Origin of the sequence: Sphaerisporangium dianthi (genome assembly GCF_042654065.1) — a bacterium.
GTDB lineage: Bacteria > Actinomycetota > Actinomycetes > Streptosporangiales > Streptosporangiaceae > Sphaerisporangium > Sphaerisporangium dianthi.
Window position 1 is genome coordinate 1 of sequence record NZ_JBHSFP010000034.1, and the last position, 98,139, is coordinate 98,139.

General features: G+C 69.9%; 85 protein-coding genes and 1 tRNA gene. 43 read left to right on the top strand and 43 right to left on the bottom strand.

Annotated features, from left to right (window positions below):
* From ACFO60_RS33205 to ACFO60_RS33215, 3 genes are all read right to left on the bottom strand, one after another.
* Positions 1 to 5,368: type I polyketide synthase (locus ACFO60_RS33205; RefSeq protein ID WP_465269894.1), on the bottom strand; the 5,368-nt coding region annotated here is incomplete at its 3' end.
* Positions 5,369 to 5,389: 21 nt separating this feature from the next.
* Complete coding sequence (locus ACFO60_RS33210; protein ID WP_380848626.1) at positions 5,390 to 5,770, bottom strand: VOC family protein; 381 nt, start codon at positions 5,768 to 5,770, stop codon at positions 5,390 to 5,392.
* Between the two features lie 32 nt (positions 5,771 to 5,802).
* A complete protein-coding gene (locus tag ACFO60_RS33215) occupies positions 5,803 to 7,581 on the bottom strand; it encodes an AfsR/SARP family transcriptional regulator (RefSeq protein ID WP_380848629.1) in 1,779 nt (592 codons plus the stop codon).
* A 719-nt stretch (positions 7,582 to 8,300) separates the two neighbouring features.
* Between ACFO60_RS33215 and ACFO60_RS33220 the strand changes: the two genes are divergently transcribed.
* From ACFO60_RS33220 to ACFO60_RS33240, 5 genes are read left to right on the top strand one after another with little or no spacing between them, the layout of a single operon-like run.
* Entirely contained in the window at positions 8,301 to 9,158 is an 858-nt protein-coding gene (locus ACFO60_RS33220) for a 3-hydroxyacyl-CoA dehydrogenase family protein (RefSeq protein ID WP_380848632.1), read from the top strand.
* Complete coding sequence (locus ACFO60_RS33225; protein WP_380848635.1) at positions 9,155 to 9,451, top strand: acyl carrier protein; 297 nt, start codon at positions 9,155 to 9,157, stop codon at positions 9,449 to 9,451. The genes ACFO60_RS33220 and ACFO60_RS33225 overlap by 4 nt, the downstream gene beginning before the upstream one ends.
* Complete coding sequence (locus ACFO60_RS33230; protein WP_380848638.1) at positions 9,444 to 10,577, top strand: acyl-CoA dehydrogenase family protein; 1,134 nt, start codon at positions 9,444 to 9,446, stop codon at positions 10,575 to 10,577. The genes ACFO60_RS33225 and ACFO60_RS33230 overlap by 8 nt, the downstream gene beginning before the upstream one ends.
* Complete coding sequence (locus tag ACFO60_RS33235) at positions 10,574 to 11,650, top strand: HAD-IIIC family phosphatase (RefSeq protein ID WP_380848641.1); 1,077 nt, start codon at positions 10,574 to 10,576, stop codon at positions 11,648 to 11,650. Before ACFO60_RS33230 ends, ACFO60_RS33235 begins: the two co-directional genes overlap by 4 nt.
* Positions 11,651 to 11,678: 28 nt before the next feature.
* Positions 11,679 to 12,419, top strand: coding sequence for a thioesterase II family protein (locus tag ACFO60_RS33240; protein WP_380848644.1), 741 nt, complete (start codon positions 11,679 to 11,681; stop codon positions 12,417 to 12,419).
* Between the two features lie 352 nt (positions 12,420 to 12,771).
* On the opposite strand, the gene ACFO60_RS33245 is transcribed toward ACFO60_RS33240, so the two are convergent.
* Both ACFO60_RS33245 and ACFO60_RS33250 read right to left on the bottom strand, forming a co-directional pair.
* Entirely contained in the window at positions 12,772 to 13,389 is a 618-nt protein-coding gene (locus ACFO60_RS33245) for an O-methyltransferase (protein ID WP_380848647.1), read from the bottom strand.
* Positions 13,390 to 13,453: 64 nt separating this feature from the next.
* Positions 13,454 to 14,212, bottom strand: coding sequence for an AfsR/SARP family transcriptional regulator (locus tag ACFO60_RS33250; protein ID WP_380848650.1), 759 nt, complete (start codon positions 14,210 to 14,212; stop codon positions 13,454 to 13,456).
* A 1,669-nt stretch (positions 14,213 to 15,881) separates the two neighbouring features.
* Here ACFO60_RS33250 and ACFO60_RS33255 point away from each other — a divergent pair.
* The 3 genes from ACFO60_RS33255 (at position 15,882) to cutA (ending at position 21,149) form a co-directional block, all read left to right on the top strand.
* Complete coding sequence (locus ACFO60_RS33255; protein WP_380848653.1) at positions 15,882 to 16,880, top strand: AraC-like ligand-binding domain-containing protein; 999 nt, start codon at positions 15,882 to 15,884, stop codon at positions 16,878 to 16,880.
* Positions 16,881 to 17,838: 958 nt separating this feature from the next.
* Positions 17,839 to 20,736: an NACHT domain-containing protein gene (locus tag ACFO60_RS33260; protein WP_380848656.1), complete on the top strand. Its 2,898-nt coding sequence runs from the start codon at positions 17,839 to 17,841 to the stop codon at positions 20,734 to 20,736.
* A 77-nt stretch (positions 20,737 to 20,813) separates the two neighbouring features.
* The gene (gene cutA, locus ACFO60_RS33265) at positions 20,814 to 21,149 is read left to right on the top strand and encodes a divalent-cation tolerance protein CutA (RefSeq protein WP_380848659.1); all 336 of its coding nucleotides are present in this window, start codon (positions 20,814 to 20,816) and stop codon (positions 21,147 to 21,149) included.
* Here the strand turns inward: cutA and ACFO60_RS33270 are convergent.
* Positions 21,112 to 22,548, bottom strand: a complete 1,437-nt coding sequence (locus ACFO60_RS33270) for a helix-turn-helix domain-containing protein (RefSeq protein WP_380848662.1) — start codon at positions 22,546 to 22,548, stop codon at positions 21,112 to 21,114. The genes cutA and ACFO60_RS33270 overlap by 38 nt on opposite strands.
* A 1,140-nt stretch (positions 22,549 to 23,688) precedes the next feature.
* Between ACFO60_RS33270 and ACFO60_RS33275 the strand changes: the two genes are divergently transcribed.
* The 7 genes from ACFO60_RS33275 (at position 23,689) to ACFO60_RS33305 (ending at position 28,325) form a co-directional block, all read left to right on the top strand.
* Positions 23,689 to 23,868: a hypothetical protein gene (locus ACFO60_RS33275; RefSeq protein ID WP_380848665.1), complete on the top strand. Its 180-nt coding sequence runs from the start codon at positions 23,689 to 23,691 to the stop codon at positions 23,866 to 23,868.
* Between the two features lie 226 nt (positions 23,869 to 24,094).
* Positions 24,095 to 24,283 (top strand): hypothetical protein, encoded by a 189-nt coding sequence (locus ACFO60_RS33280; protein WP_380848668.1) that lies wholly within the window; start codon positions 24,095 to 24,097, stop codon positions 24,281 to 24,283.
* Positions 24,284 to 24,314: 31 nt separating this feature from the next.
* The gene (locus tag ACFO60_RS33285) at positions 24,315 to 24,659 is read left to right on the top strand and encodes a hypothetical protein (protein WP_380848671.1); all 345 of its coding nucleotides are present in this window, start codon (positions 24,315 to 24,317) and stop codon (positions 24,657 to 24,659) included.
* Positions 24,656 to 26,476, top strand: a complete 1,821-nt coding sequence (locus tag ACFO60_RS33290) for a cell division protein FtsK (RefSeq protein WP_380848674.1) — start codon at positions 24,656 to 24,658, stop codon at positions 26,474 to 26,476. Before ACFO60_RS33285 ends, ACFO60_RS33290 begins: the two co-directional genes overlap by 4 nt.
* Positions 26,477 to 26,637: 161 nt before the next feature.
* On the top strand, positions 26,638 to 26,808 hold the full coding sequence (locus tag ACFO60_RS33295; RefSeq protein ID WP_380848677.1) for a helix-turn-helix domain-containing protein: 171 nt from the start codon (positions 26,638 to 26,640) through the stop codon (positions 26,806 to 26,808).
* A gap of 135 nt (positions 26,809 to 26,943) precedes the next feature.
* The gene (locus ACFO60_RS33300; RefSeq protein WP_380848680.1) at positions 26,944 to 27,093 is read left to right on the top strand and encodes a CopG family ribbon-helix-helix protein; all 150 of its coding nucleotides are present in this window, start codon (positions 26,944 to 26,946) and stop codon (positions 27,091 to 27,093) included.
* Between the two features lie 95 nt (positions 27,094 to 27,188).
* Positions 27,189 to 28,325, top strand: a complete 1,137-nt coding sequence (locus ACFO60_RS33305) for a site-specific integrase (protein ID WP_380848683.1) — start codon at positions 27,189 to 27,191, stop codon at positions 28,323 to 28,325.
* Between the two features lie 173 nt (positions 28,326 to 28,498).
* On the opposite strand, the gene ACFO60_RS33310 is transcribed toward ACFO60_RS33305, so the two are convergent.
* The gene (locus ACFO60_RS33310; RefSeq protein ID WP_380848686.1) at positions 28,499 to 28,792 is read right to left on the bottom strand and encodes a hypothetical protein; all 294 of its coding nucleotides are present in this window, start codon (positions 28,790 to 28,792) and stop codon (positions 28,499 to 28,501) included.
* A 192-nt stretch (positions 28,793 to 28,984) separates the two neighbouring features.
* On the opposite strand from ACFO60_RS33310, the gene ACFO60_RS33315 reads away from it, so the two are divergent.
* From ACFO60_RS33315 to ACFO60_RS33350, 8 genes are all read left to right on the top strand, one after another.
* On the top strand, positions 28,985 to 29,281 hold the full coding sequence (locus ACFO60_RS33315) for a hypothetical protein (RefSeq protein WP_380848689.1): 297 nt from the start codon (positions 28,985 to 28,987) through the stop codon (positions 29,279 to 29,281).
* Complete coding sequence (locus tag ACFO60_RS33320; RefSeq protein WP_380848692.1) at positions 29,278 to 29,565, top strand: hypothetical protein; 288 nt, start codon at positions 29,278 to 29,280, stop codon at positions 29,563 to 29,565. Before ACFO60_RS33315 ends, ACFO60_RS33320 begins: the two co-directional genes overlap by 4 nt.
* Positions 29,562 to 29,900 carry a hypothetical protein gene (locus ACFO60_RS33325; protein WP_380848695.1) on the top strand — a complete coding sequence of 113 codons (339 nt, stop codon included), beginning with the start codon at positions 29,562 to 29,564 and terminating at the stop codon, positions 29,898 to 29,900. Before ACFO60_RS33320 ends, ACFO60_RS33325 begins: the two co-directional genes overlap by 4 nt.
* Positions 29,897 to 30,265 (top strand): hypothetical protein, encoded by a 369-nt coding sequence (locus ACFO60_RS33330; protein WP_380848698.1) that lies wholly within the window; start codon positions 29,897 to 29,899, stop codon positions 30,263 to 30,265. Before ACFO60_RS33325 ends, ACFO60_RS33330 begins: the two co-directional genes overlap by 4 nt.
* Positions 30,262 to 30,582, top strand: a complete 321-nt coding sequence (locus tag ACFO60_RS33335; RefSeq protein ID WP_380848701.1) for a BTB/POZ domain-containing protein — start codon at positions 30,262 to 30,264, stop codon at positions 30,580 to 30,582. Before ACFO60_RS33330 ends, ACFO60_RS33335 begins: the two co-directional genes overlap by 4 nt.
* A complete protein-coding gene (locus tag ACFO60_RS33340; protein WP_380848704.1) occupies positions 30,579 to 31,001 on the top strand; it encodes a hypothetical protein in 423 nt (140 codons plus the stop codon). The genes ACFO60_RS33335 and ACFO60_RS33340 overlap by 4 nt, the downstream gene beginning before the upstream one ends.
* Positions 30,998 to 31,786: a hypothetical protein gene (locus tag ACFO60_RS33345; protein ID WP_380848707.1), complete on the top strand. Its 789-nt coding sequence runs from the start codon at positions 30,998 to 31,000 to the stop codon at positions 31,784 to 31,786. Before ACFO60_RS33340 ends, ACFO60_RS33345 begins: the two co-directional genes overlap by 4 nt.
* A gap of 72 nt (positions 31,787 to 31,858) precedes the next feature.
* Complete coding sequence (locus ACFO60_RS33350) at positions 31,859 to 33,736, top strand: P-loop NTPase family protein (protein ID WP_380848710.1); 1,878 nt, start codon at positions 31,859 to 31,861, stop codon at positions 33,734 to 33,736.
* Between the two features lie 288 nt (positions 33,737 to 34,024).
* On the opposite strand, the gene ACFO60_RS33355 is transcribed toward ACFO60_RS33350, so the two are convergent.
* Positions 34,025 to 34,273 carry a GntR family transcriptional regulator gene (locus ACFO60_RS33355; protein WP_380848713.1) on the bottom strand — a complete coding sequence of 83 codons (249 nt, stop codon included), beginning with the start codon at positions 34,271 to 34,273 and terminating at the stop codon, positions 34,025 to 34,027.
* A gap of 157 nt (positions 34,274 to 34,430) precedes the next feature.
* Between ACFO60_RS33355 and ACFO60_RS33360 the strand changes: the two genes are divergently transcribed.
* Together ACFO60_RS33360 and ACFO60_RS33365 are read left to right on the top strand one after the other, a co-directional pair.
* Positions 34,431 to 34,610, top strand: a complete 180-nt coding sequence (locus ACFO60_RS33360; protein WP_380848716.1) for a hypothetical protein — start codon at positions 34,431 to 34,433, stop codon at positions 34,608 to 34,610.
* The gene (locus tag ACFO60_RS33365) at positions 34,601 to 34,879 is read left to right on the top strand and encodes a hypothetical protein (RefSeq protein ID WP_380848719.1); all 279 of its coding nucleotides are present in this window, start codon (positions 34,601 to 34,603) and stop codon (positions 34,877 to 34,879) included. The genes ACFO60_RS33360 and ACFO60_RS33365 overlap by 10 nt, the downstream gene beginning before the upstream one ends.
* An 87-nt stretch (positions 34,880 to 34,966) precedes the next feature.
* Here the strand turns inward: ACFO60_RS33365 and ACFO60_RS33370 are convergent, their stop codons facing one another.
* The 10 genes from ACFO60_RS33370 to ACFO60_RS33415 all read right to left on the bottom strand — a co-directional run bounded on the left by ACFO60_RS33370 (position 34,967) and on the right by ACFO60_RS33415 (position 43,927).
* Entirely contained in the window at positions 34,967 to 39,439 is a 4,473-nt protein-coding gene (locus ACFO60_RS33370; RefSeq protein WP_380848722.1) for a hypothetical protein, read from the bottom strand.
* Positions 39,439 to 39,690, bottom strand: coding sequence for a hypothetical protein (locus ACFO60_RS33375; RefSeq protein ID WP_380848725.1), 252 nt, complete (start codon positions 39,688 to 39,690; stop codon positions 39,439 to 39,441). The genes ACFO60_RS33370 and ACFO60_RS33375 overlap by 1 nt, the downstream gene beginning before the upstream one ends.
* A 295-nt stretch (positions 39,691 to 39,985) precedes the next feature.
* Positions 39,986 to 40,774 carry a hypothetical protein gene (locus ACFO60_RS33380; protein WP_380848728.1) on the bottom strand — a complete coding sequence of 263 codons (789 nt, stop codon included), beginning with the start codon at positions 40,772 to 40,774 and terminating at the stop codon, positions 39,986 to 39,988.
* The gene (locus ACFO60_RS33385; RefSeq protein ID WP_380848730.1) at positions 40,767 to 40,952 is read right to left on the bottom strand and encodes a hypothetical protein; all 186 of its coding nucleotides are present in this window, start codon (positions 40,950 to 40,952) and stop codon (positions 40,767 to 40,769) included. Before ACFO60_RS33385 ends, ACFO60_RS33380 begins: the two co-directional genes overlap by 8 nt.
* Positions 40,953 to 40,964: 12 nt before the next feature.
* Positions 40,965 to 41,369, bottom strand: a complete 405-nt coding sequence (locus ACFO60_RS33390; protein ID WP_380848733.1) for a helix-turn-helix domain-containing protein — start codon at positions 41,367 to 41,369, stop codon at positions 40,965 to 40,967.
* Between the two features lie 2 nt (positions 41,370 to 41,371).
* Positions 41,372 to 41,578: a hypothetical protein gene (locus tag ACFO60_RS33395; RefSeq protein WP_380848736.1), complete on the bottom strand. Its 207-nt coding sequence runs from the start codon at positions 41,576 to 41,578 to the stop codon at positions 41,372 to 41,374.
* On the bottom strand, positions 41,575 to 41,853 hold the full coding sequence (locus ACFO60_RS33400; protein ID WP_380848739.1) for a hypothetical protein: 279 nt from the start codon (positions 41,851 to 41,853) through the stop codon (positions 41,575 to 41,577). The genes ACFO60_RS33395 and ACFO60_RS33400 overlap by 4 nt, the downstream gene beginning before the upstream one ends.
* 120 nt (positions 41,854 to 41,973) lie before the next feature.
* On the bottom strand, positions 41,974 to 43,215 hold the full coding sequence (locus tag ACFO60_RS33405; protein WP_380848742.1) for an AAA family ATPase: 1,242 nt from the start codon (positions 43,213 to 43,215) through the stop codon (positions 41,974 to 41,976).
* Complete coding sequence (locus ACFO60_RS33410) at positions 43,212 to 43,706, bottom strand: hypothetical protein (protein WP_380848745.1); 495 nt, start codon at positions 43,704 to 43,706, stop codon at positions 43,212 to 43,214. The genes ACFO60_RS33405 and ACFO60_RS33410 overlap by 4 nt, the downstream gene beginning before the upstream one ends.
* Positions 43,706 to 43,927 (bottom strand): DNA-binding protein, encoded by a 222-nt coding sequence (locus ACFO60_RS33415; RefSeq protein ID WP_380848748.1) that lies wholly within the window; start codon positions 43,925 to 43,927, stop codon positions 43,706 to 43,708. Before ACFO60_RS33415 ends, ACFO60_RS33410 begins: the two co-directional genes overlap by 1 nt.
* A gap of 145 nt (positions 43,928 to 44,072) precedes the next feature.
* Between ACFO60_RS33415 and ACFO60_RS33420 the strand changes: the two genes are divergently transcribed.
* Complete coding sequence (locus tag ACFO60_RS33420) at positions 44,073 to 44,621, top strand: hypothetical protein (RefSeq protein ID WP_380848751.1); 549 nt, start codon at positions 44,073 to 44,075, stop codon at positions 44,619 to 44,621.
* Positions 44,622 to 44,630: 9 nt separating this feature from the next.
* Entirely contained in the window at positions 44,631 to 45,824 is a 1,194-nt protein-coding gene (locus ACFO60_RS33425; protein ID WP_380848754.1) for a tyrosine-type recombinase/integrase, read from the top strand.
* A gap of 96 nt (positions 45,825 to 45,920) precedes the next feature.
* Here ACFO60_RS33425 and ACFO60_RS33430 read toward each other — a convergent pair.
* Positions 45,921 to 45,997, bottom strand: a tRNA-Pro gene (locus ACFO60_RS33430).
* A 194-nt stretch (positions 45,998 to 46,191) separates the two neighbouring features.
* On the opposite strand from ACFO60_RS33430, the gene ACFO60_RS33435 reads away from it, so the two are divergent.
* The 5 genes from ACFO60_RS33435 to ACFO60_RS33455 all read left to right on the top strand — a co-directional run bounded on the left by ACFO60_RS33435 (position 46,192) and on the right by ACFO60_RS33455 (position 49,168).
* Positions 46,192 to 46,653, top strand: coding sequence for a hypothetical protein (locus ACFO60_RS33435; protein ID WP_380848757.1), 462 nt, complete (start codon positions 46,192 to 46,194; stop codon positions 46,651 to 46,653).
* 96 nt (positions 46,654 to 46,749) lie between these two features.
* Entirely contained in the window at positions 46,750 to 47,577 is an 828-nt protein-coding gene (locus ACFO60_RS33440) for a hypothetical protein (RefSeq protein WP_380848760.1), read from the top strand.
* A 3-nt stretch (positions 47,578 to 47,580) separates the two neighbouring features.
* Entirely contained in the window at positions 47,581 to 48,507 is a 927-nt protein-coding gene (locus ACFO60_RS33445; protein ID WP_380848763.1) for a hypothetical protein, read from the top strand.
* Positions 48,508 to 48,516: 9 nt separating this feature from the next.
* A complete protein-coding gene (locus ACFO60_RS33450; RefSeq protein ID WP_380848766.1) occupies positions 48,517 to 48,711 on the top strand; it encodes a hypothetical protein in 195 nt (64 codons plus the stop codon).
* Between the two features lie 61 nt (positions 48,712 to 48,772).
* A complete protein-coding gene (locus ACFO60_RS33455; RefSeq protein WP_380848769.1) occupies positions 48,773 to 49,168 on the top strand; it encodes a CBS domain-containing protein in 396 nt (131 codons plus the stop codon).
* A 122-nt stretch (positions 49,169 to 49,290) separates the two neighbouring features.
* Here ACFO60_RS33455 and ACFO60_RS33460 read toward each other — a convergent pair whose 3' ends face one another.
* The 3 genes from ACFO60_RS33460 to ACFO60_RS33470 form a co-directional block, all read right to left on the bottom strand.
* A complete protein-coding gene (locus ACFO60_RS33460; protein WP_380848772.1) occupies positions 49,291 to 50,658 on the bottom strand; it encodes an NAD(P)/FAD-dependent oxidoreductase in 1,368 nt (455 codons plus the stop codon).
* A 41-nt stretch (positions 50,659 to 50,699) separates the two neighbouring features.
* Positions 50,700 to 51,152, bottom strand: coding sequence for an ATP-binding protein (locus ACFO60_RS33465; protein WP_380848775.1), 453 nt, complete (start codon positions 51,150 to 51,152; stop codon positions 50,700 to 50,702).
* A gap of 161 nt (positions 51,153 to 51,313) precedes the next feature.
* Positions 51,314 to 52,096 (bottom strand): SigB/SigF/SigG family RNA polymerase sigma factor, encoded by a 783-nt coding sequence (locus ACFO60_RS33470; protein WP_380848778.1) that lies wholly within the window; start codon positions 52,094 to 52,096, stop codon positions 51,314 to 51,316.
* A 224-nt stretch (positions 52,097 to 52,320) separates the two neighbouring features.
* Between ACFO60_RS33470 and ACFO60_RS33475 the strand changes: the two genes are divergently transcribed.
* Positions 52,321 to 52,689 (top strand): STAS domain-containing protein, encoded by a 369-nt coding sequence (locus tag ACFO60_RS33475; RefSeq protein WP_380848781.1) that lies wholly within the window; start codon positions 52,321 to 52,323, stop codon positions 52,687 to 52,689.
* 70 nt (positions 52,690 to 52,759) lie between these two features.
* On the opposite strand, the gene ACFO60_RS33480 is transcribed toward ACFO60_RS33475, so the two are convergent.
* Positions 52,760 to 53,473, bottom strand: coding sequence for a GAF and ANTAR domain-containing protein (locus tag ACFO60_RS33480; protein ID WP_380848784.1), 714 nt, complete (start codon positions 53,471 to 53,473; stop codon positions 52,760 to 52,762).
* Positions 53,474 to 53,618: 145 nt separating this feature from the next.
* Here ACFO60_RS33480 and ACFO60_RS33485 point away from each other — a divergent pair, with 145 nt between their 5' ends.
* Positions 53,619 to 55,517 (top strand): SpoIIE family protein phosphatase, encoded by a 1,899-nt coding sequence (locus ACFO60_RS33485; RefSeq protein WP_380848787.1) that lies wholly within the window; start codon positions 53,619 to 53,621, stop codon positions 55,515 to 55,517.
* A 169-nt stretch (positions 55,518 to 55,686) separates the two neighbouring features.
* On the top strand, positions 55,687 to 56,865 hold the full coding sequence (locus ACFO60_RS33490; RefSeq protein ID WP_380848790.1) for a glycosyltransferase: 1,179 nt from the start codon (positions 55,687 to 55,689) through the stop codon (positions 56,863 to 56,865).
* Between the two features lie 107 nt (positions 56,866 to 56,972).
* On the opposite strand, the gene sthA is transcribed toward ACFO60_RS33490, so the two are convergent.
* Both sthA and ACFO60_RS33500 read right to left on the bottom strand, forming a co-directional pair.
* Positions 56,973 to 58,376 carry a Si-specific NAD(P)(+) transhydrogenase gene (sthA, locus tag ACFO60_RS33495; RefSeq protein ID WP_380848793.1) on the bottom strand — a complete coding sequence of 468 codons (1,404 nt, stop codon included), beginning with the start codon at positions 58,374 to 58,376 and terminating at the stop codon, positions 56,973 to 56,975.
* Entirely contained in the window at positions 58,369 to 58,536 is a 168-nt protein-coding gene (locus tag ACFO60_RS33500) for a hypothetical protein (RefSeq protein WP_380848796.1), read from the bottom strand. The genes sthA and ACFO60_RS33500 overlap by 8 nt, the downstream gene beginning before the upstream one ends.
* Before the next feature lie 110 nt (positions 58,537 to 58,646).
* Between ACFO60_RS33500 and ACFO60_RS33505 the strand changes: the two genes are divergently transcribed.
* Entirely contained in the window at positions 58,647 to 59,819 is a 1,173-nt protein-coding gene (locus ACFO60_RS33505; protein ID WP_380848799.1) for a glycoside hydrolase family 16 protein, read from the top strand.
* Here the strand turns inward: ACFO60_RS33505 and ACFO60_RS33510 are convergent.
* Complete coding sequence (locus ACFO60_RS33510; RefSeq protein ID WP_380848802.1) at positions 59,804 to 60,871, bottom strand: PucR family transcriptional regulator; 1,068 nt, start codon at positions 60,869 to 60,871, stop codon at positions 59,804 to 59,806. The two genes, ACFO60_RS33505 and ACFO60_RS33510, sit on opposite strands and share 16 nt — an antisense overlap.
* 94 nt (positions 60,872 to 60,965) lie before the next feature.
* Here ACFO60_RS33510 and ACFO60_RS33515 point away from each other — a divergent pair, with 94 nt between their 5' ends.
* Together ACFO60_RS33515 and pruA are read left to right on the top strand one after the other, a co-directional pair.
* Positions 60,966 to 61,883 carry a proline dehydrogenase family protein gene (locus ACFO60_RS33515; protein WP_380848805.1) on the top strand — a complete coding sequence of 306 codons (918 nt, stop codon included), beginning with the start codon at positions 60,966 to 60,968 and terminating at the stop codon, positions 61,881 to 61,883.
* 8 nt (positions 61,884 to 61,891) lie between these two features.
* Positions 61,892 to 63,517 carry an L-glutamate gamma-semialdehyde dehydrogenase gene (gene pruA / locus ACFO60_RS33520; RefSeq protein WP_380848808.1) on the top strand — a complete coding sequence of 542 codons (1,626 nt, stop codon included), beginning with the start codon at positions 61,892 to 61,894 and terminating at the stop codon, positions 63,515 to 63,517.
* Between the two features lie 34 nt (positions 63,518 to 63,551).
* Here pruA and mftF read toward each other — a convergent pair whose 3' ends face one another.
* From mftF to ACFO60_RS33560, 8 genes are all read right to left on the bottom strand, one after another.
* Positions 63,552 to 64,970 (bottom strand): mycofactocin biosynthesis glycosyltransferase MftF, encoded by a 1,419-nt coding sequence (gene mftF / locus ACFO60_RS33525; protein WP_380848811.1) that lies wholly within the window; start codon positions 64,968 to 64,970, stop codon positions 63,552 to 63,554.
* Entirely contained in the window at positions 64,967 to 65,791 is an 825-nt protein-coding gene (locus ACFO60_RS33530; RefSeq protein WP_380848814.1) for a mycofactocin-coupled SDR family oxidoreductase, read from the bottom strand. Before ACFO60_RS33530 ends, mftF begins: the two co-directional genes overlap by 4 nt.
* Positions 65,779 to 66,537, bottom strand: coding sequence for a mycofactocin biosynthesis peptidyl-dipeptidase MftE (mftE, locus tag ACFO60_RS33535; RefSeq protein ID WP_380848817.1), 759 nt, complete (start codon positions 66,535 to 66,537; stop codon positions 65,779 to 65,781). Before mftE ends, ACFO60_RS33530 begins: the two co-directional genes overlap by 13 nt.
* 4 nt (positions 66,538 to 66,541) lie before the next feature.
* On the bottom strand, positions 66,542 to 67,729 hold the full coding sequence (mftD, locus tag ACFO60_RS33540) for a pre-mycofactocin synthase MftD (RefSeq protein WP_380848820.1): 1,188 nt from the start codon (positions 67,727 to 67,729) through the stop codon (positions 66,542 to 66,544).
* Between the two features lie 55 nt (positions 67,730 to 67,784).
* Complete coding sequence (locus tag ACFO60_RS33545; RefSeq protein ID WP_380848823.1) at positions 67,785 to 68,546, bottom strand: SDR family NAD(P)-dependent oxidoreductase; 762 nt, start codon at positions 68,544 to 68,546, stop codon at positions 67,785 to 67,787.
* A 129-nt stretch (positions 68,547 to 68,675) separates the two neighbouring features.
* Positions 68,676 to 70,091 carry an FAD-dependent oxidoreductase gene (locus tag ACFO60_RS33550; RefSeq protein ID WP_380848826.1) on the bottom strand — a complete coding sequence of 472 codons (1,416 nt, stop codon included), beginning with the start codon at positions 70,089 to 70,091 and terminating at the stop codon, positions 68,676 to 68,678.
* On the bottom strand, positions 70,088 to 70,534 hold the full coding sequence (locus tag ACFO60_RS33555; protein ID WP_380848829.1) for an SRPBCC family protein: 447 nt from the start codon (positions 70,532 to 70,534) through the stop codon (positions 70,088 to 70,090). The genes ACFO60_RS33550 and ACFO60_RS33555 overlap by 4 nt, the downstream gene beginning before the upstream one ends.
* A 100-nt stretch (positions 70,535 to 70,634) precedes the next feature.
* Positions 70,635 to 71,483, bottom strand: a complete 849-nt coding sequence (locus tag ACFO60_RS33560; RefSeq protein WP_380848832.1) for a mycofactocin-coupled SDR family oxidoreductase — start codon at positions 71,481 to 71,483, stop codon at positions 70,635 to 70,637.
* Between the two features lie 354 nt (positions 71,484 to 71,837).
* Between ACFO60_RS33560 and ACFO60_RS33565 the strand changes: the two genes are divergently transcribed.
* From ACFO60_RS33565 to ACFO60_RS33575, 3 genes are all read left to right on the top strand, one after another.
* Positions 71,838 to 72,263 carry an SRPBCC family protein gene (locus ACFO60_RS33565; RefSeq protein ID WP_380848835.1) on the top strand — a complete coding sequence of 142 codons (426 nt, stop codon included), beginning with the start codon at positions 71,838 to 71,840 and terminating at the stop codon, positions 72,261 to 72,263.
* 191 nt (positions 72,264 to 72,454) lie between these two features.
* On the top strand, positions 72,455 to 73,903 hold the full coding sequence (locus tag ACFO60_RS33570) for an MFS transporter (protein WP_380848838.1): 1,449 nt from the start codon (positions 72,455 to 72,457) through the stop codon (positions 73,901 to 73,903).
* Between the two features lie 507 nt (positions 73,904 to 74,410).
* Complete coding sequence (locus ACFO60_RS33575) at positions 74,411 to 75,181, top strand: SDR family NAD(P)-dependent oxidoreductase (RefSeq protein WP_380848841.1); 771 nt, start codon at positions 74,411 to 74,413, stop codon at positions 75,179 to 75,181.
* Between the two features lie 343 nt (positions 75,182 to 75,524).
* Here the strand turns inward: ACFO60_RS33575 and ACFO60_RS33580 are convergent, their stop codons facing one another.
* The 5 genes from ACFO60_RS33580 to ACFO60_RS33600 form a co-directional block, all read right to left on the bottom strand.
* The gene (locus ACFO60_RS33580) at positions 75,525 to 86,618 is read right to left on the bottom strand and encodes a type I polyketide synthase (RefSeq protein ID WP_380848844.1); all 11,094 of its coding nucleotides are present in this window, start codon (positions 86,616 to 86,618) and stop codon (positions 75,525 to 75,527) included.
* Positions 86,619 to 86,782: 164 nt separating this feature from the next.
* The gene (locus tag ACFO60_RS33585; protein WP_380848847.1) at positions 86,783 to 88,162 is read right to left on the bottom strand and encodes a methylaspartate mutase; all 1,380 of its coding nucleotides are present in this window, start codon (positions 88,160 to 88,162) and stop codon (positions 86,783 to 86,785) included.
* Positions 88,159 to 88,653 (bottom strand): cobalamin B12-binding domain-containing protein, encoded by a 495-nt coding sequence (locus ACFO60_RS33590; RefSeq protein ID WP_380848850.1) that lies wholly within the window; start codon positions 88,651 to 88,653, stop codon positions 88,159 to 88,161. Before ACFO60_RS33590 ends, ACFO60_RS33585 begins: the two co-directional genes overlap by 4 nt.
* Positions 88,654 to 88,688: 35 nt before the next feature.
* Entirely contained in the window at positions 88,689 to 89,909 is a 1,221-nt protein-coding gene (locus ACFO60_RS33595) for a type III PLP-dependent enzyme domain-containing protein (RefSeq protein ID WP_380848853.1), read from the bottom strand.
* Positions 89,906 to 91,438 carry an AMP-binding protein gene (locus ACFO60_RS33600; protein ID WP_380848856.1) on the bottom strand — a complete coding sequence of 511 codons (1,533 nt, stop codon included), beginning with the start codon at positions 91,436 to 91,438 and terminating at the stop codon, positions 89,906 to 89,908. Before ACFO60_RS33600 ends, ACFO60_RS33595 begins: the two co-directional genes overlap by 4 nt.
* A 279-nt stretch (positions 91,439 to 91,717) precedes the next feature.
* On the opposite strand from ACFO60_RS33600, the gene ACFO60_RS33605 reads away from it, so the two are divergent.
* Positions 91,718 to 92,404, top strand: coding sequence for a TetR/AcrR family transcriptional regulator (locus ACFO60_RS33605; protein WP_380848859.1), 687 nt, complete (start codon positions 91,718 to 91,720; stop codon positions 92,402 to 92,404).
* Between the two features lie 70 nt (positions 92,405 to 92,474).
* On the opposite strand, the gene ACFO60_RS33610 is transcribed toward ACFO60_RS33605, so the two are convergent.
* Positions 92,475 to 94,028 (bottom strand): AMP-binding protein, encoded by a 1,554-nt coding sequence (locus ACFO60_RS33610; RefSeq protein ID WP_380848862.1) that lies wholly within the window; start codon positions 94,026 to 94,028, stop codon positions 92,475 to 92,477.
* A 102-nt stretch (positions 94,029 to 94,130) separates the two neighbouring features.
* Between ACFO60_RS33610 and ACFO60_RS33615 the strand changes: the two genes are divergently transcribed.
* The gene (locus ACFO60_RS33615) at positions 94,131 to 94,379 is read left to right on the top strand and encodes a phosphopantetheine-binding protein (RefSeq protein ID WP_380848865.1); all 249 of its coding nucleotides are present in this window, start codon (positions 94,131 to 94,133) and stop codon (positions 94,377 to 94,379) included.
* 38 nt (positions 94,380 to 94,417) lie between these two features.
* Here the strand turns inward: ACFO60_RS33615 and ACFO60_RS33620 are convergent, their stop codons facing one another.
* The 3 genes from ACFO60_RS33620 to ACFO60_RS33630 all read right to left on the bottom strand — a co-directional run.
* Complete coding sequence (locus tag ACFO60_RS33620) at positions 94,418 to 95,362, bottom strand: ACP S-malonyltransferase (RefSeq protein ID WP_380848868.1); 945 nt, start codon at positions 95,360 to 95,362, stop codon at positions 94,418 to 94,420.
* 55 nt (positions 95,363 to 95,417) lie between these two features.
* Entirely contained in the window at positions 95,418 to 96,332 is a 915-nt protein-coding gene (locus tag ACFO60_RS33625; RefSeq protein WP_380848871.1) for a proline iminopeptidase-family hydrolase, read from the bottom strand.
* A 49-nt stretch (positions 96,333 to 96,381) separates the two neighbouring features.
* A partial coding sequence (locus ACFO60_RS33630) for a KR domain-containing protein (RefSeq protein WP_380848874.1) occupies positions 96,382 to 98,139 on the bottom strand: 1,758 nt, incomplete at its 5' end.

Here is a 98,139-nt window from a genome sequence, read left to right on the forward strand (position 1 = left end):
ACAACGGCCGATCCACCGGCCGACCCTGACCATAGGTCGCCAGCAACGCCTGCGCCTCGATCGGATCACCCAACGTCGTACCGGTGCCATGCGCCTCCACCACATCCACATCGGCCACACCAAGACCGGCGTTCGCCAACGCCTGCCGGATCACCCGCCGCTGCGCCGACCCGTTCGGCGCAGCCAGCCCGTTGGAGGCGCCGTCCTGATTCACCGCCGAACCACGAACCACCGCCAGCACCCGATGCCCGTTACGCCGCGCATCCGACAACCGCTCCAGCAGAAGAACACCGACACCCTCCCCCCAACCCGTCCCATCCGCCGCGGCCGCGAACGACTTGCACCGACCGTCGGGAGCCAGACCGCGCTGCCGGGAGAACTCGACGAACTCGATCGGGGTGGACATCACCGTCACCCCGCCGGCCAAGGCGAGCGCGCACTCGCCGCTGCGCAACGACTGCGCGGCGAGGTGCACGGCCACCAACGACGACGAGCACGCTGTGTCCACGGTCAGCGCGGGCCCTTCGAACCCGAACGTGAACGCGACCCGGCCGGAGACCACACTGGTCGCGTTACCGGTCAGCAGCAGTCCGGCGACCTGCTCAGGCGTGCCGGCGAGGCTGCCGGCGTAGTCACGTCCGGAGACGCCGGCGAAGACGCCGGCCGGTGTGCCGCGCATCGAACGCGGGTCGATGCCCGCGCGCTCGAACACCTCCCATGACGCCTCCAGCAGCAGTCGCTGCTGGGGATCCATCGCGAGGGCCTCCCGTGGCGAGATGCCGAAGAACTCGGAGTCGAACTCGGTCGCGTCGTGGACGAAGCCGCCGAAGCGCGTGTACGAGGTGCCCTGCCGGGCCGGATCGGGGTGGTAGAGCCGGTCGACATCCCAGCCGCGGTCCGCGGGGAACGGCCCGATCGCATCGCCGCCCGAGAGCACGAGCCGCCAGAGCTGCTCCGGAGTGGCCACTCCACCTGGGTAGCGGCACGCCATGCCCACGATGGCGATCGGCTCGTCGTGCACGTCCCCCGCACCGCGTGGCGCCGCCGGGGAGTCTTCGGAGACCCCCATGGCACTCGCACGGAGGAACACGGCCAGTTCCTGCGGTGTCGGGTGGTCGAAGACCATCGTCGCCGGCAGCCGCAGGCCTGTGGCCGCGGCCAGTTCGTCCCGCAGCCGCACAGCCGTCAGCGATTCGAACCCGGCGTCGCGGAAGGACAGGCCCGGGTCGATCGCCCTGGCGGACCGATGCCCGAGCACCGCGGCGGCGGCGGAGCGAACGAGGTCGAGCAGGTACCGGTCGCCGTCGGCGGCCTGCAGGCCGGCCAGCCGTGTGGCGAGCCGGTTGTCGCGCGGTCCGCGCCGCTCGCCATCCCGGTGTCGTGCCTCCGGCAGGTCGGCGACCAGCCGGCTCGGGCGCAGGCTGGTGTAGGAGGACAAAAACCGCGCCCAGTCGAGGTCGGCGATGAGCAGCGAGCGGTGCCCGGAGCCGATCGCGGCCCGCAGCGCGGCGAGAGCGGGTGTCGTGGCCATCTCTCGCAGCCCATGGCCGTCCGTCTCGCCGGCGCCGTCCCGGCCGGCCCAAGGTCCGAAGGACAGCGACAGGATTCGCACACCGTGCTCGTCCCCCCGCGCGGCGAGCGAGTCGGAAAGGGCCGCGACCGCGGCCTGCGCGCCGTAACCCGTGCCGCCGAACACGCCGGCCAGCGGGCAGGAGAATACAACCGTCCGAAGCGACGCGTGGTTGCCCACCTCCGCCAGGAGGGAGCCAGGGGTCGTGCCTCCGGTGAGCTGCTCGGCGAGCTCTGTCGCGTTCAGTTCAGCCAGTGCGACGGGCAGGCGGGCGCCGCCGACGTGGATGACCGTGGTGAGCGGATATTCGGCGGGCAGTTCGGCGAGCAGCCGTCCCAGCGCCGCGCTGTCGGTGGCACCCGCGAACACGACGTGCTCGGCTCGGCAGTCGCGGAGCCAGCGGGAGAACTCGGCCTCCAGTTCCCCGAGCTCGCCGACGACGAGCGTGGTACCGGCGGGCACCCAGGTCTCCCCGACCGTTTCGGCGAGCGCGACGCGGTTCAGGCGGCGGCCGAACATGCCGGCCGGGCGGATCGCGATCTGGTCCTCGCCGTCCGCCCTTGCCAGCGCGCACGCCAACAGTGCCCGAGCGGGGCCGGTCTGGAGGTCGTGGACGTCCACCAGGCCGCCCCAGCGCGAGGGGTGTTCCAGTGCCGCGGTCCGGCCGAGCCCCCACACCGCCGCCTGCTCGTGGCCGTGCACCCGGTCCGTGTCGCCGATCGCGACGGCGCCGCGGGTGACGCACCACAACCTCGCCGGCAGGGCCGCGTCCCCCAGCGCGTTCAGCAGCGTGAGGGTCGTGCCGGCGGGGTCTTCGCCGACAGCGAGCAGGGAAAGCACGCCGACCGCCTCCTGGCACACCTGTGCCAGCCGGGCGGCGAGGGCGTCCCTGTCGAGTCCGGACAGGTCGACCTGGAGGTGCACCACGTCGGCGCCGTGCTCGCGCAGCGCCCTGTCCGCCATTGCTACGAGTGGGCCGTCCGTGCCCGCCGCACTGCTGACCAGCAGCCACCTGCCGTGCAAGCCCGGTCGCGGATCAACGGGCAGCGGCGTCCAGCCGACGCGGTAACCCCAGCTGTCGATGGACTGACGAGGTGGCCCGGCCCAGTGGCGCTCCCGCTGGAACGGGTAGGTCGGCAGGTCGACGGGCCGCGCGTCGCCGCCGGCGAAGAACGCCGCCCAGTCGACCGCCGCTCCGGCCACGTGCGCCTGCGCCACCGCGGTGCTGACGGCGGCGACCTCGTCATCGCCGCCGAGCAGCACGGGTATGAACGCGGCGGCGCCGTCGTCGGAACCGTCCCGTCCCAGCGCGGTGAGTGCCCCGTCCGGGCCGACTTCGATGAACCTGGTGACACCGAGGGTCTTCAGCGTGCCGACGCAGTCGTGGAACCGCACGGTGCCGCGAGCCTGCCGAACCCAGTACTCGGCGGTCGTCATCTCGTCGGTCACCAGGGCACCGGTGAGCGTTGAGACGATCGGGACCCGGGGCGGGTTCAACACGAGGCCGGCGACCACCGCACCGAATCCGGCGAGCATGGGCTCCATCGACGGCGAATGGAAGGCGTGGCTCACCCTCAGCCGCTTGGTCCTCGTCCCGCGCGCCCGCCACGCCGCGGCGATCCGCAGCACCCGCTCCTCGTCGCCGGAGATCACCACGGACCGCGGGCCGTTCACCGCGGCGATGCCGACCTCGCCGAGGCACCCCACCAGGGAGGCCACGACCTCCGGCTCGGCGGCGTTGATCGCCACCATCGCGCCCCCGGAAGGCAGGGCCTGCATCAACCGTCCCCTCGCCGCCACCAGGACTGCGGCGTCCGCGGCGCTGAGCACTCCCGCGACATGCGCCGCGGCCACCTCACCGATCGAATGACCGGCCAGGAAGTCCGGCCGAAGTCCCAAGGACGTGAAGAGCCGGATGAGCGCGACCTCCACCGAGAACAGGGCCGCCTGGGTGAACGCCGTCAGGTCGAGCAGCCCGCTCTCCCGGCTGCCCTCCTCGGCGAACACGACCTCCCGCAGCGGGACGTCCAGCCTGCCGTCGAACAGTGCGCACATTTCGTCGAAGGCGTCGGCGAACACCGGGTGCGCCCGAGCCAGCTCGCGTCCCATGGCCAACCGCTGCGACCCCTGGCCGGCGCACAGGAATACGGTGCCACCTCGTTCTGGCCCCGCCGTGCCCGTGCTCACGCCGGCGGCCGGGACACCGTTCGCCAGCGCCGTGAGAGCCGAGACGTACCCGGCACGATCACCGGCGACAACGGCCGCGCGCTGCCGGAAGTGGGCCCGGGTCGTCGCCAGCGACAAGCCGATGTCCTCGGTGCCGGCATCCGCGCGCCCGTCCAGGTGCTCCAGCAGCCGGCGCGCCTGCAGCCGCACGGCGTCCTCGGTCTTGGCCGACAGCAGCCAGGGGACGTTCGGGGCGTTCGCGGGCGGGGCCGTGCCCGTGACGGTGTCGGGCGCCTGCTCGATGATCACGTGCGCGTTGGTGCCGCTGATGCTGAACGACGAGACCGCGGCGCGCCGGGGATGCCCCGCCGACGGCCACGGCACCTGCTCGGTCAGCAGGCGGACCGCGCCCGAGGACCAGTCGACGTGTGGGGTCGACCGGTCGATGTGCAGTGTCTTCGGGAGGACACCATGCCGCATCGCCATAATCATCTTGAGCACGCCCGCGACGCCCGCCGCCGCCTGCGTGTGGCCGATGTTCGACTTGACCGATCCCAGCCACAGCGGTCGGTCCGCCTGCCTGTTCCGGCCGTAGATCGCCAGCAGGGCACGCGCCTCGATCGGGTCGCCGAGGGTGGTACCGGTGCCGTGCGCCTCCACGGCATCGACATCGGGCGGAGCCAGCCGGGCGTTGGCGAGCGCTTGGCGGATCACTCGTTCCTGCGCGGCGCCGTTCGGTGCGGTCAACCCGTTGGACGCCCCGTCCTGGTTGACCGCGGAACCACGCAGCACCGCCAGGATCCGGTGGCCGTTGCGCTTGGCGTCCGACAGCCTCTCGAGCAGCAGGAGCCCGACGCCCTCGCCCCAGCCTGTGCCGTCGGCCGCCGCGGCGAACGGCTTGCACCGCCCGTCCCGGGCGAGCCCGTTCTGCAGGGCGAACTCATGGAACACCGCGGGAGTGGTCATCACCGCCACGCCACCGGCCACCGCGAAGGAGCACTCGCCACCGCGCAGTGACTGGCCGGCGAGGTGCATCGCCACCATCGATGACGAACACGCGGTGTCCACCGTCAGCGCTGGTCCTTCGAAGCCGAAGGTGTACGCGATCCGCCCGGAGGCGACACTCGTGGTCAGCCCGGTCAGCAGGTGGCCTTCCAGCCCGGCGCCTGGGACTCGTGCCACCGCGCCGTAGTCCTGGTCGGACAGCCCAACGAAGACACCGGTGTCACTGCCGCGCAACGACACCGGGTCGATCCCGGCCAGTTCGAACAGCTCCCACGCCGTCTCCAGCAACAGCCGCTGCTGCGGGTCCATGGCGCTGGCCTCGCGCGGCGAGATTCCGAAGAACCCGGCGTCGAAGTCGGCCACATCGTGCAGGAAACCGCCGTCGAGCGGAACGGAGACCTGCCAGCCACGATCAGTGGGGAACCTGGAAGTGGCGTCCCGGCCGTCACGCACCAGTCGCCACAAGTCCTCCGGCGAACGCACACCACCCGGGTATCGGCAGGCCATGCCCACCACCGCTATCGGCTCGCGAGCCCGCTCCTCGACCTCGCGTAGCCGCTGCCGCGTCCGGTACAGGTCACCGGTCACCCGTTTCAGGTACTCCGCGTACTTCTCTTCGTTCACCACTGGTCTCCGCTCCGCCGGGATTCAGGACTCGGGCTGATCCCTCCTGGAGTAGACCGCGATGTGGTTCCCGGACGGGTCGAGCAGGTGGGCGAAGATCGGGCCGTTCTCGACACCCACCGTCTCCATCGGCGGCGAGTACACCTTGCCGCCCGCGGCGACGGCCTTGGCACAAGCCTCCTCCACGTCGGCCACCTCGATGCAGACGATCGCCCAGTTCTCGGCCTTGTCGGCCCGGTTGTCCCACAGTCCACCCAGCAACCCGTCGGTCTTCGGGGTCCTGATCACGCTGTAGGGATCACCGTGGCCATCCGTGAACGTCCAGCCGAAGAGCTCGCCGTAGAACCGCTCAGCGGCTATCGGGTTGTCGGTCGAGATCTCGAAAAACGAAACACCGTTGTACATCCGGGACATCAGACTTCTCCTGGTTCATCTCGTCACGCGGTACGGCGAACGGCGACAGCCTGGCCGTAGGCGTAGGCCCACACCAACGCGTTGAATCGGTAGGTTCCGTAGTGGGGCGACTCCAGCATGCTCCGATCGACCAGCGCCTCCAGGCGCCGGCTCGTCTTCTCGGTCGGCATGCCGACCCACGCGGCGGCCGAGTCGACGTCGAACGTGCTGTCGGGGTACGCGACGAGCGACACCAGCAGATCGCGCAGAGCCTCGTCGAGGAGGTGGAACGAGCCGGCGAGAGCGCTGCCCGTCCTCACGTCCCGGGACACCGTTTCCGACCGGACGACCCAGGTGTCGGCGAGCCAGCGGTTCAGGTCGCCGACACTCCACGCCGGACGGCTCACGAACCGGTCGGCCGCCGCGCGGACGGCGAGCGGGACGCACGAGCACAGCGAAGCGGTGTCCCTTATCTCATCTTCCGCCGGGATCTCCCGGTTCCGCCCCACTATCGTGGTGAACAGGTGCGTGGCGCCGTCGAGGGAGAGCGGTTCGACCGGCACGGTGTCGGTCGTGGCGAGCCCCGACAGCTGGTGCCTGCTCGTCACCAGGACGACGCAGTCCTTGTTGCCGGGCAGCAGGGACTCGATCTGCGCGAGCGAGGCCGCGTCGTCCAACACCACCATCGCCCGGCGGTGGGCCATCTGGGTGCGCCACAACGCGGCGCGAAGTTCCAGCGTGTCCGGAACAGCCTGCCGGGGGACGCCGATCATGAGCAACAACGTCTCCAGCGCGGCGTCGGGACGTATCGCACCCGAGTCGGTGCGATGCGCTCGCAGGTCGAGGAACAGCTGCCCGTCCGGGTAGCGGTCGGCCACGAGATGCGCGACGTGTATCGCCAGCGCGGTCTTGCCGACTCCGGCCATGCCGGTGATCGAGTAGACCGCGGTCGCGGTGCCGGTGTCGGTGAGCCGTTTCGTCAACCGGTGGACCTGCTCGGTGCGGCCGGTGAAGTCGACCAGGTCCGGCGGAAGGTTCCGGTCGGCGGCGAGCGGCACGCCGGCCGGTTTCGGCGGAGCGACCGTATCGGTCAGGATCTGCTGGTGCAGCGTCTGCAGTTCCCGTCCCGGCGTCATACCGAGTTCCTCACGAAACCGCCGGCAGATGGCCTGGAACGCCCGCAGGGCCTCGGCCGGCCGGCCGGCACGGTACAGCGCCAGCATCAGCAGACCCGTCAGCCGCTCCCGCGTCGGGTACACCAGCACCATCTTCCGGAGCTCGGCCACCAGCTCCGGCTGTCCTGTGTCGAGTGCGATGGCCAGCCGCTCCTCCATCACCTCCGCGCGCTTCTCGTTGAGGCTCGCCGCGTGGGGGTGGACGAAGCCGGCGCTGATGTCCGCAAGAGCGGGACCGCGCCACAACCGGAGTGCCGCGTCGAACTCCTCGCCGGCCGCCGCGGCCGCGCCCTCGTCTCTGACGGCCCGGGCGCGGTCCACGTGCTGCCGGAAACTCTCCGCGTCCAACTCGTGCGGGGCGACCCTGATTCGATATCCCTGCGCGTCCGTGACGATCCGGTCCGCGCCGTCGGCGCCTGCCGCCGCCAACCGCGACCGGAGCCGGCTGACGTAAGCGTGCACGGTCGACATGGCACTGCGCGGCGGGTGGCCGTCCCAGATAACGTCGACGAGCCGATCCGTCCGTATGGATGTGTTGGCCCGCAACAGCAACACGGCCAGCAGCGTCCGCACTTTGGGTCCACCGATCCGGATGGTGACGCCCGAGGACGTGGCGACCTCGACGGTGCCCAGGATGCGAAATTCCATCAGGCTCCTCATCTGTGAACGCCGTACGCGTTCAGCACGTACGCGATGTCGCGGACGACGGCAATGCGAATGCCACCCAATCATCACCGAGCAGCGCATAGCGGACCGCATACGCCGACGGCTCCGTCACCCTGGCGCGTTCGGAGGTGGTGGTAGCTTGAATCCGGTTGCTGCCACCGTCATCACTGACCGGGCAGCCATACGTCCGGCGTTCACCGAGCACACAGATCGCAATTGTTGTGAGGGCACAGTGGATCATCACCGGAAATCGCAGTCACTGGAATGACCCCGATATCCACCGACGAGGCGCTACGCCTGCTGGATATCGACCACTTCGACGAGATGTTCCTAGACGGCCAGGAAGTTGTCGGGCCGGCGTATGACATCCGCCTGCCCGCCGCGGGCAGGTATTTCGACCTGAAGAGAAATCGGCGTCCCGGGCCGCTGTCCGTGCCGCCGCTGTTCGCCCGCGGCCCTGCCGGCCGATGGATCGGGACAGCCGGTCGCCGACGACACGGTCGTTTCATGGGGCGGGGCGGAACCCGTCGTGGAGGTTCCCGTTGATCGGTGGAACCGATGGCGCAATATGCCGATTCGATCGCTCAACCGGTCGACGAACGGCTTTGTGCCCATTTGAATGCGGTGTTTCACAGGCCCGATAAGAGAGGCCTGTTTCGCGAGGGCACCTCAGTGGCGTCGCTGCAGGTGGAGGAGGCAGCATGACGGATGACACGACCATCGCGGTCCTGGGCGCGGGGGTCATGGGCACGGGCATCGCGACATTGCTCGTCGGCCAAGGTTTTCCCATCGTTCTGGTCGACGTGGATGAGGCCACGCTAGAACGCGCCCATGGCGAGATCGAGATGGGGTTGCGGCACGCGCAGTTGATGGGCGCGGTGCCGGCGGAACGCGCTCCCGGCCGGTTGCAGACGACGCTTTCGCTGAGCGACGTCGCCGGTGCCGGTGCGGTGATCGAAGCGGTCACGGAGTCGCCGGAGGTGAAGTCGAAGCTATTCGCCGAGACGTCCGCCCTGGTCGGCCCCGGCACCCCGTTGATCTCGAACACCTCCGGAATACCCATTGACGAGCTGGCGGAGAGCGTGCCCCGCCCCGGCGACCTGATCGGCACGCACTTCATGAACCCCTCGTACCTCATCTCCATGGTGGAGGTGGTTCGCGGGCCGCGTACCGCAGAAGAGACCGTCGAGTCGGTGCTCTCGCTGCTGGCGCGCCTTGGTCGGCGCGCGGTGGTGGTACGCGATGCACCAGGCTTCGTGACCAGCAGACTTCTGCACCCGATGATCAATGAGGCGGCGCGGCTGGTCGGGGAGGGCACTGCCTCCGCCGAGGAGGTGGACACGCTGATGCAGGGCTGTCTCGGCCATCCGACGGGTCCGCTGCGTACCGCGGACCTGATCGGGATCGACAACCTCGCCGATTCACTGCGCGTGTTGCACGCCCGGCTCGGGGACGAGCGGTGCCGTCCTAGCGAGGTTCTCCTTGAGAAGGTCCGCAGGGGTGAGCTAGGCCGGAAGACCGGCCGTGGGTTCTACGACTACAGGGAGGACGCGAAGTGACCGCAGAGGAACGGGTCGGGCTTGCCTCGACCGAGACGGATACCATCGAGGACAAGATCACCCGGTTCGTGGCGGCCAAGGCCAAGGTCACGCCCGCCGTGGACCAGGACCTCATCTCCACCGGCCTGGTCACGTCGATGTTCGCCATGCAACTCGTGGTGTTCCTGGAGCAGACCTTCTCCGTGGTGATCGCTGGTAGCGACCTGCAACTGGTCAACTTCCGCACGGTTGAGGCCATGGTCGCGCTCGTGCGGAAGTTGCGCGGGGACGCGGCCGGTGGCGGCAATGCTTGACCTGCTCTCCGGTGAGCGTGCCGCCGTCCGACACCTGGTCGGGGACCAGGCCCCCGTTTGGGACACCGCCGGCGAGATCCCCGTCGGCATCCTGCGGGAGCTGGGCGCTGCGGGCGTTCTCTGTGCGGAGGTACCGAAGGAGTACGGTGGTCTGGGCGCGGCCAGCCGGGATAGCGGCGAACTCACCGCGTACGTCGGCAGCTTGTGCAGCTCCTTGCGAAGCGTGATGACCTCGCAGGGCATGGCGGCCTGGACGATGCGGCGCCTCGGTGACCGGGAGCAGCGGGCTGCGTTCCTGCCAGGGCTGACAGAGGGTCGGCTGGCGGCGGTGGCCTTCAGCGAGCCGGACGCCGGCAGCGACCTCAGTGTGATGGACACCCACCTCCGCTTCACCGGCGATACCGTGGTCGTCAACGGGCGCAAGTCCTGGATCACTGCTGCCGCCTACGCCGATCTGGTGGTCGTTTTCTGCAAAGCAGGCGACGATGGGGCGGTCGTCGTGGTGCCTGCAGACGCTCCAGGCGTCCACATCGAAAAGGTCCCACAGGCACTTGGCTGCCGTGCGGCCGGACACGCCCATGTCCAGCTCGACGGTGTGCGAGTGCCCGTGGCGAACGTGCTGGGCGGCGCGGGCTTGTCGCTGCCGTTGCTGGTCACCACGGCCCTGGCGTATGGGCGGATGTCGGTGGCCTGGGGCTGTGTCGGCATCCTGCGGGCCTGCCTCACCGCAGTGACTCGCCACGCGAGGTCGCGGGTGCAGTTCGGCAAGCCGATCGCGGAGCACCAGCTCATCGCACGCCGGATCGCCGAGCTTTTCACCGCCGAGCAGGTGGCCACCAGAGCATGCCGGCACGCGAGCGAATGCTGGGACTCGGGCTCGCCGGACCAGGTCGTCGCCACCGTGCTGGCCAAGTACGTAAGCGCGGCCCGGGCTGCGGAGGGCGCCGCGTCGGCGGTGCAGGTGCTGGCCTCCGCGGGCGCGTCGGACGGCCATGTTGTGGCGCGAGCACACCGGGACGCGATCCTGATGGAGACGATCGAGGGGAGCAGTGAGATCTGCCAGCTCATCCTCGCGCAGCACGCCCTTGCCGGCACGGACCCCGCCGACCAGCGGGACGCACAGTGAACGAGCCGATCAAGACCGTGAAGTGTGTCGTCTGGGATCTGGACAACACTCTATGGAAGGGCACCCTCCTAGAGGACAGCGAGGTGTTCCTCCTCGACCAGGTACGCCCGGTTCTCGCCGAGCTCGACGCACGGGGCGTCCTTCACGCGGTGTCCAGCAAGAACGATCATGATCTGGCGTGGGCGCGACTGCAGGCGCTGGGCATCGCTGAATACTTCGTGCTGGCCAGGATCGGGTGGGGACCGAAGTCGAAATCGATACAGGACATCGCCGACCGGTTGAACTTCGCGTACGACACGATCGCATTCGTCGACGATCAACAGGTGGAACGTGCCGAGGTCGCGTTCCACCTGCCACAGGTGCGCTGCTATCCGGCCGAGCGACTCCCAGAGCTGCCCGCGCTGCCGGAGTTCATCCCGAGGACGGTTACGGTCGATTCCCGGCAGCGCCGTCAGATGTATCAGGCGAATCTGCAGCGGGAGGCCGAGCAAGAGGCGTTCACCGGCCCGTCGGAGGAATTTCTGCGCTCCTTGAACCTGGTCATGCGAATCGGCAGGGCGTCGGAGAAGGACCTGTCTCGGGTTGAGGAGCTGACGCTGCGAACGAGCCAGATGAACGCCACCGGCGTGTACTACTCGGACGGTGATCTGCGCGCGATGCTGAACGACCCACGGCACGAGGTGCTCACCGTGACGATGAGTGATCGGTTCGGGCCGCACGGCGCGGTCGGCGTGGTGCTACTGGAACACAACCCGGCCGTGTGGCATCTCAAGCTGCTGGCCACGTCGTGCCGGGTGGTGTCCTTCGGCGCCGGCACGGTGGTCCTGAACTGGTTGATCGGGAGCGCCGCCGTGGCGGGTGCGCACCTCGTGGCGGACTTCCGGCCCACATCGCGCAACCGGATCATGGAGATCGCCTACCGGTTCGCCGGGCTCACCGACGAGCCCTGCGGCTGTCTCACCAGGTTGCGGCCGGCCCACGACGCGGACACACAACGGCTGCACCTGACACCGGAGGAACGCCCGCTGCCCGCCACGATGCGGCTTGAGGCGCCCCGGCCGGCCGTAACCTGACAACTCTCTGCCAAGGAGGACCAACACAATGACGATCGATCCGGCCCTCTGGATCCATCGCTACCATCCGTCCCCGGCAGCCTCGCGGAGGCTGGTGTGCTTCCCGCATGTCGGCGGTTCGGCCTCCGCCTATTTCTGGCTGTCCAAAAGCCTCGCGCCGGCGTATGAGGTGCTGGCCATCCAGTATCCAGGTAGACAGGAACGGCGGCGGGAGCCGGTCGCGCTGAGTCTGCACGCCTTGGTGGACCAGGTGTTCGAGGCGCTGCGAGGCCAGGTCGCTCCGCCCTTCGCCTTCTTCGGTCACAGCATGGGAGCACTGGTCGCCTTCGAGGTGGCGCGCCGTTCCGCGGCCGCGGGCGAGCCGGGCCCGTCCCTGCTGGTGGTCTCGGGGCGTCGCGCCCCGTCAACAGGTCCTGAGAAGCGCTTCGACGTGGACGACGAGAACATGCTCGTTGCCGAGCTGCGCAGGATGGGAGGGACCGCGGAACAGTTCATTCGAGATGAGGAAGTGCGCGCCATGATCTTGCCCGTGGCCCGTGCGGACTACCGGGCATTGCATGCCTACGTACCGCAGCCGGACAGCGTGGTGGACACCCCGATCCTCGCGCTCGTCGGCGACAATGACCCGGTCACCACCCTCGAAGAGGCGAAGGCCTGGAGCGCTCATTCCACGAGTACGTGCGAACTACGAGTTTTCCCCGGTGGCCATTTCTATCTGGAATCGGCGAAAGCCGACGTGAGCGACACGCTGCGCACCGCACTCAGGTGATCATGGCGCTCCGCGTACGGCAGCCGGTGAGACCCGGCGCTCTGATTCGGGAGCATTGCGACAATCCTCCCCGCGATCGCCGGCACAATGATCGCGGGGAGAACCAGCCGGGCGCGCGTGTGGCGGAGCAGGTGGCCGCCGGCGGCGAACGTACCAGGCCGCCTTCCGGCGGGAGACCACGCAGTCCCGGTTCCCCGATGCGGACTGGGAGTCCCTGCGCTCACTCGGGTTGGGGAAGGCCGTCGAACGCGCCGACGACGCCTAGCTCTCCCGCGTCGCAGAACTCACCCTGCGCGCCGACCAGACGAACGCTACCGGGGTGCACTACTCCTAGACCGCACTGCGCGAGCGGTCAGCACGCTCTCTTGCGAGCCAATGTGATGCCGTCGGCCATGCTGAGCATTGAGAGGTCCACCCGGTCGTCGCCGTGCAGGAAGGCGTTGAGTTCCCGCACCGCCACGGTGTCCGGGTCCTGCGCATCCGGGTCGATGACCCGCCCGAAGAAGACAGTGTTGTCCACCACGATCAATCCGCCGGTGCGGACCAATGCCAGCGAGCTCTCGTAGTACGTCCGGTAGTTGGACTTGTCCGCGTCGATGAACACCATGTCGAACGTCGCACCGCCCGTGGTGGCCAGCACTTCGGACAGCGTCTCCCGCGCGTCACCAATCCGGAGGTCGATCAGGTCGGCCACGCCGGCCCGCTGCCAGTACGGCATACCGATCGCCGGCCATCGGTGCGTGACGTCGCACGTGACGAGGCGGCCGTCCGGGGGGAGCGCGCGGGCCATCCACAAAGTGCTGTAGCCGGTGAACGTGCCGATCTCCAGCACCGAGCGCGCCCTGGTCAGGCCGACGAGCAGGGCGAGCAGCTGCCCTTCCTCCGCCATCACCGGCATGGCCCGCCCCATGGGATAGGTCTCGGTCTCCGCACGCAACTCCCGCAGCACGTCGGTCTCTCTCAGGGACACCTCCCGGACGTACGTGAGCAAATCCGGTGCGAATCCTGTCTGACCAGCCAAGATGACACCCTTCTCATCGGTGTGTGGTGTATCGGCCCAAGGGGCCCGTGCGGGTCGAGCGGCCCCAAGGCGCGGACACGAAAACCGGTGCGGTGCCGTCGGGCACGGCCTCGCGGCGCAGGATCGCTTGGTAAAGGGCGGTGAACTCACGGCCGGGTTCAACTCCGAGCTCCTCGACGAGTGCCTCGCGACCGGTGCGGTAGGCCCGGACCACCGCGGCCACATCCCCATCGTGGTAACACGCCAGCATGAGCTGTCCCCACGCTCGTTCGCGAGTCGGGTGAACGCTGAGGAACTCGTGCAGCACTGTCCGGGCACGCTCGTAGTCACCCAGCCTGATCAACAGGTCCGCGTACTCCTCGACCGCCGAGAACCACTGGGCTGTGAGCACCGCCGCGCGAGCACCCAGCAACGCGCCCTGCGCGACATCCTGCAACGGCAGTCCGCGACAGGACAACGCCGCACGGCGCAGATACGACTCGGCGGCGACCAGATCACCCTGTTGGACCAGGCTCCGGCCGTTCGCCCGATCGGCCTCGAACTCGCGCACGTCGACCGTCACGGGTCCGGGACCGGCCGTGTTCAACGCCCAGCCGTTCCCCGTGCTGGTCAACGTACTACCGGCGGGGCCGTGGCACCGGTCCGCGAGCCAGGTCCGCACACCTGAGACGTAGTTGCGCAGGTTAGCGGCAGCCGACCTCGGTGGAGAGTCCCCCCAGAGCTCGGCGGTCAGCGTTCCGCGGCTCACCGTCCCGTCGGGGTTGAGCAGCATCAAGGCCAGTAGCGACCGCTTCTTGCCAGCCGGAGCCGAAACCACACGCCCGTTACAGCGAACCTCCAACGGGCCGAGGAGACCGAACCTGATGTGTACCGCCTCTACCACTCGTCCCCCAGATCACAACTCCACCTGTCAAGCGATCCCCGCCAAAAGGAAATTCGTTCACAGCGATCAGCGTGTCACCTCCGTGCAGCCCGTAGCAGAAGTCCGCCTGCGCGAAATCGTTCACGCGTTCAGGCAGTCGCACCAGTCGTAACCGTGAGCCGAAATCACCTCCGTACGCGTACCGGAAAGCGGTGTAGTCGACCTGTACCGACGTCGCTCCGCCCACACGGTCCGTGTGCGCTATCCGCAGCAGCACTCCAGACACGGGAGCGGTCCTGGCGGCGACTTGGTCCGGCATCTCTACCTGGATCGTCCTGGCGCTGCCGTCCTTGCCGTCTTCCACGCGTACCGGCAAGCCCTCCACCTTGGTCCAGGACGTGCCCGACCTGGCCTGCGCCGCCGCGCCGCCGCGCCGCCGCGCCGCCGGCAAGACTCACCTCGGCCGCGCCGCCCGCCGGCCAGGTGACCTCGGCGCCTGGCGCCAGGCGGAGGCCGCCGCCGGATCACCGGCAGGAGGGCGGGACGGCCGCTCCCGGCGCAGAGCAGGACCGGCCATCGCGGAAGCCGCGCTGGGGACGGCGATCGTGCCGGCGGGCCCGGTTCCCGCCGGGAACACCGCGAGCGCCGTCCCCGCGCCACCGCCAGGTTGGGCATGTATCTGCTACCCCGTGCGCATAGCCACCTCCATGCCGGTGGCCACATCCCCTTCGCTCAGGCCGTCGCTGGATGCGCGCAAGGCAGCGGCCATCAGAGATGATTCTCGTTCAGTCCCATCTGCCGAGTTGATCATGTATCCCGGCCCCGCGATGGTGCCTGAGGGGCAGGTTGAGACCGGTCGCCGACGTTGGCTGGTGTCACCGGTGGCACCGAGTCGTGACCGGGGAGATGGTGCTCGTCGTTGGTGTGGGAGCGCTCTTGTTTTCGAGTATGCCGAGCCCCGCTCAGCGGCCGGTAGTCGTTCTCTGCACGGTTCTGGCGATTTCTTGCACGGTCACGTGGGACTCGCGTGCCTGGCCGGCAAGTGGTGCCACTGCCGGATTGGGCGGCTGAGGCGCTGCGCGTGCACACCCAGAAGTACAAGGCGTTGGTGTGGTGGCCACCGCGCTATGGCGTTTGAGCCGGTTGATACCGCACTCCGCCCCTGGAGCCGGGCTCGGGTCCGGCACTGATCCTCATCGAGCAGCCCAGCGATCACCTGCTCAGGCTGCACTCCGCAGCCCCCGGCACTGTTCCATAGCCATCACTCTTCGGACCGAACCGGTCCGAAAAATACGCCACAAGACCCTTACCAGCGAAAACACCTCGAGCAACACCCGACCAAGCTGCACCGACACCACGTCTATGCGTCAATCAGTGCGACGCCGACACCAAGCGGCCTTCCCCAAGCGTCGTAGGCGAGACCATCGCCGACAAGACGATGAAAGGCGCTCACAGAAGTAATAAATGTGCCGACCCCTGATCATCATTCGGGGCGGAAAGGCTTACCGGACGAACACAGTGACTGTGGCTGACTATTTTCGGCTCGATAACGCGTCGGGCTGGACGGGGGTGTCCACAAATGGTCATTAAGGAATTCAGGACCGATGATCTGGCCCCTGAGGATCGCTTTCCCCTCTGGTTGGAGATGGCATCGCAGACCTATGTGCCGTCTCGGATCCGGAGTGACAGCGAAGCCGACTTCCAGGCGTCGGTGAGGGTGCTGGATTGTGCCGGGGTGCAGATATCGGTACTGACTCACCCGATGGTGCGCGCCGAGCGGACCGCGAGGCTCGTCCGGCAGTGCGATCCCGAGGTTTACCTGTTCCTACTCATGGTGCGTGGTGGCGGGGGGTTAACCCAAAGCGGCCGAAACGCATTCTTCGGGGCGAACCACTTCGTCGTCATCGATTCTTCGCGGCCATACCAAGGATGGCGATCAGCAGAGGACGGCGTCAACGAGGCCGTGGTCGTCCAGGTCTCTCGCGCGTCGCTGGGCCTGCGCTCCACCACCGTCGGACGGCTCGCCGCGGCACCCTTCTCCGCCAAGAAGGGCATCGCCGCCGTGCTGGCCGGCCACCTCATTGAGCTGATGAAGAACGCCGGCGACTACACCAGCGCCGACACCGTCGCTCTGGGTGCCGTAACGGTGGACCTGATCGCGGCGGCCTGCGCTCACCAACTCGACGCGACGGCGTGCCTGTCGCCCGAGGCGCGGGAACGGGCTCTGCTCGCCCGGATTCACTGCTTCATCCAGGACAGGCTCGGTGATCCCGCCCTTAGGGCGGACCTCATCGCGGCCGCTCATCAAATTTCTATCCGGCACCTGTACAAACTGTTCGAAGGCCAAGGCATGACCGTCGCAGCCTGGATACGCCACTCTCGACTGGAACGGTGCCGCCACGACCTGGCCGACCCCGCCCTGCGCTCCCGTCCGATCCAGAGCATCGCGACCCGCTGGGGCTTCACCGGCGGCACCCACTTCAGCAAGATCTTCCGCGCCGCATACGGCATGTCACCCAACGACTACCGGCATCGAAACAGCACGACGCAGGTGGTCTCGACGACGGCCGAATCCTGACCCCGTGGCGGCGGGTGGGTCCAAGGAGTCGTCGCAACACTGCTGCTCAGCAGCGAGTTCAGATGAGATCGCCTTCCCAGTGTCCCGGAACGGCGCGGTCGTCGGCCTCGGCGGGTCACTGGCTGATCAGCACCTCGGGGGCCACGTGGCCGCCGGCCTTCTGCCGGGCGCGTGCTCGCGGCACCCGCAACGCACTCCCGGTGCGCAGGCACCCGGCCGGTTGTCCCGCAGGATCGTCGGCAAGGACCGGTCACCGCGGGAGATGCGGCACAGCTTCGTCTCTCTGTCTCGGACGAGGGCGTCCCCTTGGAGGACATCGCTCGTCTTGTCGGCCACAGCGGGACGGCCGTCACCGAGGCCGTCTACCGCAAGCAGATCCGGCCCGTGCTCCTGGGCGGCGCCCAAGAGCACGGATCGCATTTTCAAGGGGTAGTCACCCGGTTAGTCACTCAGAAACGAGGAAGGGTGTCACGTGATCTCGTGACACCCTTGCCAACCAGGTGATACCTGGTCGGGACGACAGGATTTGAACCTGCGACCCCTTGACCCCCAGCCACGAGCCAAGGGTCTGAGGGGGTCCGACGAAGTCGAACGGGGAGCCTCCCGCCTGTGGAAACTTCTGGGGCGGTACGAGGCGATCTGGCGCGGCCTAAGGCCGCTGGCTCCCCAGCCTGGCTCCCCGGAACTCGAACTCATGCCATGCCTTGCTGTCCACAGCGGCTCGTGGGGACATACCCGCAATAAACGACAGTACGGCGGCCAGACCGCCAAAGGTTGTAAATCGCCCTTTCGGGAAACAGAGGTATGTAACGATACTTGTAGCCCAGCAGGGCAAGCACCATGCCAAGGAGAAGTACATGACTCACAACCGTTCCCCTGAAATAGAAGTCGATGTTTTATAGCCGAGAAAAGCTTAAACTGCTATAATTCGACCCCATGCAGACCCAAGGAGAGAATTATGCCCATCGGTGAATCGCTGATAACAAAGGCGTTGGGAGATCTTGCCATGGGAAGCCTGCGCACCATCTCCCACATTGAGCCCGATGGAGCAACAGACATTCCTGATATCTGGTCCGTCACGATAAACGATCTTTCGGGCGAGATCACTGGGATACTCACGAACCGCCAGGCCGAGGATGTCGCGAATTTCCTTTCAAGCTTCCAAGTTCGTAACATCTTCCAGGCTCACTTTCTGTGCCGACTTTCCGCCACCGACAAGAAAACCTTGACATCCATCATCGGCAATCTTCGGGAAACATTTATAGCTTCGGCGGATCATTGGTGCGCAGACAGCGAAACGCCATGGAATAGCCATGCAACCGACTTCTGGGAAAATATAGATAGTTATCTGGAGTCCGCACTTCCAGCGCAGCGGGTTCTACAAGCCCTAAGTCCAGCAGAACTACATGAATTCCGTAACCAAATCGGCGGAGATCCAGCGACAGCTAAAACTCGCAAAGGGATCCCCCGGTTTTTGCGACATTTAGTAGAGATGTCGCTAGACCTGGATCGTTTGATTGCAATCAAAGACAACGTGGCCGATATCCGCCGGCATATCACCGAGCACTACAGCCAGATTCGCCTTGAACACTCCCAGCAAGATTTTCGCATCCAGATTGACAAGCTATACATAGATCGCGATCTTACCGATCCACTGACAAAAAACATAATAAGCAGTTCTGCAATTTTTAGAAATCAGCGTAAGGCAAGGCTAGTCGTTACCGGAGATCCAGGGGTAGGTAAGAGCACGTTCACCGAGTACCTAATTCGCCAATTAGCCGAAGGCACCTCCGACACCTGGACAACTCCTCTTATAATTCACTGTCGAGAGTACGCGTCGCGAGGCACAACCAGTATCATCGACCTACTACGGGACAAGATCAGTAACACCTTACACTTGAGGTTTTCCGAGAACGAAATCGAGGATATCCTCACGCTAGGCCGAGGCTTCATAATTGTCGATGGTGTAGATGAGATACTAGACCTTGGTCGCCGCCGTTCTTTAGTGCGGTCCATAGAGACTCTCACTAAAAGATTTCCACTATGCTCCGTAATCGCTACGACAAGAAATATCGGCTACTCGCAAGCACAGTTTGACTCGGCGCTATTCACGCGATACGAGCTTCGGTCATTCACTAACAGACAAGTTCGCGAGTACGCGACACGATGGTTCACGCTCACAAAACGCTCCGATTCGGAGCTGTCCAAATTCCTCATCGAGCTAGAGTCGATTCCGGATCTTCGCCGCAATCCATTGATGCTTTCTCTGCTCTGCATCTTATATAAGGCTCGTGGATACATCCCGCGAAACCGACGGCAGATATACTCGCAATGCGCGGATCTGCTTTTCAATCGCTGGGACTCTATGAGACATATCGAACAACCTTATGATCACCAGCACTACGGTGACGAACTGATGCAGGAGATCGCGAGCTGGTTCTACAAGAGTCAGGCCGCACAGGCTGGATTGGAAGAGCAGCAGATCAGGAAAGTCATAGCAACCTTCCTCGTTGACACTGCCGCAGTACCTGAACTAGCAGCAGAAAAACGTGCTGGCGCTTTTCTCGACTTCTGCGCAGATCGGGCCTGGCTGCTTGGAACAGCAGGAGTAAATGACCGTGACCAAAGAATATTCGTGTTTACACACCGGACCTTCATGGAATTCTTTGCCGCGGAATCTCTGGTCAGAAACTCCGAAATCGCGAATATCACTTCGGAGGTCGCAAGAATATTTGATCGCGACTCCAGCTCAGTTTTACCAGATCTTATCGTGCAGTCGGCAGAAGTTCACCGCAGGGGTGGTGCAAGACAGATAATCGACGGACTACTTGAGCGAGGCAAGACCCTTGGAAAGAAAAGCCACGCTCGTTACCTCCCTCTGTGCCTAAGAATCATCAATCTGTCTCCAGTGAGCCCGCGACTCATGGATGACGTCTTCTCTCGCACACTAACTGAGTGGTCGGTGACGTCTCCCCACGCATCTTTTGATTCCACGATCGCAGTCCTCAATCTATATCGCGATCCACGAGCAAGGTTTATGAATATGTTGGACGCTAGCATCAGTTGCATGACCGATAAGGCATGCCCAGATGCGCATCCGCATCCTTTTGAGGAATTCATAGCGCGCTGGGCCAACGTCTGCATGGCGGACCTTGCTGTCGAATACGAGGCGGAATGGGCAGAGTACGTAGATTCAGCAATCCAACGCACGATTCCTCATCTAATCGCATCCTCGGATAAAACCCTCACTCACTACCTGATCGAAGCCGGCTACATCGCACCGCCCAAGACTGGCGTAACCTCTCTGGGGACCCTTGCATTCGATAAGTCCGTGGCTGGGTATTCGTTCAGGAGCCTGGAGAGGATTCTCAGAGGGGTCGGAAATAACTACGATGATCATATTGTGGGCGACCTCGGATCATTAGCCGATCAGGGAGCATCCTTCCGTGCGTCGTTAGCCCTCATGCTGGACACCGTAACCCGTGACCGAACGTCGCAACTGCCCTCCAACTGGATAACCGACACGGGCACCACTCCGCAGTCTGCAGCATGCAGAAATATACTCCTGTGGATCTGTTGCGCCACCTACGAGGCATATGGCCATCGCAACAGCTTTCACGACTCCATCGAAGCCTTCATGGGGATACAATTCGAGCAATTGTTCGATACGCGCGAAAACAACATAGACAAGAGGTCTCGTCGATATGGCCTGGAGGTAGCACCGACCAAAAGGTCTGGAGCTCAGATTTTAACGGCCACAGATATAAAGGAGCTGAGTAAAACTTTCCCATCATGGCTCCCTCGCTGGTGCAGGGGCACCTATAACTTGATCTACCAGGAGCCTGGACAGGATTAACGTCTTCACCGACCATCCTTGATTCACGCCGATTGAGTTCGATACTCATATCCGCGCTAGCAATGAAGCGGAGAGTCATGATCACTTACCTGCAAATATCGACGACTGTCCCCAGTGAGGATATGGCCAGCAGGTTGGCTCGCAGCATTACGGAAAACAGGCTGGCCGCGTGTGTACAGATCGTCGGCCCGATAAGGTCGATCTACTGGTGGCAGGGCAACCTAGAGAACTCGCAAGAATGGCTACTGCAAATAAAGGCGACTCTTAGCCTGTTCCCTGCACTGGAGAAGCATATCAAGGCGAATCATAGCTACGAGACGCCTGAGATCATTGCGACTGAGATTGTCACCGGCAACGCTGAATATCTTGCATGGATTAGCGCTGAGACGAAGAGAAGTGGCGCTTCGTCATAGCTAGGTCTTCCATGAAGGCTCGGACTATTGGTTGGGTCTGCCAGCGTCTCAAGGACTCGGCGAGGACTTCGAATCTTGGGAGCCAGAGGGCGTATTCGGTTTCTCTGACTGCGGCGAGGCCGTCTCTTGCGAGTTTGGCGGCTGCGTCGATGGAGCCTTGGACGAGGTGGGCTGTGGCCATGTCGGCGAGGATGATGGCGGCTCGCTTGCGCTCGACTTGAGGGAGTCGAGCGATGACGGCGTGTGCCATCTCTTCGGCCTCGTTGAGTCTTCCCATGCGTGAGTAGGTCGCGATGCGGAAGGAGTCGAAGCGGTCTTGGTCGAGGAAGCGGGTCCAGACGCGGTCTTCTTCGGGGTCGGAGATGCTGAAGGCTTCTTCGGCGCGTGCCCAGGAGTGGACGGCGCTCTCTTTGTCACCGAGGGCCGCGCTCTCCTCCGCGTGCCGCGCGGCGAGCCATGACATCGTCCCCGGGGATGATGACGGGGGAAGTACCTCTAACGCGCTCGCCAGCAGCGCTCTCGCTCGCCCGTGGGAGCCTTTGGCGCTGGGGATGTAGCTGCGGTAGGCGTAGGCGCACGCGATGATGCTGGGATCGTTGGCCTCTTTGGCGGCGCGCTCCGCAGTGGTGTAGAAGTTGCGCGCGGTCGTTGGGCTTCCCATGTCGCTGGCGATCCAGCCGGCCAGGACGCTGCTCTCCGCTGCTACGACGATCAGGCGTTGCCTCAGCTCGTCCTTGGGGTCAGTGGCCGTGCCGTTGAGGATCGTCCCTACCTCTCTGAGGTGGAGGGCGAGACCCTTGTAGATGCTGTTCGCGGGCATGATTTCTTCGAGGCGATGGAAGCCGGCGGACCGTGCCTCCATCTCGCGGACCACGGCTTCGTCCAGGGCGGACGGCTTGGTCAGGGCGTAGGAGAGCCGTTCCCATACCTCGTTCTGGGCGAGTGTTGTGGTGGCACCAAGTCGCGCGATCATGCCGAGCAGTTCACGGCGTTTCAACGCGTCACCCCGCTTCCCGACTTCTTCCGCTAGGAGCTGCAAGTCGAATGTGTCTGTGGCGATCTGACCTTCGCCGCTGATCACTTGAGTACCTCCTGCACCAGTGCTGTCACTCATCGGAGAAAGCCCCAGATGGTGACGCAGGTGTGCAGGCATACCCAAGCCATCAGCGAACGCCTCAAATGTAGACTTTGCGGTCGGGATGCGCTTGCCCGTCTTGTACTCGCTAATACGTCCCTGAGTGATTCCGGTCAGGCTGGCGATCTGTCCTTGAGTGATCCCGAACTTGGCGAGGATGCGGATGATGCCCCCGACATCGCGCCGCCGGCACACATCGTCCATGTCTTGACGTGCGAAAACGGCATCGAGGATGTCTCTGATGCTGCGCTGGTCCATTGCCATGGCGCGCGTTCCGCTCCTCTGGTCATTCGCCTACTTGGAAGTTCGGTACCGCTAAGTCCATCACACCGTGAGATATCACGGCGAGATTAGCTGAAGGCCCTTTGCTTGGAAACCTCTCCTCAAGGCAAGACGCAGGTCAGAGCCAGAGGAGGAGGCCAAAGGGGCATATCTCCGCGAATGAGGTAACGCGCAAGGAAATCAATGATCGCGACCCGTAGAGGCCGGCTAGTGGCCTCGAAGCATGGAGACGCGAAGAGATGATCAAGAAGCCCAAAGACGACTCTCCCGTCGCCCTGGCCGCATCACGCTTGTCCCAAGCTCTGGAGAGTCACGGGATCATCGCTGATGTCCATCCCGGCGAGAGAGTGGCTGCGCTCTCCGTCCGGTGTGGCCTGGTGGTGTGGTGTGAGCACGGATCTGACGGACCACACTTCCGCTGGTGGACCGGACGCTGTTCGCAGAGCACGGGGCGAAGGGTCTACGCCTTCTCCCCGATCGCTCTCCCAGACTCAGCGGCGCAGCGCATCGCCCTCCTCTACTGGGAGATGGTGCGGGACCAGTGGCTCCCGGCCGCTGTGCCAGACCAACCGGAAGTCAACTCACGAATTCCAGGGCAGCGGATGAGCGCAGACGGCGGGTCCGGCGATGGTTGAACCCCAGATCATGTGGGTGCAGTCACCGAAGATCCTCGCGTTTAGACACGGCATGGTCGGTGGGGTTCGCGCCTTCACCTTGGACGTGGTCTCCCGGCCGATGGAACTGCACTGCAAGTTGCCCGGCCCAAAGGGGTCACAGCCGATCGAACGGCTGCCCTCGGAGGAAGCCGCCCACAAGCGGGCGCGTGAGAAGGTCCGCGAGTTCCTAGAACTGTTCCATCAGAGACAACCGCCACCCTCGGCGTAAGCCCTTTCCGGCATGTGATCTCCGAAGCCGCCCCCGGCGGAGCCAGAGCGTTCACCCGCTCCTTCCCTGGCTCTTCCGGGGGCTTTTCGCGTCTGATCAGCCCGCCCACCTGCGGGTTATCTCACCGCATGATCTGTTCGATCTCACCGCAGAATCTCACCTCGTGATGGGTGCACCCCTTCCGCCGAACCTACCTTCGCTTCGCAAGGTTCCGACGGCGAAAAGGAAGTGATCCCCATGGCGTACCTGACCATCCTGCTTGCTGCCCTCGGCCTCGCTGTGGCCGGCCTGGTCTGGTTCCTCACGATGTCCGCGAGCATCCGCCGGGCGGACCGGCACATGAGCCTGTCAGGTGCGCCCCGTACCTCCATCGACGGCGCGACGCGTCGCCTCGTCGGCGTCCACGTCCGCCGCTGACCGCAGCACCGCCCTACTCCTGCGACATGAGGAGGTGAACAAGTTGCGCATCCCCCATCTGTTCGACCGCCGCTGCCCCTGCGGCGCGCTCACCGACCCAGGCACAGCCCGGTGTCGAAAGTGCCGCGCCCGTGCCCGGTGGCACCGCCGAAAGGCATATCACGACGGCATCTGACCTGAAGGAACGCCGACTGCCCAAGACGCGACGAGAGGAGGTGAGGTCCCTATGACGGTGTCGATTCCCCTGGTGGCGCTCCTGGGCGCGGTCGTGTTCATCGCCTGGCGCTACCTGGGCTTGCGACTCTGGCAGGCCGTCACGTGTCTGCTGTTCGGCTTCTTCCTGGCCGCTACCGCCGTCGCCCCCGACATCCGGCGCGCGGTGAGCGCCGTCCTGAGCTGGCTCACCAGTTCCTGACCCTGTCCCCGACCCAAGGAGTTGATGCCTAGTGGCCCACACTCATCCATATCCCGAACCAGCGCTTCAGGAGGTCATCGACCGCAACCGCACCGCCCGACAGCTCATCACCGCCTTCTCCTCCACGACCCTGACCCTTGCCGACATCTGGCAGCACGTCACCACCGCACTGGACGACACGCTCACCCTCGCAGCACAGATCACCAGCCTTCACGCCGAACTCTCCCGAGTCCACCGGCAGCGCGCCGACATAATCGCCGCAGCTCGCGCCACCCTGGCCGCTCACCACGACGGCGAAGCCGACCCGCTCTTCTACCTGCGAGACGAACTCACGGCACAACACGCCGACGAGGCCAGGCGAGGTGAGGGCGGATGACGAGGCACCGGCACTCTCGACACCGGTTGCGCCGCAACGCCCGCCGCATACGGCGCGACGGCATCGAACCGATGATGATCCTGTCCGATGACCTGGAGTTCGCGCCCATCGTCCTGGTGACCCTCGGCCAGGCGATGTGGCGCTATCGCTCCGAACTCGCGCCGCTCAGCATGACCTTTCTGATCTTGACGGGTGGGGCGATCCTTCACGCGGCATACGCCACATGGTGGCCAACAGTGCTCATCGTCACTGCGCTGACCTCGTGGGCGCTCGCGTTCTTCGGCCGATGGGTCAACCTCACCCGCCCTGCGGAACGCGGCTACGCCGCGGTGACCGTGATGCTCGCCGGGGGATGGACCGCAGCCGCGACAGCCGTAGGGCCGTTCACCGTGCCACTCCCTCATGTGCTCGCCATGGGAGCCTTCGTCGCCGGCCTCCCATGGTGGGCACACCGCCGCCGCCGTGCTCGCGTACGCGTGGAACGCACGCTCGCCGCCTGGCCGGAGATCTCTCAGGCCGTCGGCCTGGCCGGTTCACGCATCCAATCAGCGGTCGTAGACCTGTGGGGCTACCGCGCCCGGGTAGCGCTGGCACGCGGGCAGACGGTGGAAGACGTCGTGTCCAAACTCCCCGCGCTTGAGTCGGCTCTCGGCACGCGGCGTGGAGCCGCACGCGTCCAACCGGTGCCCGAACGCGCCAACCGCATGGAACTGCGGGTCATCGAGACCGACCCGCACGCCGACGCGATCGCCTGGCCCGGTCCCTCCGTCAGCTCCATCACCCAACCCGTCAAGCTGGGGCTATTCGAGGACGGAAGCCCGGTGCGGGTGTCCCTGCTACGACGTCACGCCCTGGTGGGTGGCGTGGCCGGCGCCGGAAAGAGCGGCGGGGTCAACGTCATCCTCGCCGACCTGTCCGCCTGCCCGGACGTCGTCATCTGGGGCATCGACCTCAAACGCGGGATGGAACTCCTCCCGTGGGCATCCTGCCTGGACCGCCTGGCCACCACCGCCCAGGAGGCCCAAGCGCTGCTGCGCGACGCCGTAGCCGTCCTAGACGGTCGCGCGGATCTGCTGGCCCAGCAGGGGCAACGGGTCTGGCAGCCACGCTCCGACGCGCCCGCCCTGGTCATCCTCGTCGACGAGTACGCCGAACTCGTCGACGAGGCACCCGAAGCCGTCAGGCACGCCGACTCCATCGCCCGTCGCGGGCGCGCCGTCGCGGTCACCCTCGTAGCCGCGACACAACGCCCCTCCCAGAAGGCCATGGGGCACGGCGCGGTGCGCTCACAGATGGACGTACGCATCTCCTTCCGCGTACGGGAACGGCGAGACGTGGACCTCATCCTCGGACAAGGCATGCTCAAGGGCGGCTGGCACTCCCACACCCTCAACGCCCCCGGCAAGTTCCTCGTCAGCGCACCGGAACACGACATCCCTCGCCGTGCCCGTACCTTCCTGCTCGCCGACGACGCCGTTCAGCGCACCGCTGTCCGGCACGCCTCCAACCGTCCGCCACTCGATGACATCTCCGTCGCCGCCCTCGAAACGGCCCCCATGGAAGCCGATAGAGACGCATCCAGCGAGAGTTCATCGGCTGTCCCGTGCGAGGTACGTCAGGCAGCGTCACAGGACGCAGAGAACACGCTGTGGGCGGCTCTCCGCGACGCTCCCACAGAAGGACTCTCGATCGATGACCTGATGCGACGCACCGGCATGGGCCGCTCATGGGTCTACTACCGCCTGCAAGAACACGCCCACTCCGGACGCGCCGCGCAAGTCAGCCGGGGACGCTGGCGCGCACTGCCAGACAGCTAACAGTCGGTAATCGTCCACGTCCACGTCCACGCGCGCGCCTGCACGTAAAGGGACGCACAGCCGTCCATGGACGAACGCGTGGACGATCACGCATGGTGACGACGGAGGTGATCACCACAGGGATTCCACGCCCGATGGGCGTGAGCGAAGGGGGTGAGCCCTTGCAGGCATACACAGTCGAGCAGGTCGCCGAGATGCTGCACGTAGGCCGCGACAAGGTCTACTTCCTCCTCAGGACCAGGCAGCTTCGCAGCATCAAGATCGGGAAGCTGAGGAGGATCACCGACCAGCATCTAGCCGAGTTCATCGCCGCTCTCGAAGAGGCCAACTGATACCGCACTGCACTGCACTGCAGTGCGGTGCAACGCATCGTGCTACGCTGCCCTACGTCAGGACTGGACAGACGCCCCGACCGTCCGCCTGAGCAGCGACACGGACAAGCATCAGCCGCATCAAGAGAGAACGGCATGGCCACCGAGAACTACAGCTTGAGACTCGACCCCGAACGTCGGGACAAGCTCCAGAAGATCGCCAAACGGCAAGATCGGGACATGGCCTACATCATCCGTAAGGCCATCGACGAGTACATCGAACAGCACGAGCACGACGCCGAGTGACGACAAGGCCCTGATCACCACGAGTCCGGTGGTACGCCTCGACAGCGGATCAGGGCACGCAAGATCAGCCCCATACCCAGAAGGGAGGTAATCACATGAAGATCATCATCGGGAAGTACGAAGCCTCCATCTACCCGGAAGGAGATGGGTTCACCGGAGCCATCAGTCTGGGCTTCGACGCCAAGGGCAAACGCCTGCGGGTCAAGCGCAAGGGCAAGACCAAGGCCCAGGTCAGGGACAAGCTGCGCGAAGCTGTCGCGGACCTGGAAGCGGGCATCAAGACGGAGTCCAAGTACTCCGTAGAGGACGCGGTCAACGACTTCCTAGAGAAGGGACTCAAAGGAAAGGCGAAGAGCACCATCGACAACTACCGGTCGCTGGCGAGCAAGCACCTGATCCCCCAGGTCGGGGGCATCAAGCTCAAGGAATTGACGGCGGACCACTTGGACGAGTGGATGGACGAACGCGCAGAGGAACTGTCCACGCGCTCACTGCGCCTGATCCATCAGATTCTTGAGCGGGCGATCCGGCAGGCTCAGGCCCGCGACAGGGTCAGACGGAACGTGGCGAGTCTGATCATCATCCCCGAAGGGCAGGAGGGACACCCCTCGCGCGCCATGACCTTGGAGCAGGCGGTCACGCTACTTGAAGCCGTGGAGACCACCAAGGACTTCCGTCTCTCGGCGTACGTGGTGGTGTCTCTGCTGGCCGGCATCCGGACGGAAGAGGCACGAGCGCTCACCTGGGCGGACGTCGATCTCAAGGCGGGTACGGTCGCGGTCTACCGCTCCGTACGCGCCAAGGGCGATACCAAGACGAAGAAGTCCAGGCGAGTGCTGAAGCTGCCCAGAAGGGCTGTCCAGGCTCTCAAGGCCCACCACAAGTACCAGGCAGCCGAACGGCTCAAGGCCGGAGAGGAGTGGCAGGATCACGATCTCGTCTTCTGCCGGGAAGACGGGACGGCTCTCGACAGGTGGCATGTCCGCCGCGAGTTCCAGAAGATCACGAAGCTTGCCGGACTCGGCGAGGAGTGGAGTCCGCGCGAACTCCGCCACAGCTTCGTGTCGATTCTCAGTGCGCACGATGTCCCCGTGGAGGACATCAGTGATCTCGTGGGCCACGTCAGCACGCACGTGACGGAGACGGTCTACCGCCACGAGATCAGGCCGGCGCTCACCAAGGGTGCGCAGGCCATGGACAAGATCCTCAAGAAGAAGAGCCGGTCCGCCTGACCGATTGGCTCCCCGTTTGGCTCCCGAAGATCGGAAAAGGGGCTCCGGAGGAACTCCGAAACCCCTACGACCAGCTAGAACTGGTCGGGACGACAGGATTTGAACCTGCGACCCCTTGACCCCCAGTGGAATGAACGGTCTCCGCGTAGGGGGTCCGGCTCCGTAACGCCTGCTCAGGGTCCCTCTTGCTCGTTTTGTTCCGTCTCGGTCCGCTCAGTCTGTGAGATCGGCGTGAGACGGTCGCCATCCTTCAGCCGTCCAGTCTCACGCGCCCAATCCAAGATGTCGGCGAGCCACCACCAGTCGCGACCGGAGATCTTCCCGGCCGGCTCTGGAAACTTCGTCACCGTGACCCACTCCTTCGCCGAACGCCGGCGCCACGTCACAACGGTGTTCTCGGACACCCCGAGCTGCTCGGCGATGCCATCAATACCGACAGGGGTCCATGGGTGCGTAGGGCGCGTCATGGCGGCCAGTGTAGATGCTGGATACGCGAATGTCTGTAACCGACGACTGTAGAAAATAGGCGGATGTCCATGGTTGACGGGTGAACGCCTGAGGCATACAGTCGGGACGTACCAAGCAAGCGGGCCCGCCAGGTGCTGGTAACACCGGACGGGCCCTTGATCACCGTCCTGCTAGTACCAGGAGGCGACCCAATGGGTCATCTTTCCATGCCCGCGCCCAGTGCGAGCGCTCGCACCTGCAAGCCGTGGTGTGTTCACCACGACGCCGAGATCGGCCTGTGCTTCGGCGAGGACATCGCCGTCCCTGGCGACACCTACGCCGAGCCGTTGAGCGTCGGGCTCAGCTACGAGCCGGGCGTCGGAACGGTCATCGCCATCGCCGACACCTACCTGCCGCTGGCCGAGGCCAAGGGGTTCGCCCTGGCCCTGTTCCGGCAGATCGAGAAGGCGCAGGCCACCGAGCCGCGCCCCCTGGCGGTGATCGCGTGAGCACCATCGAGCACGTGTTCGAGATCGGCCTGCGCGCCGGGTCGTCCGTCACCATCGAGCTTGCGCAGCTGCACGGCTGGGACTCGGCCGAGGCCGGGGTGACCCGGGATGTCAACGCCTCGCTCACCGTGGCCGAGCAGGAGATCCTCTTCGACGCGGTTCAGCGGATCGTCGCGCTGCGGCTTCCCCCGAACGACCTCTCTTCGCTGCCCGGTCTGGTGCATGCCGCCGCCGAGCAGTGCCGCACCCCCGAGTGCCAGGTGTGCCGCGGAGGTGCCTCGTGACCCTCACCGAGATCCGCTACCAGCGGCCCACGCTCGCCCAGATCGAGCGGGAGCGAGAGCGGTACATCGAGGCCGCCCGCTCTGCCGCCGGCGGGCCGGGGTGCGCGCCCTGGTGCGCGCACCACATCCCCTACGAGGACATGCCGGACTCGTGCTACTCCGACCCTCGTGGCGTCTACGCCGAGGGCCCCTACCTGGTCGACGAGCACAACGAGGTGGGGCGCCGCGTGTGGTGGCAGGGGATGGAGAACGCCACGCCCGAGCAGGCCGAGGCCTTCGCCCGGCAGATCCTGACCCTGGTCGAGCTGGCCCGCACGGACGGGGGCGCGGCATGAGCGAGCAGAGCTGCCCCCCCTGGTGCACCTTCGCCGGGCGTGAGCACCCCGGCGGGTACGAGCATCACTCCGCGTTCGGGGCCCTGCTGTCCGACGAGCACGGCCGGGAGGTGTACGTGGGTGTCCAGCAGGTCAAGGCGCCGGCGGGCGGCGAGACCGGGTTCTTCCCGGCGCGGTGGCTGCCCCCGGCGGTGATCGTGCACACCTTCGAGGGAGACGACCCGACCGCGTGCGCCGACCTCACGCCGGCTGCGGCGCTCACCCTCGGCCAGGCAATTCTCGTCGAGAACGCTGACTCGCAGTTCGGCCGGGCGCTGGTCGAGATGGCGGGGCTGCTCGCCCCGGCGAAGGTGGTGGCGCAGTGAGCTACCCGCCTTCCCCCTGCCCGTCCTGGTGCAAGCAGCGGCACGCCGAGCCCGACATGGCGCACGCCCGCGACCTCGGCACGGCCGGCCCCGGCCTGGACTTCGTGCTCGCCGCCTCCCTGATCGGGGACGCCGAGCGGGACTTCCTGCGGCTGTACGTCCACGACGAGACCGGAGACCGGTTCTACGACCTCGCCGACGACATCGCCGAGCATCTGGGCCGGGCGCTGCGCGAGTTCCCGGTGAAGGACCTGCGGCACCTGGGCGGCATGCTCGCCCATGGTGGCCGCCTGCTCAGAGAGGAGGAGGGCCGATGAGCGACGACACGCCCAGCGTCGCCGGGCTGCCCCTGGAGCCGTCCGGCCCGCCGGAGTGGTACGTCCTGCCGCCCGGCTTCGCCTACGTCGATGACTTCGCCTTCCCCGACGCCGGCACGGTGGGCGTGAGCCTGCTGCGCGGCCTGGCCACGGGCCGACTCTTCGTGGAGATCCAGCACGGCGAGCGCGGGGAGCACTTCCTGCGCATCCCCCTCGACCTCGAGCCTACGCTGCGCTCGTTCGGTGAGATCGCCGCGGCGGGACAGCCGGACGGGCACCTGCGGCCGCGTACCTCGAGCCCGCGGGAGATGGCCGAGGGCGCGGCCGCGCGGCGGTTGCTGCCCTCCTGGACCGATACCCCCGAGGAGATGCGCGCATGGGCGGCGGCCCGCGGCGTGGAACTGGAGGCCGGCCGGTGACGCGTCGTTGGCCGCTGCTGCTGCTCGCTCTCCCGGCCGGGGTCGCCACTTGGTCGGGATGGGTCGGGCTCGGCGAGCTCACCGGGTTCGGCCCGGTCAAGCCGCTGCCGGGCATCGCCGACCTGACGATCAACACGGCGGTCACGCTGCCGATCGGGGTCGAGGCGTACGCGGCCTACGCCCTGCACGCGTGGCTGTCGGACGGCGAGGTGTCGCCAGCGACGCGGGCGTTCGCCAAGTGGTCGGCGCTGGGGTCGCTGCTGCTGGGCATGCTCGGCCAGGTCGGCTACCACCTGCTGGCGACCTCTGGGCAGTCCTCGGCGCCCTGGCAGGTGACCACCGTCGTGTCATGCCTGCCGGTGCTGGTGCTCGGCATGGGGGCGGCGCTAGGGCATATGCTCGCCCGCGACGGGCGGGGCGTACCTGACGCCGAGGCCGCCGTACCCGAGCCCGTACCTGTCGTACCTGACGACGTACCGGATGTACCTGAGCGGGTGCCGCTGCTGGCCGGCCTGCCGGTGCTCGGCCCCGTCGAGGGCTTCCCCCGCCCGGTGCTGGCCGCGGGCGATGCGCCGCGGCGGACCGTGGTCAGCGAGCGCGTACCCGGGCCGCGCGACGTACCTGAGGACGTACCCGAGATGTACCTCAAGGCCGTCGAGCACTTCGCCGACGACCTCGACCAGGGGCGCATCCCGCCGTACCGGCGGATCAAGGATGAACTGCACATCGGCCAGGACAAAGCGCAGGAGGTACGGGCGTACCTGGCCGCGCGTACCCGTACCTGAGATGTACCCGCCCCCGGGCTACCTGCCAAGACACCCCGGGGGCGGTCTCCCTACGAAAGGAGAGATCCCAGCATGACGCAGATCGCCGAGGGACACGAGGGCACCCTGTTGCCCTTTCCCGAGCGCGTACCCGAGCTGCCCGGGTACGTACCTGACCCGGTTCCCGAGGGGGAGGGATTCCGGGTACGCCTGGCCCGGTTCGCCCAAGGGGTCAAGCACCGCCGGCACCTGCTCAAGTACGCCGTCAAGGCCACGTACCTGACGGTGAGCGCGCCCGTCGTGGGGACCGCGCGCCTGGCGGGTACGGGGTGGCGGTGGATCCGCGCCGACGACTACGGCTCGGCCCGCGGCGACTCGCCCGCGTTCGTCGAGGCGGTGCGTACCCGGCGGCGCAGGCAGGCGTGGATGATCGCCGGGCCGTACCTGGGCGTCACCGCCGGGGCGTGGCTGCTGTGGGACGGCGCGGCGCCGGTGCTGTCGCTGAGCCTGGTGCTGGGCACCGGTACGGCGGTAGAGGTCAAGCGCCGGCTTGCCGACCGTACGACGCCGCTGCGGTTCCCGGGCCTGGGCAAGAAGACGCCGGCGGACAACGCGGTGGTGCGCGCGGCCATCTCGGCCAAGCTGGCGACCGGCAGCGTCGAGGAGATGCGCCTTGCCTCGCCGGTCATCACCGAGGCGAGCGGCTGGTCGACGGTGCTGCAGTTGCCGCCGGGGCAGCGGGCCCGCAAGGCGATCGGCAAGGAGGCCGACTTCGCCTCGGCGCTGGGCGTCGGCGAGACGCAGGTGGTGTTCGACCTGCTGCCTGAGCACGCCGGCCGCCTGGCGGTGTACGTGGCCAAGGCCGACCCGTTCCTGAAGATCTACCCCTCGCCGCTGATCGGCCGTACCGACCCGATGGACTTTTGGGCGGGCATCCCCGCCGGGGTCAACGGCCGCGGCAAGCCGGAGACGCTGCGGCTGGTCGACGCCTCGCTACTGGTCGCCGGGGAGCCGCGGGCCGGCAAGTCCGCCGCGGTGAACGGCATCATCGGTTGCGCCGCCCTGGCCGTCACCCCGCGCATCCACCTGTGGGACGGCAAGGGCGCCGGCGACCACCGGCCGTGGCGGAAGATCGCCCACACCGCCGAGAAGCGCAACGCTTCCGGCCTGCTCGCCCACCTCAAGCGGATGCAGGCACAGATGGAACGCGTGTTCGACATGCTCGACGAGGCGGGCGGCTCGGCCAAGCTCACCCCGGCGTTGTGCCGTCAGCTCGGCGTGGACATCGAGCTCACCGTGGTCGACGAGACTCGCTACTACGTCACCAGCCCGCAGGGCGAGGAGATCGTGGACGCCATGGTCGACATCGCCTCCCGCGGGCCGGCGGCCGGGGTGCTGCTGGTGCTGGCCTCGCAGCGGATGACCACCGACGCGATCCCTGGACCGCTCAAGGGCGTGTGCTCGCTGCGCTGGGCGATGCGCTGCCCGGACTCCACCGCCTCCAACGCGGTCCTCGGCCAGGGCGCGGTCGGGCGCGGATTCGACGCCTCGGAGATCCCCCGGCGCACCCACCGCGGCGTGGGCATCCTGGACGCCGACGGCTCCGAGCCGGTCAAGCTGCGCTCCTACTTCCTCGACGACTCCGGGCCCGACCTGACCGACATCGCCGAGGCGGCCTACGTGCTGCGCCAGGCGGCCGGCACGCTCCCCGCGGGACCGGCACCGGTCGACCAGGTCGACGACGCCCCGGTGCGCGATGTGCTCGCCGCGATGGGCGAGGCCGAGCGAATGCACACCGCCGAGCTCGTCGCCCGCCTCGCCGAACGCCAGCCGTCGATGGGGTGGGACGCCTCCAAGCTCGCCGCGGTGCTGCGGCCGTACGGGGTCACTCCGGGCGACTTGAAGGTGGGCGGGATCAACAAGAACGGCTACAGGCGGGAGGATCTGCTGGCCGCTCTGGGCGGCTTCTGAGGGTCTACCGGCGAGGTCTACCCGGGGTCTACCGGCCGCGAGGGGTCTACCCGGGGTAGACCCGCCCTGACGTGCGCGGTAGACCCCGGTAGACCTCTGAACGAACACCCCGCCGCACACCCTTCACGAGGGGGTACACGCTGGTGCGTACCCTTCGCCCAGGGGTACGCAGTGAGCCCGTACCCCGCGCCCTCGCCGAGGTCGTCCGCGGCCATGGACACCCTTTTCCGGTGGTCGCCGAAAAAGGTCGTTCGTCCCATTTCCCGGATCCGGGAAGACGTAGCAGCCCTACCCCTCGGCGGGCGGGGTGGCCTTCACGAACAGACCGCGGCCCGGCGCCGTCTCCAGCAGCCCCTCGCCCTTGAGCACGTCGAGCGCCTTTTTGATCGTGTTCCGCGAGATGTCGAACTCGGCCTCGAGCTCGTGGTGCGACGGGATCCGCCGGCCGACCGGGATGTCACCAGAGGCGATGCGCTCGCGCAGAATGTCGGCGAGCTGCTGGTAGGGCGCCCTCAGCCCGTCGCGATCAATGGTCACAGCGGGACGTTAGGTGGCCTGAGCAGGCCAAAGATAGTCAGGCCCAACCCTGGCCAGCCCTGGCCAACCAGACGTACGGTGGTTACCCCCTGAAAGCACGGGGCCCGCCGGCGCGGCACACGCCTACGGGCCCCATCGCACGTGAGAGGTGCGACCTATGGGCCATGGTAAGCCGGACATTCCGGAGTTCCGAGACGTACGCCAAGACGACGACGGCACCTGGAGGGCCGTACACGTCGACTCCGGCCGGGAAGCGGTCGCCGACACCCGGGCCGACCTCGAGCTGCGAGCGCTGGTCATCCGCGTCACCGAGGGATTCAAGCGGGCGTGGCCGTGACCGGCTGCTGGCATTGCATGCTGCGGGATATCACCCTGTCGTGGCAGCCGTCGCTGACCTACCCTGACGCGTTCGCCGGGTACGTGCATCGCCGCGCCAAGGTGGCCGGGGTGTTCCGCCGGTCAGGGAAGCGGTGGGAGGGCAAGCTGTTCCTGACCCTCGGCGACGACATGCCGTCCCGGTCGTTCAACTCCCGCGCGGACGCCGAGCAGTGGTGCACCGAGCAGGTGCGGCTGTGGTTCGCCCAACTCGACCACGACGAGCCCTGAGAGCCGCTAGAAGCGCCGCCAGGGCACGCCCCCTCTGCGGTGCCCTGGTGGCGCCGCGCGGCCCGCACAGCGGCTTTCAGGCGGCGATCAGCCGCGGGCGTTGACCCGCATGGCGATCCGGGCGGCGACCATGTCGATGTCGGCTTGTTCGCGGACCTCCATCCGCTCGACGTGCACCAGCGACCCCGAGCGACCGGCCGCGCCGTCGTGTGCGAGACGGCCGGCCAGCGAGCCCTTCTGCACCGGCCCCGCCGAGTACACCCCCGAGTAGGAGGCGCCGCCACCCATAACCGGCGCCGACCGGCGGACCGGGCGAGCAGCCGGCCGGTCGTTTGCCCGCCACCCGGTCGGCTGGCCGTTGATGGGAAGCGACCGGGCAGCAGAACCGGCCATCACCCACCCGAACGCCGACCCGGCGGCCTGTCCGAGCACATCCCCGGCACGCCGCAGGACGGCATCGGACGGCGAATACGCAGCCGCGAAGAAGTCGCCGCCCCCGCCACCCGACGACCCGCCGACGCTGTTTCTCGGCTTGTCGTCCATCTCAGCGCTCAGCAGCCCGCGGTTCTTCGGCGGCGGGTGGCGGTCGTAGGTCGCGTCGTTGGGATCGGTGCGAGCCTTGGGCGCGGTGTTCGCCTTCGGCTTGCTGGTGCTGGTCTTGGACCCGCCGGCGTTCGACGTGGTCTTGGCCACCGCCCCGGCCTTGCTGATGGCCGTGGTCAGCTTGCTGATCGCCGCCGTGAGACTCGTGATGGACTTCGTTAGCGACGCCGTGGACCCGGCGGTGGTCGTGGCCACCTTGTCGGCGGTCTTGCCCACGGTGCCCAGCGTCTTGGTCAGCGTGCCGGTCGCGCCCATCGTGTCCGTCAGCCTGCCGGTCGCCCCGGCAAGCTGCTCGTTCAGACCGGTGCTCGCCGCGTCCAGGCTGGCCGTGAGCGAGCCGAGGTTGTCGATCGACACCCGCAGCCCGCCGGAGGCCGACCCGGTCGCCATCACCGGGGTCGCCGACCCAGCGACCAGCCCGCCGTTCGCCGCGGCGACCAGGGCCAGCTTCTTCGGCATGAGCTGCATGCCGAACTCGCCGGCCACCGTGGCGAGGATCTGCGTCGACCTGGCCCGCTTGCTGGCCGCGAGCGGAATGTAGGCCTCGCCGCCGGTCTCGGGCTCAGCCCACAACCGCATCGCGCCGGCCGGGGCTATCTGGGCGACATGCCGCTCGGCCCCGCCGGCGAACGCGGCGACCCCACCCGCAGCGAAGGGAGCGAACGACACCCCTCCGTCGGCCTTCTTCTTCGGCGCCGCGATCCCCTCAGGGATCTTGTTGTTGACACCGAGGATCTTCAACTGCCAGTCGTACAGCGCTTTGAGCTTCTTCTCCGCGGCGCTGGTGTCCATCTTGATGTGGATGTCCTTCGACTTCAGCTTGTCGAGGACTTCCTTCAGCTTCTTGCCGCCCTCGGATGCCTTGTCGGCTTCCTTGCGGCTGATGCCGTACTTCTCGGCGAGCTGGTAGATCTGCTCTCGGGCTTCCTTGGACTTCCCGGCCAGGTCGAACAGCTTGGGAAGCTGCCGAGCGATCGCCTCGGTCGCATCGGAGGTCTTGCCGGTCAGCGTGTAGGTCGCGTTCGCGTTGTCCTTGACCTTGCCCAGCAGCCCGGCGAACGCCTCCTGGGCACGCCTGACCGCCTCCTTCTGCCTGTCGGTCATGCCGGCGGAAACTTCGAGCTTGTGGTTGGACTCATCCAGCGCCCGGGTGGCGTCGGTGTAGGCGTCTTTCATCCGCCGCTGGGTCTCGATGTTCACGCCGCCCATGGCCGCGGCGTCGGCGGTCTTCTGCCGCGCCTCGTTCAGCCGCTCGTTCTGCCCGCCGATCACGTCATTGAGCAGCTTCGCATCGCCGGTCAGGATCTTGGTGGTGCCCGAGTAGGTGCCCAGACGGCCGCCGGCTACCTGGGCGTAGGTCTTGTTGTCGTCCAAGACCTTGTTGACCCGCTTGATCGCCGCCTCGTTGCCCAAGGCTGCTTCGGTCAGGTCCTTGAGGTTGATGCCCATCCGCTTGGCCGCCTCGACCGCCCCGGAGTCGAACAGCTCCTTCTTCGCGGCCTCGCGGCTCTCCCCGGTGATCTTCCCCGTCGTCTGGTCCAGCGAGCGTGCCAGATCGTCGACCTTGCGTTTGGCTTCCTCGTGGGCGCCGGCGAACAGTCCCAGGGCGGTGATCCCGGCGCCCACCGCCAGCCCCCAGGGCCCGCCGGCGCCGAGCAGCCCGGCGAACGCGGAGATCTTGCCCTTGTTCGACCCGGCGGCGCTCCCCGCCTCCCCGATCTTCGTCCGCAGGTCGCCCAGCAGCTCGACCCCGGAGCTGACCGCCTTGCCGACCTTGACCGCCGTGTAGATCGCGGCGACCGCCAGAGCGATGCCCTGGATCTGGCTGGGGGACATGCCGGCCGTGATGTTGGCCAGCAGTTGCATTCCGCCCAGCGTGCTCGGGACGAACGGGGTCAACGCCGTCACGATGTGGCCGGCGCTGGTCGCGACGCTGCCCAGCAGGTGCGCCACCTCGGGCGCGTTCGTCTTCACCCAGGCCACGAACGCCTTGAAGTCGGGGTTGTCGCGGAGCTTGACGCCCCAGTCGGCGAACTTCTTCGACCCGCCTTCGATCGCGCCGATCAGATCGCCCGAGTGCGGCAGCACGGCGTCGATCACGCCGGCGATGCCCTTGAACACGTTCCCCGCGGTGTGGCCGAGCCCTTCGATCGCGCCGGGCATCTCCTTGTCGATGTCCCGGATGAACTTGTCCCAGAACGGATCAGTCAGCGCCTTGCGGGCGTCCTTCTCCAGCCCGACGAACGACTTCGATGCCGTCTTCACCAGCGGCGAGATCTTCGGCAGGCCGGTCGTCACCAGGTCGAGGCCGCCCTTGATGGCGGGGAACACGTCCCCTTCGAGGGACTGCTGCCAGGTCTTGTATCCGTCCTGGAACTTCTTCAGGTCCTTGGCCATGCCCTGCTCGGCCTTGGACAGTTCGCCGAACTTCGACGCCGCCCCGCCGGCCGCGCCGCCGGCCTGGTTCATGGCGGCCTTGGCCTGGAGCTGCTCGACGCGGAGCCGCTGCGCCGCGCGGATCGCGTCCCGCTGGGCGTCGGCGACCTTACGCTGCGCCTCGGCGACCTTCTCGTGCGCCTCGACGACCTTCTGCTGGGCGTCAGCGATCCGGCGGGCGTTGTCCAGGTCCACCTTCGCCGCGTCCCGCTGCGCGTCCGCCAGGTTCCGCTGAGCGTCCGCGATCCGCTCGTTCGCCTGCGAAAGAGCGTCCTTGGCGTCCTTGACCCGCTTGGACCCTTCGACGCCGTCCTTGTCGGCCTGCGCCTGCTCGGCGTTGAGCCGCTCCAACGCGAGCTGAAGTTCCTTGACCCGCTGAACGGCCCGGTCGTAATTGAGCTGCGCCCGTTCCTTCTGCGCGGCGGTGGCCTTGGGGTCGGCCATGACCTTGTTCAGTGCGTCCTGCGCGTCGGTGAGATCGAGCTGGGCGCCCTTCAGGTCGAGGTTGGTGTCGATCAGCCGGTTGCCGAGGTCTTCCAGGTCGCGGGCGGCTTCACGGCGGGCGTCGTTGACCGCCTGCTGTGCGCGAAGTGCATCGCGCTGTGCGTCGCCCAGAGACCGCTCCGCGTCCGCGATCCGCCGGAGCGCATCGGCGTGCCGGCTGGCGGCGTCCTCGATCGCCCGCGACACATCAGCCTGGGCGGCCCCCAGGTCGCGCTGCGCCCGCGTCACATCCGTCTGGGCGTCCTTCACCTTGCGCAGGGCGTCCTTGACCCGGTCTTGCGCCTGCGCCAACTGCAAGGCGCGGGCCGCAGCCTCGGCCTGCGACTGGGCCAGGGACTTGGTGGACCCTCCGGCCCCGCCGGTGGCCTTGCCCATCTCCTTGACCGCGTCCGACACCCGGCCCATGGCGGGGATCGCCACCGCCCCGAACGCCGCAGCCCCCGCGGCGGCGACACCGAACGCCGAACCGAGACTTGCCACCCCGGCGCCGATCGTCACAGCGGCCGGCAACGCGCTCAGCGCGGCACCCACCAGGGCGATGTTCGCCAGCGCACCCGACACGTCGGCGTCCACCTTCACGCGCGCAGTCTCGCCGTCCAGCCGGTTGACCTCGCCCTGCATCGCCCGCAGCTCAGCCAGCGCCGTACCGATGTCGGCCCGCACGCTGACGTCCACCTCGGTGCGCTGCAGTTGCTCGAGCTCGCGCTCAATGCGCTGCGTCTCAGCGATCGCCGCGCCAGCGTCGATGTCGATGCCGATCCTCTTGCCGGCCAGCGACTCCAGATCACGCCGAAGCTGCGCGAACTTGACCTCAGCGGCCGAAGAATCAGCGTCGATCTTGATCTTCGGCAACGCCTTGGTCGCCGCCTCCAGGCGCTGACGCATCCGGTCCGCCGACGCACCCGTCTCGGTCATCTGTCGCGACAGATCCTGCGTCGAGGCCTTCGCCGTCCGCATGTTGGTGACGAAGTCCCCGACCTTCGCCCGCAGCGAGATCGACACCGAACGATCCGCCATCAGATACCACTCCTGTCCGCCTCAGCGCGGAACAACTCGTGCGCGAACTCCACGTCCACCCCGGCGCACTCCGCCCACCGCGCCACCGCCATCGCCGCGACACCGTCGAGCACCTCGGCCAGCACCGCCAGATCACCGACCAGGTTCGGCCGCAGATGATGCGCCGCCCCGTACAGCCGGCCGAGGTCGAAGTCCGACAGCTCCTCCACCACCGTGCGCAGCCGTGCCGCCGCGGCATCGAGCTCGCTCACGACGACCCCCCGCGCAAACCGATCAAGCTCCGGCACCACGCGGCGCCCTCCCCCGCGGTCTCCTCTAAATGTCCGTTTTGGGGGGGTATGCCGGGTGTGTCCGATTCTCTGGGGGGCTGAGATGTCCTCGCGCGCGCGTGCGGGGAGGTCTCAGGGTCTTGGACTGCGAGCCACCTCCCCCGCGGTCCTCTATCCGAAGTGGATCTTGGACCCCTCGCCAACCCCCGGGGGGGCTTGTGCAGGCCGGGGCTACAGCAGGAGGTGAGCGCCCCGGCCTGGGTCTGTGCGTGCATGGTCAGAACCCCACGGCCTTGAGCTTGTGTGGCCCGTTGGCTATGGCCTCGGCGACCTTGGCGGCCTGCTGCTCGGGTGTCGGCATCCACGGTTGGGCTGCGTGGTCGACGAAGTAGATGAGGGTCTGCCGCAGTGACATGCCGTGCCAGGGTGTGCGGGACATGGCCATGCGGGTGCGATGCAGATCGTCGAAGTTGGCGAGGGTGGCGTACCGGTCGCCGGGGTCTTCGATGCAGCGGATGCCCATGGACCACATGGCTTGCCGGCCTGCCCGTATGACGGTGTAGGTCTCGGCGAGCTGGTCGAGCTGGTCGCTGGCTTTGCGCACCTTGGCGGGGGCGGACAGCAGGCGGCGGGGTTCGTCTTCGCCGTGCTGGTGCAGGACGCCGACGGCTTCGCGGATGCCCTGCCATGTGGCGTCGAGGGCGGGGGCGAGGTGTCCGGTGATGATCTGCTCGGACTGCTCGCGGATGCAGGAGGAGACGCGGCGGGCGGCGATCTCCAGCGCCATGCCGAGGAGTTCGATGGTGTCGGCCCGGACGCGCTCGGCGGCGCGGGCGCGTTCGATGTCGGCGGGGTCGGGCAGCGGGGCGCCGGCGTACAGGGCGTCTACGGTGGCCGTGGCGAGCTGCCCGGTGAGCTCCCAAGAGGACTGCGGGGGGACGGGCCATGGCTCGTTGGTCAGCTTGGTGTGGACGTCGCGCAGCTTCAGCAGCTCGTCGGGCAGGGTGTAGGCGCCGCGGGCGTGGCCGTCGAACAGGGCGGGCGCGGGGAGTCGGTCTTCAGGCACCGGGGTTCTCCTGCGGCTTGCGGTTGATGATGTGGTCGCGGAGTCGGCGGGCGCCTGGTGAGCGCTGGTCGGCAGGGAGGGCGGCGAGGTCGCGCAGACGCTGGTTCATGTCCACCGGGGTGGCCTGGCGCCGGGGCGCCGGCTGCTCGTCGGCGGTCTGGTCGTCGTCGTGGTCCACGGGTCCTCCCGGTCATGCGGCGCCACGGCGGGCGCGGTAGTGCTCGACGTCTTCGCGGCTGATGCGCCACCGGCCGGCGACGTTCTCGGCGGGGAGCCGCCCGCCCTCGATGGCGTCGCGGACGCCGCGGTCGGTCATGCCGAGCAGGTCTCCGGCCTGGGTGGTTGTCAGCCACGTCGAGGATGGGGCCACTTCCGGCTGTGCCGCATCTGGGCTTCCGGTTGCGGAAGTGCGCCACCGCGCGGCTTGCTGGCGGATGGCGGCGAGCACGGCGTCGACTTCGGGGTCCTGGCCGCGGCGTTCGATGCGCAACCGTGCGAGCCCGGCGTGGGACTCCAGCCACGCGCAGATGCGGGCGGGGATCTCGACGCCGGGCCCGTGGGTGTACTGCTCGGGCAGGTGCCACCGTTCGTTCACGTTCAGCCCTCGCCCTTGCCGTCCGCCGGCGGCGGGGTGTTGCGCTCTCGGGCCGCGTGGCGGGCGCGTAGTCCGTAGGCGCGGCGCTGGGCGAAGGCGGCGCGCAGGGCCTTAGCGGCGAGGCGCCGACGGCGGGCGGCTTCGATCCGCTCGGCCACCCGCTGGTCGACGGTCTCGCCGAGCCCGCCGGCGCCGGGGATGGGCTTCACGGCGCGTCCTGCGACGGCCGGGCGGCGAGGTAGTCGAGGACTTCCCGCATGGCCGGTTCGCGGCCGAGGGCGGCCGAGACTTCCTTGCGGATGCGGCGCCCCTGCTTGATCCACGCGTGCGGCATCTGGAACCGGTCGGCGGGCACGCCGGCAGCGCGTTGCCGGGCCTGCTCGGCGCGCAGCTCCTCGACGGGCACGCCCATGAGCAGTGCCATGCCGGCCGTGGAGATGCACGGCTCCCCGTCGATGACCCGGTAGAGCGGTTGGTTGGTCATGGCGTCGCCCCCTTGGAGCCCGTTGCGGACACGGGCGAGGTCGGGGGAAGGGTGCCAGGGTGCCAACTTCTGGAGACACTGGCAGTCTTGGCACCCTGGCAGCCTTCGCAGGTCACAGCGTTACGGCTTGGCACCCTTACCCTCCGGGTCGGGAAGGGTGGCACTCTGCTCCGGCAGGGCGAGCCACCATTCACCCTTGCCGTTGGGCCCCGTGGGGAAGTTCTTGGCGACCACGGCGAGGCTCTTGCGGGCGCGGTTCAAGGTCCGCTCGGAGATGCCGTGGATCTGCTTGGCCTCTTCCTGGATCTCGGTGGTCTTGCGCCACCCGCCAGCGAGGGCTTCAATCAGGAACTCGACGGCGCCAGCCTTGTCGTTGCGCTGCTCGCTGTCGTCGCCGTTGCTGGCGAGGATTTCGCCGACAGAGCGCGGGGCCTCGCCACAGAAGACGAACTTGCCGACGTCCGCCGTGCCCTTCTTCGTCTCGATCTTGACCGACTCGATGTTGTAGGCCAGCGACGGCAGATCAGCGAGGCCAAGCGAGTTCTTGCTCTGCGTCATCACCCGCGTCCCCTCGTCTGGGTCGACGGCGAAAGCCAGGACGGCGCGCGGCACGTTCTTGAAGGCACCGCTGCCAGTGATGAGCGACGACGCGTCGGTACCTGCCCCTTTGCCGAAGTGGGCAATGCCGAGCATCACGCACCCGGTGCGGTCTCCGAGCCGCGCGAGCGGGTCGAGGACCATTCGCACGGATCGCTCCTTGTGGGTGTCGATGCCTGCGCTGATGGTGGAGATGAGTGGGTCGAGGATGACGAGCTTCACGCCGTTGTGAGCGATGGAGTCCTCAAGGAGGGCGAAGTCATTGGGCAGGTTGATCGTGCTGGTCTCGTCTTCGCTGATCTCCACCTCGGCGCGCCACACCCGATCGAGGTTGGCCCCCGCAGCGATGAGCCGGGGCACGAGCGTGTGCTTCCACGAGTCCTCGACCGCCACATAGATGACGTCGTGCGGTCGGCCGAGCAGCGGGCCCGGCAGCGTGCCGGTGGTGACGCCAGCGGCCATCCAGATGCCGAAGCTGCTCTTGCCTGTGCCTTCCCGGCCGGCGGCGACGGCCAGAGCGCCGGAGGGGATGCGACCCCTGCCGTTGTCCTCCCACATCCACTCGACGGGCTCTGGCTCGATCTCGGAAGCCCGGGTGAGCTTGATGCGCCGCGCGAACGGCTGCGCTGGCGCCTCCTTTGGCTCACACGTGCATCCCTCGGGCTTGTGCTCGCAGCCGGCGCACGCGTAGTACTCGCCCCATCCGTCGATCTGGTGTGGAAGGGACACGAGGTCGGCGCCACACCGCTTGCACTTCTTGCTCACGCGACCTCCTGAGCCGGGCGTGCCGGCTCCCATTCGATGGGCCCGCCCGGGTAGTCGCTGCCGTGGCGCGCGACCGCGTCGGCGCGGATACAGCGCGAGCAGCCCGAGGTGTGCGGCGAGTTGCAGGGCACCCCCGCGGCGTAAGCCCGGTCGAGGGCGGCCCGCTCTTGCCAGGTGGTGCCCATCACCCCCGGCCCGGGGGCGTCACGGCTGGCCGTCCACGCGATCTGCTCCTCGTGGAGGCGGAAGCCGTAGCCGACGTCCCATCCGTCGCGGAAGCCGTCCCGGTAGGCGTCGATGACCTCGGCACGGTGGTGGTCCAGGTCGCCGACCAGGCGCCGCATCTCCTCGACGGTGGCGGCCGGGATCGCTCGCGTACGGTCGGCGACCTGTCGTATCGTGAGAAACGTGTCGGAGCCCTGGTGGGGATTCTCGACTTTCAGGGGCGCCCCGTTGCCGCGGGTGCGCCCCTCGTCGTTTGTGGGGGGCATCAGGCGGCCGCGCCAAGCTTCGCAAGGATGTCGGCGGTCACCACGCGGACGACTCCCCCGGCCTTGATGAGCTTCGCGGGGAACTGGTCCCGCTTCACCAGCTCGTACGAGTAGGACTGCGAAATCCCAAAGGCCAGCCCGCCCGTGGGCACATCAACGCTGGCAGGCCACTGCCTGATCTCTTCCAGCGTCGGGACGACGACATCACGGCGCTTCCGCATGATCCCTCCAATGTCTTTGGCAGCCTCATTGGGCTGTCACGGACGACTAAAGCGCACACACCGCCCGGACGTCAAGCGACTGACAGGCTCATGTAGAGCACATCCAAACTTGTGGAGGTGTGTGGACTGCCGTACGGTTCCCTTCATGACGCATCGCTGGCTGATCAGCCCGGACTGGCATCCTGACGACCCGCCGGAGGACCCAGACACAGGGAATTACGGCAATCAGGAGTTGGAAGAGAAGCTCAAGAGGGACTTCGGCGGGGACGCGTGGCGGGTCTTCGGCATGGGTGTGAGCGTGCCTAACGCGGGTCTTGCGGCGGGGTTCACGAAGAACGAGAGCGGCAGATATGTCCTGTCGGCTGTGCTGGTAGTCGGCGACGCCGTCACTACCGACACCCTCCGACGTGTCCCTGTGGTGGCCCTTGAGAACTCCCTGAACATCAGCCAGGACACCGTTCGGGAGGAAGTCGATAAGCTGCCCCCGCTGCAGCGCACGCCTGGAATGTCACCCGAGGATTTCTCGGCGCTGGTGGCGCGGCACTACACGACATGGGCCCGCGGTGTGCCACATCCCGCCGCAGCGATGGCGGCCGACTCCGAGACGAAGCTGCCTACGGTGCACACGTGGATCAGAGAGGCGCGTCTCCGCGGCTTCCTGCCGCCGGCCAGGCGCGGCAAGTCGTCGACTTAGGAGGGTGGCGTGCCGGATCCGATCAAGATGGTCACGCTGAAGGACGGCACCAAGCGGTATCGGTTCGTCGTCGACATCGGCCGGGACGCGGACGGAAAGCGCAAGCAGCTCACGGTCACCACGGACACCAAGCGGGAGGCCGTGGCCGAGCTCGCGCGCATCCGTCACCAACGGAGCGCTGGCAGCCTGGTGGCACCAAGCAAGATGACGGTCAACGAGTTGCTCGACCTGTGGGTGAAGACGGCGACGCGCGACGTCGAGGAGGCGACCGCTTCCAACTACGAGAACGCGATGCGCCCCGTCCGGATACGACTCGGCCACAAGCGCTTGCAGGAGCTCACCGAGGATGACATCGAGGACCTGATCGACTGGATGTTAACGAGCGGCCGGCGCCGCGGCGGGAAGCCGGGGACAGGGCTTAGCCTGCGCTCGGTGCGGCTCACGCTGGGGCGTCTTCGCGCCGCGTTGAACCTCGCCGTCCGCCGTCATCTGGTCGCGCGGAATGTGGCGGCCGACGTCAAGATCTCGCGCGAGGCGACGAAGAAGGCGCCGAAGACGCAGCACGTCCCCTGGTCGCAGCCGGAGGTGAAGGCGTTCTTGGAGGCGATCAAGGGGCATCGGCTGTACGCGGTCATGCTGCTCACCCTGATCGCCAACCGGCCGGCGGAGGTGTGCGGGGTCCGGTGGGACGAAGACGTCGACCTCGACGGGGCGGGCACGATCGCGATCGGCAACACCCGGACGATCGTCTATGACCGGTCCCTGGAGAAGGGGCAGCGGAACAAGGCCGTCGAGAAGGGCGCGAAGTCGGACGCCGGCGAGCGGACGCTCCCCCTGCCCGCCCCGGTGCATCGCGCTCTGCGCGCGTTCCGGGCGTTGCAGGCCAGCGAGCGGTTACAGGCCGGCGAGGCATACGAGGGCAGCGGGTACGTGCTCGTCGACGAGCTCGGCCGGCCATGGAAGACCGACAAGCTACGGCGCGAGGCGTACAAGCTGATGGAGGCCGCCGGGGTGCGGAAGGTGCGGCTGTACGACGCGCGGCACGCCTGCCTGTCGTGGATGGCGAACAACGGGGTGCCGGACACGGTGGTGTCGGCGTGGGCAGGCCACAGCGATCTCTCGTTCACCAAACGGGTGTACGTCCACCCGGACCCGGAGAGCCTTCGCGCGGGGTCGGAGAAGCTGGGCGAACTACTCAGCTAGACCAAGATCAAACAGACGTGTGTGAGAAATTGTGAGACGGAAAGCAAAAAGCCGTGATCACATGTTCCGTGATCACGGCTCCGACCAGTGCCTATCTGGTCGGGACGACAGGATTTGAACCTGCGACCCCTTGACCCCCAGTCAAGTGCGCTACCAAGCTGCGCTACGTCCCGTTGCTCGCCGGGGCGAGCAAGAACAACCTTAGCGCAGAACGGGGAGTCCTGCGTACGCGTGGGCCGGGCACTGTGGGCACTCCAGCCTCACCTTTCGCGCGTCTTAGCTGCGGACGTCACGGGATGGCCGATGATCGGTTGCCGGATGGGCGTGACGGGTGGTGCCGTGGAGCTAGGGGAAGTGGGGTGGACGCATGGGGCGGAAGTCTCATATCGACCGGGATGAGCTGGGGCGGCTGGTCGCCGCAGGGTGGCCCAACGCGCGGCTGGCCGCGCACTTCGGGGTGACGGAGTCGGGGATCCTGCAGGCCAAGCGGGCGGCCGGGCTGGCCAAACCGATGCTCGACCACGGCAAGGCCCTGCCGTGGAAGCTGAACCGCGTGCACAACCAGACCGGGCCGGCGACGAACCTGCGCAATCTGTCGGCGGTCGCCCAGGGAGGCGAGGTGCCGCAGACCAAGATCAACACGGCGGTTAGATGGGCGCGCAGATTGGTCGAGGGTGGCCTGGACGTCGCCTACGACCCCGAGACGGGGTTCTACGAGACGGCGGCCGCCGGGACCTCGGTCTCCCACGTCGAGGGGGTGCTCACCGACGCCCTCGCGGTGCTGAAGCGCCGGGAGGAGGGGCGGGAGGCGGCGGCGGAAGGGTCGTGAGCACACAGGGTGGTGAATGGGTGGTTTCGCGGTCGTTTCGGGGTCCCCATCTCGGGCAGTCGGGGGTTACAAAGGCACACATAACCGGAGGCAGACATGACCATCACCTGGGTGGCCGTCGTTGTAGCCGCGGTGGTGGCGATCCTGGCCGTCGGCTACTTCCTGGTGCAGCAGCAGCGCAGGCGCCGACTCCAAGAACGCTTCGGCCCCGAGTACGAACGCACCGTGCGTGAGCGGGAGAACCGCCGTGAGGCGGAGCAGGAACTGATCGAGCGCGAGCAGCGTCACGCCAAGCTGGACATCCGGCCCCTCTCTTCGGACAGCCGGTCCACCTACGCCAAGAAGTGGACCGAGGTTCAGGAGCGGTTCGTGGACGCTCCCGGCTTCGCGGTGACCGAGGCGGATCACCTGGTGACCGCCGTCATGGCGGACCGGGGCTACCCGACCGAGGGCTTCGAGCAGCAGGTGTCGGACCTGTCGGTCGCCCACGGCCAGACGCTGGACCATTACCGCAAGGCCCACGAGATCAGCAGCCGCGCGGCGCGGCGGGAGGCCTCCACCGAGGAACTGCGGCAGGCGATGGTGCACTACCGCGCGCTGTTCCAGGAACTGCTGGAGGACACCGTGGCCGGCGACGGCGAGCGGCGGGCCCAGGAGACCGCCGGCGACCGGCGCGACGCGTACGAGGCCGCCGGCGGCGAGCACGAGGCGTCCGCAGAGCGGCAGGCGGACGAGCCTGAGCGCGGCGATCAGCGCAACGGCGTGCCATTCGACGACGGGCAGCAGAACCGCCAGCAGTACGAGCGCCGGGAGCAGGACCGGCGCCAGTACGGCGGCAAGGAGCCGGGCGATCGCGGCTCCACGGAGACCGGGGCCCGCGTGGCCGGCGGCCGTACCTCGTACCGCAACACTCAGGGAGGCTGACCGATGGAACCCTATCGCCGAGACACCGCGCACGACCCGGACACCGACAGGCCGGAGGACGGACACACCTCCGACTCCGCCGCCGACGACATCCGCACCGTCCACGACCCGTCCCGGCCGTGGGCGGGGAACGAAGGGCTGGACGCCGAGGGGGACGTCCGCCGTACGGACGAGAACGACGAGCTGGCCAAGCGGAACGAGGGGGACGGCCTGGACGGGCTGGACCAGGGTCACGCCGTCGACCGCGGCTCCGGCGACCTGGACGGAGTGGACCGGACCCAGACGCTCGGCCGTGCCTCCGGCGACGTGGACGACCTCGCCGACGACCGTCTGGTCGCGGCGAGTTCGAGCACGACGGAGAATCCCGACCCCGCCCACGACTCTCGCGAGCTCGGCGACGCCACGGACGACGCCCCCGCCCCGGGGACGGCCTTCGACCCGGAGCCTGTGCTCTCGGAAGGGCGGGCGCCAGGAGATCGGGACCTGATGGTCTACCCGGACGACGCCGACTACCCCACCCGGGAGCAGGACTCCGACCTGGTGGCCGTGCCCGTGGTGAAGCCCGAGCCGGTGGCCGCGCGCAACGACCTGGAGAGGCCGTCCGAGGAGACGGGGACCGGCGTCGTCGCCGGAGGGACGCAAGGGGCGTTCGGGCCGGGTGAGTTCGAACAGCGGTGGCGCGAGGTCCAGGCGAGCTTCGTCGACGACCCCCGGGACGCCGTCACGCGGGCCGACCAGCTCGTGGACGAGGCCGTCGCGGCGATCGCCTCCCGCAAGCAGAGTCTGGTCGACCAGTGGAAGAACAGCGACCAGAACGACACCGAGCGGCTCCGGCTCGCTCTCCGTGACTACCGCTCGCTCCTCCAGGATCTGGTGGGGCTCTCCTACTCGGGCGCCGGACACGGCAACGGCCCGGCCGAAACGAAGTGAGGTAACCCCATGCTTGCCATCGCCGCGGCGATCGTTTTCGCTATCGCCTTCCTGTTCAGCCTGCTCGGTACGAGCATCGGCATCTCGACCACCGCGCTGATCGCGCTGGGGCTGTGCCTGCTCGCCCTGCACCAGGGTGGCATCGGCACCGCCAGCGCGGGCGGCGGAGCCCCGTGGCGCGGCTACCGGCGCACCCGCCGCTGACGGCCCGCTACTCGACAGCGGAGATGGGGTGCCGATGATGAGCCAGAAGGTGCGGGATGTAATGACGCACCGCCCGATCTGCCTGCCCGCGGACGCGTCGGTGTCCAAGGCGGCGCGTCTCATGCGCGACCAGGCGATCGGGGATGTGCTGGTGACCAGGGACGGCCGGCTGTGCGGCCTGGTGACCGACCGGGACATCGTCGTGCGCGCCGTCGCGGAGGCCAGGGACGCCGATTCGACACCCCTGGGCAGTCTGTGCACCTCCGACCTGGTCACCGCCCGGCCGGACCAGGACGTGGAGGACGTCGTCCGGCTGATGCGGGAGAGGGCCATCCGCAGGGTGCCGGTGGTGGAGGACGGCCGGCCCGTCGGGATCGTGTCGTTGGGGGACATGGCGCTGGAGCATCAGCTGTCGTCTCCGCTGTCGGAGATCAGCGGCGCGCCCCCTAACGGCTGAGGACCCCATCGCGTGTCCCCTCCGGGCCTCGGGTCACGCGGTGCGGGAGGAAGGGCGCCGTCCGTTCAGGGCGGCGCCCTTCCGCGTGGACGCCCGGCCCTTCCGCGTGGACGCCCGGTCCCTCAGCGGCCCGGGGTGGCGGGGGCGCCGGAGGTGGCCGGGGAGCGCTCCTGGAGATCGTGGTGGGCGGTGCGGGCGGCCAGTTCGAACTCCTGGCGGGGATCAAGCATGGCGCCCAGGGAGACGATCTCGCGGGTGAACAGCAGGCCGAGCGTCCAGTCCATCAGGATGCGGGCCTTCTTGTTGACCGTCGGGATCTTGGTCAGGTGGTAGGTGCGGTGCAGGAACCAGGCGGGGAGGCCGCGCAGCTGGTACCCGTAGACGTTGGCGACGCCGCGGAACATGCCGAGGCTGGCGACCGATCCGGCGCTGCGGTGCCGGTACGGGCGGCGCGGCAGGTCCCGCATGGTCGCGATCAGGTTGTCGGCCAGCCGGATCGCCTGGCGGGTGGCGTGCTGGGCGTTGGGCTGGGTGGTCTGGCCGGGCCGGGTGAGGTCGGGGACGGCGGCGCAGTCGCCGGCCGCGAAGGCGAAGCGGGTGCCGTCGACGAGCAGGCCGGCGTCGACCTTGACCCGGCCGCGCGCGTCGAGCGGCAGGTCGGAGGCCGCGGTGAGCGGGTTGGGCTTGACACCCGCCGTCCAGACCAGGGTGTCGGCGTCGAACCGGTCGCCGTCGCTCAGCACGATGTGGTGGTCCACGGCGGACTCCAGCCGGGTGCCGGTGCGCACCTCGATGCCGCGCCGGCGCAGCTGCCGGGCGGTCCACTCCCCCATCTCGGCGCCGACCTCGGTCAGGATCCTCCCGGTGGCCTCGACCAGGATCCACCGCATGTCGGACGGCCGGACGTCGCGGAAGTAGCGGCAGGCGTCGGCGGCCATGTCCTCCAGTTCGGCCAGCGCCTCGACTCCGGCGTAGCCGCCGCCGACGAACACGAAGGTCAGGGCGCGCCTGCGCACGTACTCGTCGGTGCAGGAGCCGGCCAGGTCGAGCCGGGCGAGGACGTGGTTGCGCAGGTGGATGGCCTCTTCCAGGGTCTTGAAGCCGATGCCGCACTCGGCGAGGCCGGGGACGGGCAGCGTCCGGGAGATCGACCCGGGGGCGAACACCAGGTAGTCGAAGTCGAGCGTGCGCGCCGGCCCCGCGTAGGGCTCGAAGCGGGCCGTGCGGGATGCCAGCTCCACCTGGGTGATCCGGCCGCTGAGCACCTGGCATCCGGGCAGCACCCGGCGCAGGAAGACGACGACGTGCCGGGGCTCCACGCTCCCCGCGGCGGCCTCGGCGAGGAACGGCTGGTAGGTCATGTAGGAGTCGAGGTCGACCACGGTGACGCGGGCCTCGCCCTTGCGGAGCCTCTTTTGCAGGCGACGCGCGGCGAGCATGCCCACGGCGCCGCCGCCCACGACGAGCACGTGCGGGATTCGCTGGGTCATAGCCCGGGACGTACCCCGGCCGGCAGGGACTACATGGACATTTACGGCAGTTTGAAGCGCATTATCAGCTCTGTGCCGTTCTGCCCGGTTCGCAGGATGAGCTCCTTGGTGAGGCGCCGGGTGACCCACAGTCCCATGCCGCTGGTGGAGTAGTCATGCGGGGCGATCATGCCGGGCGTCTCCTCGGGAACCCAGTGGCCGTCGTCGTGGACGCCGACCAGCAGGTCGCCTTCGTCGCACCAGACCCGCACCCGGGCCTTGGACGCCCCGTGCGTCACGGCGTTGGTCGCCACCTCGTTGATCGCGACGAGGAAGTCGCCGATCGCCTCGTCGTTCATTCCCGCCCGGCGTGCCTGGAGGGCGGCGAAGTCCCGGACATCCGGGAGATCCCCGACGCAGAACGTCAGTTCCTTGACCGCCACGCCGGACGGGAGCGGCATCGGGCCACCCCCGTCCGCGAGGAAGCGGGGAGGAGGGACTTCGTCCTCGTTCACCCGATAACCGCCTCCAGAAGCGATCAGCTGCGGAAAGGTCACCCCTCCAAGGGGGCCGATTTACATCGACGAAGATACCTCGGGATATCGGCCCGTAAGGGAAGTGCCCCCTCCACGTGACTACTGTTCCGCCCTTCAGTGCCCCAGGATCGGCGGCTTAATCAGCCGGCCGCCACCAGCTGGGAGCGAAGCTGGTCGAGCACCTTGCGCAGGATCCGGGAGACGTGCATCTGCGAGATGCCGAACTCCGCGGCGATCTCGGCCTGGGTCATGTTGCCGTAGTAGCGCAGCAGGAGGATGTTGCGCTCGCGCTCGGGGAGCTGGTCGATCAGGGGCTTGATGGCCTCGCGGTCGACGAGCGTGGCGAGCTCGTCGTCCTCGTCGGGGATGAGGTCGCCGAGCGCGGCCGCGTCGTCGTCGGCGCCCATCGGGGCGTCCAGCGACAGCGTGCTGTAGGCGGCGGAGGCGTCCATCGTGAGGAGCATGTCCTCCTCGGAGATGCCCATCCTCTTGGCCAGCTCGGCGACGGTGGGGAACCGGCCGAGCTCCTGAGTGAAGTCGGCGACCAGGCGGTTGAGCTCGGAGCGCCGCTCCTGGTACAGCCGCGGTACGCGTACGGCCCAGGTGCGGTCGCGGAAGTGGCGCTTCACTTCGCCGGTCATGGTCACCATGGCATAGCCTCTGAAGCTATGTCCGAGCTCGGCGTCGAACCCGTTGATCGCCTTCATGAGGCCGACGTACGCGGCCTGGAGCAGATCCTCCATGGGCTCGCCCCTGTGGAGGTAGCGGCGGGAGATCTCCCGGGCCATGGGGAGATGCATCTCGACGACCAGCTCGCGCAGCCGCGCCCGCCTGGTTTCGGTGGTGCCCGGCTCGTGCAGCTCGCGCAGCAGGTCTTCGGCGGTGGCGTCGGTCTGGGGGAAGGTGTGGTTCACGGCAGCCATTGCTGCTCCCTCGTATGCCTTGCAAGCGAGGCGGAACCGACAATGCCCATGCAGAGCCGACATCGCCTCGCGTACTACTGTCGAGACGAGGCCCTCTGCTGGACCTCGGCTCCAGTATTCCCCAAAAATCAAGAGTATTGCTACCCCCCGGGCAACAGTAATGTTGCGATTGACCCCCGATGGGGTTGGCGCCATGCGCCAGGGAAGCGGCTTGGAGGCGCGTGGTGACCGTTCCAGACAGGGCGAATTCCGCTCTGACCCTTACGTCTGAGGTCGCGGAGGGCGTGCCCGTCGTGCGGGTGAGCGGCATCCTCGACGCGACGACGCGCGACCAGTTCACCGACCGGCTGGCGCAGATCACCGACGACCACGGCCCCGACCTGGTGCTCGACCTGGCCGGCGTGACGTTCATGGACTCCCGCGCGCTCGGCCTGATCGTGCACCACTGGCAGCGCACGATGGCGGCCGAGGGCCACTTCGCGCTGGTCGGCGTGCAGTATTCCAACTCCAAGGTGATGTGGGTGACCGGTCTCGCGCAGCGGCTGCCGCTGTACGACACCTTCGAGGAGGCGCTGGCCGCGTTCAAGGCGTGATCGGCCGTCATGCTTCGACGCGATGTCTCGCGCTAAAGTGCGTCGAAGCATGATGAGTCACGTGATCCGATCACGAGGGCAGCGCGCCGCCGTGCTTGGCCTGGTGCTCACTGACGAGCAGGCGGGCCAGGTCGGCCACCTTCACCTGGTGGTGCTGCGACAGGCGGCGCAGCTCGTCGAACGCCGCCTCCGCCGAACACCCGCTGGCGTGCATGATGATGCCCTTGGCCTGGTCGATCACCGCGCGCCCCGCGAGGGCCTCCTGCATCTGCGCCGCGTCGGTGAGCACCTCGTCGTAGTCGGACACGTTGGCCAGCGCCACGGTGAGCTGCTCGGTGAGCAGGGCGGCCAGCGGGTCGGCCGTGCCGCCCGTGAAGGCGCCCGGCCGCACGGCGTACAGGCCGAGCACCAGCGTGGCGCCCTCGACGGAGATCGGCAGCACGAGCGCCGAGCGCACGCCGTGCTTGACGGCCGTCGCGGCGTACCGCGGCCAGCGGGTCTCCTGCAGCACGTCGGGGACCAGCACGCTCCTGCCGGTGGCGGTCGCCTCGACCGATGGGCCCTCCCCCAGGGCGCGCTCGCGGTCGACCAGCGCGATGAGGTCGCTGTGCGACGCCGAGAGCATCAGCCGCTCGTCGCGCCGCAGCTCGACCGTGCCGCCGGCGCACCCGGGCACGCCGACGGCCACCGCGCCGGTCACCCCGCGCAGCACGCTCTCCATGGAAGTGTCCTCGGTGACACGGCCGAGACCGGCCAGGTCCCGAGCGAGAGCGGGACTGAACATGCGCATCGTCTCCATACAAAGCCTCCGCTTCCCTCGACAGCCAGGTTAAATCCCGGCGGGAGATGCTCATCGATGACGGGCCTCTCCGTGACGTACGGTCTAGCAGGGGACCCCAATTCCCCGTCGCCATACGAAGGACGTCAACTTGACCGACCCCAATGATCTTCCCGCGCTGGAACAGGCTCTGAGCGGCCTCACGGCCCGCATCTCGTCGCTCCGGGACGCCCGCTCGGCCTACCCCGGCGACCCTGGTCCGACCTTGGACGCCGCGCTGGTCGAGCTGGACACGGCCCGTGATCTGCTGCGGGCCTCGATCGGCGAGCTGGGCAAGACGCGGCGCCGGTCGGGCGGCAAAGAGAGCAGCTCCAACCGCGAGCTGAAGCTGCTGCGGACGGTCTACCGCACCCTGCCCGTGCCGGTGATCATCCTGGACACGGCGGGAACGGTCCGGCGGGTGAACGCCGAGGCCTCCCGCCTGCTGGGCAGCCCGGACGGCTACCTGACGGGCCGGGCGTTCCCGCTGCTGGTGGACGTCTCGCGCCGGGCGGCGTTCCGCTCCCATCTGACCTCCGTGCTGCACACCGGCGAGACGGCGGCCTTCCCCTCGCGCCTGACCCACCAGGGGCGCGCGCACAACGTGCGGCTCGTGCTCACCCAGCTGCGCATGCCCGGTGAACCGCAGGAGATGATCGCCGCGGTGGCGCTGCCGGTCGAGGTGCTCACGCCCGAGACGGGGCTGGCGGTTCCGGAGCCCGAGCACTCGCCCGACGAGTCCTTCATCATGGGCGCCGCCCGGCGCCAGGAGCTGATGTCGCGGCTCACCCGCCTGCTGCTGGACGAAGAGAGCCTGAGCGAGCCGGTCGCCCTCATCCGGGCCGGCCGGCTGCTCGCCTCGCACACCGCCGACTGGGTGTTCGCCGACGTCGTCCGCAACGGCGCGGTGCAGCGCTCGCTGGTCATCGGGCCGGCCAACCAGCCCGTCGCGCGCCTGGTGCAGACGCTCGAGCGCATGGATCCCTCCGCGGCGCCGCTGGTCTCGCACGTGCTGGCGAGCGGGTGCGGCGTGGTGCACGAGATGGTCGAGGACGACACCCAGTTCGGCGTGCTGCCCGACGGCGGCCCCGTCCTGCACGCGGCACGCGCCGGATCGGTGCTGAGCGTCCCCATCCAGGCGGGCGAGGAGGTCCACGGCGTCATCACGCTGCTGCGGCTGCGCGAGCGGCCTCCGTTCGGCCTGGCCGACCTGGCGCTGATGGAGGACGCCGGCGCCCACATCGGGCTCGCTCTGCGCGCCCAGCGCGTGTTCCAGGGCCGGGCGCAGGCCGCCGACGCCCTCCAGACCGGCGTGCTGCCGCGCACCCTGCCGGACGTCCCCGGCTACGACGTGGCCGCGGCGTACCACACCGGGGCCGGGCCGAAGGCGATCGGCGGGGAGTTCTACGACGTGTTCCCGGTCAAGGGCGGCTGGGGGTTCGCCGTCGGCGGCGTCGTCGGGCAGGGCGAGGAGGCCGCCTCGATCACCGCGATGGTGCGCGGCGGGCTGCGCACGCTGAGCGTGTGGGAGGACGACCCCGGCACGGTGGTCGCCCGGCTGAACGACGCCCTGGTGGCGCAGGACACCGGCATGTTCGTGATGGTCGCGGCCGGGTTCGTCACTCCGGGCAGGCGCGGCGGGCGCGTCAGGCTCGCCTCGGCGGGCAACCACCCGCCGGCCGTGCTCAAGAACGACGGCGGGGTGCGCTACACCTCCGGGGGCGGCATGCCGCTCGGCATCGAGACCGGCACGGAGGTCCCGGTGGAGGAGGTCGCCCTGGCCCTCGGCGAGACCCTGGTGCTGTACTCCGACGGGCTGGCGGGCTCGCGCGGCAGGTCCGGCCAGGCGGAGCTGGCGTACGGCGAGAGCCGGCTGACCGAGGTGCTCGCGCGCTGCACGGGCCAGCCCGCGGCGGCGGTGGTCAAGGCCGTCGAGGAGGACCAGCAGGCCTTCTGCGGCGGCCAGGTGCTCGACGAGACGACCCTCATGGCCCTGCGCCGCACCCGCTGACACCTCGGCCGGCCCTCATCGGCGCAAAGTTTTTTCAAGATTTTTTGCGCTCAGGGGTTTGTCGTGTTCCAGACACCGGTAAGCTTTCAGTCAGATCGCGTGCCTAAGACGCAGGCACAACTCAGTACGTCCTTGAGTCTTTTGACTCGGCTTCCCTGAGGTGTGCCCTGTGAACATCGCCATCGTCTCTGTGCACGTACTTCCCGCCGACATTCCGGCGATCGCTCGTGAACTGAGCAGTTCCCACCGTGTCACCGTTTACACCCGTCGCAACTCCCCCGACCGCAAGCCCCGGGTGAAGGTCGCCACGGGCGTGACGATCGAGTACGTGGACGCCGGCCCGGCGGAGAACCTTCCTGAGAACGCTTTGATGCCGCACATCGCCGCCTTCAGCGCCCAGCTTCGGCAGCGCTGGAGCAAGGAGCGCCCCGACGTCGTCCACGCCCACTCCTGGACGGGCGGCCTGGCCGCCGTCGCCGGGGCCGACGGCATGGACATCCCGATCGTGCAGACCTTCCACCAGCTCGGCTCCTCCCGCATCCGGCCCGGCGGCGGGCAGGAGCAGGCGGCGCGGGCGCGGCTGGAGCGCGCGATCGGCCGCCGCGCCGACGCGGTCATCGCCTCCTGCGTGAGCGAGGGTGAGGAGCTGATCAGGCTCGGCGTGCCGCGCAAGCACATCGCGGTCGTCCCGCACGGCGTCGACACCGAGCGGTTCCGCCGCCAGGGTCCGTCCCTCGCGCGTGCCGAGCGCCCCCGCCTCGTCCATGTCGGCCACATCACCCAGGGCGGCGGCGCGCACACCGCGATCCGCGCGCTCGAGGGCATCCCCGGCGCCGAGCTGCTCATCGCGGGCGGCCCGGTCGCGGGCGCCCCCGACACCGAGAGCGACCTGGAGCGCCTGCGCCTGCTCGCCAAGGAGTGCGGCGTCGAGGACCGCGTCACCCTGCTCGGGCACGTGCCGCACAACGCGATCGCCAAGCTGGTGCGCAGCGCCGACGTCGTGCTGTCGCTGCCGGTCGCCGCCCCCAACGGCAAGGTGGCCCTGGAGGCCATGGCCTGCGGCGTCCCGGTCGTCGCCTCCGCCGTGGGCGCCCACATGGACTCGGTGGTGGACGGCGTGACCGGCCTGCTGGTGCGTCCCACCGACCCCGGCGCGATCGCGCGCCGCACCCGCCTGCTGCTCGGCGACCTGACCCGGCGCACCGCCCTCGGGTTCGCCGGCGCCGACCGCGCCGGATCGCGGTACTCGATGGAGCGCATCAGCCGCGAGCTGGTCCGCGTGTACGACACCGTGACGGGCCGCGCCGAGCTCGTCGAGGCCGAGGCCGAAGAGGCCGAGGCCGCCTGAGCCACTCACCCCCACCCAGCGGAAGCCCGTGCCGTCCACCTCCGGCGGCGCGGGCTTCCGCCTTTCCCGGCTTTCCCTGCACCTCAGCGACGATCAGAGGCCGAAGGTCACAGCTCGGCCGTCAGCCGGGCGATCACTCGCATCTTGTTCATGGCGTCCAGGGCGGCGACCTTGTAGGACTCCGCGAGCGTGGGGTAGTTGAACACGGCGTTGACCAGGTAGTCGACGGTCCCGCCGCAGCCCATGACGGTCTGCCCGATGTGGACCAGCTCGGTGGCGCCCGTGCCGAACACGTGAACGCCGAGCAGCCGCCGATCCTCTGACGAGACGAGCAGCTTGAGCATCCCGTACGAGTCGCCGATGATCTGTCCCCGGGCGAGTTCCCGGTAGCGTGAGATGCCCACCTCGAAGGGGATCTTGTCCCGGGTCAGCTCGTCCTCCGACTTCCCGACGAAGCTGATCTCGGGGATGGTGTAGATCCCGATCGGCGACAGCTTGTGCATCTCGGCCACGGGTTCGCCGCACGCGTGCTGGGCGGCCAGCCGCCCCTGCTCCATCGAGGTGGCCGCGAGCGCCGGAAAACCGATCACGTCGCCGACGGCGTAGATGTGCGGGACGGAGGTGGCGTAGTTCTCGTCCACCTGGATCCGGCCCCGGTCGTCGGCGACGAGCCCGGCGTTCTCCAGGCACAGCTCGGCCGTCTTGCCCTGCCGCCCCGCCGAGTACATGACGCAGTCGGCGGGGATCCTCTTGCCGCTCTCCAAGATGGTCAGCGCTCCTCGTGAACGCCGCTCGACCGCGGCGACGGTCTCGCCGAACCGGAACGTCACGGCCAGGTCCCGCAGGTGGTACTTCAGCGCCTCCACGATCTCCAGGTCGCAGAACTCCAGCATCCGATCACGGCGCTCCACCACCGTCACCTTGGTGCCGAGCGCCGCGAACATCGAGGCGTACTCGATGCCGATGACGCCGGCCCCGACGACCACGAGGGTCTCGGGCACCCGCTCGAGATGCAAGATCGCGTCCGAGTCGATGACCATCTTGTCGTCGAACTCCACACTGGCCGGACGGGCCGGCGAGGTCCCCGTGGCGATCACGATCTTTTCGGCCGTGACCTTCCTCTCATCGTCCCCGGTCACTCCGATGGTGTGCGCGTCCAGGAACCGCCCGGTGCCCTGCAGGGCCGTCACATGGTTGCGGGCCAGCTGGCTCCGGATGACCTGGATCTCCCTGCCGATCACGTGCTGCGTGCGCATCCCGAGATCGGCGACCGTGATCTCCTCCTTCACCCGGTAGCTGGCTCCGTAGAGCTCCCGCTGGTTGAGGCCGGTCAGGTAGAGGACCGCTTCCCGCAGCGTCTTCGACGGGATCGTCCCTGTGTTGATGCACACGCCTCCGAGCATGTGCTGCTTCTCGACCATCGCGACCTGCCTGCCGAGTTTCGCCGCGGCGATCGCCGCCTTCTGCCCGCCGGGACCGGACCCGAGGACAAGGAGATCGAAGTCATACACCGGCGCGGACCTCCCGACCGGCGATCCCGCGCACGCGATCGCGATCGCGACGGACAAGGGAGAGAACGATGGCGACACGGCGCTCGAGTTCGGCGGCCGCGACGGCCGCCTTCAGCCCGCCGGGCCCGGAACCTGGAACGAGAACCTCGTAATCGAACACAACGCCAAGTGTGCGGCTAACTACCGGATTGGTGAAGCAGTGCGGCCGACCGGGAACGCCAAATCGCTATAACACTGTGATCAGGGGACGATGCTTGCTTTCATGGGCGCATGTCGATTCGTAGCGCATACATGATCGTAGCGGCGACGACGTTGACCCTCTGCCCTGGTCCCGGCCATGACGGCCCGCCCGGGCAGCGTCCCGGCGACGCGCGCCCGCCCGTCCACGGCGGCGCCTCTCCCGCGGCCCGGGGCCCGAGCCTTCCCCCGCACGCCGCCCCGGTGACCAGCGGGCCGCCCGGCTCTCCCGGGGCTCCCCGGGCTCCCTGGGCCGGCGACGCGCCCGGCCACCCTCCTCCTCCGGTCTACGACCACCGGTTCGGCCCCCGGGACGCCCCTTCGTACGGCCCCCCGGACGCCCCTTCGTACGGCCCCCCGGACGCCCCTTCGTACGGGCCGCCGGACGGTCCTTCCTACGGGCCGCGGGAGGTCCCGCCGGCCCCGCCCGGGTCCGGCGCGCCGTCGCTGCGGCCGGGCGCGCCGCCGCCCGCCACCTCCAGCACCTCGCCGCCCCTGCGGACGCCGGACGCGGGGCCGCCGGTCACGCCCTCGGCCGGGCAGCCCGCTCCGGCGCGGCCCGACCCCCGCTGGGGCACCCCCGTGCTGGTCGAGAACTTCGACGGCGGCCAGATCGACCGGGGCAAGTGGGAGGTGTACCACTCCCCCGACGCCCGGGTGAACCCGCGCACGGCGCAGGCGACGAGCGTCCAGAACGGCATGCTGCGGATGACCGGGGGGTTCTACGGAGGCAAAGACCTCTCCGGCGGCGTCGCCAGCCACCTGTCGCAGGCCTACGGCCGGTGGGAGGTGCGCTTCCGCGGCGAGGCGGGCGCGGGGTACTCGCTGGTCACGCTGCTGTGGCCGAGCAGCGAGCGCGGCGAGTACGCCGAGATCGACTTCGCCGAGGTGATCGACCCGACCCGGCGGACCGGCGGCATCTACGTTCACCGGGGCGAGGCCCAGCAGGCGCAGAGCCAGATGCGGGCCGACTTCACCCGGTGGCACACCGTGGCCGTCGACTGGCTGCCCGGACGGCTGACGTTCTGGCTGGACGGCAGGCAGGTCTGGGACTACACCGGCCCGCGCGTGCCCGAGGGGCAGCCGATGCACCTGACCCTGCAGAACGACGTGGTGTGCAACCAGTGGTCGCCGTGCAGGAACGCCTCGACGCCGCGGACGGTGTCGATGTTCGTCGACTGGGTCAAGATCTACCGCGCGCCCTGACGGTCCTTCGCGAGGAGTTCGGCGGCCTTGAGGCCGAGGTGCAGGACCAGGCGGCTCTCGCCGTCGTCGAGGTCCAGGCCGGTGACGCGCTCGGCCTTGGCGAGCCGGTAGTACAGCGTCTGGCGGTGCACGCCGAGGCGGGCGGCGGTCTCGCGCGCCCGCCCGCCCTGGTCGAGGTAGGTGCCGACGGTGAGGGCCAGCTCGCCGGAAAGGGCGGCGGCCTCGGCGGCGAGGTCGGCGAGCTCGGCCGGTGACAGCCGCACCAGCAGGCGGTGCACTCCGAGATCGCCCCAGGCGGCGACCGGGGCGAGCCTTTCCACCCGCTGGGCCGCGCGCAGCGCCAGGGTGGCCTCCCGCCAGCTGCGCCACGCCTCCCCCGGGTCCTCGCGCGGGCCGCCGACGCCCGCGGCCGTCCCGTACATGTCCTGGACGCGCGCGGCGACGGCCCGCGCCTGGGCGGCGGGCGCGAGGACGGCGGTGAGCGGGTCGCCGGCGTCGGCGAGCACCCCGCGGGGCAGGGTCCACAGCGGGGCGACCACCCCGGAGGCGTTCCGCACGGCGATCGCCGCCACCGGCCCGGCGAGGTCGAGCCGGACCGAGGCGCGGATCTCGGGGTCGGCGGACAGCAGGTCCCGCAGGCGCACCCCCAGGTCCTGGCGGCTGCGCGCCTCCTGGGCGAGCGCCGCGGCGGCCCCGGCGACCAGCGGCGTGACCGCGTCCATGCGCTCGTCGGTGAGCGCGCCGGAGTCGAGCAGCCACAGGTAGCCGTAGGTGACCCCGCGGTGGCGCAGCGGGACGCAGACCCGGGCCAGCACGCCGAGCCCCCGGTCGGCGGGGATGCGCACCGGCCCGGCGGCCGTCGCGACGCCGTAGCCCTCGAAGTAGGCGCGCACCTCGTCGGAGGCGCGGCGGCGGAGGATGGAATCGCGCCGGACGGCGTCGATGTCGCCGCTCTGCGCCGCGTACGCGAGAAGCTGGAACGCGCGGTCCTCCAGGGTCGCCGAGGCGTCCAGAATGCGCGCGATGTCGTCCACCATTTCCTGCAGATCCACCCGACCATTGTCATACATCTGTATGAAGCGGGTAGACGAGGGCCGTGGCGGATGTCCATAGCAGCCGCCTACCTGCGGATTTATGGTGGTGAACATGCTCGGTTCCGTACTTCTGGCGGTCTCGCGGAGCCCTCTCGCGCGCCGCGCCGTCTCCGGTTTCCCGGTCACCCGCCTCGTGGTCGACCGGTTCGTCGCCGGCGAGGACGGGGGCGCCGCGCTGGCGGCCGTCCAGCGCCTCACCGACGCCCGCCTGTCGGTCACCCTCGACCATCTCGGCGAGGAGACCAGAGACGTGCGGGCGGCCGCCGACACCGTCAAGGCCTATGTCTCGCTGCTCGACGCGCTGCGCCCGCTCGGGCTGGGCTCGCGCGCCGAGGTCTCGGTCAAGCTGTCCGCCGTCGGCCAGATGCTCGACCAGGCCATGGCGCTGGACCACGCCAGGGAGATCTGCTCCGCCGCGCGCGACGCGGGGACGACCGTGACCCTCGACATGGAGGACCACACCACGGTCGACTCCACGCTGTCGATCCTGCGGGAGCTGCGCGAGGACTTCCCCGCGACCGGCGTCGCCGTCCAGGCGTACCTGTTCCGCAGCGAGGGCGACCTGCGCGACCTCGCCCGCGAGGGGTCGCGGGTGCGCCTGGTCAAGGGCGCCTACGCCGAGCCGGCCTCGGTCGCCCACCAGAAGAAGGCCGAGGTGGACAAGGCGTACGTGCGGTGCCTGCGCATCCTCATGGAGGGGAAGGGGTACCCCATGGTGGCCACGCACGACGACCGGCTGATCTCCATCACCGAGCTGCTGGCCGACCGCGCCGGACGCGACCGTGACTCCTTCGAGTACCAGATGCTCTACGGCATCCGTACCGACAAGCAGGAGGCGCTGGCCCGCGCGGGGTCGACGGTCCGCGTGTACATCCCCTACGGCGACGACTGGTACGGCTACTTCATGCGCCGCCTGGCCGAGCGCCCCGCCAACGTCGCCTTCTTCCTGCGTTCACTCCGCTCCAAGTGAGGTCTTCCATGGATGCCGTCAGCAACGTCCCCGTCCCGGCCAACGAGCCGGTGCACGGCTACGCACCGGGCAGCGCCGAGCGCTCGGCGCTGGAGAGCCGCCTGAAGGAGCTGTCCGGCGCCGCGATCGACCTGACGATGACGATCGGCGGCGAGCGGCGCATGGCCGCGGGCGCCTCGATCGACGTCGTCCAGCCGCACAACCACGCCCACGTGCTCGGCCGCACGGCCGACGCCTCCGCCGGCGACGTGCGCGCCGCCATCGACACCGCGCTGAAGGCGGCGCCGGCCTGGCGGGCGCTGCCGTTCGAGGAGCGGGCCGCGATCTTCCTCAAGGCCGCCGACCTGCTGGCGGGGCCCTACCGCGCGACGCTGAACGCGGCCACGATCCTCGGCCAGTCGAAGTCGGCGCAGCAGGCCGAGATCGACGCGGCGTGCGAGCTGATCGACTTCCTGCGGTTCAACGTGTCCTTCGCGCGGCAGCTCCTGCAGGAGCAGCCGATCTCGTCGCCGGGCGTGTGGAACCGCATGGAGTACCGGCCGCTGGAAGGCTTCGTGCTGGCCATCACGCCGTTCAACTTCACCGCCATCGCCGGCAACCTGCCGACGTCCGCGGCCCTGATGGGCAATGTCGTGGTGTGGAAGCCGTCGCCGACCCAGCAGTTCGCCGCGCACTTCACCATGCGGCTGCTGGAGGAGGCCGGCCTGCCGCCGGGCGTCATCAACATGGTCACCGGGAACGGCGCCGCCGTCTCGGAGGTCGCGCTGACCGACCCGCACCTGGCCGGCATCCACTTCACCGGCTCCACCGCCACCTTCCAGCACCTGTGGGCCACCGTCGGCGCCAACATCGCCTCCTACCGCGGCTACCCGCGCCTGGTCGGCGAGACCGGCGGCAAGGACTTCGTCCTCGCCCACCCCTCCGCCGACCCGGCGGCGCTGACCACGGCGCTGATCCGCGGCGCGTTCGAGTACCAGGGCCAGAAGTGCTCGGCGGCGTCCCGCGCGTACGTCCCGCGCTCGGTCTGGTCGGCCATCCGGGACGACGTGGTGGCGACGGCCGAGTCCCTGACCGTGGGGGACGTGGCCGCCGACCTGTCGACGTTCATGGGCGCCGTCATCGACGACCGCTCCTTCGCCAAGAACAAGGCCGCCATCGACCGGGCCCGCGCGACGGCGGGCGTCGAGGTGCTCACCGGCTCCTACGACGACTCCTCCGGCTACTTCGTGAAGCCGACCATCCTGGAAGGCGCCGACCCGGCCGACGAGATCTTCGTCAAGGAGTACTTCGGCCCCATCCTGGCCGTGCACGTGTACGACGACAGCCGCTACGACGCCGTCCTTGACCAGATGGAGAGCGTGTCGCCGTACGCGCTGACCGGCTCGATCATCGCCCAGGACCGGTACGCGATCGCCTCGGCGACCGAGCGGCTGCGGTTCGCGGCGGGCAACTTCTACATCAACGACAAGCCCACCGGCGCGGTCGTCGGCCAGCAGCCCTTCGGCGGCGCCCGCGCGTCGGGCACCGACGACAAGGCGGGTTCGATCTTCAACCTGGTCCGCTGGGTCAGCGCCCGGGCGATCAAGGAGACCTTCGTCCCCCCGACCGACCACCGCTACCCCCACATGGGCTGAGAGCGTCCGCGCCGGGCGGCGGCGCGGCGGGCCGTCAGCGGACGGGGGGCCGGGGCGCGGGACGGCGGAAGTCCGGCATCAGGGCCCGCGCCGAGCGGCCCTTGACTGCGCCGTACCACACGCCGCATCCGTAGGCGGCGTCGTCGAGGCGGCGGGCGAGGGCGAACCGGAGCGGGTCCAGGTGGGCCCCGGTGCGGCGCAGGTCCCCCACCGTGTCCAGGACGGCGGCGAGGGCCACGGCCCGGCGCAGCCTGCGCGAGAACAGGCATCCCGCGGCGGCGAGCGGCCACCAGTGGCGGAGCAGGAGCGCCGTGGTCTGCCAGACGGTGGCGACGGCCCCGTCGGCGGTCAGGGCCAGGGCCAGCCGCAGCGGGCGGTCGCTCCGCCGGACCTTGACCGAGGTCCGCGCCACGGCCACGGCGAAGATCGCCGCCGCGACCGGCAGGGACCAGCGTCGCTGGGCGAGCACCGCGAGGGCCAGGCCCGCGCTCCAGGGCGTGAACACGGCGGGCGCCACGTCGCGGCCGTGCCGTTCGGCGAGCAGGTGCGCGCCGGTGCCGTAGAAGGCCTTGCGCCGGAGCCAGTCGTGGACGACCGTCCGGTGCTCGTGCCGCACGATCGCGGCGGGCTCGTAGCGGACCCGCCATCCCTCGGCGGCGAGCCGCCACACCAGGTCGACGTCCTCGCCGACGCGCATGTCGGGGCTGAACCCGCGGCCGAGGGCGCCGACCCGGGCGAGCAGGCAGGCGCTGGGCACCCAGGACACGGGCGCGCGGGGGCGGACGATCCCCGGTCGCACCCCGAGGTCGAGCGAGGACCTGGCCTCCTCGTAACGCCCGATCCACGGGTTGCGCCCGGCAGGGCGCAGGCCGAGGACGCGGGGCGCGGCCACGGCTACCCGCGGGTCGTTGAAGTGCCGCAGCAGGATCCGCAGCGCGTCGGGGGCGAGGACCACGTCGGAGTCCACGAAGGCGACGTAGGGGGTGGTGACCCGGCGCAGGCCCGCGTTGCGGGCCGCGGCGGGCCCGGCGTTCTCGGGCAGCGCGACGAGCTCGGCCCGGTGCGCCGCCGCCACGGCGGCGACGGCGGCCGGGTCGTCGGAGCCGTCGTCGACGACGATCACGTGGTGCCGGCCGCCGACGCAGGCCAGCAGCCTGCCGAGCGCGGCGGGGCGGTCGCGGGCCGGGACGACGAGCGTCACCTGGGACAGATCGAGGTCGGGCAGCTCCGCCGCGATCGGGTCGGCCATGCCGGTCTCCAGCAGGCGGTCGGCGAGCGCGGCCGAGGCCCGGTCGCGGACGCGGATCGTCCGGTCCGCGATCAGCCCGGCGGCCGGCCCGGTGAGGCGGACCATCCGCCTGGGCGCGCCGCCGACGAGCGTGCGGCCGCCATCGTGGGCGCGGACGTACCGGTGCAGCCGGACGGCGAAGCCCTCGGGCAGGGGGGCGGTCACGGGGCGAACCCCCCGTCCGCCGACACCACGGACCCGTTGAGGACGCCCCCCTCGGGCGAGCAGCAGAACGCGATGGTCGCGGCGATCTCGCCGGGCTCGATCAGCCGGCGCAGCAGCTGGGACGAGGCGAAGTCGTCCACGCCGTCCAGGCCGTACATGCCGGCGGTGGCGGCGAGCATGCGCGTGCGCGTCGAGCCGGGAGAGACGGCGACCGCGGTCATCCCGGTGCCGACCAGGTCGGCCGCGAGCCCGCGCACCAGCCCGACCACCGCGTGTTTGGCCATGGTGTACGCCGACAGGCGGAACAACCCGTGCGAGCCGGCGGCCGAGGCGACCGCGACGAAGCGGCACCCGCCGGGCTCGGGTCCTTCGAGCATGCGCGGGACGCACACCGCGGCGGTGTTCCACAGTCCCAGCACGTCGGCGTCCAGGAGCGTGCGCAGGTGCGCGGCCGGGGTCTCCCACAGCGGCAGGCCGCCGACGATGACCGCCGCGGCGCCCACGGCCGCGTCCAGCCTGCCGAACCGGTCCACGGCCATCGCCGCCGCGCGGTCCAGGGCGTCGCGGTCGCACACGTCGGCCACGTACGGCACGACGGCGCCAGGATGGTCGTTCACCAGGGCCTGCAGGTCGCGGGTGGTCGCGAGCGGATAGGTGACGCCGGCGGGCCGGGCCGGGCCGTCTCCGGCGCACGAGTCGACGGCCACCACGCGATAGCCCTTGGCGCACAGGGCCCGGACGGTGGCCGCGCCGATGCCGCGGCCCGCCCCGGTCACCAGGGCGACCCGCCCTCCCGCGTCCGGACCGGTCACGCCGGGCATGGCGCCGCCTCCGCACGCAGCAGGCGGCCGCTCCGGTCGGTCCGCGCGTGGCCGACGCGGGCCGCCACGTCCGCGGCCATCCGGCCGAGCAGGCGGCGGCCCTCCTCGGCCGAGGCCGTGGTGGGGTCGCCGAGCACCCCGGAGGGCGAGACGCCGGCGACGCCCTTCGCCGTGATCTCGGGCAGGAGTTCGGCGAGCGGGGCGAGGTTGCCGGGTTCGGCCCCGGCCATGTCCACCAGGTGCGGGGCGAGGTGCAGCATGAGCGAGGTCTCGGTGTGGCCCGCGTGCGCGTCGGACGCGCCGGCCGCGCAGGGCGCCCATGCCACGTGGTGCCCCTCGTCCCGCATCCGCGGCACCGCGGCGGTCAGGGCGCGCAGGTTGCCGCCGTGCCCGTTGACGACGACCACCCGTCCGGCCCAGCGGGAGAGGGACCGGACGAGCTCGACCAGCAGCGACCCGAGCGCCTCGTTGCCGATGGAGGCGGTGCCGGGGAAGTCCTGGTGCTCGCCGCTGGCGCCGTAGGCGATGGCGGGGGCGACCAGGACGGGGCCGCCCGGCCGCGCGCGGCGGAGGAGGGCGGCGGCGGCCCGCGCCACCTCGGTCGCGATCACCGTGTCGGTGTGCAGCGGGAGGTGCGGGCCATGCTGCTCGGTGGACCCGAGCGGCACCAGGACGGTCGGCGCGGGGGGCAGCGCGGGCCAGGAGAGGTCCGCGAGGCCGGGTTCGCCTGCTGGTCGGCGTCTCATCCGATCAGGCCCGGACGTCGGCGCCGAGTTCGCGGGTGAACCCGGGCGGGATCACCACGTCGCCCGGCCGCAGGTCCTGGACGGAGGCGAGCCCGAGCCCGAGCAGCGCCGAGTCGGTCCCGCTCCGCAGGATGTCCAGGACGTTCTCCACGCCGGCCTGGCCGTTCGCCGCGAGTCCCCACAGGTAGGCGCGCCCGATCATCACCGCCCGCGCGCCGAGGGCGAGCGCCTTGACCACGTCGCCTCCCCGCCGGATTCCGCCGTCGAGCAGCACCTCGACCTGGTCGCCGACCGCGCCCGCGATGGCCGGCAGCAGCCGGATCGTGGCGGGGGTGCCGTCCAGGTTGTTCCCGCCGTGGTTGGACACCGAGATCGCGGTGACCCCCGCGTCCACCGCGCGGCGGGCGTCGTCGAGCCGGCAGATGCCCTTGAGCATGAACGGGCCACCCCACTGCTCGCGCAGCCATCGCACGTCGCGCCAGCTCGGCGGCGGGGTCTGCATCCACTCGCCGTAGGCGCCGAAGAACGTCGGGATCGGCCGGCCCGGCTCGGCCAGGTTCGGGACCGTCAGGTCGGGCAGCTGGCGGGTCCTCGCGAACTCGAGCAGCCACCGCGGCCGCGCGAGGCCCTGCGGCGCCAGTTTGGCCATCGCCTTGAAGTCCATGCGCTCGGGGATCCACGGGCTGCCCCAGTCGCGGCCGTGGGAGAACGACCAGTCGAGCGTCACGATCAGGCCCTTGACCCCGGCCGCCCGCGCCCGTTCCATCTGCCAGAGCATGAACTCCCTGGAGCCCATCCAGTACATCTGGTAGAAGGTCTGGGGATTGGCGGCCACGACGTCCTCCACCGGCTTGGCGGCGAAGGAGCTCAGCCCCATGACCGTCCCGCGGGCGGCGGCCGCGCGGGCCACGGCCACCTCGCCGTCCGGGTGCACGGCCTGTACCCCGGTCGGCGAGATGAGCACCGGCAGCGAGATCTGCTGGCCCATCACCGTGGTCGCCAGATCCCGCTTCGCCGGCAGGTCCGCCACGTGGGGGGCGAACCCCAGCGCGGCGAACGCCGCCGTGTTGTCGTCGTAGGTCTGGCCCCTCTCCGATCCCGCGAGCAACGCCGCGTACACCGGCTTCGGCAGGCGGCGGCGGGCACGCCGCTGCGCCTCCGCCACCGTCTCGAACCATGCGTTCCCGATCATGAGGACCTCTCTCTGCCAGGCGCCGGGGAGGGGCCGGGCCCCGCCGCTGCGTCTTTCACCGTTGCGGGACCGACACCATGCCGGCCACGACGGCGACGTCCGGCTCGCCCATCAGGAGCTGGCCGCCGTCGATGACGATCGTCTCGCCGGTGACCCACCGCGCGGCGTCGGAGGCGAGGAACGCGACGACGTCGGCGACCTCTTCGGGACGCCCGACCCGGCCGGCGAGCGGCGTGCGGTCGGCGAGCGCCTGCGCGACCGCCGGGATCTGCAGCCCCATCGCGGTGAGGGGGGTGTCGATCGATCCGGGCGCCACGGCGTTGACCCTGATGTTGTAGGCGCCCAGCTCCAGCGCGGCCACCCGGGTCAGCATCGACAGGCCGGCCTTGCTGGCGCAGTACGGTCCGAAGGTGTGCAGCGGCCACCGGTCGTTGAAGGAGGAGACCGCGACGATCGCGCCGCGGCCGGCCTTGGTCATCATCCGGGCGGCCGCCTGGATGCACAGGAATGCCCCGTCGAGGTTGACGGACATGACGCGCCGCCACTCCTGGAGCGGGACGTCCACGATCAGCCCGCCGCCGCCGACGCCGGCCGAGACGACCAGCACGTCCGGCGGGCGGGACAGCGCCGTGAAGGCGGCCTGCACCGCGTTCTCGTCGGTGACGTCGACCGGGTTGTCCGGGTCGTTCAGGTCGAGGGTCACCACCTCGGCGCCTTCGGAGCGGAACCGCTCGGCGCAGGCGAGTCCGATGCCGGACCGGCCGCCGGTGACGACGACGAGCTGCGGTTCAGCACCATTTCCATTCGAACTGGACATATGACACTCCTTCTGTCGCAATATGCGGAAAGGTCGGCGAGGGCCGGACGCGGGCGGGCGCCCGGCCGGGGCAAGGGAATGACGCGTGGGGCGGGCGGAGACGCTTCACGGTCCGCGCGCGCCCGGCGCCTATCCGGTGACCCGCTCGGCGGCGGCGGACTCGGCCACCGCGGCGAGCAGCTCGTCGAACTCCGGGAACCGCGCGAGCGCCTCCGCCGCGGTGAGGGGGCCGCGTCGCGGGCCGCGCAGCACGGTCGTCAGCATCGGCAGGGACATCATCGAGCTCTGCGAGGCGCGCAGTGTGGCCACCTCGTAGGTGGCGGCCAGCAGCTTGGGGTCCACCGCGGCCGTCTTCATCCAGCGTGAGGCGAACCACCGCTGGAACCCGCCGCCGCCGAGCTTCATGTTGGTCTTGACGCCGGGGAACCAGCGGTCGTTGCCTATGGCCGTGCGCCACGGCCCCGTGGCGAGCTTGGCGATGTCGGACTGGACCTGGCGCGACAGCCCCGGCGTCAGGCCGTGGTTCTTCAGCCGCGTGCGCAGGCTCAGCGCGCCCAGCGCGGCCAGCGACATGCCGGTCGCGTAGTTCGGGCTCAGCACGGTGGCGGAGTCGCCGATGGCGAGGAACCCCTCCGGCACCGGCAGCCGGTCGTAGAGGCGCCGCCGGTTGGCGAGGCCCCGGGATGCCCGGATCTCCCCGATCGGCCGCGCCGTGGCGATGAGGTCGGCGACGAGCGGGTGCCGCACGCCGCGGGCGAACTCCAGGAAGCCGTCCCCGTCGGTCGGCGGCTGGCCGCCCCGCGTGCCGATCAGCGGGACGATCCACTTGCCGTCCTCCTGGGGCAGCAGGCCGGCGCCGTAGCCGGGCCTGCCGCTGCGCGGCTCGGGCTGGATCAGCACGGCGGGCAGGCCGTCGGCGGCCTCGGCGGGCGCCTCGTACCACCGGCCCGCGTACGCGAGGCCGGCGTCCAGGAACTCCTCGCGGACCTGGGGCAGGCCGAGGTCGGCCAGCCACTGCGGCGCGCGGGACCGGCTGCCGGTCGCGTCGACGACGAAGTCCGCGCTGATCGTGCGCTCCTCGCCGCCCTGGTGCTCGACCCGGGCGCCGGTCACCCTCTTCGCGTCGCCGGTGAGGGCGATGACCTTCGTCGACTCGATCACGGTGATCGAGTCGTCGCGGAAGGCCAGCTGCCGCACCACGTGGTCGATGAGGTGGCGGCTGCAGCTGATCAGGTAGGCGTCATGGTCGAACCGCTCGAACCACCCCTCCCCCGACAGGGTCAGGATGTGGCCGGCCATCGTCAGCCGGTGCGCACCGGCGGCGTACAGGCGGGCAGTGGTGCCGGGCAGCAGCTGGTCCAGCGCCTGGGCGCCGCCCGCCATCAGCATGTGGGCCTGCTGGCCCTGCGGCAGCCCCCGGCGCGGACGGGGCCCGTCCGGCAGCCGGTCGCCCTCGATCACGGTGACCTCGTCCACGTGACGGGACAGCGCCACCGCGGCGAGCACGCCGGACAGGCCGCCCCCGAGCACCAGTGCCCTGGTCATCCGGCGCTCCTCGCCTGCGCCGCCCGCCTGGCGGCCTCCTGCTCCAGGGCCGCGAAGGTGAGCTGCACGTCGTGGCGGTACTGCTTGCGGAAGTACCTGAAGATGAGGGCGAACGGGCCGTACACCTCGGAGGTGCGGGTGACCCGCACCCTTCCCTCGCCCTCGGGCTCGTATTTGTTGATGATCAGCATCTGGCCGAACGGGATCGGCGAGCGGGTGGTGAAGCCCCGCTCCTTGTCGACCTTGAGCAGCGTGAAGTGGCTGGCCTTGCCGGAGACGATGCGGTTGACCGTCCAGCCCGTGCCGCCGACCTCGAACGGCCCCTCGAAACCGCAGCTCAGGAAATGCGGGTCCCAGGTGGCCCAGTTCGCCGCGTCGGTCATCGTGTCCCAGATCGAGGCCACGTCGCCGTCGATCGTGACCGTGTCGCTCAACATGTACATGTCGCAGAACCCCTGATGTCGTGTGCCGTGGTGGGAAGCCGGGACCGGGGCCGGCCGGTACGCCGTTGGACCGGCCGCCCGGGCCCCGGCTCCCTGTCCGCTACTTGCCGAGCTTGACGACGGTGCCGGCGTCGACCCGGAGCTGGATGCCGGTGACGAACCGGGACTCGTCGGAGGCGAGGTAGGTCACCGCGTGCGAGATGTCGATCGGGTCCACGTAGGGCCGGGGCATGCCCAGCACCTGGGCGAAGCCCTGCTCGGCGTCCTCACGGGTCGGGTGCTCCAGGTCGGGCCGGAACACCTTGTACATCGCCTCGTTGTGCAGCATGTCGGTGTCCACGTTGGTGGGGTGCACCACGTTGATCCGCCTGCCCAGCGGCGCCAGGATCGGCGCGAACCAGTTCAGGTAGTGCCCGAGCGCCTGCTTGGTGAAGGGGTACGCCATGCCGCCGGGCCCCATCGGGCCGGCCGCGCCGTGGGTGGCGACGTACGCGGCCGACGAGCCGATCATGATGATGGACGAGCCCTCGACAAGGTGCGGCAGCGAGGCGTGCACGGTGTTGAGGACGCCGACCAGGTTGATGTCGACGGTGTCGGTGAACGCGCTGATGGGCCGGTCCTCGCCGAGGGCGCCGATCCCGGCGTTGGCGACCACCACGTCCAGCTTGCCCAGCTCCTCGACGCCTTCGTCGATGGCCTTCTGCAGCGCCGCCCGGTCGCGGACGTCGACCTGCTTGGTCACCACCCTGCGGCCGGCGTTGACCACCAGCTTGGCGGTCTCCTCCAGGTCCTCCCACGAGGACATCGGATACCGGACGACCTCGATGTCCTCGCAGATGTCGATCGCGATGATGTCGGCGCCCTCTTCGGCGAGCCGCACCGCGTGACTGCGTCCCTGTCCACGACCGGCGCCGGTGATAACGACGACCTTGCCTTCTACCCGACCCATAGGGCCCTCCATGTGATGTCGATGGTCTGAAACTCCGCCCGGCCACGTGAATACGTGGCGCCGCCGCCACCAATGGTCGTCGTACAGCCAAAATAAGTATGGTTGTCGCCGCTGCGGCTCACCGTTTTCTACCATCGGCCGCACGGCGTCGCGTCCCCCTATTCCCCGCAGACGATCATTAATAGGGGATAGGGCCCCGCCTGTTTGCGAGACGATTACGACATGCGGCCGCCTCGCCACCGGGCCGCGCCGCGGACCCGGGCATACCTCTTCTCCCGAAGCCGTTGCGCTCCCCGAGCAAATCTGTACACTCGTATATGACGGTTGTATGTATAGATCTTCGGGAGCAAGCCCATGTGGAGCTTCGAGCACAGCATCGACGCCGCGGTCACCCCGGCCGCGGTCTGGTCCAGGTACATCGACGTCGACACCTGGCCGGCCTGGAACGCCGGCATGGAGAAGGTGCAGCTGAACGGCCCTTTCCACGCCGGTGGCACGGGCGAGGTGACGATGACCGGTGACGCCAGGGCGCCGTTCACCCTCACCGAAGTCGCTGTGGACGAGGGCTTCACGATCGAGGTGCGCGTCGGCCCGGGGGTCGTCACCCGCTCCCGGTGCCGCATCGCGGCTCTGCCGGAACACGGTTGCCGCATCACCCACAGCGTCGAACTCGACGGCCCGGGCGGGGACGAGATGGGCGCCGCAGCCGGCCCGATCCTCTCCGGCAACATCACCCGGGGCGTCGACGAGGTCGCGAAAGCCGCCGCGGCGGCCGTCTAGAACGTGTCCGGCCGGCCATTATCGCGCCGACCGGACTCGCTTCTAGGGGCCGAACGAGGACGGCCCCTGATGCCGGTCATTCGCATAGCCCCCGAGCGAATGACCGGCACACCGGGGCTCGGCCGGGCCCGGCCGAGCCCCGGTGCCTTCGGGAATTCCGATCGCATTTCTTCAAACAAAGGATCCCGGCAATGAATCGAAGAGTTATTGCGATGATCGTGCTGATCTTCGCGCAGTTCATGGATCTGGTGGACTCGACCATCATCAATACCGCCATTCCGTCCATCCAGAAGGACCTGAACGCCACGTCGTCGCAGCTCGAGTGGATGATCGGCGGGTACATGCTCGCCTTCGCCACCCTGCTGATCACGGGCGGGCGGCTGGGCGACATCGTCGGCAGGCGGCGGATCTTCATCCTGGGCATCGCCGGGTTCACGCTGGCGTCCCTGGCGGCCTCGCTGGCCTCGACCGGAGACGTGCTGATCGCCGCCCGCGTCGCGCAGGGCGTCTTCGCCGGCATCATGGTCCCGCAGGTGCTCTCCAACGTCCAGGTGCTGTTCAAGCCGGAGGAGCGCGGCCCGATCTACGGCGCCATCGGAGTGATCACGGCGCTCGGGGCCATCGTCGGCCTGCTGCTCGGCGGCTGGCTGATCACCTCCGACGCGTTCGGCGCCGGCTGGCGCAGCGTCTTCCTGGTGAACATCCCCGTGGGCGTCGTGCTGATCGTCGCCGCGCTGATCTTCGTGCCGGAGAGCAAGTCCGAGCACCCGCTCAAGCTCGACCTGCTCGGCATGGCCCTCGCGGCGTCGTCGGTCTTCCTGCTCACCTACGGCCTGGTCAACGGCCGGCACGCCGGCTGGGCCACGTACATCTGGGTGATGATGGCGGCCTCCCCCGTCCTCGCCTCGGTGTTCGTCTGGCAGCAGAAGAAGAAGATGATCCGCGACGGTTCCCCGCTGCTGCCGATGCATCTGTTCGGCAACCAGGGGTTCCGCGCCGGCCTGGTGATCCAGGTGCTCGCCTGGGTCGCCACCGGCAGTTACATGCTGATCGTCGGCTACTACCTGCAGATCGGCCTCGGGTTCACCGCTCTGGAGACCGGTCTGACGATGCTCGCCGGCACCATCGGCGCGATCGTCGCCACCCCCATGATCGCGCCGCTCACCAACAAGTACGGCAAGACGCTGATCTTCATCGGCGGTCTCATCCAGGCGGTGTCGTTCCTGTGGGTCATGCTGCTGGTGGGGGCCCAGGGCGCCGACCTGAGCGGCTGGCACCTGGTCCCGCCGCTGCTGGTCTACGGGGTCGGCATGGTCTTCCTGTTCCCGCCCCTGCACGACGTCACGCTCGCGACGATCCCGACCAAGGACGCCGGTGCCGCCTCGGGCACCTTCACCACGTTCCACCAGGTCGGCTTCGTGCTCGGCATCGCCGTCGTGGGCGTCATCTTCTTCGGCATCGCGGGCGACAAGCCGACGCAGGCGACCCTGCAGGAAGGTGTGACGCAGGGGCTCTGGGTCACCGTGATCGGGTTCGTGATCGCCGGCCTGGTCAGCCTCACCATGCCCAAGGCACAGCCGATCACGCTGCCGCAGGGCGGCGTGCCGGCGCAGGCCGGAGCCGTCAACCGGCACATGTGATCGATCCTTGAAAGCACGACGGCGGCCCAGAGAACGGCGCCACATTGCACGGAAATCGAAAAAGGACAACGCTCGACCTGTCACGGCGAATGGCCGCGACGAGCCCGTGGAAATCGCACGAGGGCATCGCCGCACACCGTTCGCCACGGCAGTCGCGGCGTTGTTCGCTTTTCGGAGGCTTTGAAAGCGTGAAACGCCCGCGCCGCGACGCCATAGGGGGTGCGGCCATGCGGGCTCCGGCGGCCCCCGCACCGGGCCGCCCGCGCCGACAGCGGTCGCGACGGCTCCGAAGCGGTGGCCCCAAGGCCGTCACCTGGGACTCCACGGCGCGCACGGACCTTCCCCGTCCAGGGGTGGGCACAAGGGGGAGGCCCACCCGGATCCCCTACCGCACCCCGAAACAGCCGGCTTCTTAGGGGAGCCGTACGGGTTGTCCGGGGTAGGCCGCACTGCCAGATTCCCAACAGAGAGCTATTCATCGCCGTTTTCACAGATATGGAGATTCCGATGAGCGGCCTGAGCGGCAAGACCGCATTGGTGACGGGTGCGTCACGGGGAATCGGCCGGGCGATCGCGCAACGCCTGGCCGCGGACGGCGCGCTGGTGGCCGTGCATTACGCACGGCAGGACGACGCCGCCAAGGAAACGGTGACCGAGATCGAGCAGGCCGGCGGGCAGGCGTTCCCGCTCCGCGCCGAACTCGGTGTCGAGGGGGATCTGGACTCGCTGTTCGCCGGGCTCGCCGAGGGCTTCGGAGACCGGCCGCTGGACATCCTGGTGAACAACGCCGGCATCGCCACCGTGACGGCCGGCTCGATCGACCAGATCACCCCCGAGAGCTTCGACCGCATCTTCGCGGTGAACGTGCGGGCGCCGCTGTTCCTCATCCAGCGGGCGCTGCCGCTGATGTCGGACGGCGGGCGGATCGTGTCCATCTCATCCGCGTCCACCCGGATCGCCAACCCCGACCTCGCCTACTCGATGACCAAGGGCGCGATCGACGTGCTCGGCAGATTGCTGGCCCATGCGGTCGGATCGCGAAGCATCACGGTCAACACCGTCGCGGCCGGCATCATCGACACCGACCTCACCGCCTGGCTGCGCCACATGCCCGACGTGGCGGCCGCCCTGTCGTCGATGACCGCACTCGGCCGGATCGGGCAGCCCTCCGAGATCGCGGACGCCGTCGCGTTCCTCGTCTCCGACGACGCCCGCTTCGTCACCGGCCACGTGCTGGACGCCACCGGCGGCTTCTTCCTCGGCCCCCCGGTCGGCTGACACCCCCCGCCCTCTCCCGCCCCTGGCGGGCCGAGGCGACATGACCGGCGGGACCCACAAGCGAACAGGCGGCACCACGGACAAGGGCAGATCCCGTACACGGGGTCTGCCCCTTCTTCGTGTGCGGCCGGCCCCGTCTCGTCGGCTCTCATCGCGCCCTGAGGCCGCTCCCCCGCCGACCGCGGCACCCAGGCCAGCACTACGAACACCAGGCACGCACGCGGGCACTCAGCCGCGCGAGCACACGGCACGCGCTCGAGAAATGCGGCCATGTCAGGACATGCGTATGCCCGGGAGGGCGTCGGCTCTCCCGGGCAGAGCGGTCACGGCGCCCGTGCGGGCGTCAAGCCAGGCTGTCGAGGATGCTGAACAGCTCGTCCGCGCTGGCCCCGCTCAGGTCATCGACCGCGGCCGGAGGGACGTCCGCGGCCTCGACGCCGAACAGTTCCTCGTTCAGATAGCCGGCCAGGATGGACGTCGAGGGGTAGTCGAAGACCAGCATCGGCGGCAGGCGGCGCCCCGTGGCCTGCGCGAGCCGGTTGCGCAGTTCGACCGCGCTGAGCGAGTCGAACCCGATGTCGAGGAACCCCCGGTCGGTGTCGATCTCGTCCGGGCGGTCGTGCCCGAGGACGGCGGCGGCGTGGGCGCGCACCAGGTCCAGCAGGGTCCGCTCGCGCTCCCGGGTCCCCAGTCCGGCCAGCCGCTCGGTCAACTGTGACGCGTCCGTTCCCTCGGCTTCCGCACGGACCGTCCGGCGGGCCGCAGGTGCCATGCCGCGCAGCAGCGCGGGGAGCTGGTCCGTCCGGGCGCGCAGGGCGGCCGTGTCGACGTGCAGGGGAACGAGACTGGCCTGGCCGCTTCGGAGCGCGGCGTCGAACAGCGCCAACGCCTCTTCGACCGGCAGCGGCGGCAGCCCCTGACGCCGCATCCGCTCCAGGTCGGCCTCGTCCAGCGACTGCACCAGCTCCGTCGTGGTCGCCCACATCCCGTAGGCCAGCGCGGTGGCCGGCAGTCCTTGCGAGTGCCGTAGCTGCGCCAGCCCGTCCAGGAACAGGTTCGCGGCCGCGTAGTTGCCCTGTCCGGCGGCCAGCACCAGGCCACCGGCCGAGGAGAACAACACGAACGCCGACAACCCCATATCCCGGGTCAACTCATGCAGATGCCACGCCCCATCAGCCTTGGGACCCAACACCCCCGCCACCCGCTCAGCCGTCAACGACCCCACCAAACCGTTGTCGGCCACCCCCGCCGCATGCACCACACCCACCAGCGGATACCCCGGATCGATCCCCGCCAGCACCCCCGCCACCGCACCCCGATCACCCACATCACACGCCACCACACCCACATCAGCACCCAGACCCGACAACTCCGCCACCAACCCCGCAGCACCCGGCGCCGCCAACCCTCGGCGACTGGTCAACACCAACCGCCGCACCCCATGCGCCACCACCAAATGCCGCGCCACCAACCCCCCAAGACCACCCGTCCCCCCCGTCACCAACACCGTCCCCTCCGAACCCCACGGCGAAGAACCCCAGGAAGAGGAGGGGGACGGGGAGAGGGGGGAGGGAGAAAGGGAGACAGCCTGCCCGGACGAGCTGACCTGCTCAGACGAAGTGCCCTGCCCGGACGCGGCCTGGTCGGACGCGGCGGCCTGGTCGAAGGAGGGGGTCTGGTCGGACGCGGCGGCCTGGTCGGAGGAAGAAACCTGCTCGGACGAGGAGGCCTTCACCAGGCAGGGCACCAGCACACGGCCATCACGCACCGCCAACTCCGGCTCACCCACCCCCACCACCCGGCCCAACTCCACCGACCCATCCCAATCCACCAACCCGAACCGACCCGGATTCTCCGCCTCCGCCGCACGCACCAACCCCCACACCGGAACCTGCACCACATCCACCAGGTCACCCACCCCAGCGACCACACCACCCCGCGTCACCACCACCAACCGCGAACCCGCGAACCGCTCACCCGCCAACCACTCCCGCACCACCACCAACACCCGATCCAGCACCGACCGCACCGCGGTCGGGGTGTCGCCGTCGGCGGGTTCCACGGTGTAGAACACCGTGTCGGACGGGGTGGCGGTGGCGGCCTCGGCCAGGGGGACGAGGGTGCGTGAGTCGTCGGCCGCCTGGGCCGGCTGCCAGTCGAGCCGGTACAGCGCGCCGGCGGACCCGCCCGCGGCGCTCAGGAGTTGTTCGGGCGACGCGGGCCGGGCGACGACGGAGTCCACCGTCGCCACGGTCCGGCCGTCCTCGTCGGCCACGGTGATCGCGGAGACCTCCTCGCCGCGGACGCGGCGGACCCGGACCCGCAGGGTGGCCGCGCCCGTGGCGTACAGGGAGACGCCGTTCCAGGAAAAGGGCAGGAGGGTGGGGCCGGAGCTGTGCCCGTGGTCGTCGAGCAGGTCGGCGTGCATCGCGGCGTCGAGCAGTGCCGGGTGCAGGCCGAACCGGGCGGCGGAGGGCCATTCGTCCTCCGGCAGGGCCACCTCGGCGAAGGTGTCGTCGCCGCGCCGCCAGGCCGCGCGCAGCCCCTGGAACACCGGGCCGTAGCCGTATCCGCGGTCGACGAGGCGCTCGTACACGCCTTCCACGTCGAGGGCGGTCGCGCCCGGCGGCGGCCACTCGGCGAGGCCGGACGACGGGACGGCGCCGAACCCGGCGACGTCAGCGGCGGTGGCGACACCGGCACCAAGACCAGCGGCGGCGGCACCGGCGGTGGCGGCGCTGGTGCCGTCGGCAGTACCGGCCGCAGCCGCGGTGGCACCGACACCGGCGCCAAGGCCGGAGGGGGTGCCGGTGGCGGCACTCGGATCGGCGGGGGTGGCGGTGGGGATGGAGGCCGCATCGTGGGTGGGGGGCGCCTCCGGTGTCAGCCTTCCTGCCGCGTGGCGGATCCACGGCGATCCCGGACCGTCGCCGCGGGAGTGGACGCTCACGAGGCGGTCGCCCGCCTCGCCGGGCGCGCCGACCTCGACGCGTAACGCGACCCCGCCGTGTTCGGGGAGGACGAGCGGCGCTTCGAGGGTGAGCTCGTCGATCCTGGGGCAGCCGACGTGGTCGCCGGCCCGGATCGCCAGCTCGACGAAGCCGGTGCCGGGGAGCAGGATGCCGCCGTGCACGCGGTGGTCGGCGAGCCAGGGCTGGGTGTCCGCCGACAGCCGTCCGCTGAGCACGGCCGATCCCGAGTCGGGGGCGAGCGCCGCGGCGCTCAGCAGGGGATGCCCCACCGCGTCGAGGCCGGCCGATTCCAGGTCGCCGCCGGGGACGGCGTCGAGCCAGTACCGCTTGTGCTGGAAGGCGTACGTCGGCAGGTCGACCGGGGCGGCGCCGTGCCCGGCGAAGAACGCCCGCCAGTCGACGCGCACCCCCCGGGCGTGCGCCCGGCCCACTCCGGTGATGAGTTCGCGGGCTTCGGCGCGGTCACGCCGGAGCAGCGGGACGCAGGCGGTCTCGGCGGCGCCGTCGACGCATTCGCCCGCCAGCGCGGACAGCACGGCGTCCGGGCCGATCTCGACGAAGGTGCCGACGCCCCGGGACGCGAGGAAGCGCACGGTGTCGGCGAAGCGCACCGCCTGGCGGGCGTGCCCCGCCCAGTATCCGGCGGACATGTCCTCGACCGGCTCGCCGGTCACGCCGGACACGACGGGGATCGCGGGCGGCCGGTACGTCAGGGTCTCGGCGATGGCGCGGAACTCGGCGAGCATGGGGTCCATCAGCGGAGAGTGGAAGGCGTGCGAGACGCGCAGCCTGCTGGTCTTGCGGCCGTCGGCCCGCAGCCGGTCCTCGATCGCGGCGACCGCTTCGACGGGCCCGGAGATGACGACGGCACGCGGGCCGTTGACCGCGGCGATGCCGGCCTGGCCGGTGAGCATCGGCGCCACCTCCTCCTCGGTGGCCTGGACGGCGGTCATGGCTCCCCCTGCCGGGAGTGCCTGCATCAGCCGGCCTCGCGCGGCGACCAGCCGCGCGGCGTCCGGGAGCGACAGGACCCCGGCGACGTGCGCGGCCGACAGCTCGCCGATGGAGTGCCCGGCGAGGAAGTCGGGGCGCATGCCGAGGGATTCGACGAGCCGGAAGGTCGCCACCTCGACGGCGAACAGGGCGGCCTGCGCGTACGCCGTCCGGTTCAGCGCCTCCGCGTCGGCGCCCCAGAGCACTTCCCGCAGCGGAGTGTCGAGGTGCCGGTCCAGTTCCTCGACCGCGGCGTCGAACGCCTCGGCGAACGCGGGGAACGCGGCGTGCAGCTCGCGGCCCATGCCGGGCCGCTGGGCCCCCTGGCCGGTGAAGAGGAAGGCGAGTTTGCCGGAGCGCGCGGAGTCCACGACCGATCCGGCGCCGCCGGCGACCGCTTCCAGTCCTCGGGCGAGTTCCGCGCGGCCGGCGCCGACGACGACGGCGCGGTGCGGGAGGGCGGCGCGGCCGGTGGCGAGCACCCTGCCGGCGGCGGCGAGCTCGTCGTCGCCGAGCGTGTCGAGCCGGACCCGCAGCCTCTCCGCCTGCGCGCGCAGCGCCTCGGGGGACTTGCCGCTCAGCACCCACGGGACGAGCGCGGGGTCGCCGGCAGCGGGGTCGCCGGCGAGCGCGAGGTCGCCGGCCGGGAGGTCGCCGCCGGACGCGGGACGCTGGGCCTGCGGCGCCTCCTCGATGATGACGTGCGCGTTGGTCCCGCTGATGCCGAAGGAGGAGACGCCGGCGCGGCGGGGGTGGCCGTTCGCCGGCCAGGGGACCGGCGCGGTGAGCAGTTCGACCCGGCCCGAGGACCAGTCGACCTGGTGGGACGGCTCGTCGGCGTGCAGCGTCTTCGGCAGCAGGTCGTGGCGCATGGCCTGCACCATCTTGATGACCCCTGCCACGCCGGCGGCGGCCTGCGTGTGCCCCATGTTGGACTTGACCGAGCCCAGCCGCAGCGGGGTCGTCCGGTCCTGGCCGTAGGTGGCGAGCAGTGCCTGCGCCTCGATGGGGTCGCCGAGCGTGGTGCCGGTGCCGTGCCCTTCGACGGCGTCGACCTCGGCGCCGGTCAGCCCGGCGCCGGCCAGCGCCCGCTGGATCACCCGCTGCTGGGAGGGGCCGTTGGGGGCGGTGAGCCCGTTGGAGGCGCCGTCGGAGTTGACCGCCGACCCCCGCACGACCGCGAGCACGTGGTGGCCGTTGCGGCGCGCGTCCGACAGGCGTTCGAGCACGAGCACTCCGACGCCCTCGCCCCATCCGGTGCCGTCGGCGCCGGCGCCGAAGGACTTGCACCGGCCGTCGGGGGCGAGGCCGCCCTGGCGGGTCATGTCCACGAAGGTGTCGGGGGTGGACATGACGGTGACGCCTCCGGCGAGCGCCAGCGAGCACTCGCCCCGGCGCAGGGCCTGGATGGCCCAGTGCATGGCGACCAGCGACGACGAGCAGGCGGTGTCGACCGTGACGGCGGGTCCTTCCAGCCCGAGCGCGTAGGCGACCCGGCCGGAGACGACGCTGGCCAGGCTGCCGTTGCCGTGGTAGCCGGCCAGCTCCTCGGGGAGCGGGCCGAGCCGCAGGCCCCAGTCGTGGTACATCACTCCGGCGAACACGCCGGTGTCGCTGCCCCGCATCCGGTCGGGGTCGATCCCGGCCCGTTCGAACGCCTCCCAGGAGGTCTCCAGCAGCAGCCGCTGCTGCGGGTCCATGGCCTGGGCCTCGCGGGGGCTGATGCCGAAGAAGGCGGCGTCGAAGGCGGCGGCGTCGTAGAGGAAGCCGCCCTCGCGGGAGGAGCTCCTGCCGGGCCTGCCCGACTCGGGGTCGTACAGGTCGTGGGGCCATCCGCGGTCGGTGGGGAACGGCGCGATGACGTCCCTTCCTTCCGACACCACCCGCCACAGGTCCTCGGGGGAGGCGACGTCTCCGGGGTAGCGGCAGGCCATGCCGACGATCGCGATGGGTTCGTCGGTGACATCGGCGGACGCGGCGGGCGCGGCGGGTGTCGCCGCGGCGGCGCCCGCGAGGAGGGTGGCGACGTGCGCCGCCAGCGTGGCGGGGGTCGGGTAGTCGAAGATGAGCGTCGCGGTCAGGCGCAGGCCGGTGGCCGCGTTGAGCCGGTTGCGCAGCTCGACCGCGGCCAGCGAGTCGAATCCGATCTCGTTGAAGGCCCGGTCGGGGCTGATGTCGTCGGTCGTCTGGTGCCCGAGGACGTCTGAGGTCTGCGCCCGCACCAGGTCGAGCAGCAGGTCGTGCCGGTCGTGCTCGCCGAGGCCGGCGAGCCGCCGCGTGAGCTCCTCCCCCGGCGAGAGGGGGCCGCCGGCCCGGGCGCCGGGGCGGCGGGCGGCGCCGCGGGCGAGGCCGCGCAGGATCGGCGGCAGGTCGTCGCCGCGCGCGCCGAGGGCGTGGCGGTCGAACCGCACGGGCACCACGGACGGGTGGTCCTGGGCGAGGGCCAGGTCGAACAGTTCGAGGTTCTCCTCCGGCGACAGCGGCCGCATGCCGGCGCGCTCGAGGCGGTGCAGGGCCGCGCCGTCCAGGTACCGGTCCATGCCGCCGGCGCCGGCCCAAAGGCCCCAGGCCAGGGAGGTGGCGGGCAGCCCGGCCGCGCGGCGGTCGGCGGCGAGCGCGTCGAGGAAGGCGTTGGCCGCGGCGTAGTTGCCCTGCCCGGCGCCGTCGAGGATGGCGGCGGTCGAGGAGAACAGCACGAACGCGGTCAGGCCGAGGTCCTGGGTGAGCCGGTGCAGGTGCCACGCGGCGTCGGCCTTGGGCCGCATGACCGCGTCCAGGCGTTCGGGGGTGAGCGAGGCGACCAGTCCGTCGTCCAGCACGCCTGCGGCGTGCACGACGGCGGTGAGGGGGTGCTCGTCCGGGATGCCGGCCAGCAGGGCCGCGAGCGCGTCGCGGTTCGCCACGTCGCAGGCGGCGACGGTGACCTCGGCGCCGAGGCCGGCCAGCTCGTCCCGCAGGGCGGCGGCGCCGGGGGCGTCCGCGCCGCGCCTGCCGGCCAGCAGGAGGCGGCGTGCTCCCCGCGCGGTGACCAGGTGGCGGGCCACGAGCGCGCCGACGCCGCCCGTGCCGCCGGTGATCAGGACCGTGCCCGCGTCCCAGGCCGGGGCGGCCGGCTCCTCGGCGGCGGGCGGCACGGCGAGCCGGGGGACGCGCAGTTCGCCGTCGCGCACCGCGATCTCGGGTTCGCCGGAGGCCGCCGCGGCGAGCACCGGCGCGTCGTCCGCGTCGGCGTCCACCAGGACGATCCGGCCGGGGTGCTCGGCCTGGGCGGCCCGGACGAGGCCCCACACGGGCGCCTGGGTCAGGTCGGCCCGCTCGGCGGGGCTCACGGCCACGGCGCGGCGCGTCACCACGACGAGCCGGGAGGTCTGCGGGTGGTCCTCATCGAGCCACGACCGCAGGGCGGCCAGCGCGCCGCCCGTCACGGCGCGCGCCCCGGCGAGGACGTCGATCCCGGGCACGGGCTCGCAGCGGTACACCGTGACGTCGCCGGGGTCCGCGTCCCGGGGGGCGGGGACGGGCGTCCAGCCGACGTGGTACAGGGGGCGGCCGGCCGCGGCGCGGGCGGCGCCGAGCTGCCCCTCCGAGGCCGCGCGCAGCAGGAACGAGTTCACCGACGCGACCGGTTCGCCGTGTCCGCCGGCGAGGGTGAGCGTGACCTGGCCGGGGCCGGTGGCGACGATGCGGGCGCGCAGCGACGCGGCGCCGGTGGCGTGCAGCGAGACGCCGGTCCAGGAGAACGGCAGGCGGATGCCGCCGTCGGCTGCGTCCGGCAGCGCGAAGTCGGTGGCGTGCAGGACGGCGTCGAGCAGCGCGGGGTGCAGGCCGAACGCCGCGGCGTCCGCCCTGATCTCCTCGGGCGTCTCCACCTCGGCGAAGATCTCCTCGCCGCGCCGCCATACGGCGCGCAGTCCCTGGAAGGCGGGCCCGTAGGCGTAGCCCTGCCGGGCCATGTCCTGGTACAGGCCGGAGATGTCGACCGGGTGCGCGCCGGGCGGCGGCCACGCCGCTAGGGCGTCCGGTTCGGCGGAGGGCTGTCCCCCGGCGGCGAGGACGCCGGTGGCGTGGCGGACCCACGCGGCCCCCATCTGGTCGTCCTCGACCCGCGAGTACAGCTCGACGGTGCGGCGGCCGGAGTCGTCGGGCGAGGCGACGACCACCTGCAGGGCGACGCCCGCGTCGCCGGGCAGCACCAGCGGCGCCTGCAGGGTCAGCTCCTCGACCACGTCGCAGCCGACCTGGTCGCCGGCCCGCATGGCGAGTTCGAGCAGGGCGGTGCCCGGAAGCATCGTGGCGCCCGAGATGACGTGGTCGGCGAGCCACGGGTGCGTCCGCGGCGAGACGCGCCCGGTCAGCACGACCTCCTGCGAACCGGCCACCCCGACGACGGCGCCGAGCAGGGGGTGCTCGGCGACGACCTGGCCGAGCCCGGACGCGTCGGCGCCCTGCTCGGCCCGGCCGAGCCAGAACCGGCGCCGCTGGAACGGGTAGGTCGGCAGCTCCACCTGCCCGGCGTGGTGCTCCCTGTAGAAGGCGGTCCAGTCGACCGGCGCCGAACGGGCGTGCGCCAGGGCGACCGCCGACACCGTTTCGCGTTCCTCGTCGCGGTCGCGGCGCAGGAGCGGGACGAACGCCGTGGCCTCCGGCTCGGGCACGCAGTCGGGTCCCATCGCCGACAGCACGGCGTCCGGCCCGAGCTCCAGGAACGTGCGCACGCCCTGGCCGGCCAGCCAACGCACACTGTCGGCGAAGCGGACGGTCCGCTCGACGTGCGCGACCCAGTAGTCCGGCGAGCACAGCTCGCCGGACCCGGCCGGGCGGCCGGTGACGGTGGAGACGATGGGCAGCTTCGGCGGCGAGAAGGTGAGAATCCGGGCGACGCGCCGGAACTCGTCGAGCATCGGTTCCATCAGCGGGGAGTGGAAGGCGTGGCTCACCCGCAGCCGTCGCGTCTTGCGGCCGTCGGCCGCGAACATGGCCGCGATCTCGGTGACCTGTCCCTCGGGTCCCGACAGCACCAGCGATCGGGGGCCGTTGATCGCCGCGATGCCGACGCCGCCGAGGGCGAGCCGCGTGACCTCGTCCTCGGTGGCCTGCACCGCGACCATCGCCCCGCCGGGGGGCAGCTCCTGCATCAGCCTGCCCCGCGCGGCGACCAGCGTCGCGGCGTCCTCCATGGACAGCACGCCGGCCACGTGCGCCGCCGCGATCTCGCCGATGGAGTGCCCGGCGAGGAAGTCGGGCCGCACGCCCCAGGACTCCAGCAGCCGGAACAGCGCGACCTCGACGGCGAACAGGGAGGTCTGCGCGTACATGGTCTGGTCGAGGAGTCCGGCGTCGGCGGAGCCGGGCTCGGCGAACAGCACGTCCGCGAGCGGCCGGTCGAGCTGCAGGTCGAGGTAGCCGACGGCCTCGTCCAGCGCCTTGGCGAAGGCGGGGAAGGTGCGGTGCAGCTCTCGGCCCATGCCCGGGCGCTGGCTGCCCTGCCCGGTGAACAGGAACGCGAGCCTGCCGCCGTGCGGGTCGCCGCGGACCACTCCGCGCGCGGTCGCGCCGTCCCGGATGGCGCGCAGGCCCTCCACCAGTTCGTCGTGGCCGGCCGCGATGACGGCGGCGCGGTGTCCGAGCGCGGCGCGGGTCGTCGCCAGCGAGAAGCCGAGATCCGCGAGGACCGGCTCGCCGGCGGCCTCGACGTGCGTCAGCAGCCGGTCCGCCTGCGCGCGCAGGGCCGTCTCGTTCTTGCCCGAGAGCGGTACGGGCACCACGCGCGCCGGCGAGGTCCCCTGCGGGCCGGCGGGCTCGATGTCGTCGTCGCCGGCCTCTTCGATGATGACGTGGGCGTTGGTGCCGCTGATGCCGAACGCCGACACCCCGGCCCGCCGCGGGCGGTCGTCCTGCGGCCACGGGACGGGCTCGGTGAGCAGCTCGACCTGGCCGGCCGACCAGTCGACGTTGGGCGAGGGCGCGTCGACGTGCAGCGTCTTCGGCAGGACGCCGTGCCGCATCGCCATGATCATCTTGATCACGCTGGCGACGCCGCCCGCCGCCTGGGTGTGGCCGAGGTTCGACTTCACCGACCCGAGCAGCAGCGGCCGGCCCTCCGGCCGTCCTTGGCCGTAGGTGGCGATGATCGCCTGGGCCTCGATGGGGTCGCCGAGGGTGGTGCCGGTGCCGTGCGCGTCGACGGCGTCCACCTCCGCCGCGGTCAGCCCGGCGTCGGCGAGCGCCTGGCGGATGAGCCGCCGCTGCGACCCGCCGCTCGGGGCGGTGAGGCCGTTGCTCGCGCCGTCCTGGTTGACCGCCGTCCCCCGGACGACGGCCAGCACGGTGTGCCCGCTCCGCCGCGCGTCCGACAGCCGCTCGACGACGAGCAGGCCGATGCCCTCGGAGAAGCCCGTGCCGTCCGCCGCGGCGGCGAACGCCTTGACCCGCCCGTCGGGGGCGAGGCCGCGCTGCCGGCTGAACGCCGTGAACATGCCCGGGCTGCCCATCACCGCGACGCCGCCGACCAGCGCGAGAGAGCACTCGCCGCGGCGCAGCGACTGGGCGGCCAGGTGCAGGGAGACGATCGAACCCGAGCAGGCCGTGTCGACGGTGACGGCCGGCCCCTCCAGCCCGAGCACGTAGGCGACCCGCCCGGAGGCGACGCTGGGCGCGTTGCCGGTCATCAGGTACGCGTCGAGCCCTTCGGGCGCCTCGTGCACGCGGACGCCGTACTCGTGCACCTCGGCGCCGATGAACACGCCGGTCCGGGTGCCGCGCAGCGAACTCGGGTCGATCCCGGTGCGCTCGAGCGCCTCCCACGCGGTCTCCAGCATGAGCCGCTGCTGCGGGTCCATGGCCAGCGCCTCGCGGGGGCTGATGCCGAAGAAGTCGGCGTCGAACATGGTGGCGTCGGCGAGGAACCCGCCCTTGTCCACGTAGCTCTTGCCCGGCGTGTCGGGGTCGGGGTCGAACATCGTCGCAAGGTCCCAGCCCCGGTCGGCGGGGAAGTCGCCGAGAACCGAGCGGCCCTCGGCGACCAGCCGCCACAGGTCCTCCGCGGAGGAGATCCCGCCGGGGAAGCGGCAGCCGATGCCGACGATCGCGATGGGGTCGTCGTCGTCCCGGCGCGCGGGCGGCTGCGGCGCCGCCGTCTCGGCCGTCCCGCCGAGCAGCTCGGCCCGCAGGTGCGCGGCGAGCAGCTCGGGGGTGGGGTGGTCGAAGGCGACGGTGGGCGGCAGCGCCAGGCCCGTGGCCGCGTTCAGCCGGGCGTGCAGGTCGACCAGGCCGAGGGAGTCCAGCCCGAGCTCACGGAAGGCCAGCCGTGGGTCCACCGCGGCGGCCTCGCCCGGCCTGACCCGCCGCAGCACCGCCATGGTGTGCTCACAGACCACTTCGAGCATCAGGTGGGCCTGCTCGGGCGGCAGGCACGCCTGCAGTCCGCGGACCAGCCGCTCCGCGTCGGAACCCATGCTTGCGATATCAGTCATTTGCGCGCTCCAGGCGTCCAACATCCGTGTGTCCGCGGGCAGGACCACCCACCGCCCGGCCACCGCAACATATGAGAGGGAAATCCGTCCGACACACCCCCTGCCCTCCCCTATCCGACCACTGAGAAGGCGGTGTGAGCCCCCTGCGGCGGACGGCCCGGGCCCTATCCCTCCAAGCTGTCCGGGACCGTGGGGACGGGCGCGATGCGGCGGGGATGGCCGCGTTCCGAGTCGTACAGGCGCCGCACGTAGGAGAGGTCGGAGAGCAGGCCCGAGGAGGTCACCCGGTGCGGGCGACCGCGTTCGACCAGGTGACCGAGCGGCAGCGCCCCCGGATCGGCCCAGCGCAGCCGGCCCTGGTCGTCGATGTAGCTGCGGGTGCGGCCCGCGTTGTCCGGGTGCAGGCAGTAGGGGATGTCGAGGTACCCGCGCTCGAACGCGCGCAGCAGGGCCGGCCCGATGTCGGGGGCGAGGTTTAGCACGGCGTGCACGAGCGCGGACGCCTCGCGGTAGGTCTGCGAGTCGACCGCCGGATCCGCGCCGCCGCCGTGCGCGGTGGCGTCCGCCACGACCCCTGCGTACTCCAGCGCGGCGACGTTCTCCGCGATGGTGGGGATCCTGCGGGACTCGGCGACGGTCTTCACGATGAGCCGCCGCGCCCCGGCGGACACGGCGAGCTCGGCCGCCTGCCCCAGCAGCCGGTAGGCGCCCTCGCCGGTGGCCGGGTACACCCCCATGTAGGCGTACACGACGACGTGCCAGTTCTCCACCGGCAGCAGCTCGGCGCACAGCCGGCGCAGCGCCAGGACGGCCTCCTTGTCCTGCTCGGCGTTGGTCTGCTGGGCGTAGCTCACCGAGATGCTGCGCAGGCCGTACCGGCAGAAGAACAGGGCCTCCAGCACGCTGATCGCGACCAGCTCGCTGGGCGGGCACAGCTGCCCCATCATGCAGCCGCCGAACGTCTCAAGATGGGGTTCGACGCCGTGTTCGCGCAGCTCGGCGAAGCGGGCGCAGCACTCCGCCCAGTTGCGCACCGAGTCGGCCAGCGGCGTGCGCCCGTAAGGCAGGCAGTACGACACCGGGCCGCCTTCGGTGGCGTTGACGCGGAGCCTGAGGAGCGCGGCGAAGATGTCCCGCGGCACGGCCGAGCCGTGCCGCACCTGCACGGGGAACCCGTCGCTCTGTATCCCCGCGAGCATCCGGCGGGTGACGGCGGGGTCGTGGGTGACGATCGGATACCCGTTGAGGTCGATGCCCTCGGCGAGCGCGGCGTCCACCGCGTCCAGGTCGCCGACCCGCGTGTAGCTGTCCAGGGTGATCGTTCCCACCGTGGTGGCGTTCGCCCGCATGGTCGCGGCGAGCCCCGCCCGCATCAGCTCCGGCGAGCCGAAGCCCATCCGCGGCTGCACGACCAGGGACCCGGCGCCTCGGACGAATTCGCCGAAGTCCACCGGCCGCGCCACCGCGACCTGGTGCGCCCGGGCGTCGGGCCACGCCTCGCGCCGCGGCCCGGTGCGCGCGTCGTCCGGCGGCCCGGCGTTCATGCCGGCGTCTCGACGTTCTCGACCATCGGACGGCGGGCGGCGCGGACCGAGGCCACGAAGTCGCGGAAGCCGGCGATGCCGTTGCCGCCGTCGTCGAAGACGGCGTCGAAGCCGGCGGCCACCAGCCGCTCGACGTTGCGCGCGCTCTGCTCGCCCGAGACGCCGAGCTTGCCGCCGATCACCACCGGGGTGGCGACGAGCCGCTCGCACGCCCGCAGCTTGCCGACGACCCGCAGGCCGTCCTGGTAGCCGTGGCCGTTGACGCTGCTGATCACGACCATGGCCGGGTCCTGGACGCGGCACGCCTCGACCAGGACCTCGTCCGGCACGCACGGGCCGAGGTTCACGACGTCGTAGCCGAGCTCCTCGATCAGCAGTTGCAGGTAGACCAGGTTCCACGTGTGCGAGTCGGAGGCGACGCCGCTGAGCAGCACGACCGGCGCGCGGCCCGCGGCGACGGCCGTCCGGCCGTCTCGAAGCTGGGTCTCCACGAATCCCTCCTGTCCCCCGCCGGTTTCCGACCGGCTCAGAGGCTGTACGAGCGACGGGGTTCGATGCGGGAGGCCGACACGATCTGGTCGCCTCGGACGATCACCTCGACGGGCGCCGGCCTGCCGAGGAACATCAGCAGGCTGGCCGTGACGCCGTAGGCGCCGGCGTTGGGGATCGTGACCAGGTCTCCGGGGGCCAGCTCGGGCAGCTCGATCTCTCTGCCGAGGATGTCGCCCGGTGTGCAAAGAGGACCGACCAGGCTGGCGGACTCCACCGCCGACCCATCCGACGGCCGCACCGCGACCGGGAGCAGCCTGCCGAGCCCCGACATCCCGCCGAGGGTGTTGATGCCCGCGTCCAGGATGACGAACTTGCGGCCCCGGCTCACCTTCACGTTGGTGACGCCGGCGACCAGGGTGCCGCTCGCGCCCACCAGGTACCGTCCCGACTCGCAGGCCAGCCAGGGCCGTCCGGTGCGCCAGTGCGGCAGGTGCACGTCCAGCGCGGCCTCCAGCTCGCCGCGCAGCTTGGGGTAGCGCCCGCGCTCGCCCGGCACCGCGTACGGCACCGTGAACCCGCCGCCGATGTCCAGCACCCGCAGGGGAAGGTCGAGGTCCCTGGCCAGCGCGGCGGCCAGCTCGATGGTGTGCTGGAACTCGCCGATCAGGCTCGACTCGTCCTTGGCGTTGCTCAGGGGGAAGAAGTGCATGCCCGCGACGCGCACGCCCTCCACGGCGCGCACCTCCGGCAGCACGTCCGCCAGCGTCTCGCTGTCGAAGCCGAACTGCGAGGGGGTGCCGGTCATCCTGATGCTCGTGGTGGCGCTGGCCGAGGCGCTATTGATCCTCAGCAGGCAGTCGGCGACGACGCCCTGCGCGCGCGCCGCCTCGCCGACGTGCCGCACGTCGGTGACCGAGTCGGTGGAGAACATGCGCACCCCGAGCCCGATCGCCTCGCGCAGCTCGGTGGCGGTCTTGCCCGGCCCGGTGTAGAGGCAGTCCCCGGCCCGGAACCCGGCGGCCAGCGCGGCGCCGAGCTCGCCGGTCGAGCTGATCTCCGCGCGGCACGCCCGGCCGCCGCCGTCGCGCGTGGCGCGGGCCACCTCGGGGTGGGGGTTGGCCTTGAGCGCGTAGAACAGCTCGAACTCCTCGGGGAGGGCGTCGAACAGCTCGCGCCTGGCCGCCTCGATCTCGTCCAGGTCGTAGATGTACAGCGGGGTCCCGAACCGCGCGGCCAGCTCCGCGTGGCGGCTCACCGGGCGCTCCCGCCGAGCATCGCGACGAGCGCCTCGCGCGCGTTCTTGCCGTGCAGGGTCAGCGGGAGGTCGGGCACGACCTTGCACATCGCCGGCACCTTGGCCGGTTCCAGCCGCTGCGCCAGCTCCTTCAGCACGACGTGCGGCGCCATCTCGCTCTCGACGAAGATGACCAGGTCACGGCCCTCCGCGGGGGGCAGGACGGCGGCGGTGCGCACTCCGGGCACGTCCATGGCGGCCGCCTCGATCTCGATGGTGCTCATCCTGATGCCTTTGCGTTTGAACATGTCGTCGCGGCGGCCCTCGAAGTAGAGGTAGCCGTCCTCGTCGAGGCTTCCGTAGTCGCCGGTGTGCAGGCGCGGCTCGCCGGTGGCGGCGTCGCGGCGGAAGGTGCGCGCGGTCAGCTCCGGCGCGCGCCAGTAGCCGGGCATGACGTGCGGCCCGGCGACCACGATCTCGCCCACCTCCCCGGCGGGCACCGGCCGGCCGTCGGGGTCGAGGATCAGCACGGTGGTGCCGGGCAGCGGGCGGCCGACCGAGGCCGGACGCTCCTCGTCCTGCTCGGGCGGCATGATCGAGATGCGCTTGCACTCGGTCTGGCCGAACTGGCGGACGATGCGCACGCCGGGGAACGCCGCGCGCAGCGCGGCGATCGTGGAGGCCGGCAGCGCCGCGCCGGTGTTGGTGAACATGCGCACCGGCGGCGGGGTGCCCTGCTCGCGCAGCGCGAGCGTGACGATCATCGAGGCCAGCGAGGGGACGATCGGCACGATGGTGGCGCAGGTCCGCTTCATCCGCTCCATCAGCATCAGGTCGGTCTCCTCGCCGGCCAGCACCAGCTCGGAGCGTCCGAGGCAGGACAGCAGCACCTTGTACAGGCCGTAGTCCCAGGACAGCGGGAACCGGCAGAAGACGACGTCGTCGGGCCGGTACCCCAGCACGGCGTTGATGGCGCGCGACGCGAAGGTGACCTGGGCGTGCGGGCACACCACCGCCTTCGGCGCCGCGGTGCTGCCGGAGGTGTAGATGAGGGCGGCGACGTCCTCCGGCCGCACGGCCGGGACCGCGCCGGCGGCGGGGGCGTCGCGCTCGGCGAGCGCCTCGATCTCCGGCCACATCCGCCGCAGGTCGTGGACCGGGACGGAGGCGATCCGCGAGAGCCGCTCGGCGGCGGGCCCGGTCGAGACGATCAAGGCGGGCTCGGCGTTGCCGAGCACGGACGATAGGTGGAAGTCCTTCATCGCCGGGTTGAGCGGCACGAAGATCGCGCCGCTGCGGGAGGCGCCGTAGAACATGGCGACCAGTTCCCGCACGCTCGGCAGGAGCACCACCACCCTGTCGCCGTGGCCGACCCCTCGCAGGGCCAGCCATTCGGCGAACGCGCGACTCAGCCCGGCCAGCCGCGAATAGCTGTAGTCACCGGCCGAATCACTGACGGCGCGGGCGTCCGGCGCGTTCGCCTCGGCGTCGTCCAGCAATGTGTGGACGAATTCTTCGCGGCCGGTCGCAGATTTCCCTGGAATTTCCAACGCTGCTCCCCGTGCCGGATTGACAATGCGAGTCTCGGATCGACGGCGCGCGATTCTCCGGCACGAATCCCATGCCATCCGATGGCGAGAAGGCTAACCATGGACATACGTCTGTCACACCCCTACTCGGGAAATGAGCACCCCCCTATCGGATTCGGCCGGCCAAGGCGTGCGGCGCGCCCGGGGAAGGGGGAGAGCACCCGGGCGGCCCCGGGGCGACACGCCGGGTTGCGCACGTTCACCTATATGTATAAGACAAATGTTTGTATAATGAGAGCCATGGGACACCGTGAAGACTTGCTTGCCGGGGCCAAGCGCTGCCTGATGCAGCATGGGTACGCCCGCACGACCGCGCGAGACATCGTGACCGCGTCCGGGACCAACCTGGCCTCGATCGGATACCACTACGGGTCGAAGGCCGCGCTGATGAACGCGGCGGTCATCGACGCACTCTTCGAGTCCAGCGAGGAGCTGGGCCGTAGCCTGTCCGCCGAGACCGACCCGTCGGCCGATCCGCTCGAGCGGTTCGAGGCGATGTGGACGCGCATCATCACCCAGTTCACCAGCCACCGGCCGCTGTTCCAGGCGAGCTTCGAGATCTTCGTGCAGGCCGACCACGAGCCGGGCCTGCGCGAGGTGCTGGCCGAAGCCCTCCAGCAGGGGCGCGCCGGCATGGAGAAGACCTTCCAGGAGCTGTCGGACTTCGTACCCGACCCCGAGGCGCGGCAGGCCGTGGGCTCGTTCTACCAGGCGCTGGTCACGGGCGTGATGGCGCAGTGGCTCGTCGACCCCGAGCGCGCGCCGACGGGCCACCAGCTCGCCCTCGCCGTTCAGACCATGTCCACCTGGCTGGACAGCATCGGCGCGAACGGGCGGCCGACAGGCGAGAACCAGGCGGGCGAGAACCAGGCGGGCGGCGACGGGCACGAGTCCTCCGCCAACGGCGAGGTTCCCGCCGCGCAGTAGTCACCGCCTGGCCAGGTGACTTTGGGGGGTTCACCTGGCCGGTCGCCCGCACGGGTTCATCGGGCCGGGTTCACCTGGCCGGGAGTCCGGCGGCCACGTCCGCCAGCCGCAGCCTGTCGATCTTCCGGTTGCTGTTCAGCGGGAACTCCTCGAGGTGCCGATAGTGCTTCGGCACCATGCCCTGGGGCAGGATCCGCCGCAGCCTGCCGGCCAGCTCACCCGGGCGCGCCGCGGTCCCGGTGTAGAAGACGACGAGCTCCAGCCCCCCGTCCACCGGCTTGGTGACGGTGACGGCGTCGACGACCCCCTCGCAGGCGCGCACGGCGTGCTCGACCTCGGCGAGCTCGACGCGCCAGCCCTGCACCTGCACCTGGGAGTCCCGCCGTCCGAGGTAGATCAGCTCGCCGTTGCCGAGCGTCCTGACCCGGTCTCCGGTCCGGTACCACAGCCGCCCATCGTGGCGCAGGAACCGCTGCTCGTCATCGCGGGGATCCAGGTACCCCCTGGTCATCTGCGGGCCGGTGATGCACAGCTCTCCCTCGCCGTCGCGGATCTCGCCGTCCTCGCCGAGCAGCAGGTGCTCGTGTCCCTCGTGCACCGCGCCGATCGGGACCAGGCCGTTCACGCACAGGCCCGGCGAAACGTCCGGCCACCAGCGGTGCCTGGTGACCGTCACCGTGAGCTCCGTCGGCCCGTACAGGTTCTCCACCGCCGAGCCCGGCGCCGCGGCCTGCCAGTCGGCGGCGTCCGCCTCCCGCAGCGCCTCCCCGGCGAAGAAGCTCCAGCGCAGCGCCGGCATCGCGCCGGGCGTCAGGCCGCCCATGCGGCGCAGCAGGGCGATGCTGCTGGGAGTGGAGAACCACACCGTCACCCCACGCTCGGCCAGGAACGCCGGAATGTCCCGGTAGGCCTGCGCGGGGATGGGGTGGACGCTCGCCCCCGCCCCCCAGGCGCTGAAGAGGTCGAACATCGCGCAGTCGAAGTTCAGGTCGAAGGTCTGCGTGAAGACGTCCTGCGGGCCGAAGTCGTACCTCTTGTCCAGCAGCTGGAAGTAGTGCCGGGTGTTGCCGTGCGTGATCGGCACCCCCTTGGGGCGGCCGGTCGAACCGGACGTGAACAGCATGTACGCGGTGTCGGACGAGGCCACCGGCCGGGGCTCGGCCAGCGGCTCCACGCCGTCGAGCGGGATGCGGCGCAGCCCCGCGCCGCCCACGCCGTCCAGCCCGGGAGCCAGCACCGGTATGTCCAGCCCGTCGGCGAGCATCTCGGACAGCACGCCGAGTCCCCCGGCGTCGGCCAGCACGGCCGTCGCCGACGACATCTCCAGCATCCGGCGGGTGCGCTCCGCCGGGAAGTCCGGATGCAGCGGCACGACGGCGGCGCCGGTGTACAGGACCGCGAGGATCCCCGCGTACGCCTCGACGCCCTTGCCCGCCAGCACGCCGATCGCGCGGGGCGGCTCGGCGGCGCCGGCCAGCAGCGCACCCGCCCACCTCAGCGCGAGCCGGTGGAGCTCCGCGTAGCGGATCTCCTCGGCGCCCACCCGGAGGGCGACCCCGTCCGCCCCCATATCGAGGCCGCGGAGAAATCGCGAGTACAGCGCTTCCCCTGACGTCCTGTTCATCTTCTCCGCCTCTTGGAAACAGGGGTGTGCGGAGGTTGATTTCTGCTCGACCATGCGATTACCTCATTGACAAGAAGAGTTCGAGACCATTCGGGAGTATTCATGTGGGACCAACAGTTCGATCATCTGCTCCGCAGGCATCTGCCTTTTCTCGACCCACAGGAGGAACTGAACGCGGACAGCAGTCTGCGCGACCTCGGATTGGATTCGATGGGCACGGTTGAATTACTCGCCTCGCTGGAGAACCTTTACGACGTGCGATTCGTGGACGACATGTTGAACATGGAATCCTTCGCCACGCCGGCGGTGCTGTGGCGGACGCTCTCCTCGGTGGCCCAGCCTGCGGTCTGACGGTGCGCGAGCCGCCGGAACCTCCGGCGGCTCGCTCTTCAGACGGCCACCCGCCGCCTCGGCCGCAGCGCCGTCCTCGGCGTGATCGCGACCACCTCGAAGTTCTCGGTCGTGCAGGCGACCCGTCCGAAAAGCGCGTCCGGGCCTGAGACGTACAGCTTCCCGACGCCGAGCCGCATCAGTTCGGCCACCACCGCCGGCCACCGCACCGGTTCGACGAACCCGTCCAGGAGCATCTCGCGCACCCCCGCACCGGAGGTGACCAGCCGCGCGTCCTGGTCGGCGACGATGGGGACCACCGGGTCGGCGAAGTCGACGCCGTCGAGGATCTCCCGCGCCACCCGGTCCCGCAGCGGCCGGAAGGCGCTCGAGTGCATCGGCGGCCGCATCGTGTACAGCGGCAACCCCCCTAGCGCGCGCAGGCGCTCCTGCAGCCAGTCGAGCATGCCCTCGCGCAGGGAGACCATGTGGAAGTCGTGGTCGACGTAGCAAGAGATGTCGTACCACTCGCCGCGCTCGTCCAGGTCGGCGAGGATCCCCGCCAGCCGGTCCCCGCCGGTGCGCGCGAACGAGTGCGTCACCACGTCACGGTGCTCGAGCGTGAAGTAGTCCTCCAGCACCCGCGCCCACCGCGCCGTCATGGACACCGCCGACCGGAACGGCAGCGCTCCCGAATAGACGGCCGCGGCCTTGCCGCCGAAGCTCGGGCCGACGCAGTACGCCGGGCCGACGCCGAGTTCGCTCTCCCCCCACTGGGCCAGGGCAAGGCAGTTCACCAGGAACGCGACCTGCGCGTACTCGGTGTAGTCGCCCTCGGCCTCCTCGAACCGGTCGACGAGCGAGTAGCCGAGCACCTCGTCCGCCTCGGCCACCAACCGCCGGGCGAACGGATTGATCAGCATGAACCGGGCGACGTCCTCGAAACGGGACGGCCCCATCCCGGGGAAGACGATCGCGGTCCCCGGTCGAAGGTCATCGTGCATCAGCCTGTTTCCCTTCACGTGTGGTCACACGGGTGAAATCCGGCGATCCGCCGGCTCAGCCCCGCAGGGTCTCCGGGACGCGCACCAGGTAGTCCCGCATGACCTCGAGGAACAGTTCGGGTTCCTCGAGGTGGGGAAGATGGCTCGACTCCTCGAAGATCTCCCAGCGCACGTCCGGGATCAGGTCGTGGAACGGCCGCACGGTCACCGGCGTCGCCTCGTCGTACCGGCCCGACAGAACCAGCGTCGGCACCGCGATGTCCGCGCAGCAGTCCTCCACGGACCAGTCGCGGAGCGTCCCGATCACGTGGAACTCGCTCGGCCCGTTCATCGTGTAGTAGACGGTGGGATCGTTGTAGATCTCGTAGAAGGAGGCCATGTAGTCACGCGGCCACGGCTTCAGCCGGCACACGTGCTTCTCGTAGAACCAGCGCATGGCCTCGTGGTACTCGTCGGTGCCGGTCGTGCCCGCCGCCTCGTGCCGCAGCAGCGTCTCGTTCACCTCGGGCGGGAGATCGGCGCGCAGCACCTTCATCTCCCGCAGCCACAGCGGGTAGGACGCCGGGGCGTTCGCGATCACCAGCCCGCGCAGCCCCGGCGGACGCGACGCCGCGTGCTTGGCCACGAGCATGCCGCCCCACGACTGGCCGAACAGCAGGTAGTTGTCGGCGATGTCCAGCCTCTGCAGCAGATTGTCCAGCTCGTCCAGGAACAGGTCGACCGTCCAGAAGTCGGCCCCGCGTCCCGGCAGGTGGCTGGAGCCGCCGTTGCCGATCTGGTCGTAGTGCACGACCGGCTGGCCGTCCCGCGCGAGCTCGGTCAGACCGAGCAGGTAGTCATGCGTGCTGCCCGGGCCTCCGTGCACCACCACCAGCGGCGGCCGCCCGGAGCGCAGATCTCCCGTGACGCGGTACCAGGTCCGATACTCCCGGAACGGCACCGTTCCTTTGGCACTGGGTGCCAGGGTCATACGACCACCCCATTCGATTGGTTCGAGCACGTGGCAACGTGGCACCGGGTCAGGACAGGTGTCCCAGCCATTCCTCGACGACCCGGGCGGTCTCCGCGGCGTCCTCCTCGACCATGGTGAAGTGGTTCGCCTCCACCGCCCGGAGCGTGTGCGACGGCCGCAGCGGCGTCGCGCGCCAGGTGTCCCCGCCGTCCGGCGAGTCGTAGAACGACTTCGCGCACTGGACGAACAGGACGGGCGCGTCGACCTCTCCGAGGAGAAGCTCGGGGACCACGTCCACCCAGCGCCCCATCGCGGACAGCCGAGCGCTGTCGAACCCGCCCAGCGCCGATTCCTTCTCGAAGAGGCCCAGGGCCAGTTCGTTGAGCGGTATCCCCGCGCCGCCGCGGCCGTGCACGTCGAACGTGTCGAGCATGACCACCCCGGCCGGCCGGACGCCGAGCTTCGCTTCGAGATGACCCGCGGTCGAGTACGCGAGGGTGCCGCCGGAGGAGTAGCCCAGCAGCACGAACGGCTCTCCCTCCGCGGCCTCCAGCACACTGCGGGCGACGACGTCCACGGCCGCCTCGGCGGAGGCGGGGAGGCCCTCACCCGCGGCGAACCCCGACAGCGGGACCGCCGACACGTGGCGCACGCCGCGGAAGCCCGCGACGAGACGGGCATGCTGGTGCACGCCGCCGGTCGCCATCGGCGTGCTCAGGCAGATCAGCCGTGGCCGGCCCGGCCCGTCCGCCAGCCGCACCGCCGTGGGAACGCGCTCCAGATCGGTCGCGGACTCGTACCGCGGTCGCAGGTTGGCCACCGCGCGCAGCAGGTCGAATCCCTGCTCCGCCTTCCCGGAGTGGACCGCGTCGCGGAACATCTCGCTCAGCATGTCCGCCGGCCCGGCCGGCGCCTCGTCGAGCCGCCGCCCGGAGTCCTGCCCCCCGGCCAGCTCGGCGCGCAGCCAGCGGGCCAGTTCGGCCGGGTTCCTGTTGTCGAAGACCGCCATCGGCGGCAGCCGCAGGCCGGTCGCCTCGCTCAGGTTGTTGCGCAGCTCCATCGAGGTCAGCGAGTCGAACCCCGACTCGAGGAAGTCCCGCTCGGGATCGACGGCGTCCGGGCCGGCGTATCCGAGCAGGGCCGCCGCGAACGTCCGTACGAGGTCCCGCAGCAGCGCCTCCTGTCCCGCCTCGTCCAGCCCGTGCAGCCTCCGCCGGAACGACTGCGCGTCCGAAGCCCCGCCAACGGCGGCACGCCGGCGGGCCGCGGGTGCCAGGCCGCGCAGCAGCGCGGGGAGCTGGTCGGTCCGGGCGCGCAGGGCGGCGGTGTCGATGTGCAGGGGGACCAGGCTGGCCTGGCCGGAGGCGACTCCCGCGTCGAACAGTGCCAGTCCTTCGTCCACGGTCAGTGGCGGCAGGCCTTGGCGGCGCATCCGCTCCAGGTCGGCATCGGCCAGCCACTGGCCCATCCCCACCTCGCCACCCCACAGACCGTAGGCCAGCGCGGTGGCCGGCAACCCCTGCGCATGCCGCAGCTGCGCCAGCCCGTCCAAGAACAGGTTCGCCGCCGCGTAACTCCCCTGCCCGGCGGCCAGCACCAGACCACCGGCCGAGGAGAACAACACGAACGCCGACAACCCCATATCCCGGGTCAACTCATGCAGATGCCACGCCCCATCAGCCTTAGGACCCAACACCCCCGCCACCCGCTCAGCCGTCAACGACCCCACCAAACCGTTATCGGCCACCCCCGCCGCATGCACCACACCCACCAGCGGATACCCCGGATCGATCCCCGCCAGCACCCCCGCCACCGCACCCCGATC

Coding starts and splice junctions, on each gene's coding strand:
- ACFO60_RS33210 (WP_380848626.1), bottom strand. CDS start 5,770: ATGTACAACGGTGTTTCGTTTTTCGAGATCTCGACCGACAACCCGATA.
- ACFO60_RS33215 (WP_380848629.1), bottom strand. CDS start 7,581: ATGGAATTTCGCATCCTGGGCACCGTCGAGGTCGCCACGTCCTCGGGC.
- ACFO60_RS33220 (WP_380848632.1), top strand. CDS start 8,301: ATGACGGATGACACGACCATCGCGGTCCTGGGCGCGGGGGTCATGGGC.
- ACFO60_RS33230 (WP_380848638.1), top strand. CDS start 9,444: ATGCTTGACCTGCTCTCCGGTGAGCGTGCCGCCGTCCGACACCTGGTC.
- ACFO60_RS33240 (WP_380848644.1), top strand. CDS start 11,679: ATGACGATCGATCCGGCCCTCTGGATCCATCGCTACCATCCGTCCCCG.
- ACFO60_RS33250 (WP_380848650.1), bottom strand. CDS start 14,212: ATGCTGCTCAACCCCGACGGGACGGTGAGCCGCGGAACGCTGACCGCC.
- ACFO60_RS33255 (WP_380848653.1), top strand. CDS start 15,882: ATGGTCATTAAGGAATTCAGGACCGATGATCTGGCCCCTGAGGATCGC.
- ACFO60_RS33260 (WP_380848656.1), top strand. CDS start 17,839: ATGCCCATCGGTGAATCGCTGATAACAAAGGCGTTGGGAGATCTTGCC.
- cutA (WP_380848659.1), top strand. CDS start 20,814: ATGATCACTTACCTGCAAATATCGACGACTGTCCCCAGTGAGGATATG.
- ACFO60_RS33270 (WP_380848662.1), bottom strand. CDS start 22,548: ATGGCAATGGACCAGCGCAGCATCAGAGACATCCTCGATGCCGTTTTC.
- ACFO60_RS33275 (WP_380848665.1), top strand. CDS start 23,689: ATGGCGTACCTGACCATCCTGCTTGCTGCCCTCGGCCTCGCTGTGGCC.
- ACFO60_RS33280 (WP_380848668.1), top strand. CDS start 24,095: ATGACGGTGTCGATTCCCCTGGTGGCGCTCCTGGGCGCGGTCGTGTTC.
- ACFO60_RS33290 (WP_380848674.1), top strand. CDS start 24,656: ATGACGAGGCACCGGCACTCTCGACACCGGTTGCGCCGCAACGCCCGC.
- ACFO60_RS33300 (WP_380848680.1), top strand. CDS start 26,944: ATGGCCACCGAGAACTACAGCTTGAGACTCGACCCCGAACGTCGGGAC.
- ACFO60_RS33305 (WP_380848683.1), top strand. CDS start 27,189: ATGAAGATCATCATCGGGAAGTACGAAGCCTCCATCTACCCGGAAGGA.
- ACFO60_RS33310 (WP_380848686.1), bottom strand. CDS start 28,792: ATGACGCGCCCTACGCACCCATGGACCCCTGTCGGTATTGATGGCATC.
- ACFO60_RS33315 (WP_380848689.1), top strand. CDS start 28,985: ATGGGTCATCTTTCCATGCCCGCGCCCAGTGCGAGCGCTCGCACCTGC.
- ACFO60_RS33330 (WP_380848698.1), top strand. CDS start 29,897: ATGAGCGAGCAGAGCTGCCCCCCCTGGTGCACCTTCGCCGGGCGTGAG.
- ACFO60_RS33340 (WP_380848704.1), top strand. CDS start 30,579: ATGAGCGACGACACGCCCAGCGTCGCCGGGCTGCCCCTGGAGCCGTCC.
- ACFO60_RS33350 (WP_380848710.1), top strand. CDS start 31,859: ATGACGCAGATCGCCGAGGGACACGAGGGCACCCTGTTGCCCTTTCCC.
- ACFO60_RS33360 (WP_380848716.1), top strand. CDS start 34,431: ATGGGCCATGGTAAGCCGGACATTCCGGAGTTCCGAGACGTACGCCAA.
- ACFO60_RS33370 (WP_380848722.1), bottom strand. CDS start 39,439: ATGGCGGATCGTTCGGTGTCGATCTCGCTGCGGGCGAAGGTCGGGGAC.
- ACFO60_RS33400 (WP_380848739.1), bottom strand. CDS start 41,853: ATGACCAACCAACCGCTCTACCGGGTCATCGACGGGGAGCCGTGCATC.
- ACFO60_RS33410 (WP_380848745.1), bottom strand. CDS start 43,706: ATGCCCCCCACAAACGACGAGGGGCGCACCCGCGGCAACGGGGCGCCC.
- ACFO60_RS33415 (WP_380848748.1), bottom strand. CDS start 43,927: ATGCGGAAGCGCCGTGATGTCGTCGTCCCGACGCTGGAAGAGATCAGG.
- ACFO60_RS33420 (WP_380848751.1), top strand. CDS start 44,073: ATGACGCATCGCTGGCTGATCAGCCCGGACTGGCATCCTGACGACCCG.
- ACFO60_RS33435 (WP_380848757.1), top strand. CDS start 46,192: ATGGGGCGGAAGTCTCATATCGACCGGGATGAGCTGGGGCGGCTGGTC.
- ACFO60_RS33440 (WP_380848760.1), top strand. CDS start 46,750: ATGACCATCACCTGGGTGGCCGTCGTTGTAGCCGCGGTGGTGGCGATC.
- ACFO60_RS33445 (WP_380848763.1), top strand. CDS start 47,581: ATGGAACCCTATCGCCGAGACACCGCGCACGACCCGGACACCGACAGG.
- ACFO60_RS33450 (WP_380848766.1), top strand. CDS start 48,517: ATGCTTGCCATCGCCGCGGCGATCGTTTTCGCTATCGCCTTCCTGTTC.
- ACFO60_RS33455 (WP_380848769.1), top strand. CDS start 48,773: ATGACGCACCGCCCGATCTGCCTGCCCGCGGACGCGTCGGTGTCCAAG.
- ACFO60_RS33460 (WP_380848772.1), bottom strand. CDS start 50,658: ATGACCCAGCGAATCCCGCACGTGCTCGTCGTGGGCGGCGGCGCCGTG.
- ACFO60_RS33470 (WP_380848778.1), bottom strand. CDS start 52,096: ATGGCTGCCGTGAACCACACCTTCCCCCAGACCGACGCCACCGCCGAA.
- ACFO60_RS33480 (WP_380848784.1), bottom strand. CDS start 53,473: ATGTTCAGTCCCGCTCTCGCTCGGGACCTGGCCGGTCTCGGCCGTGTC.
- ACFO60_RS33505 (WP_380848799.1), top strand. CDS start 58,647: ATGTCGATTCGTAGCGCATACATGATCGTAGCGGCGACGACGTTGACC.
- ACFO60_RS33515 (WP_380848805.1), top strand. CDS start 60,966: ATGCTCGGTTCCGTACTTCTGGCGGTCTCGCGGAGCCCTCTCGCGCGC.
- pruA (WP_380848808.1), top strand. CDS start 61,892: ATGGATGCCGTCAGCAACGTCCCCGTCCCGGCCAACGAGCCGGTGCAC.
- ACFO60_RS33530 (WP_380848814.1), bottom strand. CDS start 65,791: ATGCCCGGCGTGACCGGTCCGGACGCGGGAGGGCGGGTCGCCCTGGTG.
- mftE (WP_380848817.1), bottom strand. CDS start 66,537: ATGAGACGCCGACCAGCAGGCGAACCCGGCCTCGCGGACCTCTCCTGG.
- mftD (WP_380848820.1), bottom strand. CDS start 67,729: ATGATCGGGAACGCATGGTTCGAGACGGTGGCGGAGGCGCAGCGGCGT.
- ACFO60_RS33545 (WP_380848823.1), bottom strand. CDS start 68,546: ATGTCCAGTTCGAATGGAAATGGTGCTGAACCGCAGCTCGTCGTCGTC.
- ACFO60_RS33550 (WP_380848826.1), bottom strand. CDS start 70,091: ATGACCAGGGCACTGGTGCTCGGGGGCGGCCTGTCCGGCGTGCTCGCC.
- ACFO60_RS33555 (WP_380848829.1), bottom strand. CDS start 70,534: ATGTACATGTTGAGCGACACGGTCACGATCGACGGCGACGTGGCCTCG.
- ACFO60_RS33560 (WP_380848832.1), bottom strand. CDS start 71,483: ATGGGTCGGGTAGAAGGCAAGGTCGTCGTTATCACCGGCGCCGGTCGT.
- ACFO60_RS33565 (WP_380848835.1), top strand. CDS start 71,838: ATGTGGAGCTTCGAGCACAGCATCGACGCCGCGGTCACCCCGGCCGCG.
- ACFO60_RS33570 (WP_380848838.1), top strand. CDS start 72,455: ATGAATCGAAGAGTTATTGCGATGATCGTGCTGATCTTCGCGCAGTTC.
- ACFO60_RS33575 (WP_380848841.1), top strand. CDS start 74,411: ATGAGCGGCCTGAGCGGCAAGACCGCATTGGTGACGGGTGCGTCACGG.
- ACFO60_RS33580 (WP_380848844.1), bottom strand. CDS start 86,618: ATGACTGATATCGCAAGCATGGGTTCCGACGCGGAGCGGCTGGTCCGC.
- ACFO60_RS33585 (WP_380848847.1), bottom strand. CDS start 88,162: ATGAACGCCGGGCCGCCGGACGACGCGCGCACCGGGCCGCGGCGCGAG.
- ACFO60_RS33605 (WP_380848859.1), top strand. CDS start 91,718: ATGGGACACCGTGAAGACTTGCTTGCCGGGGCCAAGCGCTGCCTGATG.
- ACFO60_RS33610 (WP_380848862.1), bottom strand. CDS start 94,028: ATGAACAGGACGTCAGGGGAAGCGCTGTACTCGCGATTTCTCCGCGGC.
- ACFO60_RS33615 (WP_380848865.1), top strand. CDS start 94,131: ATGTGGGACCAACAGTTCGATCATCTGCTCCGCAGGCATCTGCCTTTT.
- ACFO60_RS33620 (WP_380848868.1), bottom strand. CDS start 95,362: ATGCACGATGACCTTCGACCGGGGACCGCGATCGTCTTCCCCGGGATG.
- ACFO60_RS33625 (WP_380848871.1), bottom strand. CDS start 96,332: ATGACCCTGGCACCCAGTGCCAAAGGAACGGTGCCGTTCCGGGAGTAT.